This is a genomic window from Serratia marcescens subsp. marcescens ATCC 13880, from assembly GCF_017299535.1.
Taxonomy (GTDB): domain Bacteria; phylum Pseudomonadota; class Gammaproteobacteria; order Enterobacterales; family Enterobacteriaceae; genus Serratia; species Serratia marcescens.
In genome coordinates, this window is sequence record NZ_CP071238.1 from 57,061 (window position 1) to 172,403 (window position 115,343).

The 115,343-nt window shown below is 59.1% G+C and carries 100 protein-coding genes, 2 tRNA genes, 1 other RNA gene and 1 pseudogene (1 of these 104 running past the window's edge); 76 read left to right on the forward strand and 28 right to left on the reverse strand.

Going from position 1 to position 115,343, the window contains the following annotated elements; all coding sequences use genetic code 11:
* On the forward strand, nucleotides 1-215 hold the 3' end of the coding sequence (locus J0F90_RS00250; RefSeq protein ID WP_033639074.1) for a LysE family translocator. Its footprint begins 412 nt before the window's first position; the window shows 215 of its 627 coding nt (coding positions 413-627); its start codon lies off the left edge, out of view; the stop codon is at nucleotides 213-215.
* A gap of 53 nt (nucleotides 216-268) precedes the next feature.
* On the opposite strand, the gene J0F90_RS00255 is transcribed toward J0F90_RS00250, so the two are convergent.
* On the reverse strand, nucleotides 269-1,516 hold the full coding sequence (locus J0F90_RS00255) for an MFS transporter (RefSeq protein ID WP_028127797.1): 1,248 nt from the start codon (nucleotides 1,514-1,516) through the stop codon (nucleotides 269-271).
* A gap of 217 nt (nucleotides 1,517-1,733) precedes the next feature.
* Between J0F90_RS00255 and J0F90_RS00260 the strand changes: the two genes are divergently transcribed.
* Nucleotides 1,734-2,726: an acyltransferase gene (locus J0F90_RS00260; RefSeq protein ID WP_033639073.1), complete on the forward strand. Its 993-nt coding sequence runs from the start codon at nucleotides 1,734-1,736 to the stop codon at nucleotides 2,724-2,726.
* Here J0F90_RS00260 and J0F90_RS00265 read toward each other — a convergent pair.
* The 3 genes from J0F90_RS00265 to J0F90_RS00275 form a co-directional block, all read right to left on the reverse strand.
* Entirely contained in the window at nucleotides 2,721-3,644 is a 924-nt protein-coding gene (locus J0F90_RS00265; RefSeq protein ID WP_033639072.1) for a GlxA family transcriptional regulator, read from the reverse strand. The genes J0F90_RS00260 and J0F90_RS00265 overlap by 6 nt on opposite strands.
* A 2-nt stretch (nucleotides 3,645-3,646) precedes the next feature.
* A complete protein-coding gene (locus J0F90_RS00270) occupies nucleotides 3,647-4,198 on the reverse strand; it encodes a cysteine hydrolase family protein (RefSeq protein ID WP_033639071.1) in 552 nt (183 codons plus the stop codon).
* 100 nt (nucleotides 4,199-4,298) lie between these two features.
* A complete protein-coding gene (locus tag J0F90_RS00275) occupies nucleotides 4,299-5,687 on the reverse strand; it encodes an amidohydrolase family protein (RefSeq protein ID WP_033639070.1) in 1,389 nt (462 codons plus the stop codon).
* Nucleotides 5,688-5,892: 205 nt separating this feature from the next.
* On the opposite strand from J0F90_RS00275, the gene J0F90_RS00280 reads away from it, so the two are divergent.
* Both J0F90_RS00280 and J0F90_RS00285 read left to right on the forward strand, forming a co-directional pair.
* Nucleotides 5,893-6,513: a nucleotidyltransferase domain-containing protein gene (locus tag J0F90_RS00280; protein ID WP_016929554.1), complete on the forward strand. Its 621-nt coding sequence runs from the start codon at nucleotides 5,893-5,895 to the stop codon at nucleotides 6,511-6,513.
* Nucleotides 6,464-6,904: a hypothetical protein gene (locus J0F90_RS00285; protein ID WP_033639069.1), complete on the forward strand. Its 441-nt coding sequence runs from the start codon at nucleotides 6,464-6,466 to the stop codon at nucleotides 6,902-6,904. The genes J0F90_RS00280 and J0F90_RS00285 overlap by 50 nt, the downstream gene beginning before the upstream one ends.
* A 6-nt stretch (nucleotides 6,905-6,910) precedes the next feature.
* On the opposite strand, the gene J0F90_RS00290 is transcribed toward J0F90_RS00285, so the two are convergent.
* Entirely contained in the window at nucleotides 6,911-7,765 is an 855-nt protein-coding gene (locus J0F90_RS00290) for a LysR family transcriptional regulator (RefSeq protein WP_033639068.1), read from the reverse strand.
* Nucleotides 7,766-7,975: 210 nt separating this feature from the next.
* On the opposite strand from J0F90_RS00290, the gene J0F90_RS00295 reads away from it, so the two are divergent.
* From J0F90_RS00295 to J0F90_RS00340, 11 genes and pseudogenes are all read left to right on the forward strand, one after another.
* A complete protein-coding gene (locus tag J0F90_RS00295; protein ID WP_272491506.1) occupies nucleotides 7,976-9,091 on the forward strand; it encodes a cyanate transporter in 1,116 nt (371 codons plus the stop codon).
* A gap of 75 nt (nucleotides 9,092-9,166) precedes the next feature.
* Nucleotides 9,167-10,510, forward strand: coding sequence for an esterase-like activity of phytase family protein (locus J0F90_RS00300; protein WP_033639066.1), 1,344 nt, complete (start codon nucleotides 9,167-9,169; stop codon nucleotides 10,508-10,510).
* A gap of 98 nt (nucleotides 10,511-10,608) precedes the next feature.
* Nucleotides 10,609-10,703: transfer RNA gene (locus J0F90_RS00305), tRNA-Sec, on the forward strand.
* A 162-nt stretch (nucleotides 10,704-10,865) separates the two neighbouring features.
* A complete protein-coding gene (locus J0F90_RS00310) occupies nucleotides 10,866-12,041 on the forward strand; it encodes a tyrosine-type recombinase/integrase (protein WP_033639065.1) in 1,176 nt (391 codons plus the stop codon).
* A 783-nt stretch (nucleotides 12,042-12,824) separates the two neighbouring features.
* A complete protein-coding gene (locus J0F90_RS00315) occupies nucleotides 12,825-13,088 on the forward strand; it encodes a helix-turn-helix transcriptional regulator (protein WP_016928975.1) in 264 nt (87 codons plus the stop codon).
* Nucleotides 13,085-13,330 (forward strand): hypothetical protein, encoded by a 246-nt coding sequence (locus tag J0F90_RS00320; RefSeq protein WP_016928974.1) that lies wholly within the window; start codon nucleotides 13,085-13,087, stop codon nucleotides 13,328-13,330. The genes J0F90_RS00315 and J0F90_RS00320 overlap by 4 nt, the downstream gene beginning before the upstream one ends.
* A gap of 122 nt (nucleotides 13,331-13,452) precedes the next feature.
* Nucleotides 13,453-13,662, forward strand: a pseudogene (locus tag J0F90_RS24850) (ash family protein); the annotation flags it as partial.
* Nucleotides 13,663-13,686: 24 nt separating this feature from the next.
* Nucleotides 13,687-13,878, forward strand: coding sequence for a host cell division inhibitor Icd-like protein (locus J0F90_RS24855; protein WP_412103734.1), 192 nt, complete (start codon nucleotides 13,687-13,689; stop codon nucleotides 13,876-13,878).
* The gene (locus tag J0F90_RS00330; protein ID WP_033639063.1) at nucleotides 13,875-14,138 is read left to right on the forward strand and encodes a hypothetical protein; all 264 of its coding nucleotides are present in this window, start codon (nucleotides 13,875-13,877) and stop codon (nucleotides 14,136-14,138) included. Before J0F90_RS24855 ends, J0F90_RS00330 begins: the two co-directional genes overlap by 4 nt.
* Nucleotides 14,135-14,470: a DUF5375 family protein gene (locus tag J0F90_RS00335; RefSeq protein WP_033639062.1), complete on the forward strand. Its 336-nt coding sequence runs from the start codon at nucleotides 14,135-14,137 to the stop codon at nucleotides 14,468-14,470. Before J0F90_RS00330 ends, J0F90_RS00335 begins: the two co-directional genes overlap by 4 nt.
* A 10-nt stretch (nucleotides 14,471-14,480) precedes the next feature.
* Complete coding sequence (locus J0F90_RS00340; protein WP_033639061.1) at nucleotides 14,481-16,814, forward strand: primase-helicase zinc-binding domain-containing protein; 2,334 nt, start codon at nucleotides 14,481-14,483, stop codon at nucleotides 16,812-16,814.
* Nucleotides 16,815-17,062: 248 nt separating this feature from the next.
* Here the strand turns inward: J0F90_RS00340 and J0F90_RS00345 are convergent, their stop codons facing one another.
* The 10 genes from J0F90_RS00345 to J0F90_RS00390 form a co-directional block, all read right to left on the reverse strand.
* Entirely contained in the window at nucleotides 17,063-18,169 is a 1,107-nt protein-coding gene (locus J0F90_RS00345) for an SAVED domain-containing protein (protein ID WP_015376197.1), read from the reverse strand.
* Between the two features lies 1 nt (nucleotide 18,170).
* Nucleotides 18,171-18,725, reverse strand: coding sequence for a 3'-5' exonuclease (locus tag J0F90_RS00350; protein WP_033639060.1), 555 nt, complete (start codon nucleotides 18,723-18,725; stop codon nucleotides 18,171-18,173).
* Nucleotides 18,715-19,194, reverse strand: a complete 480-nt coding sequence (locus tag J0F90_RS00355; RefSeq protein ID WP_227944641.1) for a type II CBASS E2 protein — start codon at nucleotides 19,192-19,194, stop codon at nucleotides 18,715-18,717. The genes J0F90_RS00350 and J0F90_RS00355 overlap by 11 nt, the downstream gene beginning before the upstream one ends.
* Nucleotide 19,195: 1 nt before the next feature.
* On the reverse strand, nucleotides 19,196-20,419 hold the full coding sequence (locus J0F90_RS00360; RefSeq protein ID WP_015376200.1) for a nucleotidyltransferase domain-containing protein: 1,224 nt from the start codon (nucleotides 20,417-20,419) through the stop codon (nucleotides 19,196-19,198).
* A 133-nt stretch (nucleotides 20,420-20,552) separates the two neighbouring features.
* On the reverse strand, nucleotides 20,553-20,837 hold the full coding sequence (locus tag J0F90_RS00365) for a DUF3892 domain-containing protein (RefSeq protein WP_015376201.1): 285 nt from the start codon (nucleotides 20,835-20,837) through the stop codon (nucleotides 20,553-20,555).
* 465 nt (nucleotides 20,838-21,302) lie between these two features.
* Nucleotides 21,303-22,685, reverse strand: coding sequence for an FKBP-type peptidyl-prolyl cis-trans isomerase N-terminal domain-containing protein (locus tag J0F90_RS00370; protein WP_227944642.1), 1,383 nt, complete (start codon nucleotides 22,683-22,685; stop codon nucleotides 21,303-21,305).
* A complete protein-coding gene (locus tag J0F90_RS00375; protein WP_015376203.1) occupies nucleotides 22,682-23,074 on the reverse strand; it encodes a hypothetical protein in 393 nt (130 codons plus the stop codon). Before J0F90_RS00375 ends, J0F90_RS00370 begins: the two co-directional genes overlap by 4 nt.
* Nucleotides 23,075-23,076: 2 nt before the next feature.
* On the reverse strand, nucleotides 23,077-23,721 hold the full coding sequence (locus J0F90_RS00380) for a helix-turn-helix transcriptional regulator (RefSeq protein ID WP_033639058.1): 645 nt from the start codon (nucleotides 23,719-23,721) through the stop codon (nucleotides 23,077-23,079).
* A 372-nt stretch (nucleotides 23,722-24,093) separates the two neighbouring features.
* Complete coding sequence (locus tag J0F90_RS00385; protein WP_033639057.1) at nucleotides 24,094-24,579, reverse strand: hypothetical protein; 486 nt, start codon at nucleotides 24,577-24,579, stop codon at nucleotides 24,094-24,096.
* Between the two features lie 6 nt (nucleotides 24,580-24,585).
* On the reverse strand, nucleotides 24,586-25,383 hold the full coding sequence (locus J0F90_RS00390) for a winged helix-turn-helix domain-containing protein (RefSeq protein ID WP_033639056.1): 798 nt from the start codon (nucleotides 25,381-25,383) through the stop codon (nucleotides 24,586-24,588).
* A gap of 432 nt (nucleotides 25,384-25,815) precedes the next feature.
* On the opposite strand from J0F90_RS00390, the gene J0F90_RS00395 reads away from it, so the two are divergent.
* From J0F90_RS00395 to J0F90_RS00435, 9 genes are all read left to right on the forward strand, one after another.
* Complete coding sequence (locus J0F90_RS00395; protein ID WP_033639055.1) at nucleotides 25,816-26,352, forward strand: fimbrial protein; 537 nt, start codon at nucleotides 25,816-25,818, stop codon at nucleotides 26,350-26,352.
* Nucleotides 26,353-26,456: 104 nt separating this feature from the next.
* Complete coding sequence (locus J0F90_RS00400) at nucleotides 26,457-26,993, forward strand: fimbrial protein (RefSeq protein WP_015376208.1); 537 nt, start codon at nucleotides 26,457-26,459, stop codon at nucleotides 26,991-26,993.
* Nucleotides 26,994-27,061: 68 nt separating this feature from the next.
* Nucleotides 27,062-29,653, forward strand: coding sequence for an outer membrane usher protein (locus J0F90_RS00405; protein WP_033639054.1), 2,592 nt, complete (start codon nucleotides 27,062-27,064; stop codon nucleotides 29,651-29,653).
* 98 nt (nucleotides 29,654-29,751) lie between these two features.
* Entirely contained in the window at nucleotides 29,752-30,537 is a 786-nt protein-coding gene (locus J0F90_RS00410; RefSeq protein WP_042707102.1) for a fimbria/pilus periplasmic chaperone, read from the forward strand.
* Between the two features lie 52 nt (nucleotides 30,538-30,589).
* Nucleotides 30,590-31,255, forward strand: a complete 666-nt coding sequence (locus J0F90_RS00415) for a fimbrial protein (protein WP_103086422.1) — start codon at nucleotides 30,590-30,592, stop codon at nucleotides 31,253-31,255.
* Nucleotides 31,256-31,265: 10 nt separating this feature from the next.
* Nucleotides 31,266-31,757 carry a fimbrial protein gene (locus J0F90_RS00420; protein WP_033639052.1) on the forward strand — a complete coding sequence of 164 codons (492 nt, stop codon included), beginning with the start codon at nucleotides 31,266-31,268 and terminating at the stop codon, nucleotides 31,755-31,757.
* A 12-nt stretch (nucleotides 31,758-31,769) separates the two neighbouring features.
* Complete coding sequence (locus J0F90_RS00425) at nucleotides 31,770-32,270, forward strand: fimbrial protein (RefSeq protein WP_080286902.1); 501 nt, start codon at nucleotides 31,770-31,772, stop codon at nucleotides 32,268-32,270.
* Between the two features lie 10 nt (nucleotides 32,271-32,280).
* Complete coding sequence (locus tag J0F90_RS00430) at nucleotides 32,281-32,856, forward strand: fimbrial protein (RefSeq protein WP_033639051.1); 576 nt, start codon at nucleotides 32,281-32,283, stop codon at nucleotides 32,854-32,856.
* 17 nt (nucleotides 32,857-32,873) lie between these two features.
* Nucleotides 32,874-33,860, forward strand: a complete 987-nt coding sequence (locus J0F90_RS00435; protein ID WP_033639050.1) for a reverse transcriptase domain-containing protein — start codon at nucleotides 32,874-32,876, stop codon at nucleotides 33,858-33,860.
* A 2,832-nt stretch (nucleotides 33,861-36,692) separates the two neighbouring features.
* Here the strand turns inward: J0F90_RS00435 and J0F90_RS00440 are convergent.
* Nucleotides 36,693-37,481 carry a MipA/OmpV family protein gene (locus J0F90_RS00440; protein ID WP_033639048.1) on the reverse strand — a complete coding sequence of 263 codons (789 nt, stop codon included), beginning with the start codon at nucleotides 37,479-37,481 and terminating at the stop codon, nucleotides 36,693-36,695.
* A 128-nt stretch (nucleotides 37,482-37,609) separates the two neighbouring features.
* Between J0F90_RS00440 and J0F90_RS00445 the strand changes: the two genes are divergently transcribed.
* A complete protein-coding gene (locus tag J0F90_RS00445) occupies nucleotides 37,610-38,308 on the forward strand; it encodes a response regulator (protein ID WP_033639047.1) in 699 nt (232 codons plus the stop codon).
* On the forward strand, nucleotides 38,305-39,492 hold the full coding sequence (locus J0F90_RS00450; RefSeq protein ID WP_033639046.1) for a sensor histidine kinase: 1,188 nt from the start codon (nucleotides 38,305-38,307) through the stop codon (nucleotides 39,490-39,492). Before J0F90_RS00445 ends, J0F90_RS00450 begins: the two co-directional genes overlap by 4 nt.
* A 61-nt stretch (nucleotides 39,493-39,553) precedes the next feature.
* On the opposite strand, the gene J0F90_RS00455 is transcribed toward J0F90_RS00450, so the two are convergent.
* Nucleotides 39,554-40,456, reverse strand: a complete 903-nt coding sequence (locus J0F90_RS00455) for a LysR family transcriptional regulator (RefSeq protein WP_033639045.1) — start codon at nucleotides 40,454-40,456, stop codon at nucleotides 39,554-39,556.
* A gap of 140 nt (nucleotides 40,457-40,596) precedes the next feature.
* Here J0F90_RS00455 and J0F90_RS00460 point away from each other — a divergent pair, with 140 nt between their 5' ends.
* The 7 genes from J0F90_RS00460 to J0F90_RS00490 all read left to right on the forward strand — a co-directional run bounded on the left by J0F90_RS00460 (nucleotide 40,597) and on the right by J0F90_RS00490 (nucleotide 47,219).
* Nucleotides 40,597-42,132, forward strand: a complete 1,536-nt coding sequence (locus J0F90_RS00460; RefSeq protein WP_033639044.1) for an MFS transporter — start codon at nucleotides 40,597-40,599, stop codon at nucleotides 42,130-42,132.
* Nucleotides 42,133-42,173: 41 nt separating this feature from the next.
* Nucleotides 42,174-43,217, forward strand: a complete 1,044-nt coding sequence (locus tag J0F90_RS00465; RefSeq protein WP_033639042.1) for an HlyD family secretion protein — start codon at nucleotides 42,174-42,176, stop codon at nucleotides 43,215-43,217.
* A complete protein-coding gene (locus J0F90_RS00470) occupies nucleotides 43,214-44,659 on the forward strand; it encodes an efflux transporter outer membrane subunit (RefSeq protein WP_033639041.1) in 1,446 nt (481 codons plus the stop codon). The genes J0F90_RS00465 and J0F90_RS00470 overlap by 4 nt, the downstream gene beginning before the upstream one ends.
* The gene (locus J0F90_RS00475; protein WP_033639040.1) at nucleotides 44,640-45,413 is read left to right on the forward strand and encodes a siderophore-interacting protein; all 774 of its coding nucleotides are present in this window, start codon (nucleotides 44,640-44,642) and stop codon (nucleotides 45,411-45,413) included. The genes J0F90_RS00470 and J0F90_RS00475 overlap by 20 nt, the downstream gene beginning before the upstream one ends.
* A 21-nt stretch (nucleotides 45,414-45,434) precedes the next feature.
* Nucleotides 45,435-45,878: a universal stress protein gene (locus J0F90_RS00480; protein ID WP_015376224.1), complete on the forward strand. Its 444-nt coding sequence runs from the start codon at nucleotides 45,435-45,437 to the stop codon at nucleotides 45,876-45,878.
* A gap of 71 nt (nucleotides 45,879-45,949) precedes the next feature.
* Nucleotides 45,950-46,462 (forward strand): Mpo1 family 2-hydroxy fatty acid dioxygenase, encoded by a 513-nt coding sequence (locus J0F90_RS00485; RefSeq protein WP_033639039.1) that lies wholly within the window; start codon nucleotides 45,950-45,952, stop codon nucleotides 46,460-46,462.
* On the forward strand, nucleotides 46,449-47,219 hold the full coding sequence (locus J0F90_RS00490) for a nucleotidyltransferase domain-containing protein (RefSeq protein ID WP_033639038.1): 771 nt from the start codon (nucleotides 46,449-46,451) through the stop codon (nucleotides 47,217-47,219). Before J0F90_RS00485 ends, J0F90_RS00490 begins: the two co-directional genes overlap by 14 nt.
* A 20-nt stretch (nucleotides 47,220-47,239) precedes the next feature.
* Here J0F90_RS00490 and J0F90_RS00495 read toward each other — a convergent pair whose 3' ends face one another.
* Entirely contained in the window at nucleotides 47,240-48,340 is a 1,101-nt protein-coding gene (locus J0F90_RS00495) for an alkene reductase (RefSeq protein WP_016929541.1), read from the reverse strand.
* Nucleotides 48,341-48,720: 380 nt separating this feature from the next.
* Here J0F90_RS00495 and J0F90_RS00500 point away from each other — a divergent pair, with 380 nt between their 5' ends.
* The gene (locus J0F90_RS00500) at nucleotides 48,721-49,887 is read left to right on the forward strand and encodes an MFS transporter (protein WP_016929540.1); all 1,167 of its coding nucleotides are present in this window, start codon (nucleotides 48,721-48,723) and stop codon (nucleotides 49,885-49,887) included.
* Between the two features lie 34 nt (nucleotides 49,888-49,921).
* Here the strand turns inward: J0F90_RS00500 and J0F90_RS00505 are convergent, their stop codons facing one another.
* Nucleotides 49,922-50,671 (reverse strand): NAD-dependent epimerase/dehydratase family protein, encoded by a 750-nt coding sequence (locus tag J0F90_RS00505; RefSeq protein ID WP_028127800.1) that lies wholly within the window; start codon nucleotides 50,669-50,671, stop codon nucleotides 49,922-49,924.
* A 659-nt stretch (nucleotides 50,672-51,330) separates the two neighbouring features.
* On the opposite strand from J0F90_RS00505, the gene bglF reads away from it, so the two are divergent.
* The 3 genes from bglF (at nucleotide 51,331) to J0F90_RS00520 (ending at nucleotide 56,135) form a co-directional block, all read left to right on the forward strand.
* Nucleotides 51,331-53,196: a PTS beta-glucoside transporter subunit IIABC gene (bglF, locus tag J0F90_RS00510; protein WP_033639037.1), complete on the forward strand. Its 1,866-nt coding sequence runs from the start codon at nucleotides 51,331-51,333 to the stop codon at nucleotides 53,194-53,196.
* Between the two features lie 14 nt (nucleotides 53,197-53,210).
* Nucleotides 53,211-54,614, forward strand: coding sequence for a glycoside hydrolase family 1 protein (locus J0F90_RS00515; RefSeq protein WP_033639036.1), 1,404 nt, complete (start codon nucleotides 53,211-53,213; stop codon nucleotides 54,612-54,614).
* A 150-nt stretch (nucleotides 54,615-54,764) separates the two neighbouring features.
* The gene (locus J0F90_RS00520) at nucleotides 54,765-56,135 is read left to right on the forward strand and encodes a carbohydrate porin (RefSeq protein ID WP_369803993.1); all 1,371 of its coding nucleotides are present in this window, start codon (nucleotides 54,765-54,767) and stop codon (nucleotides 56,133-56,135) included.
* On the opposite strand, the gene J0F90_RS00525 is transcribed toward J0F90_RS00520, so the two are convergent.
* The gene (locus J0F90_RS00525; RefSeq protein ID WP_016929535.1) at nucleotides 56,136-56,735 is read right to left on the reverse strand and encodes an HD domain-containing protein; all 600 of its coding nucleotides are present in this window, start codon (nucleotides 56,733-56,735) and stop codon (nucleotides 56,136-56,138) included.
* A 97-nt stretch (nucleotides 56,736-56,832) separates the two neighbouring features.
* Between J0F90_RS00525 and J0F90_RS00530 the strand changes: the two genes are divergently transcribed.
* From J0F90_RS00530 to J0F90_RS00565, 8 genes are all read left to right on the forward strand, one after another.
* On the forward strand, nucleotides 56,833-57,297 hold the full coding sequence (locus J0F90_RS00530) for a MarR family winged helix-turn-helix transcriptional regulator (RefSeq protein ID WP_016929534.1): 465 nt from the start codon (nucleotides 56,833-56,835) through the stop codon (nucleotides 57,295-57,297).
* 160 nt (nucleotides 57,298-57,457) lie between these two features.
* Entirely contained in the window at nucleotides 57,458-57,883 is a 426-nt protein-coding gene (locus tag J0F90_RS00535) for an organic hydroperoxide resistance protein (protein ID WP_004934114.1), read from the forward strand.
* A gap of 225 nt (nucleotides 57,884-58,108) precedes the next feature.
* Nucleotides 58,109-59,803: a kdo(2)-lipid A phosphoethanolamine 7''-transferase gene (gene eptB / locus J0F90_RS00540; RefSeq protein WP_016929532.1), complete on the forward strand. Its 1,695-nt coding sequence runs from the start codon at nucleotides 58,109-58,111 to the stop codon at nucleotides 59,801-59,803.
* A 123-nt stretch (nucleotides 59,804-59,926) separates the two neighbouring features.
* Complete coding sequence (gene uhpA, locus J0F90_RS00545; protein WP_004934117.1) at nucleotides 59,927-60,517, forward strand: response regulator transcription factor UhpA; 591 nt, start codon at nucleotides 59,927-59,929, stop codon at nucleotides 60,515-60,517.
* Nucleotides 60,514-62,058 carry a signal transduction histidine-protein kinase/phosphatase UhpB gene (gene uhpB / locus J0F90_RS00550; RefSeq protein WP_033639035.1) on the forward strand — a complete coding sequence of 515 codons (1,545 nt, stop codon included), beginning with the start codon at nucleotides 60,514-60,516 and terminating at the stop codon, nucleotides 62,056-62,058. The genes uhpA and uhpB overlap by 4 nt, the downstream gene beginning before the upstream one ends.
* Before the next feature lie 96 nt (nucleotides 62,059-62,154).
* Nucleotides 62,155-63,486, forward strand: coding sequence for an MFS transporter (gene uhpC / locus J0F90_RS00555; RefSeq protein ID WP_004934121.1), 1,332 nt, complete (start codon nucleotides 62,155-62,157; stop codon nucleotides 63,484-63,486).
* A gap of 119 nt (nucleotides 63,487-63,605) precedes the next feature.
* Nucleotides 63,606-63,682, forward strand: a tRNA-Pro gene (locus J0F90_RS00560).
* A gap of 36 nt (nucleotides 63,683-63,718) precedes the next feature.
* Nucleotides 63,719-63,847, forward strand: a non-coding RNA gene (locus J0F90_RS00565) — RtT sRNA.
* 48 nt (nucleotides 63,848-63,895) lie between these two features.
* On the opposite strand, the gene J0F90_RS00570 is transcribed toward J0F90_RS00565, so the two are convergent.
* Together J0F90_RS00570 and J0F90_RS00575 are read right to left on the reverse strand one after the other, a co-directional pair.
* Nucleotides 63,896-64,246: an HVO_A0114 family putative DNA-binding protein gene (locus J0F90_RS00570; RefSeq protein WP_016929530.1), complete on the reverse strand. Its 351-nt coding sequence runs from the start codon at nucleotides 64,244-64,246 to the stop codon at nucleotides 63,896-63,898.
* A complete protein-coding gene (locus tag J0F90_RS00575) occupies nucleotides 64,243-64,530 on the reverse strand; it encodes a toxin-antitoxin system TumE family protein (RefSeq protein WP_033639034.1) in 288 nt (95 codons plus the stop codon). The genes J0F90_RS00570 and J0F90_RS00575 overlap by 4 nt, the downstream gene beginning before the upstream one ends.
* Nucleotides 64,531-64,927: 397 nt before the next feature.
* Here J0F90_RS00575 and chiA point away from each other — a divergent pair, with 397 nt between their 5' ends.
* The 6 genes from chiA to dppF all read left to right on the forward strand — a co-directional run bounded on the left by chiA (nucleotide 64,928) and on the right by dppF (nucleotide 72,914).
* Entirely contained in the window at nucleotides 64,928-66,619 is a 1,692-nt protein-coding gene (gene chiA, locus J0F90_RS00580; RefSeq protein WP_033639033.1) for a chitinase ChiA, read from the forward strand.
* 601 nt (nucleotides 66,620-67,220) lie between these two features.
* Nucleotides 67,221-68,828 (forward strand): dipeptide ABC transporter periplasmic-binding protein DppA, encoded by a 1,608-nt coding sequence (gene dppA, locus J0F90_RS00585; RefSeq protein ID WP_033639032.1) that lies wholly within the window; start codon nucleotides 67,221-67,223, stop codon nucleotides 68,826-68,828.
* Nucleotides 68,829-68,998: 170 nt separating this feature from the next.
* A complete protein-coding gene (dppB, locus tag J0F90_RS00590) occupies nucleotides 68,999-70,018 on the forward strand; it encodes a dipeptide ABC transporter permease DppB (RefSeq protein WP_033634229.1) in 1,020 nt (339 codons plus the stop codon).
* A gap of 11 nt (nucleotides 70,019-70,029) precedes the next feature.
* Nucleotides 70,030-70,932 carry a dipeptide ABC transporter permease DppC gene (gene dppC, locus J0F90_RS00595; protein ID WP_025304838.1) on the forward strand — a complete coding sequence of 301 codons (903 nt, stop codon included), beginning with the start codon at nucleotides 70,030-70,032 and terminating at the stop codon, nucleotides 70,930-70,932.
* Between the two features lie 15 nt (nucleotides 70,933-70,947).
* Nucleotides 70,948-71,928: a dipeptide ABC transporter ATP-binding protein gene (gene dppD / locus J0F90_RS00600; protein ID WP_004934132.1), complete on the forward strand. Its 981-nt coding sequence runs from the start codon at nucleotides 70,948-70,950 to the stop codon at nucleotides 71,926-71,928.
* Nucleotides 71,925-72,914, forward strand: coding sequence for a dipeptide ABC transporter ATP-binding subunit DppF (gene dppF / locus J0F90_RS00605; RefSeq protein WP_015376237.1), 990 nt, complete (start codon nucleotides 71,925-71,927; stop codon nucleotides 72,912-72,914). The genes dppD and dppF overlap by 4 nt, the downstream gene beginning before the upstream one ends.
* A gap of 298 nt (nucleotides 72,915-73,212) precedes the next feature.
* Here dppF and bcsG read toward each other — a convergent pair whose 3' ends face one another.
* Genes bcsG through bcsE form a run of 3 tightly spaced genes read right to left on the reverse strand, consistent with a single transcriptional unit; the run spans nucleotide 73,213 to nucleotide 76,623 of the window.
* Nucleotides 73,213-74,868, reverse strand: coding sequence for a cellulose biosynthesis protein BcsG (gene bcsG, locus J0F90_RS00610; RefSeq protein ID WP_033639031.1), 1,656 nt, complete (start codon nucleotides 74,866-74,868; stop codon nucleotides 73,213-73,215).
* On the reverse strand, nucleotides 74,865-75,068 hold the full coding sequence (gene bcsF, locus J0F90_RS00615) for a cellulose biosynthesis protein BcsF (protein ID WP_004934139.1): 204 nt from the start codon (nucleotides 75,066-75,068) through the stop codon (nucleotides 74,865-74,867). The genes bcsG and bcsF overlap by 4 nt, the downstream gene beginning before the upstream one ends.
* On the reverse strand, nucleotides 75,055-76,623 hold the full coding sequence (bcsE, locus tag J0F90_RS00620; RefSeq protein WP_033639030.1) for a cellulose biosynthesis protein BcsE: 1,569 nt from the start codon (nucleotides 76,621-76,623) through the stop codon (nucleotides 75,055-75,057). The genes bcsF and bcsE overlap by 14 nt, the downstream gene beginning before the upstream one ends.
* 189 nt (nucleotides 76,624-76,812) lie before the next feature.
* Between bcsE and bcsR the strand changes: the two genes are divergently transcribed.
* The 9 genes from bcsR (at nucleotide 76,813) to J0F90_RS00665 (ending at nucleotide 92,850) form a co-directional block, all read left to right on the forward strand.
* Nucleotides 76,813-77,004, forward strand: coding sequence for a cellulose biosynthesis protein BcsR (gene bcsR, locus J0F90_RS00625; protein ID WP_033639029.1), 192 nt, complete (start codon nucleotides 76,813-76,815; stop codon nucleotides 77,002-77,004).
* Nucleotides 77,005-77,007: 3 nt separating this feature from the next.
* Nucleotides 77,008-77,748 (forward strand): cellulose biosynthesis protein BcsQ, encoded by a 741-nt coding sequence (gene bcsQ / locus J0F90_RS00630; RefSeq protein WP_028127819.1) that lies wholly within the window; start codon nucleotides 77,008-77,010, stop codon nucleotides 77,746-77,748.
* On the forward strand, nucleotides 77,745-80,348 hold the full coding sequence (gene bcsA, locus J0F90_RS00635; RefSeq protein WP_033639028.1) for a UDP-forming cellulose synthase catalytic subunit: 2,604 nt from the start codon (nucleotides 77,745-77,747) through the stop codon (nucleotides 80,346-80,348). Before bcsQ ends, bcsA begins: the two co-directional genes overlap by 4 nt.
* A gap of 62 nt (nucleotides 80,349-80,410) precedes the next feature.
* Entirely contained in the window at nucleotides 80,411-82,717 is a 2,307-nt protein-coding gene (gene bcsB / locus J0F90_RS00640) for a cellulose biosynthesis cyclic di-GMP-binding regulatory protein BcsB (RefSeq protein WP_033639027.1), read from the forward strand.
* A gap of 5 nt (nucleotides 82,718-82,722) precedes the next feature.
* Nucleotides 82,723-83,835 carry a cellulose synthase complex periplasmic endoglucanase BcsZ gene (bcsZ, locus tag J0F90_RS00645; RefSeq protein WP_080286903.1) on the forward strand — a complete coding sequence of 371 codons (1,113 nt, stop codon included), beginning with the start codon at nucleotides 82,723-82,725 and terminating at the stop codon, nucleotides 83,833-83,835.
* Nucleotides 83,817-87,290 (forward strand): cellulose synthase complex outer membrane protein BcsC, encoded by a 3,474-nt coding sequence (gene bcsC, locus J0F90_RS00650; RefSeq protein ID WP_033639026.1) that lies wholly within the window; start codon nucleotides 83,817-83,819, stop codon nucleotides 87,288-87,290. The genes bcsZ and bcsC overlap by 19 nt, the downstream gene beginning before the upstream one ends.
* A gap of 230 nt (nucleotides 87,291-87,520) precedes the next feature.
* Nucleotides 87,521-89,527: a biofilm formation regulator HmsP gene (hmsP, locus tag J0F90_RS00655; RefSeq protein WP_028127370.1), complete on the forward strand. Its 2,007-nt coding sequence runs from the start codon at nucleotides 87,521-87,523 to the stop codon at nucleotides 89,525-89,527.
* A 273-nt stretch (nucleotides 89,528-89,800) separates the two neighbouring features.
* The gene (locus tag J0F90_RS00660) at nucleotides 89,801-91,087 is read left to right on the forward strand and encodes a dicarboxylate/amino acid:cation symporter (protein WP_016929514.1); all 1,287 of its coding nucleotides are present in this window, start codon (nucleotides 89,801-89,803) and stop codon (nucleotides 91,085-91,087) included.
* A 260-nt stretch (nucleotides 91,088-91,347) separates the two neighbouring features.
* Complete coding sequence (locus J0F90_RS00665) at nucleotides 91,348-92,850, forward strand: M16 family metallopeptidase (RefSeq protein ID WP_033639025.1); 1,503 nt, start codon at nucleotides 91,348-91,350, stop codon at nucleotides 92,848-92,850.
* A gap of 26 nt (nucleotides 92,851-92,876) precedes the next feature.
* Here J0F90_RS00665 and ppiC read toward each other — a convergent pair whose 3' ends face one another.
* A complete protein-coding gene (gene ppiC, locus J0F90_RS00670) occupies nucleotides 92,877-93,158 on the reverse strand; it encodes a peptidylprolyl isomerase PpiC (RefSeq protein ID WP_004934175.1) in 282 nt (93 codons plus the stop codon).
* 109 nt (nucleotides 93,159-93,267) lie between these two features.
* On the opposite strand from ppiC, the gene rep reads away from it, so the two are divergent.
* A complete protein-coding gene (rep, locus tag J0F90_RS00675) occupies nucleotides 93,268-95,292 on the forward strand; it encodes a DNA helicase Rep (protein ID WP_004934177.1) in 2,025 nt (674 codons plus the stop codon).
* Nucleotides 95,293-95,324: 32 nt separating this feature from the next.
* On the opposite strand, the gene ppx is transcribed toward rep, so the two are convergent.
* Nucleotides 95,325-96,821, reverse strand: a complete 1,497-nt coding sequence (gene ppx / locus J0F90_RS00680; RefSeq protein WP_016929512.1) for an exopolyphosphatase — start codon at nucleotides 96,819-96,821, stop codon at nucleotides 95,325-95,327.
* A 5-nt stretch (nucleotides 96,822-96,826) separates the two neighbouring features.
* Nucleotides 96,827-98,113: an ATP-dependent RNA helicase RhlB gene (rhlB, locus tag J0F90_RS00685; RefSeq protein ID WP_015376249.1), complete on the reverse strand. Its 1,287-nt coding sequence runs from the start codon at nucleotides 98,111-98,113 to the stop codon at nucleotides 96,827-96,829.
* Between the two features lie 131 nt (nucleotides 98,114-98,244).
* On the opposite strand from rhlB, the gene trxA reads away from it, so the two are divergent.
* From trxA to thrP, 15 genes are all read left to right on the forward strand, one after another.
* Complete coding sequence (gene trxA, locus J0F90_RS00690; protein ID WP_004934187.1) at nucleotides 98,245-98,571, forward strand: thioredoxin TrxA; 327 nt, start codon at nucleotides 98,245-98,247, stop codon at nucleotides 98,569-98,571.
* A 400-nt stretch (nucleotides 98,572-98,971) separates the two neighbouring features.
* A complete protein-coding gene (rho, locus tag J0F90_RS00695) occupies nucleotides 98,972-100,231 on the forward strand; it encodes a transcription termination factor Rho (protein ID WP_004934188.1) in 1,260 nt (419 codons plus the stop codon).
* A 296-nt stretch (nucleotides 100,232-100,527) separates the two neighbouring features.
* The gene (gene wecA, locus J0F90_RS00700) at nucleotides 100,528-101,625 is read left to right on the forward strand and encodes a UDP-N-acetylglucosamine--undecaprenyl-phosphate N-acetylglucosaminephosphotransferase (RefSeq protein WP_049233749.1); all 1,098 of its coding nucleotides are present in this window, start codon (nucleotides 100,528-100,530) and stop codon (nucleotides 101,623-101,625) included.
* A 20-nt stretch (nucleotides 101,626-101,645) separates the two neighbouring features.
* Nucleotides 101,646-102,698: an ECA polysaccharide chain length modulation protein gene (gene wzzE / locus J0F90_RS00705; RefSeq protein ID WP_033639024.1), complete on the forward strand. Its 1,053-nt coding sequence runs from the start codon at nucleotides 101,646-101,648 to the stop codon at nucleotides 102,696-102,698.
* A gap of 85 nt (nucleotides 102,699-102,783) precedes the next feature.
* Entirely contained in the window at nucleotides 102,784-103,914 is a 1,131-nt protein-coding gene (wecB, locus tag J0F90_RS00710; protein ID WP_033639022.1) for a non-hydrolyzing UDP-N-acetylglucosamine 2-epimerase, read from the forward strand.
* Complete coding sequence (gene wecC, locus J0F90_RS00715; protein WP_033639021.1) at nucleotides 103,911-105,173, forward strand: UDP-N-acetyl-D-mannosamine dehydrogenase; 1,263 nt, start codon at nucleotides 103,911-103,913, stop codon at nucleotides 105,171-105,173. Before wecB ends, wecC begins: the two co-directional genes overlap by 4 nt.
* A complete protein-coding gene (gene rffG, locus J0F90_RS00720) occupies nucleotides 105,170-106,237 on the forward strand; it encodes a dTDP-glucose 4,6-dehydratase (RefSeq protein ID WP_033639020.1) in 1,068 nt (355 codons plus the stop codon). The genes wecC and rffG overlap by 4 nt, the downstream gene beginning before the upstream one ends.
* Nucleotides 106,238-106,285: 48 nt before the next feature.
* Nucleotides 106,286-107,167 (forward strand): glucose-1-phosphate thymidylyltransferase RfbA, encoded by an 882-nt coding sequence (gene rfbA, locus J0F90_RS00725; protein ID WP_016929505.1) that lies wholly within the window; start codon nucleotides 106,286-106,288, stop codon nucleotides 107,165-107,167.
* Entirely contained in the window at nucleotides 107,145-107,876 is a 732-nt protein-coding gene (gene rffC, locus J0F90_RS00730) for a dTDP-4-amino-4,6-dideoxy-D-galactose acyltransferase (protein WP_016929504.1), read from the forward strand. The genes rfbA and rffC overlap by 23 nt, the downstream gene beginning before the upstream one ends.
* Nucleotides 107,863-108,993, forward strand: coding sequence for a dTDP-4-amino-4,6-dideoxygalactose transaminase (gene rffA, locus J0F90_RS00735; protein ID WP_033639019.1), 1,131 nt, complete (start codon nucleotides 107,863-107,865; stop codon nucleotides 108,991-108,993). The genes rffC and rffA overlap by 14 nt, the downstream gene beginning before the upstream one ends.
* Nucleotide 108,994: 1 nt before the next feature.
* Nucleotides 108,995-110,245, forward strand: coding sequence for a lipid III flippase WzxE (wzxE, locus tag J0F90_RS00740; protein ID WP_033639018.1), 1,251 nt, complete (start codon nucleotides 108,995-108,997; stop codon nucleotides 110,243-110,245).
* Complete coding sequence (locus J0F90_RS00745) at nucleotides 110,242-111,327, forward strand: TDP-N-acetylfucosamine:lipid II N-acetylfucosaminyltransferase (RefSeq protein ID WP_016929501.1); 1,086 nt, start codon at nucleotides 110,242-110,244, stop codon at nucleotides 111,325-111,327. Before wzxE ends, J0F90_RS00745 begins: the two co-directional genes overlap by 4 nt.
* The gene (wzyE, locus tag J0F90_RS00750; RefSeq protein WP_033639016.1) at nucleotides 111,324-112,688 is read left to right on the forward strand and encodes an ECA oligosaccharide polymerase; all 1,365 of its coding nucleotides are present in this window, start codon (nucleotides 111,324-111,326) and stop codon (nucleotides 112,686-112,688) included. Before J0F90_RS00745 ends, wzyE begins: the two co-directional genes overlap by 4 nt.
* 14 nt (nucleotides 112,689-112,702) lie before the next feature.
* Nucleotides 112,703-113,443, forward strand: a complete 741-nt coding sequence (gene wecG, locus J0F90_RS00755) for a lipopolysaccharide N-acetylmannosaminouronosyltransferase (protein ID WP_033639015.1) — start codon at nucleotides 112,703-112,705, stop codon at nucleotides 113,441-113,443.
* A 365-nt stretch (nucleotides 113,444-113,808) separates the two neighbouring features.
* Nucleotides 113,809-115,212 (forward strand): bifunctional threonine/serine APC transporter ThrP, encoded by a 1,404-nt coding sequence (thrP, locus tag J0F90_RS00760; protein WP_004934226.1) that lies wholly within the window; start codon nucleotides 113,809-113,811, stop codon nucleotides 115,210-115,212.
* Nucleotides 115,213-115,343: the final 131 nt, after the last annotated feature.

Here is a 115,343-nt window from a genome sequence, read left to right on the forward strand (position 1 = left end):
TCATCGCCGTCACCCCCTCGATCGGCGCTAGCCTGACGCTGCTGACCGCGCTGTGGGTGCTGGCGGACTTCGCCATTTTGCTGGCCTATATCACCCTGCTGTCGGGAACGGCGCTGCAGCGCGCGCGACGGGCGATCTCCGTTCTGTCGGCGTTGCTGTTGTTGGCGGTGGCGATGGTGGGAACGGGGTATGCACTGTGGGGGCTGCTCGGCTGAAGCCGCATAAAAAACGCCGGTCGGGAAACCGGACCGGCGTTTTATCGTCGCGTTTACACCGCGCCGTTCGGCTGCGGCGTGGGGTCGCCGTTGCGGCGTTTGCCGAGGAACAGCGCCACCAGCGTCAGCCAGCACAGGCCGCTGATAAGGTTGAACAGGTTGAACAGCCCGCTGCCGCCCCAGACGTAGGCGACCTTGGCCAGCTCGATGCCGACGGTGAACACCATCATGCTCAGCATGCCCATAGTGGCCGACACCGTGCCTTTGCTGACATTGCTGGAGAACAGCGTCAGGCGGTACAGCCCGGCGTTGGCGAGGCCGATGCCGAAAGCGTACAGGCTCAGGCCGGCGGTCATCCACAGGTAGGCGTGGCTGGAGAACTGGGTCGCCAGCGCGGCGATCAGCAGCCCCAGCAGCATCGGGCCCGCGCCCAGCTTGATCAGGCGCTCCACGCTGTTTTTGCCGGTCAGACGCGCCAGCGTCAGGTTACCGAGGATCAGCGCGCCGAACACCGGGATTTGCAGCAGGCCGTAATCCAGCGTCGACAGCGACTCACCGCTGATCAGGATCACCGGCGACTGGGCGATCCAGGCCAGCAGCGGCAGGCTGGCGAAACCGATCGCCAGGGCGCCGCACAGGAAGCGGCGGTTGCCCAGCACCTGGCGGTAGTCGCGCCACAGGTTGGCGGCGGAAAACGCCTCGCCCTGCAGCGTGGCGGTTTCCGGCATGGCTTTCCACAGGCCGTAGAAGGCGATGGCCGCCAGCGCCGCAAACAGCACGAACATGCTTTGCCACGGCGCGACGTGGATCAGCGCCGCGCCGGCCAGCGGCCCCAGCAGCGGGGCGATCAGCGCCACGTTGGCCATCAGGGCGGTGATCTTGATGCACACCGCCTCCTCGAACGACTCCTGGATCGTGGCGTAGCCGACCGCGCCGATAAAGCACAGGCCGATGCCCTGCAGGAAACGCATGGCGATAAACTGCTCGATGGTGGTGACCAGCAGGATCGCCAGGCAGGAGACGATAAAGAACGCCACCCCGGCCAGCATCACCGGACGACGGCCGCGGCGATCCGACAGCGGCCCGAGCAGCCACTGCAGGAAGATGCCGCCGGCCAGATAGGCGGTCATCGAGGTAGGCACCCACTCTTCGCCGGCGTTGAAATCCGCCACGACGGCCAGCATGCCCGGCTGAATCATATCGTTGCCGATATAGGTGGCGAACTCGAACAGCACCAGACAAAGAGGGAATAAAAGCGCCTGTCGGCCCAAACGTGCCGCAGGTGGTAATGTCGTTTTCATATTATTGTACTGATAGTAAAAGAGAAAAAGGAACTGCCAGGGCGGGAAGCGCAAACTGAGCGAGTTGTGGCGGCTATTTTGCCGCCAATTGTTCACCTTCGCAATCATAAGGTGTTGTTTAAGTGCATTCTGATATTTCGCTTTTGGGTTGTCGCCGAACGCCGTGCCCGATAACCTCTTCTTAACATATCAATATGACACAAGATCGGGCGAGCGTTTGAGCGAGAAAATCGGCTGGATAGACAACCTGCGGGCGATGGCGTGCATGATGGTGGTGATGATCCACGCCACCACCTATTACGTCACCAACGGCGCGGCGATAGGGCTGCACAACTGGGATATCGCCAACGTGCTGAACTCGCTGTCGCGCGTGTCGGTGCCGCTGTTCTTTATGATTTCCGGCTACCTGTTCTTCGGCGAAAAGAGCGCCGGCCGGCGGCATTTCACCCGCATCGCCTGCTGCATTCTGTTCTACAGCGCCATCGCGCTGATCTACATCGCGGCCTTCACCAAGATCGGTTTCTGGCCGTCGCTGCGCGGCATGTTGCAAAAGCCGGTGTTCTATCATCTGTGGTTTTTCTATGCCATTGCAGTGATTTACCTGCTGTCGCCGCTGATCAGCGTCAAACCGGTGTCGCGCCGCTACCTGGCCGCCGCGCTGGTGGTGTTGGCGGCGATCGCCAACCCGAATACCGACAAGCTGACCTTCGGCAACGCGCATCTGCTGCCGGTTAACCTGTATATCTACGGCGATACCTTCTACTACCTGCTGTATGCGTTGGCCGGGCGGGCGATTGGCATGATGGAGGCGCGCGGGCGCGCCGTGGGCTGGCTGGCGGCGTTGGGATTTGCGCTGTGCGTGGCGCTGATCGCGCGCGGCACCAAACATCAGCTGTTCATCAACGGCAACTTCGCCGATACCTACTACATCTACAGCGGCCCGCTGGTGTTTATGGCGGCGGTGGCGCTGCTGGTGTGGGTGAAACACTGTCTGCCGCAGCCGATCGGCTGGCTGAGCGCGTTTTCCCGCCATTCGCTGGCGATTTACGGTTTTCACGCCCTGATCGTCAACGTGATGCGCAATCGGCACCTGGATTTCACCGGCCACCCGCTGCTGGATATCTTCTGGGTGTTCGGCGTGGCGCTGGGGCTCAGCCTGCTGCTGTCTGTCGGCCTGCAGCGGCTGGATACCCGCCGGCTGGTGTCATAGCGGCGAGCGCTGGCGCTGCTGGGCGCGGCGCAGCTGCCGCCCGGAGGAAAAACCGGCCGCCAGCGCGGCCTTCTCCAAGCCATATCCTTGCTGCAGGCGCTGTTGCGCCACCGCCAACCGCAGCTGTTCATGATATTCCCGTACGCTGATGCCGACGTGGCTGCGAAACAGCCGCGCCAGATGGCGGCTGCTGACGTGCGCCTTCTCCGCTATCTGCGGCACCGACCAGTCGGCCTCCGGCTCGGCGGCCATCACGTCCTGCGCACGGTGCACCGCCGGGTGCAGGTGGTTGCGGTAACGCAGCCAGGGCGACAGCTGCGGATCGTCGCCGGCGCGGCGGAAATAGACCACCATGTCGCGGGCGACGTCGCGCGCCCGGTCGGAGCCGCAGTGGCGGTGGACCAGGTGCAGCGCCAAATCGATGCCGGTGGTGATGCCCGCGCTGGTGTAGACGCCGCGGTCTTCAACGAAGATGCGGTTCTCTTTCACCTGCGCCGCCGGCGCCTGCCGGCGGATACGCTCGATAACGTCGTGGTGGGTGGTGCACTGATAGCCGTCGAGCAACCCGGCCTGCGCCGCCAGTAGCGCGCCGGAACAGATGCACACCAGGGTGATGCGCTGCCGCTGCAGATCGGGCCGCAGCGTCGCCAGCCAGCGACGCGCCTGCTCGGCCTCTTCCCCGGCGAAATAGCGCTGCGAATCGCCGACCCCCGGCAGCACCAGGATAGCGCCGTCGTCCAGGCGTTCGGGCAACGGCTGCAGGCCGCTCAGCGTCATGCCGATGGAACAGACGATCTGCGGCGCCGGGCTGAGATAACGCAGGCTGAACTGCCCGGCGAGGCGCAGGGTTTCCGCCGGGCCGCTGACGTCCAGCGACAGCACGTTGGGCAACAGCAGAAAATAGACGGCCTGCGGCATGATTACTCCTGTGCGAGTTGCGCCAGCGCCTCATCCACGCTGGCGATGCGGGCGAAACGATCGACCAGTACGGTTTCAGTATGCCGCTTCAACTGCGCGGGGGTAAAGACTTCGCCGTCGGGATGGCGCATCGGGAAGGTCAGCGTCGCCTCGGTGACGAAAGTCACCCGATAACCGAGATCGGACGCCACCCGGGTGGTGGTTTCGCAGCACTGTTCGGTGCGGATGCCGGAGACGATCAGGTGGGTGATGTCCCGCTCGCGCAGCCAGGCGTCGAGGCCGGATTCGGTCAGCGCATTGTGCACATGCTTATGCACGGTGACATCCGCCTGGTGGGTGAGGAACGGCAGGCGCTGCACGTAGCCTGAAGCCAGTGAGAACGGCCCCTGCGGCGAGACGTGCAGCACGTCGACCAGCGCCGCGCCGCGTTGTCGGCAGCCCGCGATCAGGCGGGTCAGAGCCTGTTGAAACGCCGGCAGATCGTCCTCCTGCCAGAATGGACGGTGCTGGAATGATTGCTGGACATCGATGATCAATAACGCGCTCTGTGACATTTTCGGCCCTCCGCCAGTGTGTGTAGCGACCATCTTGCGCCGCGCCTTACTCGGACAGAAGGCCAAAAACGGCCATCATGATGACAACAGCGGACCGACCTTAGGCTTTGCTCACCTGACCGGCCACCAGGCGCCCCCGATGGAAGGTGGCGCTGCGCGTCGGCAGACGGGCGACCGCCTCGGCGGAACAGCTGGCGTTGACCAGCACGAACTCGGCGGCGTCGCCGGCTTTCGGCCAGGCGCGCTGCCCCTTATCGTCCAGCGGCAGCACGCCGCCGGTGGAGATGGCCATGGCGCGCGACAGGTGATACTCGTCGGAGCCGCGGTACAGCTGGGCGTACAGATTGGCCTTCTCCAGGATGTCGCCGGTGCCGAACGGCGACCAGTGGTCGATCACGCTGTCGGTGCCGGTCATCACGAACACCCCTTTCTCGCTGAGCTGCGGCAGCGGCATCATCAGGCCGCCGATCGGCACCGTGGAGGCGATGGTGATCTGCTGCGCCGCCAGCCGGGTGGCGGTTTCCGCCAGTTCGCCCGGCGTCAGCGTGGTCAGGGCGAAAGCGTGGCTGATGGTGACCTTGCCGCGCAGCGCCGGGTTTTTCTCCACGGTGGCGATCATGTAGTTGATGGCGGCGACCCCGGCCGGGCTGGTTTCATGCAGATGGATATCCACGCCTTTGCCGGTATCGAGGGCGATCTGGAACATGGCGTCGAGCGATTTCTCCATCGCGCCGTCGACGTTGGTCGGATCCAGCCCGCCGACGTACTGCACGCCCATCTGCATCGCTTCGCGCATCAGCGCGTCGACTTTGGAGTGCAACAGGCCGTGCTGCGGGAAGGCGACGATTTCACAGCTGAAGTCCGCCCGGTGGTTTTCCAGCGCGCGCTGCAGGTGCTCCAGGCTTTTCAGGCCGCTGACCGGATCGATATTGCAGTGGCTGCGCGCCACGGTGCTGCCTTTGGACTGCAGCAGGGCGATCAGGTTTTCCGCCCGCTGCTGCGAGGTGGGCAGCAGTTTCGGGATCAGCGTCTGCTCCAGCGCGATCATGTCCATGATGGTTTTGCCCTGGCGCGGGCGCGGCGCCTGCCACGGGCCGCTGTAGAAAGTTTTGTCCAGGTGGATGTGCATATCGCGGAACGCCGGCAGCAGCAGCTGGCCCCGCGCCTGATAGCGAGGCACGCCGGCGGGCAACGCGGCGTTGGCGGCATGAATGGCGGCGATCTTGCCGTCTTTGATCTCCAGGGTGTACAGCGCGGTGCGGGTGCCGATCACCGTTTCGCCGTCGTATTCAAAGCCGTCTTCCAGCCGCACCTCACTCAGGCAGTAGTGGCGATCGGTCAGGGTCATCGGCGTTGGCGCACACGGCTCGCCGCCAGGCGAAGCGGCCTGCGCCATGCCGCCTGTCAGGCCGATCACCGCGCAGGCGGTGGTGAGTTTGCCGGTTTGGCTGAGGAAGGCTCTGCGGCCCGGTTGCTGAGGGTTTTCCACGTTCGGTTCCTTAATCCAGAGGTGAGGGGTGAAAACATCCTCCAATTTAGGAGAGGAACCGGCCGGTTGGCAGCGACATTTGCCACTGGTGACTATTCGATTTGGTAATGACCGGCGTGCGCCGGGGCAAGGATTTTCCTGGCTTGCTCTTTCGTAGCTTTAATGGCTACATTTGTAGCCATTAAAGCTACATGAGGTTAGCGTTATGCACGATCCGATGCTCGAGTTGCTGTTCAGCGAATACCGTAGAAAAGTGCTAAGCCTGCTGTTTATTGAAGCCGGGCGTGCGTTTCATGTGCGAGAAATTGCGCGGCGCACCGCAACTCAGGCCGGCACTTTACATAAAGAGTTGAGCAGGTTGGCGGAGAGCGGCATCTTGCTCAGGCAGCGGCAGGGCAACCAAATTTGCTATCAGGCCAACGCCGATTGCCTGATTTTCCCTGAGCTGGCGGCGATTTTCCGCAAGGTTTGCGGGCCGGCGGAGTGCTTAAGGCAGACATTGGCAGCGTTTGGCGAAGCTATTGAACGCGCTTTTATTTTTGGTTCTGTCGCCAGTGGCAAAGCGACGGCGGCCAGTGATATCGATGTTCTGATTGTCGGCAAACTGTCTTTTGCGGAGGTGATTCAGGCGGTTTACCCGCTGCAGGCAACGCTGGGTCGGGAAATTAACCCCAAACTGTACTCGCCAGAAGAGTGGCGAGCGGCTTTGGCCGAGAACTCCGCGTTTATACAGGACATTATGCAGAAACCCCAACTTTGGATTGCGGGAGACAAGGATGACGCTGGACAATCTGGTCGGGCTGGGACTGGAGGTGATAACGCCTGACGCGGGGGCGATTAAAAAATTGCTGGCCGCCGCCGCTCGCAATCGACGCGATGCGGGTATCACTCAGCTCAGCAATGAGAGCCGTTTCGACACGGCATATAAAGCGGTCATGCAAATGGCGAATGCCGCTTTGCAAGCCAAAGGATACCGCACGCTGACCAGCAAACCCGGCCATCACCAGATCATGATCCAATCGTTGCCGCTCACCGTAGGGCTGCCGCGAGAGGAAATGATCTGCCTGGATGCATTGCGAAAACAGCGCAACGTGGCGGATTATTCCGGCGACTTGGTGACGGATGCGGCGGTACAGGCTTGCCTTGAGCAGACAGAAGCGCTGTGGGTACGGATTATCGACTGGCTGCAGCACGAACATCCGCAGATAGTGGCGTAAGCGGTCTCACTTCAACCCGCAAAACACCGTTAGCCGCTGGGCCAGCGCCAGCGTGGCGGCAGGGGCGCCGTCGCGGTAGTAGAGAGCCAGTTCGAAGCTGTCTATCGGCGGCAATCCTTCGGCTCCGCCCAGCACCCGGTGCGTCGGCAAACGGCAGCCGGCCGGCAGCAGGGTGACGCCCAGCCCGGCGGCCGAAGCGGCGGTCAGCGCCGCCAGGCTGGCGCTGCTGTAGCCGATGCGCCAGCGTTTGCCGAGGTTGTCGAGCGCCTGGCACAGCTCGTCGCGGTACAGGCCGTTCAGTGGAAATACCGCCAGCGGCACCGGCGATTGCTCGATGGCCGGGAAGGCCAGGCTGTCCAGCCACAGCAGCGGTTCCGGCCGCGCGGCGCGCGGCGGTTGCCGGCGGCGCTGTTTCACCAGGATCAGATCCAGCTCTTCACGCGCGTAGGCGCTGTGCAGATCGGCGCTCAGGCCGCTGGCGACGTCCAGCCGCAGGTGCGGGTGCTCGCGGCTGAAGTCGGCCAGCAGTTCGGTGGTGGGCACGGCGAAATCCTCCGGCATGCCGATCCGCAGCACGCCGTCGCGCCAGATGCCGGTCAGCGCGTCATGGGCTTCTTCATTCAGCGCGATAATGCGGCGCGCGTAGCTCAACAGCTTGACGCCTTCTTCGGTCAGCAGCACTTGGTGCGAGGAACGCTCAAACAGCGGCTTGCCCAGCATCTCTTCCAGCCGGCGCACCTGCTGGCTGACGGTGGACTGCGACAAAAACACCCGCTCTGCGGCGCGGGTGAAGCTGTTGCTGTCGCACACGGCGACGAAGCTGAGCAGCAGCTGCGGATTGAACATCGGGTAGCGATTCATTTTCCCACTGTTGGCTATTTTATTATTTAATTTCCCAATACTAGCGGCGTTGCCTACAGTAACGCAACGCTGCGGCGATCGCGCTGTGACGCCGCACTCTTCATTTCGCAGTACCAGGAATATGCCGTGTTAAATCATTCTGTTAATTCACCTTCCCCGCGCCGCTGGCTCAACCCTCTGTTGCTGGCGCTGGTGTTGATCGGCCTGAACATGCGGCCGCTGTTGACCTCGATCGGCCCGTTGCTGCCGACGCTGCGCCAGGCCACCGGGCTGAGCTTTGGCGGCGCGGCGCTGCTGACCACGCTGCCGGTGCTGATGATGGGGCTGATGGCGCTGGCGGGCGGCGCCATCAACCGGCTGTTCAGCGAACGCAGCGCCGTGGCGTTGAGCCTGCTGGCGATCGGGCTGGGCGCGCTTTGGCGCGAACTGGCCCCCGGCAGCGTGCAACTGCTGATGAGCGCGGTGCTGGGCGGGCTCGGCATCGGGGTGATCCAGGCGGTGATGCCCGGCATCATCAAGCATCACTTCCTTAAAAGCATGGCGCTGGTGGCCGGGCTGTGGTCGGCGGCGCTGATGGGCGGCGGCGGGCTGGGGGCGGCGATCACCCCGTGGCTGATGAGCGCGGGGCACGACTGGCACAGCGCGCTGGCCTGGTGGGCGTTGCCGGCCCTGGTGGCGCTAGTGGCCTGGTGGCCGGTCAGCCGGGGGCTGTCTCGCCTGGGCGCGGCGGGAGAACACCGCGGCCCAAGCCTGCTGCGCAACCGGCGCGCCTGGCTGCTCGGCGCCTATTTCGGCCTGATCAACGGCGGCTATACCAGCCTGATCGCTTGGCTGCCGCCGTATTACATGCAGCTTGGCTGGCAGCCGCAGGCCAGCGGTTCGCTGCTGGCGCTGATGACCTTCGGCCAGGTATTGGGCGCGTTGCTGCTGCCGGCGCTGGCGCGCAATCATGACCGGCGGCCGCTGCTGTTGCTGGCGCTGATGATGCAACTGATCGGCTTTATCGGCCTGATTTATCTGCCGCAGACGTTGCCGTGGCTGTGGGTGTTGCTTTCCGGGCTGGGGCTGGGCGGCGCGTTCCCGCTGTGCCTGGTGCTGGCGCTCGATCATCTGCACCAGCCGGCGGCGGCCGGGCGGCTGGTGGCCTTCATGCAGGGTGTCGGTTTCCTGCTGGCGGGCGTCACGCCTTACCTTTCCGGCCTGCTGCGCGATTACAGCGGCGGCTTCGTGCTGGACTGGCAGATCCACGCGCTGCTGGTGGTGGTGCTGATCGCCATCACCTGGCGCTTCCACCCGCACAGCTATCGGCGGGCGTTCGCCGAATAATATTTCTGTCATTGCCGCTCCCTATAGTGACGTTGCTTTTACTTCTGGGCGATAACAACGAAAAGGGACAATGACATGCACAACACCAAAACCCGGCTGGCGCTGCTGGTCGGCTGCATGGCGCTGAGCGCCAACCTGTGGGCTGAGGCGCAGCCGGTGCAGGCGACACTGGCGGGGCATGCGCTGCTGCCGGTGAAATCCGCCGTTTCCACACCGAAGGATGCGCCGAGCGATCTGCAGCAGAGCGGTAAGTACACCAGCGGCAAACGCGTCACCGAGCTGGGCAGCGTGGCGGGCAAATCCGCCGATCGCCTGACCGGCATCGGCCTGCCAATCAACGGCCAACCGCTGCAGGGCCACTCCGGCATCAAACACATGCCCGACGGCACCTACTGGGTGCTGACCGACAACGGTTTCGGCAGCAAGGCCAACTCCCCGGACGCCATGCTGTATCTCAACCACTACAAGATCGATTTCAAAGACGGCACGGTCGCGCCGCTGAAGACGGTATTCCTGCACGATCCGGATAAAAAGGTGCCGTTCCACATCATCAACGAGAGTACCGAGAAGCGCTATCTGACCGGCAGCGATTTCGATCCGGAAAGCTTCCAGTTTGCCGATAATGCCTTGTGGATCGGTGAAGAGTTTGGGCCTTACCTGATCAAGGCCGACCTGAACGGCAAGGTGCTGGCGGTGTTCGACACCCAAGTGGACGGCAAGGTGGTGAAATCGCCGGACAACCCGACGCTGACTCTGCCGGGCGCGCCGGACGGCAAACAGAACTTCCAGGTGGCGCGTTCCAAAGGCTTTGAAGGCATGGCCGCCTCGCCGGACGGCAGCAAGCTGTACCCGCTGCTGGAAGGGGCGCTGTGGGACGGCGAGCAGTTCGAGAACGTCGGCGGCAAACGCTACCTGCGGGTGCTGGAGTTCGACGTCAAACAGCAGGCCTGGACCGGCCGCAGCTGGCAGTACGTGCTGGAAGACAACCAGAACGCCATCGGCGATTTCAACATGATCGACGCCACCCACGGGCTGGTGATTGAGCGCGACAACGGCGAAGGCACGCCGGATAAAGCCTGCGCCGCCGGCGCGCCAACCGACAACTGCTTCAGCCAGGTGGCCAAGTTCAAGCGGGTGTATAAAATCGCCTTCTCGGACGCCAACGTCGGTAAACCGGTCGAGAAACTGGGTTATATCGACCTGATGAACATTCAGGATCCGAACAAGCTGGCGCGCAAGCCGCTGAACGACGGCGTGCTGACCTTCCCGTTCTTCACCATCGAGAACGTGGACGTGGTGGATGCCAACCACATCATCGTCGGCAACGACAACAACTTCCCGTTTTCCTCCAGCCGCCAGCCCAATATGGCGGATGACAATGAGTTCATCCTGCTGGACGTGAAGGATTTCCTGAAGTAGCGCTCCCCGGCCGCCGAATCGCCGGCGGCCGCCATTTCCCGCTTAGCGCAGCGAACAAACTGCGCTATAATCAGCGCCTTGCTTCTTCTCTTCTCCAAGGAAGATCCTCGTCCCCGGTGGGGCGGCCGGACTTCAAATCCGGTTGGGGCCGCCAGCGGTCCTGGGCAGGTTCGACTCCTGTGATCTTCCGCCAAAGATTGTCCGGGTAGTTCCTGAAAAGTCCATTAAAATGCATAAAATCAATTTGTTATATGGTTTTATTGTCCGCTGGTGTCCGTGCGTTACCGCCTGAATCCGAGAAAAATGTGTATAATGGTGCGTATAATGTTTTTATACACAGAATCCACTTATACACATGCTCCTAACTGACATACAAATTCGACGTTCCAAGCCGCAGGAAAAGCCCTACACCCTCAACGATGGCCAAGGCCTGTCTCTCCTTATCAACACTGACGGGAGTAAAGGTTGGCGTTTTCGCTATCGCTATGCCGGAAAAGCCAAGCTAATGTCCTTTGGTACCTACCCTTTGGTAACGCTGGCCGACGCGCGAGAAAAGCGCGGAGAGGCCCGTAAGCAAGTTGCTAATGGCATTGACCCTGTAGCCGAGAAAAAGGCGCAAAAGCTCGCTCGGAAGCTTTCTGTTGAGAATTCCTTTGAAGCTATTAGCCGCGAGTGGCACACGAACAAGGCTGACCGGTGGACTCTGGCCTACAGGGAAGAAATCATGCGTACCTTTGAGCAGGATGTGTTTCCGTACATTGGTCAACGTCCGATTGCAGAAATTAAGCCCTTGGAGCTGCTGGAAGTGCTACGGCGCATTGAGAAGCGTGGGGCATTGGAAAAGACCCGTAAGGTACGCCAGCGTTGCGGAGAGGTATTCCGCTACGCCATTATTACCGGTAGGGCAGAATATAACCCAGCCCCAGATCTGGCCAGCGCATTAGCCGTTCCCAAGCAAAAGCATCACCCGTTCCTTTCGGCCGAGGAACTGCCTTATTTTGTTAAGGATTTGGAGGGATATACCGGCAGCATCATCACCAAGAATGCAGCGAAGATCGTTATGCTGACCGGCGTCCGCACGCAAGAAATGCGCTTTGCTACATGGGAGGAAATTGATTTTGAACGGGGTATCTGGGAGATTCCCGCCGAGCGCATGAAAATGCGCCGCCCGCACATTGTACCGCTCTCTACTCAGGCGGTTGAATTGCTTAAACAGCTACAACCGATCACAGGTCACTATCCTTACATTTTCATTGGACGAAACAATCGTAGGAAACCCATAAGCAAAGAAAGCGTGAATCAGGTAATAGAGCTGCTTGGGTATAAGGGGCGAGCTACCGGTCACGGTTTCAGGCATACGATGTCTACTATTTTGCATGAGCAAGGGTTTGACTCTGCCTGGATAGAGATGCAGCTTGCCCACGTGGACAAGAACGGTATTCGCGGTACCTACAACCATGCGCAGTACCTTGAGAAACGCCGTGAGATGCTGCAATGGTACGCCGATTTTATCTCGGGCCTTGCTCGCTAGAAAATGCCGCCAATAAATCGTTAAAACCCCTTGGCGCGCAATGCTACCCCCGCCACGCCTGCCCGCTTTATGTGTCACTTTTCATGCAGGTGCATGAGAGGCCGCAGGCCGCGCCGCTGCTGGCGCGGCAGGGGATAAATAATGCATGTTCTTGTATGCAAAATCATGCACCTTATGCATGCACGCGTTTTTTGACACTCGCTAGCCAGGAAAAAGGCTGTTTTTGGGGAAGGATAGGGCGCGCGTGATGGAAGCGGGCGTGATTATCTCATTATAGCGAGGCCATATATGGGGTCTTACGCCGCCTTTCTTCCCGTCTGCGTTTTTGTTATTTGGCCGCCTCAGATATTGATTGCAAAATCACCTTTGCGGTTCTAGTTCTTCTTTAAACTCTTCACTACTGTTCACTTGGATAAAAAATTAGTTAAATCAATAAATAAAACTGTGATGAGTCATTTCCTCACTCGTCACCCGGTGTTCACTGCTGCTCACTCGGCTAAGAAGGGCCTTTTCTCTGGCTAGCCTGGGGTTGTGCTTGTACGCCTGTTTCTGCCTATTAATAAACGGCTATTCATGGCTCGTTTATTTTTTAGGTTTGCCAAGGTTTGCCAATAAAGGTCAATATTAACCTATATGCCCATTTGGTTGAAAAATAGGCATAAAAGCTGTCCCACCACACAACAACGCCTTGTTGCCACTCCGGTAAATATTCACATAATAGGGCGCTACCGAAGTTCACACAGTCCCGGCCAGCGTTGGCCGGACACCAAGAGGTAGCGTTTTATGTTGACCGTTTCCACCCCCACCCCATCCACCCCGCCGCCGGTTATTCCTGGCAGTTACACCCCGCGCGAGCGCTTTATCCGCCTGCCGGAAGTGCTCTACACCACCGGTCTATCCCGCTCCACCGTGTACGAGATGATGAGCCGCCGGCAGTTCCCGGCCCAGCTCTCCCTCGGCGGTAAAAACGTCGCCTGGCTGGCCTCTGAGGTCGAGCAGTGGATGGACGAACGTATCGCTAACCGTCACCAGGGGGCCGCCGCATGATGCAGCTAACCTTTGGTCGCCAGCATTTCACCCTTGATGAGCGCGACGCGCTGTTTGTGGCGGAAGCTATACTGTTGCAGCGTAAAGAGCCTGGCGTCGTCTTGCCGGAGCACCGCAGTGAAAAACACGGCGTTATTCGTCTGGCGAGTCGCCAGGCTGAGCCGCGCCTGTTTCGCGCCGGGCCGGTGCTGCTGACCTGCGCGGCGGCCGATACTCGCAACGACCAGCTGACCGACTGTTGATCACTATGCGATCGATTAAACGTCCGGGGGCGTCTTACGGCTTGCCTGCCTGTCCGGCCTTGCGCTATAGTCCTCCCGCTGCCGCAAAATCGGCAGCCGGGCGTGAGAACCCGTGTTTAACTATGGCGACACAACACGCGCCACGCGTGTTTTTTTTCGTCGCGGCCTTTGTGCGCTCATTTTTTGTGCGGTGGATGTTATGCTACCGCAGCAGTCAATCAATGGTGGCTCAGGCGGGGCAGCCTTCGGGCTGGCCGGTTTACATAGTTACCGGTTTCTCACCCCCGTCTGGGCTACCACCCTTGCGTGAGAACTTCGGTGGTAGCTGTTATCAGCTAACTATGGAGGCTGCCGTTATGGCTACGACCCTCACCCCAACTCACCCGACATTCTGTTTCCTGTTTGCGGCCGTACGCCGGTCTGCGCTGACGGCTTCACCACGTATGGTGCGCACCGTGGCGGATTCTGAGCACAACGCCCGCCGCGTGCTGGCCCGTGATTACGTGTTGTCCTTTGCCGGTCGTCTGCCGGTTAAGGCGGCAGCATGAACACCCTGGCTGACCGTTATTACCGCGACACCCATTACCCTATCCCGCATGCCGATTTTCTGCGTCTTCAGCATGCGCACGCCACCGGCGTGCTGTTCCTCGACCTGCTGGACACCCTCGACTTGAGTGGGCAGCGCCCCGATGCCACGCAACAGGCATCGTTTGCTTCGGTCATTGCCTTGCTGACCGACCAGCTCGGCCACGTCGTCAACACCTGTGAATCCCAAATTCTTGCCCGCATGGAGGCCACCGCCGCATGAACACTGCATCCTGTTTACCGATTGAAGTCCGCACCGCCGTTTTCCGCCGCGCCGTGGCGCAAGCCTATCTGGACACCTGCGCCTTTTACCGGGTGAGCCTCGGGTACACGCTGGACGAGCTGCAGATGACGATTGCCCTGCGTTTGGAAGGGCACTTTGTGCGTCAGTACGGCGCAGAAGACGGCATGGACATGGCGTGCACGATGTTGAGTGACATGGTGCAGCCGGACGTTCTGGTGGCCGCGCCGCGCCTGACCGCGCTGGGGCAAAAGATGATGGACGAGCTGTGCTGCGACCGCCTGTCGGCATCGCAGAACGCCACCGTACACTGAGGAGAAGAGCATGAGCGCCCACTTCGTTTCCCAGACCGTACGTACCGCCACCGGCCAGTGGCCGGTGATACTCCCGGCCCTCGGCATCGCCTTGCAGCCGAACGGCAAGCCGCAGCCGTGCCCGACCTGCGGCGGCAAAGACCGCTTCCGCTTCGACAACCAGGACGGACGCGGCACCTGGTTCTGTAATCAGTGCGGGGCCGGTGACGGCCTCAACCTGGTGGAAAAAGCCCTGTCACTGTCTGCCCGGGCTGCTGCCGAACAGGTGGCTGCCGTGATGGGGAATAGCGCCAGCGCCTTGCCACCGGCCGCTGAGAGCGGTCATTCACCACAAGACAAGGCCGAGGCCCAGCGCAAAGCCGCGCGACAGGCACAGGCTCTGGTGGCTGCCGCGCAACCTCAGACCGGCAATGCCTACCTGAGCGCCAAGGGCTGGCCGGAGGTGGACACCCTGACCTTGCAGGGCCAGCCGCTGCGCGTCGGCGGTATCACCTTCCGGCCCGGCGACCTCTTGCTGCCACTGCATAACGCCGGAGGCGAGGTGGTCAACGTGCAGTTGATTAACGCCAGCGGGGACAAGCGCATGCTGGCGGGCGGGCAGGTGAAAGCTGCCTGCCACACCCTCTGCGGCCCGGACAACGCGGTTATCTGGCTCACCGAAGGTTATGCCACCGGCCTTACCGTGCACCGCCTGACCGGTGAAACGGTGTGCGTGGCGCTGAGCGCCAACAACCTGGCGGCGGTGGCGGAGCAGCTGCGCAGCCACTACCCGGATGCACGGCTGCTGCTGGCGGCCGATAATGACCGCAGCGGCACCGGGCAGACCCGCGCCGCCGAGGCGGCCACACTCACCGGCGGTATCCCGGCGCTGCCGCCCACGGAAGGCGACTGGAACGACGTTTACTGTCAGCAGGGCGCTGAGGCCACGCGCGCGCAGTTCCAGGCGTTGAGCCAGCCGCCGCAGCCGAGCCCATTTGACACGCTGAGCGATGCCGACCTGAAAGCCATGAGCGCCAGCGAGAAGGCCGAACTGCTGGCTGAGCATTACGGCAACACCCTGGCGGTGCCGCCGGTGGGGGAAGAGCTGTGCCGCTATACACGTGGCGCCTGGCAGGTGCTGCCGCACCGGCAACTGAGCCGGGAGATTGCCGCGCTGTTCCAGAAGGTGCGCGCGCCGTTCTCCGCCGCCGGTATCAACAGCATTTTGGACACCCTCAAGCTGATGGTGCCGCAGATGGGCGAGCCTGCTCGCCGGTTGATTGGTTTTCGTAACGGGGTGTTTGATACCGTCAGCGGCCAGTTCAGCGCTCACCGGCAAGAACACTGGCTGCGCACCGTAAACAGCGTGGACTACACGCCGCCGCGCGCCGGGGAGAACCTGGCCGACCATGCACCGCACTTCTGGCAGTGGCTGACGCGGGCCGCCGGGGGCAACCACGATAAACAGGAGCGTATCCTCGCGGCACTTTTTATGGTGCTGGCCAACCGCTACGACTGGCAGCTGTTCCTCGAAGTGACCGGCCCCGGTGGCAGCGGCAAGAGCGTGATGGCGGCCATCGCCCGGCTGCTGGCCGGGGCTGACAACACCACTTCCGCGACCATCGATAACCTGGAGTCGGCGCGCGAGCGGGCCAGCGTGGTGGGTTACTCGCTGATTATCCTGCCCGACCAGGAAAAATGGAGCGGTGACGGAGCAGGCATCAAGGCTATCACCGGCGGCGATGCGGTCGCCATCGACCCGAAATACCGCGACGCTTACGCCGCCCATATCCCGGCGGTGATTTTGGCGGTCAACAACAACCCGATGCAGTTCAGCGACCGCAGCGGCGGGGTCTCCCGGCGACGAGTGATTATTACCTTCCCGAACGCGATACCGCTGATCGAGCGCGACCCGCAGTTGCTGGACAAAATCACCCAAGAGCTGGCAGTCATCGTGCGCCACCTGATGCAGCGCTTCGCCAACCCGAACGAGGCCCGCACACTGCTCCAGGCGCAGCAAAGCTCGGACGAGGCGCTGACCATCAAACGCCAGGCCGACCCGCTGGTTGACTTCTGCGGTTACCTGACGGTGCTCGGCACCCCGGAAGGCATGATGATAGGCAATGCCAACATCACCCCGCCGAATCCGCGTCGCTACCTGTATCACGCCTACCTGTCGTTTATGGCGGCACGGGGCTATCAGCACGTGATGAACCTGACGGCCTTTGGTCTCGCGGTGCCGCAGACGCTGAGAGAGTATGAGAAAACTCTGCTCAAACGTAAAACCCGGCTGGGGATGCAGACCAATGTGGTATTGAGTGAAGAGTGCGAAGCGGACTGGCTGCCGAAGTGTGGGGCGGTGTGACGATGAGCAGGACGATCGGCCGGGCCGATCAATTGCCCTTTATTGATCTGCCGAATCCATTGGACGCTCAATCATCGCACCGCCTATAGTGACAGTGAAAAATACGCAACAACACCAGGGCATTACCCCGGCCGCAGAGCGGCCGGTATCATAACGACAAGCGCTCCCAAACCGGCTCAGGCCGGTTTTTTATATCCTCGTTTCGCCCCCCTATTGACGCTGTACTGAATCGCAGGGCTGCCCGACAGTCAGTCGGATGAGGGAACGGCGGGAGGCTTAACGACCGCGCCCCGACGCTGCCCCTGCGTCGGCATCACCACCCCCCAGGGGTAGGCCGGCTGCTGTTCTTTCTCATACTGATAAACAATGAGCCGCGCCAGATTGCGATTGTCATAACGGCGGCCGAAATTGAGCGCAATGCTGCTGGGGGCGGCCAAAATCACGTGGATGCGTTCGGCGCCACACGCCGTCAGCATTTTGACCTGTTCGATAAATTGCAGCGCCAGCCGGGTTTGTTTCGACAGCGACCAGTGATTACCGAGCGTTGTGGCGTTCAGCGAGAGATGTGACAGCGGGTAGGTGGGGAAAGTTTGGCGTATGGCGGCAATGTCGGCCTGGTAGGACACCGAGATCGCCAGCACCACATCTTTGGCCGCTGAGGTGACGAGGCTTTCCATCAGGCTAAAATCGGCGCGGTCATCATCGGCATTGTTGTCAATCAGCCGCCAGGCCTCTTGCGCTCGGTCCCAGTCATAGACGCAGACCGGGCCGTTGTCATCGAGAATGGCGCCAATGTAGAAGGTGAACGGAACCGGCAATTGCCCGCCATACACCAGTGTCAGATCCTGATGATCGATACCGTCAATGCGGGTGGCGATATTGCTGGCCAGCGTGCTGATATTGTCGTCAAAGGCCTCTTCCGGGTGACTGATTGCGCCATCCCGCATCCGCTGCGTCATATCGAGGGTTAATGCGTCTATCTTTCCGTTGAAATGACGAGGTACCGTTTTATACAGCGGCGTGGTCGCGACTTTCCGCAGCGCTCTCCCTTCGATAACCACCACCTTTTTGCGCACCGTGATTTTAGCCTCCTGGTAAGCGTCGACCAGCAGCCAGACAAATCCCCCCAGAATGATGAATGCCGCCACGAAATTGATGAAATAGTCCGTGATGACATTCCCCTCGGAGACGGCCAGCGAGAAGCGGGCATCGCCTTTCTCCAGCGTTAACGCCTTCCCCAGCGAGTTGTTCACACTCAGGATCCCGGCGCCAAGCAGCATGATGAGGTATTGGATTTTCCGCTGGCGCGTTTTCCAGTCGACCAGCTTTATCAGAATATATTTTGCCGTTTCCATGTCAGCGTTTTTCCCTTATGTGTGCTTTGATCTTCAAAAACATCTCGGCCTGATACAGCGCGTCATCCAGCGCGTTGTGGCTGCCGTGATTTTTGAGATTAAATTGGGCGTCGATACGGCTGGAGCGGGTGTCTTGCCAGCGGCTGCCGGTGGCCCCCATGTACAGGGCTTTGATATCGAGGGCGGCAAAGCCAAACGGGTTATGGCCGAGATAAACGTGAAAGTAGTAATTGATGAATGACCAGTCGAAAGCCGCATTGAAACCGACGAAAATCGGTTTACTCGTGGCGTCGGTGACCGCGGTGACCCAGTGAGCAAATCGCTGCATGGCCGCTTTCGGATCGATGCCGCGGGTTATTTGGGTCTGCAGATTGAAACCGGTGACGGCCAGCGCTTCAGGATCGTAATGCAGATTCAGCGGCTGCACTTCAATGTAAAAGCGTTCCGCCGGGTTGTCGATGACGCAGGCGCCAATAGAGAGCAGGCTGCACACGCCGGGTATGGGCCCGGCAGTTTCAATATCGACCGAGATAAAGCCTTCATGTTCAACGCTCATTTTTAACCTCGCTGGTGCGTGGGTGCTTGCCGCCGCCTTCCCAGTCGCGGGTGCGCAGCCACTGTTCAAAATAAAACAGCCAGAGCGACGCCCAGGGAATGATCGTGTCGCTGATTTTTAACTGGGCGCGCCATTCGCTGAGCCCATTGTCGGCCTGTGAGCCAGGCAAAAACAGGCACAGCCTGGCGCCGGGAATATGCTTATCGGCGGGATACAGGTGCGGAATAGCCCGCGTACCGGCCAACGCGAAGAGATCCGGTTCTGTCACCACGCAAATCGGTGGGGTGAGCAGGCTATATCGGATCGCGACCTTGTAGCGGCGGCTGAACAGCGAGGGTTGCAGCCATCCTTCCCATAGCAGGGTGCGATCGTGATGGATAATGCGCAGCCGTTCATACGGGCTGCCGGCTTTCAACGCGTGATATTGCTGGGCGAGGGTCAGCGGTTTGCAGTGATGCCTGATAACCACGTTATTCACCGTAGAAGGTGTTTTTAGGCACGCCGGCCTGGGCCGCCGTGCTGGCGAGGCCGGTGGCGATCAGCCCGCCGGTTTTCTTATCAAGTTGCAGGCTGCCTTGTTCTCTGGCCGACTGCATATGCTCCATCAGACGTTGCCTGACGACATCGACCGGCTTTTTGCCGAAGCCGTCTTCGAGGCTCAGGAACAGGTTGTCTTCCCCCACGCTGGCGGCGATGGTGTTAAACGTCGCCTGGGCCGCGGCATGCCACTGGTAAAAGGTTTCACTGCGCTGAGGCCCCTCATCCTGCTCTGAGCGGTTCCACTTCTCGGCGAAGTTTTCCTCCGGCATGTGCGGGTTGCTGACCTGTATTTCTCCCTGTATCGACACAATGAAATCCGGCATCAGTTCCAGCACGTCTAACAGAATATCCAGGTCGTTGTCGTAGGAGCGCCTGTCAGCAATGATGTGGTTGTAGGCATGACAAGCCAGCGTGGTGATGATGACCGAAATCGGGCGGCAGCGCTGCCGGACATCATCCTGCTCGGCGGCCCATTCGTCACGGTGGCGTTTGAGAATTTGTACGATGCGATTAAGCAATTTCTTGTCGGTGCTGTCCGGCAGCGGGAGCAGCGCCTCGGTGCCCACGCGGCTGGCGGAATCCATGACCAGAATGGTGCGCAGGGGCTGCACGCTGGCGCTGCTATCGAACCACTCGGCGTAGCCGCTGGGGTTGGACTCCTTCCAGGCGGTGTGCGCATCTACGACCCACAGCGGCTGGCCCGGATGTTGTGCGCCGGTGTGTTCGCGGCCCGGCGTGATATCCAGATGATAATCTCCGGCATAGTTGATACGGAATCCACGGGGTAAATCGCTTAGTAGATCTTTATAAGTGTTATGCGACTCCAGTCGCCGGCGAATGGCCGATATTACGCCGGTATAATCCGCCTGGGTGGCATGGGGCAGATAACAAATCAGGTCAATATCGTATTGCTCTTCATTTTTGGGCTTAACGGTGGTGTTGAGCCGCACGCTGCCCTGCGGGTAAATAACGGCATCTTGCAATAGCGGATCGTCGCCTTCAGACAGGAAGGTGCCGACCCCGTTATAGGCGCTTTTGATGTTGGCGTATTGGGTTTTGGTGAGATCCAGCGTTTCAATAATTTGCGATAATAAATCGGCGATACGCTGCTTTTTTCCTGCCGGCAGGCTTCTGGCGGTAGCGGAACCGTACATAGTATTTCCTTATGCTATGGGGGCCGCTGTACTGCGGGTGTGAGAACGCCACAGCGGCCAATAATAAAAAGGGGTGAAGCGATGGGCCGCAAGCGGGCCCACACACCGTATCACTCATGAAACTCGGGTGACGTCAGGGGCATTCCGGCAGGCTGAGCAGGTTATTGGGGTGTTCGCCGTCATTTTGCGTTTTGAGGTATTTATTCCCCGCCGCGCTGGTTGAGATAATCACCCAGACGGAATGGCCATTTGCGGTGACCCAAAAGCGCCAGGTGCCCGCCTCGATCCCGGCAATGGCGTCTGCCTGGGGCAGTGACCAGCGGGTGCCATCGGCGTTGACGCCGCCAATAGCCTGAATGCGCTCATGCGCGTTTTGGCGATCGGATTTTCTGATACAGGTAACTTGATGGTCCGACATAACAACTCCTCGGTTAGGGAAATATTTACGCATAGGCGTAAGGGAAAACAGAAATAATGGGCCCGGATAGCCCTTTACATAACCTGGGTTGAAATCACTGCTATAAATGTATAGTCGGCTAATGGTGGTGCATTCAATAGCCAGTCTATTACGGGTGCTGAAGTTTCTAATTATCTGTGGCGTTAATGATGTTTTTTGCCCTCATTAAAGTCAACATCAATAGGATGGTTTTCTTGATTCGTTATCACATAATTTTTATAATTTGAAAAAATAATTATTATAATTCATATTTATTTCAATAATATATTGACGGTGTCTCTACTCTGAATGCGTTTATGTTAGTAATTTAATTTAATTTAATTTAATTTTTATTAATCGCAATGCTGGGTTTTATCTGTCATTGATAGGTTGCGCATCAGCCTGATAACCCTATTAAACTCATGAGGGATATCAGGGCGACTGGGGTTAGGGCTGTTTTTTAGCCTGAGCGGGTGGGTATACCTCCGCTATGCGCAAGGTGTAAATCATGGTGGCGTTGGGGGGGACTTTAGGTGGATAGCCTTTATCTCCGTAAGCCTGCTCGGGGGGAACCACCAGGGTCATCGTACCGTGGTTTTTCAGCAGCGAGATGGCTTCTTTAAACAACGGTGGGAAATCCGCCACCGGCTGCGACAGTGTGGCACCAGTCGCTTCCATATCTTGCACCACGGTGCCGTCGACCAGCGTTTCTTTTACCACCACATCCACCGAGGCGGTAGCGGGGATCTGCGCATCGCCCGCATAGTCGATACGGTACCAAAATCCGGATGATGCCTGGTGAACACGCTGATCTTTCTTGAATTCCCTTAGATAGGCCGCACCTTTTTGCCGTTGGGTTGCGCTGATTTCTTCTCTTGCGGATACCACTTTTTTCTCGGCGGCGGCCAGGGTGTTATTGAGTTCATCATCCGACAACATCCGCTTGCCCGCAAAGGCATCTGCAATGCCGGCCAATAGCATTCCCTTCTCCGCTCTCACTCCCCAACGCTGCCGTTCTTCCTGCATTTGCAGAATTTCCTCTCCCAGTGAAATGCCTGCGGCGTAATCCTCACGCGGTTGTGCGCCTTTGAGCTCATCGGCCGTCACCAGACGGGGACTTCGCGCTTGCAAAGAAGCCATGTTGGCTCGCGTATCTGCCAGTTTCTTAACGGTTTCATCCAGTTCGGTTTGCATCAGTTGACGCTGTGACCGCCATTCAGCTTGCTGTTCCCGCAGCACCACGTCGCGCTTTTCCGCTTCCATCAGCAAATTCTTTTGGTGGTTGGCTGCCGCCGATAAGGCCTGGTTTTCCGACTTAGCTTTTGACAACTGCTGTTGTAATGCCGCTCGATCCTGATACCACTGTTGCCGTATCTGTAAGAGGTTGGCTTTCGCCTGGCGTTCTGTCGGGGTCATGCTCAGCGACTGACGCAAGCTCTGCGCCAATTGTGATAGCGCAGCCCAATCCGGCGTTGCCGTTACGGCGTTTTGCTGCAGACGGGAGAGCTGTAATTTTAGCTGGGCTATTTCCGTGCGCTGTTGCTGGATCTCCTTATCCTTAATTCGCCAGGATTCGCGTTGAGGTGGCGGTTTTTTATCAGTCTTACCTTTCTCGACGCTTTGGGTTGGGCGTTTTTCTGTGCGAGAGCTATCCAGTACGGCAGGGGCTTTTTCAGCCGGGTAGCTTTTTTCGCTGTATTGCTCGGCAAACTGCAGCAAAGCCAGAATATCGGCATTACCCTTGCTTGGCGCCGATGAAGCCGCTGGTAGCATCAGCCCTCCCGCCAGACAGGCCAAAAAACGGTAGGTAAACCGTTTCCAGACGATCATTTTATCGCACCACCGCGTTTCGCCAGTTCGGTAAGTAACGCCTGATTAATCTCGGCGCATTGATAGCTCACCTGATAACGATAGAGGGCATCAACGGTCTCTTGCGTGCGCTCGTTGACCTGGGTACGCACACCGGCGTATTGCGAAGCGCCGGACATCAGGTTGTCGAACACCTGTTTTTTTGCCGGGTAATCCGCCGTTTTCAGTGTCCCCAGTGCGCTTAAATTCTGTTGGCACTGCTTTAAATCCTGGGTTTCACGCTTGACCTTTTCATCCTGCAATGTGCTGGCCGAAGCGGATTTTGTCTGGGGCATTTTGGTGGACTGGCAACTGCTGACCAACAGTACACACATCAATACCGCCGTGATGGATAGGGGTGAATGGCTCATGTTCAAATTCCTTTTCTCGGTTGGTGGCAGGTTAAACCGCCTTGCAGCATCCAATGGAACAGCTCGTTACTTCGTTTAAAATTCAATTTTCTCATCGCCGCTCGTTTGTGCGAGCTGATGGTCTTTTCCTTGATACCCAGGAAGCTGGCTACGCAGGCAGGTGTTTTTCCCTGCTTGAGTTGATGCAACACTTCGCGTTCTCGTTGTGTGAGCGCTAAGTGTTGCAAGTTCTCCGAAGTAGATTGTGTTTTTACCGATGTCTTTTGCAGGGAAAGCATGACGTTTTCCATTAGCTGCAAGAGTAAGCTTACCGATTGGTGTCGATAAAGGATGTTAGATTTATTAACGCTACGGTATAAGTGCTGCAAATGGGTATCTTTTCTGTCAGCGATGGCGACATACACTGGTTTATCGTTGTTCATACAGATTGCGCTGCCAGGCGCAATCAAAGTGCCGCAACGTATTGCCTGAAAAACGATATCTGTCGTTTTTCCGTAGGCGAGATGGGAGGAAAACTCTACTTGCTGGCCTTGGTTTTTTAAGTAAATGGCCAATGCCATCGCTAATCCGGCGGTATAAAATTTGTCATCGTCAATGATGACGATGTTCAGTGTCTTATTCATGATGGCATTTTGCGTGCTTTTCATGTTTTGGGTTGCCTGTGCTCTGAGTATTCATAGTGCCTTGGTCATCAATGTTTTTTTGCATGTCGACGGTCAGCTAGGGAACTAATCGCCACCTGGCTGATGTGGGTAGTAAAAGCGTGTTTTTGGATTGATAAAACTGTGTTGTTTGTGTGGAGGACAGGCTAGCGAATTAACGATGTGATACGCAACTTAATTGTTTTCATTGTTTTTTATTGTGGTTTTATTCTGTTTTTTTATTTTTTTTTAGCGTTTTGTTCTTTCCTTTTTCTGTTATTAATCGGTTGGTGAGGTGGTTAAGTCATGGTGATATTCAGTACGATTAGGGGGGAGGTTTAAGCGCTTGCCAGGCACGCGATTAAACCTTTGTGAGAGTTACTGTTCTGTTATAGCGCAGACAAAAATTGGGTTATCTAATCGCTTGTAGATAACTGAGTTTTCCTTCAGGTGTTTTGTTTCTAGATAGAAGGAAACGCCTGGAACTTCTGGTAATACGTAATGTTGCCAGAGTGTATCGGGCACGTTGTCTTTAGGATTGCGCTTTTCACTCGTGATTACAGCTACACTATAACCGTTTATATCCGCCGGTTTATGTGTGACGAAAATTGTTCTGTATATCGTGTAATTTTCACTTTTGTCTTTAAGGGAGCCTATCACCAGAACTTCACTGTGCTCTTTATGAAGGGTAATGACATTTATATTCGCGTTAAACTTAATCCAGTTGCCATTCTTTGTTGCAATACTCGAATTCACTTGAGTATCGCAGCGGAACGGTTTCCAGCTAAGACTGTTTAGGTAAAAGAAAAACAGCCCCATGCCAATGACGCTAAAAATAGATACCCAGACGATTACTCTATTCATGTCACTTTACTCAACCAGTTTATAGTTATTGCAAGTTTGATAGCTCATATTGGTGCTTTTGGTACAAACCGCCATAAAGTGAACCTTTAGTTTGTCATTGGCAGGGCGTGCCCCAATATAGTAGATGTCTCGATTTATCTGCGCACAGTCTATCTTTGCATCGGAGAGCATTTCTCGCGCATGATCAAACTGTTCACTGCTTGGCTTATTGTTACCCAGGGCATAAAAATTGCATTTATCCTGAACGCCTATGAGCATTGGCTCTTCATTACTGTGCAGAGTCATCAACTTTATCGCTGCAGCAATGGCGAGTAAGGCGAAGATAAGAGCCAGGCCGGGTTTCAGCATACGCTGCAGCGTTCCTCTGAGGCCCGAATGTGTGGGATGAGGCGTTAGGTTTTGCTGCTTTACCGGCTCACTCGTGGTAACCGCGGGGGCAACCATTTCAACAGATCCATCTTCTTTCGGTGGTTTAGTTTCGGGGTGGATTTCTGCATCCATTTTAAACCCCACCCTCGGCACCGTAAGCAGAATGTCTTTGCTTACCCCAAGCGCTTCAAAGGCTTTTCTTAACTCACTGATATGGTTGCTCAAGGTGGCGCTGGACGGAGAGAATCCGTAATCCTCCCAGACGTGCTTGATCAGCGTTTCGCGCGTCAGTTCATTTCTATTGTTTTTAACTAGCTCGATTAACAATCGGTTGCCTGGTTTGGATAACCCTATAGTGAGTTGGTCATTATCCCTAAGCATTAACAGCCGGCTGTCAGGATCGAAAGTGATGATTAAATTTATTATGTATTTCATGATGATGTATTTTTTCTTTCTGGTGTTTGATCTTAAGATTAACTAAAGGTAAGAATAATCTTGTTTTAAGATTTATAAAATTTATTGGATGGGGGGCTGCCCGTCAACTTGTTTTTAGAGTGGCGTTTTTTATTGCGGATGTCGTTGAAAGCCAAGTAGTGTTATTGTTTAATTGTGCGACTTAATTCAGGTTAATAATCTATATGTGTTGTTTTTTTTGTTTTAATTTGGTTTTTTAATCTAATTTTTTTAAATTAAATAGATTATTTATCTTTTTTGTTTTTATGTGATTACTATATTCACCAGTTGCCGGTAGCCATAACGTAGCAAGTTGACTGGTGTATGTTCACCTTTCTTTCTCTGTATGTTTGGTGCCGAAATAATGGCGACTTAACGGAAATGTGACAGACCTTAATTAAGGATAAAGTAGAAATGAAATTGAATAAAATCATGATGGCTGCAGTTTTGGCATTCGGTACTGTTTCTGGTGTGCAGGCCGCCGATCAAGGACATGGTAAAGTCACCTTCACCGGTTCTATTATTGATGCACCTTGCTCTATCACTCCAGAGTCTATTGATCAGACCGTTGAGCTGGGTCAAATCTCTAAGGCTGCTTTACTCAGTGGCGGGAAATCTACCCCACGTAATTTCTCGATTGACCTGGAGAACTGCACGTTCGGCTCACCTGCCACCAAAAATAAGGTGCAGGTAACCTTTACGGGTATGGAATCTGCGGCTAAAAATGGCCTGCTGGGGATTACCGGCACGGCTAAAGGCGCCAGCGTAGCTATCACTCAGGCTGATGGTGAAATCATCAAACTGGGCGAGCCAACGAAAGAGCAAGTATTGCAGGACGGTAACAACACGCTGAGTTTCGCTGCCTACATGCAGGGCGATACCGCTTCTTCCGCGTCTATTACTGAAGGTGAATTCCAGGCAGTGGCCGATTTTACACTGACTTATAACTAAAAGCTCACTCCACATAAAGTAAGTGTTTTCTCTGTATGTGTGTATATGCATGCGGTATCTCCGCATGCCTTTTTGACAATATTACAAAGTATGGAGCGCGTTTTATGAGGGCGAATAATACCGTTATTATAGTGGTTTCTTGCCTGTTTTCCTTTCCAGTGCTCTCTGTTTTAGCCGGCGAGCACATTGCCGGATGGGGGCGGGTAAATATGCAAGGGTCCATTATCGACACCGCTTGTGCTATTGCGGTTAACAGCCGAGAACAAACCATTGATATGGGGGTTTTACCCTTATCGGATATTATTCGCGATGGGCAGGGTCGCAGCAAACCTTTTTCCATTGATTTAGTCAACTGCATCACTGAACGCCCTGGAAAGGAAGGCTGGAAGAAATTTCAGGTTACTTTTGATGGTGAAGCTCATGGCGGGTTATTTGGTGTTAACGGGGATGCCTCCGGCGTGGCGCTGCAAATCATCGATACCCAGGGTAATGTCGCAATGCCGGGCAAGGCTATGCCGCCAGTGGATATTATTCCCGGCGACAGCCAATTGAATTACGCCATGAGATTGGTAGCCAATAATCATGCGTTAAAAGCAGGTGATTATTTATCATCTATCCGATTTAAGTTGGACTATTTTTAATTTCTTGCTGGAAGAGTGCTGTTTTTCGCCTCGCGTAATGGATTTATTTATACTAATAAGGTAATGGCATGGAGTTTTCTTCGCTTGGAAAAATTGCACCTCTGCATTCGTTAGGATTGTTTATTTCCCTTGCGTTGGGTACTTCAGTGATAAGCGCCCATGCTGCCGATGATATTCAGTTCAATACCGATGTGCTGGATGTCAACGATCGGAAAAACATCGATCTGAGCCAATTCTCGCGCAGTGGCTACATTATGCCGGGGACCTACGGCATGGTGGTGCACGTTAATAAGAATGACTTGCCGGAGCAACAGATTGCATTTTATGCGCCGGAGGGCGACCCAAATGGCAGTCGTGCCTGCCTCAGCCCTGAGTTGGTCGAGCAACTGGGATTCAAGCCCGGCGTGCTGAAAGACCTGACCTGGTGGCGAGAGGGAGAATGTCTGAACGAGACCAGCGTACAGGGAATGGAAGTGCGTGGCGATTTGCCCACATCCTCTCTTTACCTGAGCATTCCTCAGGCTTATCTGGAGTACAGCGACGAGAACTGGGATCCGCCGTCTCGCTGGGATGAGGGTATTCCAGGGTTGCTCTTCGATTACAACGTCAATGCGCGTAGCCAGCATCAGCAGCGGGACGGATCGCGCAGTTATAGCCTCAGCGGCAACGGTACGGCGGGCGCCAACCTGGGCGCATGGCGTCTGCGTGCCGATTGGCAGGCGAATCTTGACCATCAAACGGGGAGCGGGCAACCGACCCATAAACAGCTGGACTGGAGCCGGTATTACGCCTATCGGGCAATACCGGCGCTGCGCTCGAAGCTGATGCTGGGTGAAAACTACCTGGACTCAGGCATGTTCGACAGCTTCCGTTTTACGGGGGCGAGCCTGGTGTCGGACGACAGCATGCTGCCCCCTAATCTGCGCGGTTATGCGCCGGAAGTGGTGGGAGTAGCGAAAACCAACGCCAAAGTCACCATCAGTCAACAAGGGCGTGTGCTGTCCGAGACCACGGTGGCGGCCGGACCATTCCGCATTCAGGACATCAACGATGCGATCAGCGGCGAGCTGAACGTGCGGGTGGAAGAGCAGGACGGTGGCGTGCAGGAGTTCGTGGTGAACACCGCGAACATCCCGTACCTGACGCGGCCAGGATCGGTGCGCTTCAAACTGGCGACGGGTAAACCGTCAGACTGGCAGCACCACTCGCGCGGCCCGCTGTTCGGCACCGGCGAATTCTCCTGGGGGGTCAGCAACGGCTGGTCGCTGTACGGTGGTGTGCTGGCGGGCGGCGACTACAACGCACTGTCACTGGGTATCGGCCGTGACCTGATGGCGTTGGGTGCGCTGTCGTTTGATGCTACCCAGTCGCGGGCGCGGTTGCCACAGGAAGACGGCACGCTCAACGGCGGTTCCTATCGGCTTAGTTACTCAAAGAACTTCGACGAATACGACAGCCAGGTGACCTTTGCCGGCTATCGCTTCTCGGAACAGGACTTTATGAGCATGAGTGAGTATCTGGACGCGCGTTATTACGGCACCCGAACGGGGAATGGCAAGGAGATGTACACCATTACCTTCAACAAACATTTCCGCGACTGGGGGCTGAGTAGCTATCTCAACTACAGCCACGAGACGTATTGGGACCGGCCGGCCAACGACCGTTACAACCTGACGCTGTCGCGTTATTTCGACGTGGGCCGGCTCCGCAACCTGAGCCTGTCGCTGTCGGCGTACCGTAATGAATACAACGGGATGAAAGACGATGGGGCCTACCTTTCACTGTCGATGCCGTGGGGGGATAACTCGACGGTGAGCTACAACACCACGGTGAACCGCGACGACACCACGCATCAGGTGGGTTATTACGACCGGATTGATGAGCACAACAACTACCAGTTGCGGGCCGGCAGTTCGCGCAGTGGGGTGAATGTGAACGGGTATTACAACCATGAAGGCGATAAGGCGCGCATGAGCGCTAACGCCAGTTATCAGGAAAACCGTTACAGCGCCTTCGGGGTGTCGATGCAGGGTGGTATGACGATGACGGCGAATGGCGGGGCGCTGCATCGGGCCGGGATGCCGGGCGGCACCCGCATGCTGATTGACACGCAGGGGGTGGCGGACGTGCCGGTGCGGGGGTATGGCAGCACCACCAACACCAATGCCTGGGGCAAGGCGGTCATCGGGGACGTGAACAGCTATTACCGCAACAGGGCGAGTATCGATGTGAACAAGCTCGGTGATAACGCCGAAGCCACGAAGTCAGTGGTGCAGGCCACGCTCACCGAAGGCGCTATCGGTTACCGCCAGTTCGACGTGATTGCCGGCGAGAAGGCGATGGCGGTCATCAAATTGGCCGATGGCAGTGAACCCCCATTCGGCGCCACGGTGATGAACACCCGCAAGCAGGAGACGGGCATCGTCAATGACGGCGGCAGTGTTTACCTGAGCGGCATTAACGCCGGCGATGCCATGACGGTGCACTGGAACGGCGACGCGCAGTGTCAGGTGAGCATGCCAACGCCGCTGCCGGCAGACATGTTGATGAATACGCTGCTGTTGCCGTGTCATCCGCTGGGGGCGCGCACAGAGCCAGACACACCGACGCAGGGCGCGCCAGTGCCAGTGGTTGCTCCCGAGCCGGAACCGGTTTCGTAACCGCCGCGCCGAGGGATAACACGGCGTGCAGATTTAACCCAAATGCTATGAAGGCCGCTACGGCCGGGAATGAAAATATGCGAAAGAGCGAATTGAACATGAAACAACATCACGAAGGCTGTCCGGTTGCGCCCGGGCGGAAAAAGGCCCTGACGACGGCGGCCGTGGCCGGTGCCTTGCTCGCGGCATTGCTGGCCCAGCAGGCCCAGGCGGCGATAGCGCTGGACCGCACGCGGATTATTTTCGATGGCAGCCAAAAGTCGGTGAGCCTGAGCGTCAGCAACCAAAACAAGCAGCTGCCTTACCTGGCGCAGGGCTGGATTGAAGACGACAAGGGCAACAAAATCCAGAGCCCCCTAACGGTACTGCCACCGGTTCAGCGCATCGAGCCGGGCAAACCGAGCCAGGTGAAAATCCAGTCGCTGCCGGTGGCGAAGACTCTGCCGCAGGATCGCGAGACGGTCTATTACTTCAACCTGCGGGAAATCCCGCCGAAGAGCACCAAGCCGAACACGCTGCAAATCGCGCTGCAGACGCGCATCAAGCTGTTCTACCGCCCTGCCGCCATTGCGATGGACAAAAACGCACCGCCACCGCAGGAGCAACTGACCCTGAGCAAGCAAGGCGACAAGTATGTAGTCAACAATCCGACAGCGTATTACGTCACGCTGGTTGATGCCGCCACCAAAAAAGACGGTGCGGGGATCAAAAACTTCGAGCCGATGATGGTGCCGCCAAAGGGCAATTTGCCGTTGACGGTGAGTGCAGCGGAGGTGGGTAACAATCCGGTGCTGACCTACGTTAACGACTACGGCGGCCGGCCGCAGCTGAGCTTCAGTTGTTCCGGTAGCACATGCACGGTGACACCGGCGAAGAAAGCGTAGCAGAGCACGGTCTGGCGGTGCGAGCGCCGGTCAAGCGAAGGGAGACAGGAATATGGGCATGACACACGAGACGGGCAGACACCGACGGGACCTGTGCGGGGCGATTGAGCTGAAGTATTACGGCGCGTTGTTCGGGTTGGCGCTGATGGCCCCGATAACGCTGGGGGCAGTGGTGTGGTTGTTGCCACCGGCGCAGGCGGCGGTGGACAACTGGGATGTCGAAGGCGCCAACGGCACCCTGTACGTTCACGGGGCGTTAACCGAGAGCGCCTGTCGGCTGGAGATGACCAGCGCCCACCAGGATATTGCACTCGGTGAAACGGGGGCGGGGCGCCTGAGAACGGTTGGCGCGCGTGGCGAACCGATCCGATTCGAGCTGCGCCTGGAGGATTGTCTGCGCAGCCCGGCCGGTAGCCGCGATGTGCGTACCGGTAGCCTGACCTGGGCGGATAATCAGCCGGCGGTAACGGTGAGTTTCCGTGCGACGCGTGACGCCGATAACCCGCAGTTGGTGAAGGCGCAGGGCGTCTCCGGGCTGGGGCTGCGGCTTGAAAATGCGCAGGGTGAAGACGTTCGCCTGGGCAGCAGGGGGAAGCCACTGTTGCTGACCCCAGAGCAGAACACGCTGAGCTACACGATAACCCCGGAACGTACTCCTGCCGCTCTGATTGTGGGCAGCTATCGGGCCGTGGTGGATTTTCATCTGAGCTATGACTGAGGCGGCCGCAATGAATGGGATCGTAACGCTGCAGCGAGCGCTGGCGGGGGTGCTGGCGGCCTTGCCGATGCTGGCTTGTGCAGCCCCCTCGGCCACGGTCACCGTCAAGGTTACCGTGGTGGCCCCACCGCCCTGCGTGATAAACGATGACCGACCGGTTGAAGTGGAGTTCGGTGATGTGATGACCACCCGGGTGGATGGTGATAACTACAAGATGCCGGTCAATTACACGCTGTCGTGCTCCGGGGGCACTTCGAATGCGATGAAGCTGCAGGTCAAAGGCAATGGCGCCGCGTTCGACGCGACGGTGTTGCAGACCAACAAGACCGGGCTTGGCATCGAACTGCGCCAGGGCGACGGCAAACTGGCCGTCAACAGTTGGTTGAATTTCACCTATCCGAACAAGCCCGAACTGTGGGCCGTGCCGGTAAAACAAGCCGGCACAACCCTGACGGGAGGCGAGTTCAGCGCAGGGGCCACGATGGCCGTGGATTACCAGTAACGGGAGCGGAGTATGAGCAAAACACTAAAAGTCCTGTTGCTGGCCGGGGGGGTGACGGCGGGCATGACGTCGGTACAGGCCAAAGACGGTGAAGCCGACATGACGTTTCACGGCACCCTGATAGAGCCGCCGCCCTGCACCCTCAACGACGGCAATCAGGTGGAGGTCGATTTCGGCGATCGGGTGGGCATCAATAAGGTGGACGGCGAGAATTACCGGCAGGGGTTGAACTACCAAATCACCTGTGATGGCGCCGCCGGTGGGAACTGGGCGTTGACGCTCAGCCTGAGCGGCAGTGCGGCAGGGTTCGACAGTGAAGCCCTGTTGACGGACAAAGCCAGCCTCGGCATTCGGGTGTACCAGAACGATAAACCCTTCACCCCGAACAGCACGGTGAAGATAAACCTGGCCAACCCGCCGCGCCTGGAGGCGGTACCGATCAAACAAGCGGGCGCCACGCTGACCGAAGGGGCCTTTGAGGCCTGGGCCACGCTGCGTGCCGATTATGAATAAGGAGCGCGACATGAAAGGGGAATCGGGCTGGCGCCAACCCTCGGGGGATCCACGTTCTCGGGTGGGTGCCCTGCTGTTGGTGCCGATGTTGATGGCCGCACCGCTATCGGCGCTGGCCGCGGGTGACAATAACCTGTACCTGCATGGCGCTCTGGTCGCAGAGCCCTGTGTGATACCGCTGGGCGATGAAGAAATCACGCTGGATTTTGGCACCATCATCGACAAGTACCTGTACCTGAACACGCGCACTCTCGGGCAAGCCTTCGAGATACATCTGGAGGAGTGCGACCTGACGCTGGGCAAGACGGTGAGCGTGACCTTTACCGGTACGGAAAACCACGCGTTGCCGGGCCTGTTGGCCATTGATGGCGGCAGTGAGGCCAAGGGGATTGCCATCGGGTTTGAGACGCCGTCGGCCAAACCCCTGCCGCTCAATACCCAGAGTGGCAAATCCCTGTTGCAGGACGGGGGCAACATCATTGCGCTGAGGGCGTATGTGCAAGGTGAGCCCCTGGCGATAGCCGACCAGACGATTGGCCGGGGCGCGTTCAGCGCGGTCGCCACCTTCAATCTGGAATATGAGTAAGCGACAGCAAACCGGCCGTGACAAACGCACAGAATGAAGAGAGTGCCGCGCAGGACTGGGAGAGGGCGTACCGTTGGTTGTGCCTGCGGCGACAGCATGCGCCACCGAATGCGGATGTGTGGGATTTACGCTTTAAGTGGCCACGGCAGCGGCTTCAATGGCTAAACCAGGTACTGACAGGGGAATACCGACTGTCGCCAATGCAGGTTTATCGACGGCGGAATAAACGTTGGGTGCAATGGTCGGCGCATGATGCGTTAGTGCTCAAGTGGGTGGCGATGCAGGTCGAAGATCAATTGCCCAGGGATGCGCATTGCCATCACCTGAAAGGGCACGGTGGTGTGAACGGGTCGGTACAGTCTGTTGCTTCTGCCTGGCAAAGTGGGGAATGGCGTTATGTTTACCGCACGGATATCCGGGGTTATTACCGGCATATTTTAAAGCATCAGGTGGCCGGGCAGTTGCACTGGCATATCGAGGATGCGGTTTGCCGCAGCCTGTGCCTGCAATGGCTCCATTACAGCGTGGAAGACGGTGGTGAAATACGCACCCCTGAAAAAGGGATTTGTCGCGGCAGTGCGCTAAGCCCGCTGATTGGCGGCAGTCTATTACGGCATGTTGACCATTATTTTGCGACGCGTGAGGAACTGTTTTATGCCCGATATATGGATGACTTTATTTTTTTCACCAAAACGCGTTGGCATTTACGTAAAACGATTAAATCGCTGTATGAATTTTTCGATTTGGGCGGTTTTGAAACCCACCCGGATAAAACACAACTGGGGAGAATGGAAAATGGCTTTGACTGGCTGGGGGTATGGTATGCCCTCGAAGGGCCCCGGATAGCCCCGAGAGCAATAGAGAACCATCGGGAACATATTGCGCGGCTTTATGAGCAAGCACGTTTGAGGAAACTGTCGAAGGCAGAGACCGATAACCGTGTGCGGGAATATGAAGCCCGGTGGATGACATGGGCAAAACACCATTTGAGAAAAGTGGGGTGATTGCCTGTTGATTAAATAAATTACACGATAGGTATCGTCTCATGAGTTGGTACACCTTCTCGCTTATGGTTCTAGTTCAATCGGTCAGTGTCGCCGCCTTAAGTGCGCCCTGGCCCTTCGTCGACAACCCCCGGATTGTAAGCTGCAAAAACCACTGGCTCCATGGGGAGTGTTCGGACCAAGTAGTCTACGGTAGTGATGGGGTTGTGTTCGTTGACATTGTACCGGTGGGTCGACCTGACCCTGCACGGGGGACTCAGATCCGTGCGGTCGGGATGCATTGCGACTATGGGAGTATGCTAACTGGTCAACCGTTTGGTGGGTGCCGGTGGGGACCACCAGGGACCAGGCATTATCCTTGGGTGACCGGTAAGTGCGAGCTGATAAACACCGATTCATGGGAACTCACCGCTGACTCCACGTGTGCGACCGGCCAATGGACCCAACATATCGGCGCAGGGCCGGGGGGCGAGTGCGTGATCTTCACCCAGCAACCACCGGGTATTACTGCGACCATGAATACACCATTTGGTGTTCTGGATGCTGAGACCGTCGCGAACTCGGGTAACCGGTTCTGTCAGAAGGCACTACCTCCGTCAGTGCAGTGCGACCTCGATATCCCCACGATTATTGACCACCATACGCTGCCCCAGCAGGGCTCGGATTCCGTCACCGTGTTTGGTTCTATCGCGTGTGGTGCCAAGCCCGTTGTGGAGATCGTGGGAGGGAGTGTGGTAGTCCTAGGCGTAGGAGTGAAAAGCCGGTTGTCTACGAACGTCACGTCAGCGACCACCGTGACTATGACATCGGATCTGACGGTGACCAACGCCGCTCCGGGGGAATATAGGGGCTCAGCGGTCGTGCGGGTTTCTCCGTACTAATGCTACGGTTCCCCCGCCGACCTCAGTGGGGCGTAGTCGAGGGCTAGAGACGGATTACCGCCTGCAACTGGTTGACAATCCTTCGTTGAACGTCTGGGGTGGCGTGATGTCGTAAGGTGGGAGGCCGCTCGCGGTGAAGGTAGCGCTCCCATGGGGGACGTGGACGGTGGCGGAACCCCCGTCCCTTAGTCCTGCGAGACAACCGACGTCGTGCACTTGCGGGGAATACCCACTAAAAGTGGTCATCGGTACCTAGCGCGAGTAGGTGGGTAGATGTTATTACAACCCTCAGTCGACTGTCCGTGTCCTGGGCCTACCATCGGTAACCGTCCCGTGGTGTAACGGGCGCGGGGGGGGGGGTAATTCATACGCCAAGACCCGCTATGCGTAGGTCACGGTTGCACGAGCGACGGACCCACGCTGGGTACAGAAATAGTGAGTGGCATGGGCTTTTGTTCAAATAGTCCGAAATTGATTGATTTTATACTTGTGGCTTGTTTGCTCGTATTCGAAATGGGGTTTATCCATCGCCGGCATGTTCGACCGGGTACGCGAGGTCGAGCCAGTGGGGCCTAGTAGGCCCCGCATCATACCATGGGGCTATATTTGGTTTCATGCTTATACACGAATATGTCCGACTACGACCTCCCGAGGAATGCCTGTGCGGACTGCATCAGCCAGTCCAAGAACGGCGAAGTTCTGGGCATGGTGATGCACTGCGATCTCCTCGTGAACAAATCCCGAAGCTCCCTAAAAGTGAACGGTGATGCATAGTCTGAACTAACTATTCTCTGTGTAATCACATGATTTAAAATAATAAAATCTAGTTATGACTACTGTGACGTGTTTTTCGATAAATCTTTTTATGTCAGTGCTGATTTGTAGAGGTTGAGTAAAAATTGTACGTGACGGCATTTGTGTATATCATGGTGTATAAAATAAAATTTTCCAATTAAAAACATATTATATATCAATTTGTTAGTGCTTCTTTGTCACTCCTGTGATCTTCCGCCAATCATCGTCTCCCTTGCTCTTCTGTGTTAGCCGAGTTTTGCAACTTACATGACCGTCCATCTGAATGGATATGAGATCTTGCAGCCAGACAATGAGATTGTCCGGCTGCGCGAGGGATTATTACGGCTACTTATTGAATAGGTGCGTGCCGATGGATAAACAGCCGCTGAGTAAAAAAATGGATGACAGAATAGAAATGTAAATGAGTGACTTCATTCAGGCCTCTGACGGTTAGAAAAGCGAAACGCAGCCGGATAACGCAAGCGTTGATGATAGGGTTAAAAGGTAATAGGCAATCTTTAGAAACATAAACTCATCCTGTTTTGCGGTATCGACTCTCGGTTTGATAACGTCTGATTCATTTTGCAGAAAATTAACAACTGCTTATTTAATCCGACTATCCGGGTCTGGAAGACCGGGGTGTTTTCACTTTGGCGCCATGTTGAGCGTTTCTTTGTAGTGGATTGACAGTGGGTTGATGATTTTTTGGCATGCTTTCCTTTTGGTTAATAAACCATTCAAGACAGTTAAACTGTAATGAGGAAGGCCTCGTGAAAACCATGTCGTTAATTGTTTTATTGGCATCAATATTCATCACCGCGATTCATTGCCATGAAAGGCTATGCTTCGGCATTCAAAGCGGTATTGGCATACTCGGCAACGGAGCAAGTGCAATAACCTGTGATTTCAAGTCGTGCTCTTCTCATGATGTACCGCAATGCGTTAATGCCCCCAAATTTTATATATTTAAACCTTTACTAAAACGTTTTAAAATCGCGTTAAAATCCCAGTTTTTAACTTCATCAGTTACATTTTCCTGAATTGTTGGTTGAAGAGTAATGAAACTTTAATTACAGCAAGCTGTTGAGTGAGGGATCTTTAAAGTCCCATTACTCTTCTGAACGTCACTTTGCAGCTTCAGGTTTTTTGTACTGGCTTAGAATGTATAACTTATTGCTACGACGCCGCTTGTTCCCTCCTTTTGTTTAACGATAGGGCTATTGGCGGCGTTATCCCCGAGCCAGGTATGGTTGATGCCAAACCATCCGCCCCAGTTTTCGTTAAACTGATGCGCCCACGTCAGGCTCACGTCGGTGCCGTAATAGCCGCCTGCGCTGTTATAGCGGGAGTAACCTGAGTTTGCGCTTTGCGTACTGTTGACCCCGTACCAGGTGTTCATATAACGAGAGTCTGCAAATAATGCGCTGATTTTAAACGCAACGGTATCCTCTTCATCCATAATAGGAATGAAATCGACGGAGGTCGCGTAAGATATCCCTTGGCCATCACTCAGCGGCAGAGTGGCTTTCCCTTCCAACACCAGCCAGGGCGTTACCGCCCATCCTAAGGTTAGGCCCGTATTAACAGTTGCCGAGACATCTCCCATGCCTTTCAGCGCGTCTGAGCCTTTACGCCAACCTGAATCTTCATCGGTTCGCCCAGAATCATAGCCTATCGTTGGAATGAAATATAAACCGTTTTCGCTTTGAAAACGAAAACCAGCACCATTCATTGAATCGACAAAGAAATTATCTTGTTGGTAATGAAATTGCGGTGCGGCTCCCCAGGTTTGCTCATTTGAACCGCTGTATTTTGGCGATGATACCGCACCAAAACTTACGGTAAATGCCGTTCCACTTTTATCGTTATCACTTGCATAGCTGGGGGAAATGCTGGATATTATCAGCAGAACCAACGTATTTTTAAGCATTTTACTTTCTAACATTATGAGCCTCTTTATTATGTGTGTCGGTATGATAAGACTGTTCACGCAAGGCGGAGTATGCCGATGATTTGTCAATTAACCGTCAATTAATAATCAATAAATAACCAAGAACCCTCAGGGGGGATGATATGCAAAATAAACGAGTTTTAGTCATTGAAGATGATATCGATGCGGCAAATGTGCTGGAGGCCTATCTTAGGCGTGAGGGTTATCATGTCGCAGTGGTGGGAAATGGATTGATTGGTTTAAATACGGCGTTAAGCTGGAAGCCCGACCTCATATTATTAGATATTATGTTGCCTGATATGAACGGCACTGAGATATTAGCGTCTCTCAGGCGCAAGGTGAATACGCCGGTTATCATGATCACGGCGATGGGGGAGCCTCATGATAAAATAGGCGCGCTTCGCTATGGTGCGGATGATTATATTGTTAAACCTTATAACCCCGGCGAAGTTATGGCTCGCGTGCAGGCAGTGTTAAGGCGAAGCGGCGGGAATCACCTGGTAGGCGAAGAAATATTGCGTTGGGAACGGCTCGAACTGGATCTCGCTAATATGGTGGCGAGGGTGGCAATGGGCGAGAGCGGCGCTCTCTCGCTGGATTTAACATTAACCGAGTTTTCCATTCTCAGCACGTTGATGAAAGCTTCAACGAGGCCGCTAAGCCGCCAGCTTTTGCTTGAAAAATGTTTACCTGAGAGTGATGCGCTCGAAAGAGTGGTGGATACACATGTTTATAATTTAAGACGAAAACTTGAAGCGGCAGGCGTTGATAACGTGATCTTTAACGTGCGCGGCGTTGGCTATCGGTTTTGCAAATCATGAAGAGCAAAAATAAGTCTCTTTTGTTTTGGGTGTCTGTTCGCATCGTCATTGTCGCCATCGTGACGCTTTTTACCATTATTCTTGCAATGTGGGGTATTTTTGCTGCCCAGTACTTTTATGTCATTCATGAAATGCCGGCATCTGTTTACGAGAGATTCTTGATGCTGCGAGAAAATCCGAATCTGGATATAGATGCGTTCCATGAGATCGTCGATACATATTGGGGACTGGATTACAGCACGCCTTCGCTGACTTCTTTAAATTGGGGGTGGCTGCTTATTTTTCTGATCGTTGTCGTTCCATTGATAACGTTGATGTGCGTGCGCATCGCACGTCCTCTTACCGCCCAATTTCGCAATCTCACCGACGTTGCGGAAATTGTGGCTCAGGGGAATTTTAAGCAACAAGCCGAGCTGGTTCAGGCGTGTCCTGATGAAATTATAAGGTTCTCAATAAATTTCAATGAAATGGTTAACAAGCTCGCTTTGTACGAACGTGAGATAAAGGCGTCGCATGTCGCTTTGGCTCATGAGCTGCGTTCACCGTTGACCGGGGCTATGGGCCGTCTTCAAGGCATGATAGACGACGTTTTTCCTGCGAGCCAGGCACAGTTGAATATGGTCATGACGCAATTAAAAAATCTGAGTTACCTTACCGAAGATCTGTATTTCCTCTCCCTGGCCAGTGCGGGCCAACTGAAGTTGAGTAAAAACGTTTTCACTATCAATAACGTGTTAAAGGAAAGAGTGGCATGGCTCAAGCCTCAATTGGAGGCAGCGGGCATGTCCATTTCCATCAAGGAGAGCGGGCAGTTTGATTTTATTGGGGATGAATTCAGGGTAGGTCAGGTATTCAGTATACTTATCGAAAATATGCTTCGTTATTGTAGCCAGGGCGATCGAATGCGCATTTGTCTCGAACGGACAACGCAGGAAATCGTGTTGGCTTTTCAAGATACGGGGCCTGGCGTTGCACAGGATTATTTGCCGCAGATGTTTGAGCGTTTCACTCGCGGTGAAACATCCCGCGCGCGCGATTCCGGCGGCAGCGGGCTCGGGCTCTCCATTGCGAAGGCGATTTGCGTTGCCCATCACGGAACGATAACAGCCAGTCTGCCGGCCGGCAAAGGGCTGTTAATCACCATAAACTTGCCCCTGCCGGCGCAGGGCGCGGCTCACCTCTAGCGAGGCTTCTGGCGGCAGTGCCGCAATACGCTGCAGGAGGCATTATGGGCGGCGAAGCCCCTCACTCCCGCTGCAAAAAGAACTGCTTGATGGTCTGCCGCAGCCAGCGATGCGCCGGATCGCGATCCAGGCGCGGGTGCCAGGCCTGCACGATAAACACCGATTCCAGCTCGAACGGCAGCTCGATCTCCGCCAACGGCAGGTGGATGTTGCTCACCCCTTGCAGCACATGGCGCGGCAGCGGCAGGATAAAGTCCGATTTCATGGTCAGCATCATCGCCGAATGGAAGCCCGGCAGGGTCAGGGCGACGTTGCGCTGCAGGCCGAGATCGCGCAGCGCGTCGTCGATCGGCCCCTGCGTGCGCCCGCGGCGGGAGACGCTGATATGCGGGTAATGGGTCAGGGTTTCGGGCGTTACCCGGCCGATGATTGGGTGCCCAGGGCGCACCAGCGCCTGAAAGGTGCTGGTGAACAGGCTCTGCGTCTTGATTTCCGGATGCCAGTCGCGTGAGGAACCGATCACCAGATCCACCTTGCCGCTGCGCAGCGCGTCATCCTCGCCGTCGCTTTCAGCGATAAACTTCAGGCCGCTTAACGGCGCCATGTCCCGCAGCGTCTCCAGCAAGCCGCCCGCCAGCGCGCCGATAAAAATGTCGTTGGCGCGAATGGTGAAGGTTCGGGTCAGCTTGCCGGGTTCGAACGCATCATTCGGTGCGATCAGCGCGGCGGCCTGCTCGATGATCTCGCCGAGCTGGCGTTTCAACTCCAGCGCGCGCGGCGTCGGCACCAGATGCTTGCCGGCCCTGACCATGATCGGATCGTCGAACTGCCGGCGGATGCGCCCCAGAATGCGGCTCATCGCCGGCGCGCTCAGATTCATCTTTTCGGCGGCACCGCTCACGCTCCCTTCTTCCAGCAGCAGATTCAGCGCATAGATCAGGTTGAAATCAATTTTTTGCGGCATGGACTCTCCGGTGGTGGCGCGCTCAATGGATTGCGTTTTGTGCAACTAGTTAATTACATCATTTCATTTTAAACAATCGAAATAAGTCCGGATACTGCCCACGACAACAAAGATTGAGGCTGAAACAGCAGGAGTGGGGAATGGTTGAGGTGTCAGTTACGCCGCACCACAAAAATCGATGGCTCGCCAGCGCCGGTGAAATCAACGGCCGCACCTGGCTGGGGCTGTTCGGCGTGTTTTTGGCGGTGATGGCCAGCGGCGTGGGGGAAAACGCCAGCAAGTTCGCGCTGGCGGATATACAGGGCGGCATGCTGCTGAGCTTCGATGCCGGCAGTTGGCTGACCACCTGTTACGTCACCGGCTTTGTGATCGGTTCCGGGTTCACGCCCTGTTTTTGGCCAACCTTTTCGCTGCGCCGGGTGGCGTTGACGATGTGCGGCCTTTACCTGGCCGGTGGGCTGCTGACGCCCTGGTTGGGAGAACAGTATGGCGTGCTGCTGGCGGTGCGCAGCCTGCAGGGCTTCGCCGGCGGCGCGTTGCCGCCGATGCTGATGACGGTGGTGCTGCGTTTTATGCCGCCGCTGATCAAGGTGCTGGGGCTGGGCGCCTACGGCTGGGTCTCGGCCTGGAGCGCTACGCTGGGCGCCACCGCTGCCGCCTTTGCCTTTCACTGGGGTTGGAGCGGGTACTTCTACTGGAACCTGCCGCTGATGGCGATCGCCGCTGTGTGTATCGGCTACGGTCTGCCGCAGGATCCGTTGCGCCTGGAGCGCCTGCGGCAGTTCAACTGGCGCGGTCTGCTGCTCGGCGGCATGGCGCTCGGCATGCTGACGATGGGCATCTCACAGGGGGAACGCCTCGACTGGCTGAACTCACCGCTGATCTACGTTTTATTGTTGGGCGGCATCGGGTTATTGGCATTATTTCTGATTAACGAATGGTATCACCCGCTGCCTTTTTTCAATTTGCAGCTATTAAGCAAAAAGAATTTGTCCTTCTCCTTAATTACGCTGGGTGGCGTGCTGTTAATTATGGTGTCGCTGGTCAATATTACGTCGGGATATTTATCCGCGATTCAGGGCTATCGTCAGGAACAAACTTCCGACTTAATGCTGTGGGTGGCGTTGCCGCAATTAATTACGCTGCCGATTGTCGCCATTATTTGCAATACGCCGCGGGTGGATTGCCGCTGGGTGCTGGCGATCAGCCTGCTGTTGATGGCCACCGCCTGCGTGCTGGCCGCCCAGCTGACGCCGGAATGGAACGGCGATACGTTTCGCGTTATCGCGCTGTTGCAGGCGGTCGCGCAACCGATGGCGATCATCCCCCTGCTGATGCAGGCGACCGGCGGACTGTTGCCGACCGACGGGCCGTTTGCGGCGGCCTGGTTCAACGCGGTGAAGGGTTTCGCCGCCACCGCGGCCGGCGGCGCCATCGCGCTGCTCAGCCGACAGCGCGGGGACTATCACGCCGGCACGATTGCCGACGGCTTCGGCTCGGCCTACAGCCGCGCATCGGGATCGGCGGAGCAGCTGGCGCAGCTTGCCGCCCGGCAGGGCCACGTGCTGGCCAGCGCCGATCTTTATTTGTTGGTTGCCGGCCTGGCGTTATTACTGACCGCGCTGATTTTAGTTATGCCGACCCGTATTTATCCGCCGCGTTCGGTCGCCGCCTGACATTTTATCATCAGAAATAAATATTAAGTGGAGTCACTTTTATGGCTAACAAGAAAGTCGCCGTCGCCGTATTGGCGGTTGCCGTCATTACGCTGGGGTTAATAATGAATAAGTTCTTTATTAAAGAGACACAGCAGAATACCAATGATGCCTATATTCGCGCCGATATCTCGCGTATTTCTCCGCAGATTGCCGGTGAAATTGCGCAGGTGTTGGTCAGAGACAACCAGTGGGTCAAACAGGGGGAATTGCTGGCGGTGATCGACCCGCGTGAATTCAACGTCGCGCTGGCGCAGGCGACGGCGCAGGAGCAATCCGCCCGCGCCCGGCAGGACGACGCCAGGGCCAACCTCACCCGGCAGAGCGCGCTGATCGCCGCCGCGCTGGCGGAGCGACAGGCGGCGCAGGCGGAGCTGGCGTTTGCGCGCCAGGAGCAGAACCGCTACCAGAGAATGGCCAGCAGCGGCGCGGGGTCGCAGCAGGCGGCGCAGCAGGCGACAACGCGGGTGCACACGCTTTCCGCCAATGAGGCGCAGGCGGAGGCGACGCTCAAAGCGGCGCGAAACATGGAGCAGGTGCTGCAAGCCAAGCTGGCGGACAGCGACGCCGAGCTGATGCTGGCGCAGGCGAAGAAAGCGATGGCCGAACTGAATCTGTCTTACACCCGCATCACCGCGCCGATCGGCGGCGTGATCGGCAAGAAAAGCCTGCGGGTCGGGGAGTTCGTCAAACCGGGCGATGCGCTGCTGGCCATCGTGCCGCAGGACAAGCTGTACATCATCGCCAACTACCAGGAAACCCAGTTGGAAAACATTGCGCACGGGCAGTCGGTAGACATCCATATCGATACCTTTCCCGGCCAAACGCTGAAAGGGCAGGTGGACAGCATCGCGCCGGCTTCCGGCGTCAGCTTCGCGGCCGTGGCGCCGGAGAACGCCACCGGCAACTTCACCAAGATCGTGCAGCGCATCCCGGTGAAAATTGTATTTGATATCAACAAAGAGCACGCCGCTTTGTTGAGCGCCCTGCGCGTCGGCATGTCTGCGGACGTCAGCATCAATACGCTGGACGGGGGCCTGCAATGAACAGAGCTGTGATCCCGCTGCTGTTGATGGCGCTGAGCGGCTGCCGGGCGGTAGGGCCGGACTACGCTCGGCCGCAGAGCGCGCTGCCCGAGAGCTGGGGTGAGCAGGCCGGCGGCGGGGCGCTGCCGGTGGCCTGGTGGTCGATATTCAACGATGCGCCGCTGTCGCAGCTGGTGCAGCGCGTGGCGGCCGGCAACCTGGATCTGCAGCTCGCCACGGCGCGCATGCAGCAAAGCCGCGCCTTGCTGGGCGTGACGGAGGCGGCGCTGATGCCGGATCTGAGCCTGGACGGCGCCTATCAGCGCCAGCGCGCCACCTCGGTGGGCAGCATGGATCCGTCCGGCAACGGCGGAGAGGCGGATTATAACCTCTGGCGCGGCGGATTCAGCGCCACCTGGGAGCTGGACATGTGGGGCAAGCTGCGTCGCGCATCGGAAAGCGCGCGCGCCGGCTTCGCCGCTTCGCAGGAGAATCGGCGCGCGCTGCTGACGTCGGTGACGGCGGAGGTGGCGAGCGACTATCTGCGTCTGCGCGCCACGCAGCAGCAGCTGGCGGTGGCGCAGGAAAACCGCGCCACGGCGCTGCGCACGCTGCAGCTGACGCAAAGCCGTTATCAAAGCGGCGCGGGCAACGAACTGGATATCGATCAGGCGCAGGTGCAGTTGGCGCAGGTGGATGCCCTGCTGCCGACGCTGTTCGATAGGCAGGAACGCTTGATCAACGCCATCAGCCTGCTGTTGGGCGAGCGGCCTGGCGCGCTGAACGCGATGTTGTCGCCGACGGGGCCGCTGCCGACGCTGGCGCGCGCGGTGCCGATGGGGGTGCCGTCGGATCTGGCGCTGCGCAGGCCGGATATTCGCGAAGCGGCGGCGCGTTTGCATCAGGCGACCGCCGAGATCGGCGTCGCTACCGCCGACTACTATCCGCGCATCACGCTGACCGGCAACGCGGGCTATCAGGCGCTGGCGCTGGCGGATATGGGCAGTTGGTCCACGCATACCTTCGCCATCGGCCCCGCCCTGTATCTGCCGCTGTTCGACGGGGGGAAAATCACCCAGCGGGTGCGCCTGAGCGAATACCGGCAGCAGGAAATGGCCATCGCCTACCAGCAAACGGTGCTGCGCGCCTGGCACGAGATCGACGACGCGCTTTCCGGCTATCGCGCCCAGCAGCGCCGCCAGACGCACCTGGCCGAGGCGCTGGCCGCCAACCGGCACGCGTTTGCGCTGGCGCGCGACAGCTATCTGAACGGCGCCAGCGATTTTATCCACGTTCTGAGCACGCAGCGTGCGCTGCTGGATCTGCAGTCCGCGCAAATTGTTTCAGAGGAGGAGACGGCGATCGCCGTGGTGAATATCTATCGAGCGCTGGGCGGCGGCTGGGAACACACCTACCCGTCTGCGGCGCCACAGGAGAAGGCTGATGCACAACACGCTGAATAAGATTGTCGACGAGATGCTGGAAAGGGACACCCGCCGCAAACGGGAGGCCCGGGTGAGCACCGTGCGGCATGTCACCGCTCGGATCCGCCGCATCACGTTGAGCGGCGACGATGTGGATAAGTTTATCGCCGATCCGCGCGCGCAGGAGCCGGCCAGTTGGGTCAAGATGTTCTTCCCGTGGCGCGACACGCTGGCCGGGCGGGCCTACACCCTGAGCGGCATCGACAAACTCGCCCGCACCTTCGATATCGATATGGTGCTGCACGGCGAAGGCCCGGCGTCGAACTGGGCGCGCGACGCGATGCCGGGCGACAAGCTGGGGTTCGCCGGCCCTTGCTCCGGCGGCTTTCGGCTATTGCCGCAAACTCGCTGGCTGCTGTTGCTGGGTGATGAGACCGCGCTGCCCGCCATGCGCACCATTCTCGCCTCGCTCTCCGATCCGTTGCCGGTGCTGTGGTTCGCCGAAGTGGGCGATGCGCAGGAGATCCAGGACGTCGATTGCTCCTTTTTGCAGGTGAACAGCTGGCAAATCCGCACCCGACATTTCGACAGCGTGATGAACAGCCCGCTGGTGCAGGCCGTCAGCCATTGCGAGCTGCCGGCCGGCGAAGGGCAGGTGTGGCTGGCCTGTGAGCACCAGGTCGCCGCCTATCTGAAGGCGCGTTTTATCAACGAAATGGGCATCTCCCGCGCCGCCTTGTTTGCCAAAGGTTATTGGAAAAAGGGCGAAGCCAATTTCAAGGGCGCGATTTAACTCGGGCGAATGAGGATGGTTATGATTGAGAGAGTGTTATTGGCGGTGGATTGCTTTGAACACAGCGGCAACGCCCTGGAATTTATGGCGCGCCTGCAAGGCAGCATCGGCGGCGTGATCGTGCTGACGGTGGTGGACAATGCCTTCACGCTCAGCCGCAGCGGCCTGCGTTTCGACAGCGATGAGCGCGAGGAGTATCCCGCCGCCCAACGGGAAGAAGCGCTGGCGGAAAAGCAGGTCGGGCAGGTGACGCGGGCGCTGAAACAGCAGGGCTTCAATGCCCAGGGCTTGCTGGCCGCGGGGTCGCCCATCGAAGTGATCCCGGAACAGATGGCGCTGTTCAACTGCGATCTGTTGATCATCTCGCACCGCCACCTGTCTTCATTAGGGCGCTGGCTGAACGCTTCCGTCACGCGTGGCCTGCTGGATGAGATCGGTCAACCGGTATTGGTGATCCCGCGCTAAGCTATGGATAAGGGCAGCCGCATGCGGCTGCGCGCGTTCGGCGACGAAGGCCGCACATACCGGAGGTCAACATGCGAAGTCTGGAAGATCACCTTGCCGCTTATGCCGCCTATCACCGCGATGCGCGCAATATCGTCACGCACTTTATCGGCATCCCGCTGATCGTCGTCAGCCTGCTGACGCTGCTCTCCCGGCCGGCATGGGGCGCGGGATGGCTGCCGTTTTCGCCGGCCTGCGCGGCGGTTATCGTGTCGGCCCTCTATTACCTGCGGCTGAGCCTGCGTCTTGGCGTCATGATGCTGGCGTTGCTGCTGCTGTGCCTCGCGTTCGGCGCCTGGGTGGCGTCGCTGTCGACGGCGGCGTGGCTGATCGTCGGCATCGGCGGCTTCGTCATCGGCTGGCTGTTTCAGTTTGTCGGGCATTTCTGGGAGGGACGAAAACCGGCGTTTATGGACGACGTGACGGGCCTGATCATCGGCCCGTTGTTCGTGCTGGCGGAAGCCTGTTTCTTGGCCGGCGGGCTGCGCGCATTGCAGCGGAGCATCGAAATGCGCGCGGGCAAAGTGCGCAATGGGAGGGGATGAGGTGGCGTGGATTCCCACGGTGACGGCATGTCCGCTGCAGCAGGCTTTTATCCCGTTGCTGGAGGCGCTGACGGCGGGGCTGCCGCGCCAATTCCCGGCGCTCATCCACAGCATTTATCTCTACGGCAGCGTCGCGCGCGGCGAAGCCCTTCCCGGCGTGTCCGATCTGGACATCACGCTGTTGCTCATCAAGCCGGCCGATAGCGGGGCGTTGCAGCGCCTTGAGGCGTGGCGGCAAGCCTTTCAGCTGGAGCAGCGGATCGTGAGCAAGGTCGACGTTGACATCGGCAACGTTGATGAAGCGTTGGCACCGGAGCATCATGATTCCTGGGGATTTTGGCTGAAGCATCACTGCCGATGCCTGTGGGGCGAAGACCTGTCCGCCGCTTTTCCGCTGTTTCGGCCCGATCGGCGCATCGCGCTGGCGGTCAATGCCGATTTACGGCCCGTGTTGGCGCGTTATCGGGAGCAACTGCTGCAGGCAAGGACGGTATCGGATGAGAGGCGCTTAAAGCGCGAAGCGGCCAGAAAGCTGATCCGCGCCACCAATATGTTGCGCGCCGAGGGAAGCCCGTTCTGGCCGATAACGCTAACCGACTATGCCGAACAGCTGTTGGCGCTTTATGCAGAGCAGCGCGATGAAATGAACTATTGGTTAGCGCACGCGGCAGGGGAGGCGAATGACGCGGATTTTAGCGACAGAATGATGCGATTTCTTGACTGGATCGAAGCTCAGAAAAAAATAACGCCGGCTTGAGCCGGCGTTGTCGGCGCTCGTTAACCGATCGTCGGATAATCGGTGTAGCCTTCCCGGCTGCCGCCGAAGAATTTCTCTTTGATGGGCGCATTCAGCGCCAGCCCGTGTTGCAGGCGGTGAGGCAGATCCGGGTTGGCGATGAACGGGCGGCCGAAGCCGATCAGATCCGCCCAGCCTTTGGCCAGCGCTTCTTCAGCGCGTTCACGCGTGTATTTGCCCGAGTAAATCAGCGTGCCGCGGAAGATCAGACGCAGCGATTCTTTGAACGCCGCCGGCATTACCGGGGCGTCATCCCAGTCCGCTTCGGCGATGTGAATATAAGCGGCGCCGATATCGTTCAGCACGCTGGCCGCCGCCAGATAGGTGGCTTCCGGGGTATCGTCCTGCGAGCCCATCAGGGTGGTCAGCGGCGCCAGGCGCACGCCCAGTTTCTCTTTGCCGATGGCGTCCGCTACCGCCTGCGCCACTTCCCGCAGGAAACGCAGGCGGTTTTGCAGTGAACCGCCGTATTCGTCGTCGCGCTGGTTTTCCCGCGAGTCGATAAACTGATTGATCAGATAGCCATTCGCGCCGTGCAGCTCTACGCCGTCGAAACCGGCGGCGATGGCGTTGCGGGCCGCCTGAGCGTAGTCATTGACGATCGCCGGAATTTCTTCCCGGGTTAAGGCGCGCGGTGCGGAGTGTTGCACCATTTCACCCACGCCATGTTCCGGCCCGCGGCCTTCGACATCCACGAACACTTTGACCCCGTCGGCCTGGATGGCGGAGGAGGAGACCGGCGCGGCGTGGTCAGGCTGTAGAATGGTATGCGACACGCGGCCGACGTGCCAAAGCTGCGCGAAGATCTTGCCGCCGGCCTGATGTACGGCGTCGGTGACTTTTTTCCAACCGGCGATGTGTTCCGGGGTGTAAATGCCGGGCGTCCAGGCATAACCCTGGCCTTGCTGGCTAATCTGCGTGCCTTCGCTGACGATCAGCCCGGCGCTGGCGCGCTGGGCATAATATTCAGCCATCATGTCGGTGGCGACGTCGCCGGCGCCGGCCCGAGAGCGGGTCATGGGCGGCATGACGATGCGATTGTTCAGCGATAAACCGTTTAAAGAATACGAGTCAAAAAGCATGGCGCTTCCCTCTGTGTGTATTGGGCCGTAGGGCCTTGATGTTTTACTGAGGCCATTATATTTCGTCGTTTAATTCTAAAAACGCGCACAATAACAAAACACTTTTGCTCTGTGTTCAATAGTTGCGGTAGCCGCCGGCGGGCCGATATGGCGGCTTGCCGCAGGTGGCGAGAATGAACCCGATGTGCGCTCGGGCGACGGCGGCTATTGCCTGTCGGTGCGTGGTTAAGATAGAGTCGGCTGCTGTTTTCCCCCACGATTTTTAACAAAATCGCAAAAGTCTTTTAGCCTCCCGCCTGCTTATCTTTGGTGTGATCAATGTCATACTTTTGGCATCTTAACTTTCCCGCGCTTCGGCAGCGGTTAACCGGAGTTGTTGAATGAAAATTAACTTTCCCTTATTAGCCCTGGCGGTGGGGGCGTTCGGCATCGGCACGACCGAGTTTTCCCCGATGGGGTTGCTGCCGACCATCGCCAAAGGGGTGGACGTCTCCATCCCGATGGCCGGCATGTTGATCAGCGCCTACGCCGTCGGCGTGATGGTCGGCGCACCGCTGATGACGTTGCTGCTTTCTCACCGGGCACGCAGAAGCGCGCTGATCTTCCTGATGGCGATCTTTACCCTGGGTAACGTGCTGTCGGCCGTTGCGCCTGACTACACCACCCTGATGCTGTCGCGCATCATCACCAGCCTGAACCACGGCGCGTTCTTTGGCCTCGGCTCGGTGGTGGCCGCCAGCGTGGTGCCGAAGGAGAAACAGGCGAGCGCCGTGGCGACCATGTTTATGGGCCTGACCATCGCCAATATCGGCGGGGTGCCCGCCGCGACCTGGCTGGGTGAAACCATCGGCTGGCGCATGTCGTTCCTGGCGACGGCCGGGCTGGGCGTGATCGCCATGCTGGGGCTGTGGTTCTCGTTGCCGAAAGGCAGCGCCGGCGCGCGTCCGGATGTGAAACGCGAGCTGTCGGTATTGGTGCGCCCACAGGTGCTGTCCGCCTTGCTGACGACCGTGCTGGGCGCGGGCGCGATGTTCACGCTCTATACCTATATCTCGCCGGTGTTGCAGCACATCACCGATGCGACACCGCTGTTCGTGACGTCCATGCTGGTGTTGATCGGCGTCGGTTTCTCCATCGGCAACTACCTCGGCGGCAAGTTAGCCGACCGCTCCGAAAGCGCGACGCTAAAAGGCTTCTTGTTGCTGCTGGTGGTCATTATGCTGGTGATCCCGTTCCTGGCGCGCAGTGAAATCGGCGCCGCGGTCAGCATGGTGATTTGGGGCGCGGCGACCTTTGCCGTGGTGCCGCCGCTGCAGATGCGCGTGATGCGCGTCGCCAGTGAAGCGCCGGGGCTGTCGTCTTCGGTCAATATCGGCGCCTTTAACCTGGGCAATGCGCTGGGCGCCGCCGCCGGTGGCGCGGTAGTCTCCGCCGGGCTGGGATACAGCTTCGTGCCGGTGATGGGGGCGATTATTGCCGGATTGGCGCTGCTGCTGGTGCTGTTCACCCACCGTCAGGCCGAAAAAGTGGCCTACGTCAACGGTTAAAAACGACAGCGTGCGGCGGGGTTCCCCGCCGCGCTCACTCAAAGCCGAGCAGGCTGAACGCATCGTCCTGCGGGGCGTAGCCGAGCAGGCGACGGGTCTCTTCCAGCGATAAACGCGTGTAGCGGTTATTGGAAACCCCGTGCACCACCGCATATTGCACCCCTTCGACACGAATGCAGCGCTCCAGCAGATCGGCGGCGTCGCGATGGCTGAGAAACGCGCTCATGTCGCGGGCGCTGAGCCGATCGCCCGGGCTGAGGGTGGTGAAGTTGGCGATGCGCACCGACAGGGCGGAAAGCCCTTCCTGATGGGCGAAGTAGGCGGCGATGCCTTCGCCGAACGCCTTGCTGGCGCCGTACAGGTTTTTCGGTTTCGGCGCGTCATCCGGGCGGATTTGGTAATCGAGCGGATAGCCTTCCACCGCCTGCGCGCTGCTGGCGAACACCACCCGGCGGCAGCCGGCGTCTTTCGCCGCGCGGAAGATATTGAAGGTGCCGAGAATGTTGTTGTCCATCAACGAACCGCAAAAGTCGGCATCGGGGGAGGGATCGGCCGCCAGGTGCAACACGGTGTCGATATTGGCGCAGGCCGCGCGGCAGGCGTCGAGATCGGCGATGTTGAAGCTGATGACTTCGTCGCCGGGCCGCAGATCGCTCAGCAGGCTGATGTCTCGTTCCGCCAGGCGCAGCGCGTAGCGATCGCCCATCGCCTGGCGAAACGCCGTGGCTACCCGGCCGCCGGCGCCGGTGATCAGAATCCGTCCCAACTCAGTCCGCAACGTCATGGCCGCTGTCATCCCTACAATCGATTACGCGTTGACCAGTAATAATCGCCCGCGTGACTTTTGTCCAGTCGTTTTAATTAGTCATTCTGATGTTTCTTTCGCCATCGTCAATTGCGCATGGTGATTTTCGCGCGGGTGAATATCGTGGAATGTTAACGATGTGCAATCAAGTTTGGCGATCTATTTGCCTTATGGATTGCCGGTTGTGACTAAAAAAGTGGGGATTGACAGTGGATGGACGAGCACTTTGCTTTCGCCTGATAGTGAATTATTAGGTTAGTTAATCTTATGTTTTTGCCTGAGGCGGGCGATATTCCGCCCCTCTCTATTCCGCCTGCGCGATATATCACTGCTGCGCTGAAGCCGATAGAGGGCGACAGCCCTTATTTGATACCTCAGATCGGTTTTGCCCGCCCGATCACAGTTCGGCAATTTGCCGACGCAAGGCCTTGCCCCGGCAAAATCCGCGGTGTTAACGTCATAACTCAACCGATTTAGGGTTGTTACTGCTACGGCAGGCAAAACCTAAACCTCGCGTTTCTGTTCCCCGATGGGGCAGAGGCCGCGAGGTTTAGGTTTTTTTTTGCGCCGAATTTCGCCTCAGCGCCAGGCCAGTGCGGGGCGGGGAGCGGCAGAACGCGAAGTCTAAGGATAACCGTATGAAATATGACACATTAGCCAGTGAGATTTTGGCCGGCGTCGGTGGCCGCGACAATGTGAAAAGCCTGGTGCATTGCGCTACCCGCCTGCGTTTCAAGCTGCGTGACGACAATCGCGCCAACGCGGCAGCGCTAAAGAAAAATCCGGGCGTCATCATGGTGGTGGAGAGCGGCGGCCAGTTCCAGGTGGTGGTGGGCAACCACGTGGCGGAGGTGTTCGACGCGGTCAATCGGGTCGGCGGATTGGCTGACGGTGCGTCGAACGGCAGCGATGCGGACGATAAAAAAGACAACCTGCTCAGCCGCTTTATCGATCTGGTGTCCGGCATTTTTACCCCGCTGCTCGGGGTGATGGCCGCTTCGGGGATCCTGAAAGGCTTCCTGGCGCTGAGCCTGGCCTGCGGCTGGCTGCTGGAGAGCGGCGGCTCCTTCAAAATGCTGTTCGCCGCCAGCGACTCGTTGTTCTACTTCTTCCCGATCATGCTCGGCTACACCGCCGGAAAAAAATTCGGCGGCAACCCCTTCGTCACCATGGCGATCGGCGGCGCGTTGACGCATCCGCTGATGATGGCGGCCTTCGAAGCGGCGCAGCAGCCGGGCGCGGTGCGCGAGTATTTCTTCGGCATTCCGCTGACCTTCATCAACTACAGCTCGTCGGTGATCCCGATCATCTTTGCGGCCTGGGTGTCCTGCCGCCTGGAGCCGTTGTTTAACCGGGTGATCCACAGCGCGCTGCGCAATTTCATCACGCCGCTGCTGTGCCTGGCGATCACCGTGCCGTTGACCTTCCTGCTGATCGGCCCGGCGGCAACCTGGCTCAGCCACCTGCTGGCCAACGGCTATCAAAGCATTTACGCCTTTAACCCGATCATCGCTGGCGCCTTTATGGGGGCGATGTGGCAGGTGTGCGTGATCTTCGGCCTGCATTGGGGATTGGTGCCGTTGATGATCAACAACCTGAGCGTGCTGGGGCGCGACACCATGGTGCCGCTGCTGTTGCCGGCGGTGATGGGGCAGGTCGGTGCCACGCTGGGCGTGATGCTGCGCACCCGCGACGCCAAACTGCGGGCGCTGTCCGCTTCGGCCATCGGCGCCGGGATTTTCGGCATCACCGAGCCGGCGGTGTATGGCGTCACGCTGCCGAACAAGCGTCCGTTCATCTTCGGCTGCATCGGCGGCGCGCTGGGCGGCGCGGTGATCGGCTACTTTCATACCTCGGTTTACTCGTTCGGCCTGGTGAGCGTATTCACCTTCGCGCAGATCATCCCCGGCGGCGGCATCGACGCCACGGTATGGGGCGCGATCGGCGGCACCCTGCTGTCGTTCGTGTTCGCCGCGCTGGCCAGCTACCTGTTCGGCGTCGCGCCGGCGGAAGAGACGGCGCAGCCTGAAGCCGCCGCGCCGCTTAACCGCAAACAGACCATCCTCAGCCCGATCGCCGGCGACATCGTGCCGCTGGATCAGGTGAACGACGCGACCTTCGCCAGCGGCCTGCTGGGGAAAGGGGTGGCGATCGCGCCGCAGCAGGGGCGCGTAGTGGCGCCGGTGAGCGGCAGCGTGGCGTCGCTGTTCAAAACCAAACACGCCATCGGCATCGAATCGGACGATGGCGCGGAGATTCTCATCCACGTCGGCATCGATACCGTGAAGCTCGACGGGGCGCATTTCACCGCCCACGTGCGGGAAGGCGAGCGGGTCGCCCCGGGCGATCTGCTGATCGAGTTCGACCAGGCGGCGATCCATGCCGCCGGCTATGACACCACCACGCCGATCATCATCAGCAACAGCGATGACTACGTGGACGTGTTGACCAGCGGCCTGTCTCCGGTGCAGGAACAGGCGCCGCTGCTGACTTTATTACGTTAATTGAGGAGCAAGCGATGAACGGCAAGTTTCCGCAACATTTTCTGTGGGGCGGCGCGGTAGCGGCGAACCAGGTAGAAGGCGCGTATCAGGCCGACGGCAAGGGGCTGTCGACCTCCGATCTGCAGCCGCAGGGCATCTTCGGCGCCATCACGCCGCGCGCGGCGGGCGACAGCGGCATCAAGGACGTGGCGATCGATTTCTATCATCGTTACCCGGAGGACATCGCGCTGTTCGCCGAGATGGGCTTCACCTGCCTGCGCACCTCGATCGCCTGGACGCGCATTTTCCCGCAGGGCGACGAAGAGACGCCGAACGAAGCCGGGCTGGCGTTTTACGATCGGCTGTTCGATGAGATGGCGAAATACGGCATTCAGCCGCTGATCACGCTGTCGCACTATGAAATGCCTTACGGCCTGGTGAAGCGCTACGGCGGCTGGGGCGATCGGCGCACCATCGATTTTTTCGAGCGCTACGCGCGCACCGTGTTTGAACGCTACAAGCACAAGGTCAAACACTGGCTGACCTTCAACGAGATCAACATGTCGCTGCACGCGCCTTTCACCGGCGTCGGCTTGCCGCCGGAGAGCGACAAGAGCGCCATCTATCAGGCGATCCATCATCAGCTGGTGGCCAGCGCTAAAGCGGTGAAGGCCTGCCACGAGATCGTGCCGGAGGGCAAAATCGGCAACATGCTGCTGGGCGGCATTCTGTATCCGCTGAGCTGCAAGCCGGAAGATCTGCTGGAAACCCAGCGGCAAAACCGCGACTGGCTGTTCTTCGGCGATGTGCAGGCGCGCGGCTATTACCCGGCCTATATGCAGCGCTTCTTCCGTGAAAACGGCATTCAGGTGGCGATCACCGAGGAAGATCGGCGAACGCTGCGCGAAACCATCGATTTCATCTCGTTCAGCTACTACATGAGCGGCTGCGTCACCGCCGACCCGGAGCAGTATGAGACGGCGCGCGGCAACATTCTCGATATGGTGCCGAACCCGCATCTGGCCAGCTCGGAATGGGGATGGCAAATCGACCCGATCGGGCTGCGCTACCTGCTCAACGTGCTGTACGACCGCTATCAGAAACCGCTGTTCATCGTCGAGAACGGGCTGGGCGCCAAAGACCGCGTCGAGGCCGACGGCAGCATCAACGACGACTACCGCATCAACTACCTCAATGACCACCTGGTGCAGGTGGCGGAAGCGATCGACGACGGCGTCGAGGTGATGGGTTACACCAGCTGGGGGCCGATCGATCTGGTCAGCGCTTCGAAGGCCGAAATGTCGAAGCGCTACGGCTTCATTCACGTCGACAGGGACGATGCCGGCAACGGCAGCCTCGAGCGCCGCCGCAAGAAGAGTTTCTACTGGTACCGCGATGTGATCCACAGCAACGGCGCCAGCCTGAAAGACCGACGCTAACCCTTCAGCCCGGCGGCAAGCGCCGGGCGTTAACTAACGTTATTCGCTGCTGTTCATGATGGGAAATTCTCTCCCAGGGAATGCTGTTGCCCGCAGTCAGCCGTTATGCGGAGAAATATAATAATGATGAAAAGCTTATTACCTCGTTCCATGACCCTGGCGGCGCTGGCGTTGCTCTGTAGCCAGGCGCAGGCGGAAACGCTGCAAACCGGCAAGGACGTTGAAGCCCCCACCGCCAAATGGGAAGGGGTGGCGCTCGGCTTTGAACCGCCGCAGCCCGGGCTGTTGGGGGATATGCTGGGGATCAGGCCGATCCTGGAGGATCATGGCTTCCACTATAACCTCGGCTACCTCAGCCAGCTGTCGTATAACGCCGGCGGCGGTTACAACCACGATAAACAGGCGTCGTATATCGACCAGTTTTCGCTGACCTTCAGCCAGGATTTGCAGGCGCTGACCGGCATTCCGGACGCGGCGATCGAAGGCAATATCGTCAACCGCAACCATGACAACAACCTGACCCGCGATCGGCTGCAGGATCCGCGCGTCGGCCTGACCGATCTGTCGCAGGAGAGCTTTGGCGGGCAGTCGATCACCCGGTTGGGTTGGTTGACCTTTAGCCGCTCCTTCCTCGATCGCCGGCTGCAGTGGCGCATCGGCATGATGAACAAGGTGCAGGATTTCGATCAGATTATCCCCTGCGATTTTCAGACGCTGACGCTGTGCGGCGGCAAGTCCGCTAATTCGTTGACCTGGTACAACTGGAACGTGCATTACTGGGGCACCACGCTGCAATACAAGCTGACCGACGGCCTGACGCTCAAGGGCGGCGTGATGGAACAGAACCCGAGCGCCCCCAGCCGCAGCCACGCCTGGAGCTGGTCCACCAAGGGCAGCAAAGGCTTCCTGTTGCCGATGGAGCTGGAGCTGAAAACCCACGCCGTCAACCAGCTGCCGGGGGTGTATAACCTGGGCGTGCTGTTCACTAACGCGCGCCAGAGCGATCTCTATGAAGGGGTGTCCGGCGGGCCGGGCGCCAGCGATCCGCAGGGCTATCGCAGCCACGATCGCACCTGGTTCCTGTATACCGGTTTCAACCAGCAGGTGACGCGCCATGCGGACGACGTCAACCGCGGCCTGAGCGTGTTTTACAGCCTGGGGCTGGGGGATCAGCGCAGCAACTACCTGCACTGGTCCACCTCGACCGGCATCCGCTATCGCGGGCTGTTCGATGCGCGGCCGGACGACTGGCTGGGGCTCGGCGTCTCGGTGGTGAAACTGAGCGACCGCTACAAAGACAATCAGCGTTATCTCAATCAGATGAGCGGCATCAGCGATTATCACGATCCGAATTACCGGCCGGTGCCGGGTCACTCGGTGACGGCGGAGCTCTATTATCGCGTTAACGTCACGCCGTGGCTGCAGCTGCAGCCGGGCCTGCAATACTGGCATCACCCGGCGGGCGTCAGCGAGACGCAGGACGCCTGGGTGACGGCGTTGAAAACGGTGGTGACCTTCTGATCAGGCCGCGTCGCTCTCGCGGTAGCGCCGGCGGGCGTGCTCAAACCAGCTGGCGGGCACGTTGTGCGGCGGCTGCTGCAACCTGAGCAGCCCCTGTTCAACGATATGGCTGGCCTGGCGCCACAGCGTCGGGTCGCCTTCGGTCAGCACCTCCAGCAGGCGCTGTTTCTCGATCAGGTAGGTCTGGGCGAAGTGGCTGTCGTAGTCCAGCAGCGAGCGGGTGTTATCGATAAGATCCGCCAGCTTGATGGTTTTGGCCTGCGGCGACGCGCCGGCGCTGTGGCGCCGATCGCGGTTTTTGCGCTCGAAGCGGTTGCCGTCCTCGGCGCGGCTGACGTTGGTCAACATCCGCACCAGTTCCGCCACTTTTGGCCCAAAGTGGCTGTCGATATCGCCGAGGGTGGTGGGCGTGTCTTCCACCGTGTCATGCAGCCAGGCGGCCGCCAGCATCTCTTCGGTGTGCGGCACGCTGCGCACCAGCTCCATCACCGCCTGTGGGTGGACGATGTACGGATCGTCGGTGTATTTGCGGCGCTGATCGATGGCCGCATGCGCCTTGGTGGCGTAGCGGCGCGCGCGTTCTGCAAGCGTATTCGTCATTTCCTTTCCCTCCGAGCATCCTCTGCATAAAAAAAAGGTAGCATATCTCACAAGAAATAGCTTGCGATTACATCGCGCACTATCTATATTCACAAGCATGAAAAGCACCGATACCGCACAACCCAACGCGAAGAACCTGCTGCAGCTCGATCAGCAGCTCTGTTTCGCGTTGTACTCCGCCAACCTGGCGCTGCACAAAGTCTACCGCAAGCTGTTGAATCAGCTCGAACTCACCTACCCGCAATACCTGGTGATGATGGTGCTGTGGGAGCGCGATCGGGTGACGGTATCGGACATCGGCGAGCGGCTGTTCCTCGATTCCGCCACGCTGACGCCGCTGCTGAAGCGGCTGGAAACCGCCGGTCTGCTGGTGCGCTATCGCGCCACCGCCGACGAGCGGCAGGTGATCATTGCCCTCACCGAAGCCGGCCGCGCGCTGCGTGAGCGGGCGCAATCGGTGCCCGAGGCGGTGATGTGCGCCACCGACTGCAGCCTGGACGAGATCGTCTCGCTCAAACAGCAGTTGGAAAAGCTGCGCGGCAGCCTGATCGATCAGATTTGACCCGCCGCCGCCGGACGCAAGAACGGCAGGAGTGGTCTACACTGGTTAATAAGCGTCAAAAATAAGTAGTGCGCGATTTAATCGCAAAAGATAAATATGTGACCGGCTTTACTTCGTGGAAGCCGTAGTCATCTCGCCAACCAGCAAGAAGGAATGAACGATGTCTATTGAGAAAGTGGTTTACCGCGCTCACGCCACCGCAACCGGCGGCCGCGACGGCCGTGCGACCTCCTCCGACGGCGTGTTGGACGTGAAACTGGGCGTGCCGAAAGAGATGGGCGGCGCCGGCGGCGAAGTCACCAACCCCGAGCAGCTGTTCGCCGCCGGTTACTCGGCCTGCTTCCTCGGCGCGTTGAAGTTTGTCGCGGCGAAAGAAAAGGTCAAAATCCCGGCCGAAGCCAAGATCGACGGCACCGTCGGCATCGGTGAAATCCCCAACGGTTTCGGCATCGAAGTGCAGCTGGATATCTCGCTGCCGGGCATCGAGCGCAGCGTGGCGGAAGATCTGGTGAAAAAGGCGCATGTGGTGTGCCCATACTCCAACGCCACCCGTGGAAATATCGATGTAACTCTGAACGTTAAGTAAGATTTTTGCCGATATCTGGAAAAAATGGAGGGTTTATCCCTCCATTTTCTTGCGTGCCCTGCCTGAAAATCGCTCAAAAAAACGGTAAATTTTGTCCGTTTTGTGAGAATTCTCTTGATTATTACCCGCAAAATAACGCTTATTGCCGGTTGGCTGAACCAGAAGCCGCAATCAGTGTCTGACTGAGTCAGAACCGCTACACCGTCCCCGGAGCCACCGCGTTACATGAACAAAGTTAAATCGCTATCACAGCAGAATTTATCGTTATTGTTAGCGATCTATATCGGCATCTTTCTAAACCTGTCCGTTTTCTATCGCCGTTTTGATTCGCTGGCGCACGGCATTCAGGGAATTAAGCTTATTTCGGCGGTGACGGAAGTCATCGCTATCGTCCTGTTTACGTTCTTCATCATGCGGCTGGTATCGCTCGGCGGCCGGCTGTTTTATCGCATCGTCGCCTCGCTGCTGGTGTTGATTTCGGTTGCCGCCAGCTACTACATGACGTTTTTCAACGTGGTGATCGGCTACGGCATCGTGGTGTCGGTAATGACCACCGACATCGATCTGTCGAAAGAGGTGGTCGGCCTGCACTTCGTGCTATGGATGGTGGCGCTCAGCGCCTTGCCGCTGCTGCTGATCTGGAAAAACAACCTGCGCTATACCCTGATAGAACAGCTGAAAACCCCTGGTCATCGCATCAAGCCGCTGCTGGTGTTGCTGGCGGTGGTGGCGCTGGTCTGGCTGCCGCTGCGCATGCTGGACGACGAGCAGAGCGTGCAAGAGAAGCTTTCCAACGTCGATTTGCCGAGCTACGGCGGCGTGGTGGCGCACTCGTATCTGCCGTCCAACTGGCTGTCGGCGCTGGGGCTGTTCGCCTATACCCGCTATGACGAAAGCCAGGACCAGAGCACGATGTTCGATCCGGGCAAACACTTCACTTACGTACCGCCGGCGGACATCGACGACACCTACGTGGTGTTTATCATCGGTGAGACCACGCGCTGGGATCACATGGGCATGCTGGGCTACGAGCGCGATACCACGCCGCGGCTGTCTAAAGAGAAGAATCTGGTGGCGTTCCGCGGCGAGTCGTGCGATACCGCCACCAAGCTGTCGCTGCGCTGCATGTTCGTGCGCGAAGGCGGCACCGAGGACAATCCGCAGCGCACGCTGAAAGAGCAGAACGTGTTCGCAGTGCTGAAGGATCTGGGCTTCTCGTCCGAGCTGTTCGCCATGCAGAGCGAGGTGTGGTTCTACAACAACACTGAGGTGAACAACTATTCGTTCCGCGAGATGATCGCGTCCGAGAAGCGCAACGACGGCAAGGCGGTCGACGATATGCTGCTGGTGGACGAAATGAAGGAGTCGCTGGCGCGTTATCCGAAGGGCAAGCACCTGGTGATCCTGCATACCAAAGGCTCACACTACCTGTACTCGCAGCGTTATCCGCGCAGCTATGCGCGCTATCAGCCGGAGTGCATGGGGGTGGATGACTCGTGCACCAAGGCGCAGTTGATCAACGCCTTCGACAATACGGTGCTGTATACCGACAGCTTTATCAGTAATGTGATCGATCAGGTGCGGGACAAGAAGGCCATCGTGTTCTATGCCGCCGATCACGGCGAATCGATCGGAGAGAATACGCACCTGCACGGCACGCCGCGCGAAATGGCGCCGCCGGAGCAATTCCGCGTGCCGATGATCGTGTGGGCGTCGGACAAGTTCCTCGAGAACCCGCAGCACCTCAGCGCCTTTGAGCAGTTGCAGGCGCAGCAGCGCATCGGCAAAACGCATCGCCACGTCGAGCTGTTTGACACCCTCCTTGGCTGCCTCGGATATACGTCTCCCGATGGCGGCATCGTGGACAAAAACAACTGGTGCCATCTGCCGCAGGATAAAACGGCGCCTGCCCGCCTGTAACCTCCCCCGCCGGGTGCCTGCCTTGCGCACCCGGTAATTTCACCCAATACATTCTCTTCATCAATTATTCCGGTGTGCGCATACGGTATACTTGCGCACTTCCCCTGCTAACCGGAGATTTCCATGACCCTGCGCGTGGCGTTTATCGACGATCATGACATTGTGCGTTCGGGCTTTGTGCAACTGCTGTCGCTGGAGGCCGATATTCAGGTGGTGGGCGAGTTCAGCAGCGCGGCGCAGGCGCGCGCCGGCCTGCCGGGGTTGGAAGCGGAAATCTGTATTTGCGACATTTCGATGCCGGACGGCAGCGGGCTGGATCTGCTGGCGGACATTCCTTCCGGCATCCGCGTGGTGATGCTGTCGATGCACGATAACCCGGCGCTGGTGGAAATGGCGCTGGAACGTGGCGCCAGCGGCTTTCTCTCCAAGCGCTGCAAGCCGGAAGATCTGATCACCGCGGTGCGCACCGTCGCCGGCGGCGGCGTCTACCTGATGCCGGAAATCGCGCAGCAGCTGGCGCGGGTGAGGGTCGATCCGTTGACCCGCCGCGAGCGCGAGATCGCGCTATTGCTGGCGCAGGGCCAGGAGGTGCGTGAGATCGCCGCCGCCTTGGGGCTGTCGCCGAAAACGGTGCATGTGCACCGCGCCAACCTGTTCGCCAAGCTGGGCATCAACAACAACGTCGAGCTGGCCAGACGGATGCTGAACCTGTGACGCAGCGCCTGATCACCCAGCTGGCGCTGTTTTTCATCTACGCCGCCAGCGCGTTTTGCCTGTGGGGCATCGGCACCGCGCTGATCGACCCCCCCTGGCAGGCGCTGCTGCTGTTTCCGTTCGGCCTGCGCATGGGCATTTTGCTGCAGAGCCCGTACCGTTTCTGGCCGGGGATCCTGCTGGCCGACCTGCTGCTGATGGCATTGCTGGCGGATCAGTTCGGCTACGGCCCGGCGCTGTGGGCGTCGGTGGCGGTGCTGGTGTTGACGGTGCTGCTCAGCCTGCTGGCCTCGCCGTGGCTGTTGCGCCATCAGCAGAGCGACAGCGAATGGCGCTGGCCGCTGTTGCAGGGCGCGGTGGTCGCCATCGCCGCCTTGCTGCAGGCGCTGGTATGGCAACTGGTGAGCGGCGAAGGCGCCCGCGCGCTGTTGCTCGGCCTGACCGGCGGTTTCACCATCGCGCCAACCTGCCTGCTGTTGTGGCACTATCTGGCGCGCCAAATCTGGGTGCCGCTGGAGCCGGGGCTGATCCACAAGCCGGTGGAGCTGCGTCTGGGCCACCTGGCCAGCTATCTGTTGCTGTTTGCGTTCAGCATCTGGCTGCAGCAGCAGGTTAACGCCGCCGAGCTGCGCCGTTTCGCGCCGTTCTGCCTGGCGATCCCTATCGTGTTCATGTCTTATCGCTATGGCTGGCAGGGCGCGCTGTTGGCGACGCTGCTCAACGGCGTGGCGCTGATGGTCAACGAGCCGCCGCAGCCGGAGTCGCACCGCGATCTGCTGCTGTCGCTGCTGGCCCAAAGCCTGACCGGGCTGCTGCTGGGCGCCGGCATTCAGCGCCAGCGCGAACTGAATCAACAGCTGCGGCTGCGGCTGGCGGAGAATCGGCAGCTGGCGCGGGCGCTGGTGACGGCGGAGGAGCAAACCCGGCGCGAGGTGGCGCGCGAGCTGCACGATGAAGTAGGGCAGACCATCACCGTGATCCGCACCCAGGCCAGCATCGTCAAACGTCTGGCGCCGGAACCGGCGGTGATCGGCTGCGCCGACACCATCGATGCGTTGGCGCTGCGGGTCTATGACGGGGTGCACGATGTGCTGACCCAGCTGTGGCCGGCGGCGCTGAACAACCTGCCGCTGTCAGCGGCGGTGGCGGCGATGCTGCGGGAGTCGCTGCCGCAGGACGCGTCGCTGGTGAGCAGCCTGCAGTGGCAGGTGCCGGACGAGCTGCTGGATGAAACGCTGAAAATTACGCTGTACCGGGTGTGTCAGGAAGGGGTGACCAATGTGTGCCGCCACGCCGGCGCCAGCCGCCTGGAGCTGGATGCGCGCCTGCAGCCGCGCAAAGGCGCCGCGCCGCAGATCGCCCTGACCATCCGCGACAACGGCGTGGGCTTCGATGCGGAAAACCATCAACCGGGATACGGCCTGCGCGGCATGCAGGAGCGCATCAGCGCCCTCGGCGGCAGCCTGCGGTTCACCGCTGAACGGGGCGCCTGTTTGAGTGTGATCTTGCCCACAGTTTCACCGGCGCAAACGCAAAACTAGGAAAAACTCCTAACCGCGTCGGGAATCCGGCGTAAGCCGCCCGCGCGCGCGAGGAGCATCATAGCGGCACTTTAATTCAACCCTCTGAGGTTCCACATGTGGTCTTTCCTTAAAAGCCGCCCGGATGCGCCGCAGGTCACCGATCAACGGCAGATCGACGCCAGCTACAAATACTGGCGCATCCAGCTGATGTGCACCATGTATATCGGCTACGCCGCGTTTTACTTCACGCGCAAAAGCTTCAACTTCATCATGCCGGCGATGCTGAGCGATCTGGGTCTGACGATGTCCGACGTCGGCATCCTCGGCACGCTGTTCTACATCACTTACGGCTGCTCGAAATTCATTTCCGGCATGATCAGCGATCGCTCCAACCCGCGTTACTTTATGGGGCTGGGCCTGATCATGACCGGGGTGCTGAATATCTTCTTCGGCCTCAGCTCATCGTTGCTGATGCTGGGCACGCTGTGGATCCTCAACGCCTTCTTCCAGGGCTGGGGCTGGCCGCCGTGCTCAAAAATCCTCACCAGCTGGTATTCGCGCTCCGAGCGCGGCAGCTGGTGGGCGATCTGGAACACCTCGCACAACGTCGGCGGCGCGCTGATCCCGCTGCTGGTGGGCTTTATCTCGCTGCACTTCAGCTGGCGTTACGGCATGATCATTCCCGGCATCATCGGCGTGGTGCTCGGCCTGCTGATGTGCTGGCGCCTGCGCGACAAGCCATCCACCCTGGGGCTGCCGAGCGTTGGCAAATGGCGCAACGACGCCATGGAGCTGGTGCAGGAATCGGAAGGCCAGGGGCTGAGCAACCGCGAGATCATCAAACGCTACGTGCTGACCAACAAGTACATCTGGCTGCTGGCGGTCTCTTACGTGCTGGTGTACATCGTGCGCACCGCGATCAACGACTGGGGCAACCTCTACCTGACGCAGGAAAAGGGCTATTCGCTGATGACCGCCAACTCGGCCATCTCACTGTTTGAAGTGGGCGGCTTCATCGGTTCACTGGTGGCCGGCTGGGGTTCCGACAAGCTGTTCCGCGGCAACCGCGGCCCGATGAACCTGATCTTCGCCATCGGTATCTTCCTGTCGGTGGCGGCGCTGTGGCTGATGCCGGGCGTGACCTACCTGCTGCAGGCCTGCTGTTTCTTCGCCATCGGCTTCTTTATCTTCGGCCCGCAGATGCTGATCGGCATGGCGGCGGCGGAGTGCTCGCACAAGGATGCGGCGGGCGCGGCGACCGGTTTCGTCGGCCTGTTCGCCTATCTGGGCGCGGCGCTGTCCGGCTACCCGATTGCACGGGTGATGGAGATTTGGCATTGGAACGGCTTCTTCGTGGTGATTTCCATCGCCGCCTGCCTGTCGGCGCTGTTCCTGCTGCCATTCCTGCGCGCGCAGACGCCGGCGCTGAAACCGGCCAACGCCTGAGTAAAATACGCTGCGCAACCCCGGCGCAGCGCATTATGGCGCTTTTATCACCACTTGAAATGCAGGGGAAAAAAAGTGATTGACGCCTATAACCGCCAGCAGTAAGATGCGCCCCGCATCGGCGAGTAGCGCAGCTTGGTAGCGCAACTGGTTTGGGACCAGTGGGTCGGAGGTTCGAATCCTCTCTCGCCGACCACCATTCGAAAAACCTGCTTTTTAAAGCAGGTTTTTTTTCGCCTGCAGTTTATGAGGATGAGTACCTCCGCAGGAGGTTCGAGCCTCGCGAAGCGAGACAACGTTGCTTTAGCAACGGCCCGCAGGGCGCGCATCAACGATGCGCGTAATCCTCTCTCGCCGACCACCATTCGAAAAACCTGCTTTTTAAAGCAGGTTTTTTTTCGCCCGTCGTTTAGGCGGCTTTGCCTACGACGAAGTCAAAATGGATTTCGTCATAGGGGAAAATCACGCCTTGTTCACCTCTATCGACGATGCCACAGCCTAACAGCGACTGCAGATCGGTATGCACCGCTTTCACATCGCGCTTCACTCGGCGCGCTATTTCCCGAATGGAAAGTTCGCCGGCGCCGGTCATGGTATGCAAGATATGCATTTTCTTGGGTGATAAGGTTTTCCACAGACTCTCCCAATCCAGGAATGTGATGTATTGCCCTTGAGCGCTTTGATGACCTGTTGTGGCTTCCTTCAGTGCAAGTTTCATTTCTTCGACTGAAGCGACCCGAATAGTGACTGTGTTCATCATGACTCCTCTGTAAGCTGCATAACCTCGCGCCAGAAACTGTCGAGCAAGGCATCAATGGTCGTGAAATTAAGCGGCTCTTCTTTTCCATCGATATGTTTGTGATCGCCTTTACCCGCTTCATTGTCATAGCGCAGTCGACAAATGCCGTCTTTTCCATAAGCAAATCGGTATTTATAACAGTGGCCGCTGGCCCTGACGGGCGGCACCACCCGCCAAATGACGAGCTGCGCAAATGCTGCAGGTGCCAGAGGTATCCTGTCTTGGTAGATTAGCTGCGAAGGCATGCTCTTTCCTTAAGTGTTGTTCACATTACCAACACAGCCAGGGTGTTGTCAATAATGACAACACCCTGGCTGAAGAGTGTGGTGCAATACTGATAAATATTTATCTTTCCTTAATAGAAAATTCACTATCCTTATTTGTCATGCTTTCTTTTATTTATATGAAAATAAATTCACGCTTGCTGAATAAAACCCAGTTGATAGCGCTCTTGTTTTTGCGCCTTTTTTATTTATAGTCTGAATGTACGCGGTGGGAATGATTATTTCGCCACGTGGAAAGACGCTGTTGTTATTTATTGATTTTAACCTTCGCGGATTATTGCGGAATTTTTTCGCTTCGGCAATGCATCGCGACGATTAACTCTTTTATGTTTATCCTCTCGGAATAAAGGAATCAGTTATGCGCAAATTTAATAAACCGCTGTTGGCGCTGTTGATTGGCAGCACGCTGTGTTCCGCGGCGCAGGCCGCCGCGCCGGGCAAGCCGACCATCGCCTGGGGCAACACCAAGTTCGCCATCGTTGAAGTTGACCAGGCGGCTACCGCTTATAATAATTTGGTGAAGGTAAAAAATTCCGCCGATGTTTCCGTCTCCTGGAATTTATGGAATGGCGACGCGGGCACGACGGCCAAGATTTTATTAAATGGTAAAGAGGCGTGGAGTGGTCCTTCAACCGGATCTTCCGGTACGGCGAATTTTAAAGTGAATAAAGGCGGCCGTTATCAAATGCAGGTGGCATTGTGCAATGCCGACGGCTGCACCGCCAGTGACGCCACCGAAATTGTGGTGGCCGACACCGACGGCAGCCATTTGCCGCCGTTGAAAGAGCCGCTGCTGGAAAAGAATAAACCGTATAAACAGAACTCCGGCAAAGTGGTCGGTTCTTATTTCGTCGAGTGGGGCGTTTACGGGCGCAATTTCACCGTCGACAAGATCCCGGCGCAAAACCTGACCCACCTGCTGTACGGCTTTATCCCGATCTGCGGCGGCAATGGCATCAACGACAGCCTGAAAGAGATTGAAGGCAGCTTCCAGGCGTTGCAGCGCTCCTGCCAAGGCCGCGAGGACTTCAAAGTCTCGATCCACGATCCGTTCGCCGCGCTGCAAAAAGCGCAGAAGGGCGTGACCGCCTGGGATGACCCCTACAAGGGCAACTTCGGCCAGCTGATGGCGCTGAAGCAGGCGCATCCTGACCTGAAAATCCTGCCGTCGATCGGCGGCTGGACGCTGTCCGACCCGTTCTTCTTCATGGGCGACAAGGTGAAGCGCGATCGCTTCGTCGGTTCGGTGAAAGAGTTCCTGCAGACCTGGAAGTTCTTCGACGGCGTGGATATCGACTGGGAGTTCCCGGGCGGCAAAGGCGCCAACCCTAACCTGGGCAGCCCGCAAGACGGGGAAACCTATGTGCTGCTGATGAAGGAGCTGCGGGCGATGCTGGATCAGCTGTCGGCGGAAACCGGCCGCAAGTATGAGCTGACCTCCGCCATCAGCGCCGGTAAGGACAAGATCGACAAGGTGGCTTACAACGTTGCGCAGAACTCGATGGATCACATCTTCCTGATGAGCTACGACTTCTATGGCGCCTTCGATCTGAAGAACCTGGGGCATCAGACCGCGCTGAATGCGCCGGCCTGGAAACCGGACACCGCCTACACCACGGTGAACGGCGTGAATGCGCTGCTGACGCAGGGCGTCAAGCCGGGCAAAATCGTCGTCGGCACCGCCATGTATGGCCGCGGCTGGACCGGGGTGAACGGCTACCAGAACAACATTCCGTTCACCGGTACCGCCACCGGGCCGGTTAAAGGCACCTGGGAGAACGGCATCGTGGACTACCGCCAAATCGCCAGCCAGTTCATGAGCGGCGAGTGGCAGTATACCTACGACGCCACGGCGGAAGCGCCTTACGTGTTCAAACCTTCCACCGGCGATCTGATCACCTTCGACGATGCCCGCTCGGTGCAGGCTAAAGGCAAGTACGTGCTGGATAAACAGCTGGGCGGCCTGTTCTCCTGGGAGATCGACGCGGACAACGGCGATATTCTCAACAGCATGAACGCCAGCCTGGGCAACAGCGCCGGCGCTCAATAATCGGTTGCAGTGCGTTGCCGGGGGATATCCTTTTGCCCCCGGTTTTTTCACCGCCGAAAGTTTTTTTACGCCGCACAGATTGTGGGCCTGCCCGGAGCAAAACGCGCTCATCGGACTCACCCTTTTGGGTAATCCTTCAGCATTTCCTCCTGTCTTTAACGGCGATCACAAAAATAACCGTTCAGATATTCATCATTCAGCAACAAAGTTTTGGCGTTTTTTAACGGAGTTAAAAACCAGTAAGTTTGTGAGGGTCAGACCAATGCGCTAAAAATGTCCGCTTAGCATAAATTTTCATGCTGGAACTGTTAACAAAAGGTTTTTTTTATGTTTGTTTGCTGTTTCTCACAGTCTGCGTAAATCCCCACTGGTTATATTGACGACACCCCAAACAGTTGGCAACTTGATAGCCTCAGGGGTAAGAGCGAGAGTTGTTTGAGTGAATTCCACGCGCTCAGACGTCCCCGCCGCGATGCGTTCCATCCGGCATTCTCTTCTCGTACGCCTTCTGCCTTCGGGCGCCGATCGCACAGGCCACGCAATAAAAAATACAGGCCTGGCGGCAATTACACACATCACATCACACAATGGAGCACTAACGATGACACGTTCCTTGGGTAAATCGGGGATTCTGAAATTCGGTATTGGGCTGATCGCGCTGACTGTGGCGGCCAGCGTACAGGCCAAGACGTTGGTTTACTGTTCTGAAGGTTCCCCGGAAGGGTTCAACCCGCAACTGTTTACCTCCGGCACCACCTATGACGCCAGCTCGGTACCGATCTACAACCGGCTGGTCGAATTCAAGACCGGCACCACCGAACTGCAGCCGGGCCTGGCTGAGAAGTGGGACGTCAGCGAAGACGGCAAAACCTACACCTTCCACCTGCGCAAAGGCGTGAAGTGGCAGAGCAGCAAAGACTTCAAACCGACGCGCGATTTCAACGCCGACGACGTGGTGTTCTCCTTTGAACGCCAGTTGGATGCGAACAACGCCTATCACAAAGTGTCGGGCGGCAGTTACGAATACTTTGAAGGCATGGACATGCCGAAGCTGATCGCCAAGATCGAAAAAGTGGACGACAACACCGTGCGCTTCGTGCTGAACCGCCCGGAGGCGCCGTTCCTGGCTGACCTGGGCATGGACTTCGCGTCCATTCTGTCCGCCGAATACGCTGACGTGATGATGAAAGCCGGCACGCCGGAGAAAGTCGATCTGAACCCGATCGGCACCGGCCCATTCCAGCTGCTGCAATACCAGAAAGACTCCAAGATCCTGTACAAGGCGTTCGACGGTTTCTGGGGCACCAAGCCGAAGATCGATCGCCTGGTGTTTTCCATCACGCCTGACGCCTCCGTGCGCTACGCCAAACTGCAGAAAAACGAATGCCAGGTAATGCCGTACCCGAATCCGGCCGACATCGCCCGCATGAAACAAGACAAAGCCATCAACCTGCTGGAGAAACCGGGGCTGAACGTGGGCTATCTGTCGTTCAACACCGAGAAAAAACCGCTGGATAACGTGAAGGTGCGCCAGGCGTTGACCATGGCGGTCAACAAACAGGCGATCATCGACGCGGTTTATCAGGGCGCGGGTCAGGCGGCCAAGAACCTGATCCCGCCGACCATGTGGGGCTATAACGACGCGGTGCAGGATTACGCTTACGATCCGGCCAAGGCGAAAGAGCTGCTGAAAGAAGCGGGCATGGCCGACGGTTTCAGCATCGACATGTGGGCAATGCCGGTGCAACGTCCATACAACCCGAACGCGCGCCGCATGGCGGAAATGATCCAGGCCGACTGGGCCAAGATCGGCGTGAAAGCCAAAATCGTCACTTATGAGTGGGGTGAATACCTCAAGCGCGCCAAAGCGGGCGAGCACCAGACGGTGATGATGGGCTGGACCGGCGACAACGGGGATCCGGACAACTTCTTCGCCACGCTGTTCAGCTGCGCGGCGGCGAAAGACGGTTCCAACTACTCCCGCTGGTGCTACAAGCCGTTTGAAGATCTGATTCAACCGGCGCGCGCCGAATCCAACCACGACAAGCGCATCGAACTGTACAAGCAGGCGCAGGTGGTGATGCACGATCAGGCTCCGGCGCTGATTGTCGCACACTCCACCGTGTACGAGCCTGTGCGTAAGGAAGTGAAAGGCTACGTCGTGGATCCGCTCGGTAAGCATCACTTCGAGAATGTCTCTGTAGACTGATTTCGACCGCTTTACCGGAGACGCACGAATGGACTTGCAGGGGCGCAACAGGTTTGCGCCCCTGCTGACCAGTCTCCGGCGTATGGCCGTCGAATCGTTCAAAGGCATGTGAGCGTTAATAAGCCTGGCGGACGATGAGCTGCCGGGCATTGATACAGAGAGTTCGGGATATGTTGCAGTTCATACTCCGACGTTTGGGGTTAGTTATCCCAACGTTTATCGGCATTACATTGCTGACTTTTGCATTCGTCCATATGATCCCCGGCGACCCGGTGACCATCATGGCCGGGGAACGCGGTATCTCCGCCGAGCGCCACGCGCAGCTGATGGCGGAAATGGGGCTGGACAAGCCGCTCTATCAACAATATTTCTCCTACGTGTCCAACGTGCTGCACGGCGATCTGGGCACCTCGCTTAAAAGCCGCATCTCCGTCTGGAGCGAGTTCGTTCCGCGCTTTCAGGCTACGCTGGAGCTGGGCATTTGCGCGATGATCTTCGCGGTGCTGGTAGGCATCCCGGTCGGGGTGCTGGCGGCGGTCAAACGCGGCTCGATCTTCGACCACACCGCGGTGGGCATCTCGCTGACCGGCTATTCGATGCCGATTTTCTGGTGGGGCATGATGCTGATCATGCTGGTGTCGGTGCAGCTTAACCTGACGCCGGTGTCGGGGCGCATCAGCGACACGGTATTCCTCGACGACAGCCAGCCGCTGACCGGCTTCATGCTGATAGACACCCTGATCTGGGGCGAGCCGGGCGACTTCGTCGACGCGGTGATGCACATGATCCTGCCGGCCATCGTACTAGGCACCATCCCGCTGGCGGTGATCGTGCGCATGACCCGTTCCTCGATGCTTGAAGTGTTGGGCGAAGACTATATCCGCACCGCGCGCGCCAAGGGCGTGAGCCGCATGCGAGTGATCGTCGTCCACGCGCTGCGCAACGCGCTGCTGCCGGTGGTGACGGTGATCGGGCTGCAGGTCGGCACCATGCTGGCCGGCGCCATTCTGACCGAAACCATCTTCTCCTGGCCGGGGCTGGGCCGCTGGCTGATCGACGCGCTGCAGCGCCGCGATTACCCGGTGGTGCAGGGCGGGGTGTTGCTGGTCGCCTGTATGATCATTCTGGTTAACCTGCTGGTAGACGTGCTCTACGGCGTGGTCAACCCGCGTATTCGCCACAAGAAATAAGGGGCGCTCTCATGTCTCAAATCACTGAGTCTGCAGTTAAAGGTGCGCCGAAGCCGATGACCCCGTTTCAGGAGTTTTGGCACTATTTCAAGCGCAATAAAGGGGCCGTGGTCGGCCTGGTGTATATCGTTCTGATGCTGGTGATAGCGCTCGGCGCCGGCGTGCTGGCGCCGCATGCGCCGGCGGACCAGTTCCGCGACGCGCTGCTCAAGCCGCCGGTGTGGCAAGAAGGCGGCAGCTGGCAATATATCCTCGGCACCGACGACGTGGGCCGCGACGTGCTGTCGCGCCTGATGTACGGCGCACGGCTGTCGCTGTTGGTCGGCTGCCTGGTGGTGGTGCTGTCGCTGATCATGGGCGTGATATTCGGCCTGCTGGCCGGTTATTTCGGCGGCGTGGTGGACGCGATTATCATGCGCGTCGTCGACATCATGCTGGCTCTGCCGAGCCTGTTGCTGGCGCTGGTGCTGGTGGCGGTATTCGGGCCGTCGATCGTCAACGCCTCGCTGGCGCTGACCTTCGTCGCCCTGCCGCACTATGTGCGTCTGACGCGCGCGGCGGTGCTGGTGGAGGTCAACCGCGACTACGTCACGGCTTCACGGGTGGCGGGCGCCGGCGCGCTGCGCCAGATGTTCGTCAATATTCTGCCTAACTGCCTGGCGCCTTTGATCGTGCAGGCTTCTCTCGGTTTCTCGAACGCCATTCTGGATATGGCCGCTCTCGGCTTTCTGGGCATGGGCGCGCAGCCGCCGACGCCGGAGTGGGGCACCATGCTCTCCGACGTGCTGCAGTTCGCGCAAAGCGCCTGGTGGGTGGTGACCTTCCCCGGCGTGGCGATCCTGCTGACGGTGCTGGCATTCAACCTGATGGGGGACGGTTTGCGTGACGCTCTCGACCCCAAACTCAAGCAGTAACAGAGGACGAGAGAGATGGCGTTATTGAATGTAGACAAGCTTTCGGTGCACTTCGGTGACGAAGGCACCCCGTTCCGCGCGGTAGACCGCATCAGTTACAGCGTGGAGCAAGGTCAGGTGGTCGGCATCGTCGGTGAATCCGGCTCCGGCAAATCCGTCAGCTCGCTGGCGATCATGGGCCTGATCGATTTCCCCGGCAAGGTGATGGCCGACAAGCTGGAGTTCAACGGCCAGGATCTGCGCAAGATCTCCGAAAAAGAGCGCCGCCAGCTGGTGGGCTCCGAAGTGGCGATGATCTTCCAGGATCCGATGACCAGCCTGAACCCGTGCTATACCGTCGGTTACCAAATCATGGAGGCGCTGAAGGTGCATCAGGGCGGCAATCGCCGCACTCGCCGCCAGCGCGCTATCGACCTGCTGACCCAGGTGGGCATCCCCGATCCGGCTTCGCGGCTGGACGTATACCCGCACCAGCTTTCCGGCGGCATGAGCCAGCGCGTGATGATCGCCATGGCCATCGCCTGTCGGCCGAAGCTGCTGATCGCCGACGAGCCGACGACCGCGCTCGACGTGACTATCCAGGCGCAGATCATCGAACTGCTGCTGGACCTGCAACAGCGCGAAAACATGGCGCTGCTGCTGATCACTCACGATCTGGCGCTGGTGGCGGAAGCGGCGCATCACATCATCGTGATGTACGCCGGCCAGGTGGTGGAATCCGGCAAGGCGGCGGAGATTTTCCGCGCGCCGCGCCACCCGTACACCCAGGCGCTGCTGCGCGCGCTGCCGGAGTTCGCCGCCGACAAGGCGCGGCTGGCTTCGCTGCCGGGCGTGGTGCCGGGCAAATACGATCGCCCGACCGGCTGCCTGCTCAACCCGCGTTGTCCGTACGCCAACGAGCGCTGCCGTAACGAGGAGCCGGAACTGCGCAGCATTCCCGGCCGTCAGGTTAAATGTCACACACCGCTGGATGATGCGGGGAGGCCGACCGTATGAGCCAGAATCAACCTTTACTGCAGGCGATTGACCTGAAGAAGCATTACCCGGTGAAAAAGGGCCTGTTCGCGCCGGAGCGGCTGGTCAAGGCGCTCGACGGCGTTTCCTTCACCCTGGAGCGCGGCAAAACGCTGGCGGTGGTCGGTGAGTCGGGCTGCGGCAAATCAACGCTCGGCCGCCTGCTGACGATGATTGAAGTGCCGACCGGCGGCGAGTTGTATTACCAGGGGCAGGATCTGCTGAAGCCGGACGTCTCGGCCGAGAAGCTGCGGCGCCAGAAGATCCAAATCGTGTTCCAGAATCCTTACGGATCGCTCAACCCGCGCAAGAAGGTCGGGCAGATCCTCGAGGAGCCGCTGTTGATCAACACGTCTCTCAGCGCCGCCGAACGGCGGGAAAAAGCGCTGGAGATGATGGCGAAGGTCGGCCTGAAGACCGAGCATTACGACCGCTACCCGCACATGTTCTCCGGCGGCCAGCGCCAGCGTATCGCTATCGCCCGCGGGCTGATGTTGAATCCGGACGTGGTGATCGCCGATGAACCGGTGTCGGCATTGGACGTGTCGGTGCGCGCGCAGGTGCTGAACCTGATGATGGATCTGCAGCAGGAGCTGGGGCTGTCCTATGTGTTCATCTCGCACGATCTGTCGGTGGTGGAACACATCGCCGACGAGGTGATGGTGATGTACCTCGGCCGCTGCGTGGAAAAGGGCAGCAAAGAGGCGATCTTCAACAACCCGCGTCATCCGTACACCCAGGCGCTGCTGTCGGCGACGCCGCGGTTGAACCCGGATATGCGCCGCGAGCGTATCAAGCTGACCGGCGAACTGCCCAGCCCGATGAATCCGCCGCCGGGCTGTGCGTTCAATGCCCGCTGCCGCCGCGCTTTCGGCACCTGCGTGCAGCTGCAGCCGCAGCTCAAACAGTACGGTGAGCAGATGGTGGCCTGCTTTGCGGTCGATCAGGACGAACATCCGGGGGCGTAAAGCGTCGAACGTCATCGCTTAAATTCACGCCGGCATCACGCCGGCGTTTTTTATTACTCAATCAAAGGGTTAATAATTAGAAAACTACCACAGTCCGCCATTTTAATTACCTCCCTAATTAAATGCTTGTAAGAGTTATTTTTCTAAGAATCTTCGTATGTTAATGGTTGTCGAATAATTGAATTTAGCGAATTGTTATTAATAACGTGAGGTTGGCCGATAAGCTTCGCTATATCTATTATAAAAGCCCTAATAAAAAAGCGCGCCGGCGGCGCGCTTTAGGTTGATGAGGCCGCGCTTATTGCGGATAAGGCACCCAATCGCCGCCGTTCAGGCGAATGTAAGGTTTCCCCTGATATTGCATCACGATGGCGTTGTCGTTTTCAGAGATGACCGGGGTCTGCGGCAGCCCCTGCGTCAGTGTCTGCCAATCGACGCTGGATTCGCTGAAGACCTTGCCGTCCACCAGGCGCGACACCAGTTCAGACAGCGCCAGATAGCTGCTCGGCGTTTTGATTTGCAGCGGGCCGCCCTGATGCGGCGCCTTCATGCCCACCAGTTTGATGCCGACCGGCGTATGGGTGATGTTCGGGCTCGGGATGTCGCGCAGGCCGGACATCTGCATCTTGTCGCCCACCAACGCCGCGCCGTGTTCCGGCACGATCACCACCACCACTTTGCGGCCGGATTTCTCCAGCTGATCGAGGAAAGTGTTCAACTGATCGAACAGCTTCTGCGCGCGCGGCTGATAGTCGGCGCTTTTGTTGGAGCCGACGAAGCGGTTGCCGTCGTGCAGCGGGATGACGTTGAAGAAGGTGGCGGTGCGGCCGTCACCGCCTTTTTGCTGCTGATCCAGCCAGCGGGTCAGCAATTCGAGATCGTTATAAATCGGCTCACCGTCGAACGACGTCAGCTCGTTGCCGACGCCGGCCTGCGACATCAGCGGCGCCTGCATGCCGCCCTGTTCACGCAGTTCTTTCAGGAAGTTGCCGAACACCCCGGAGTGATCGAGCATCAGCTGTTCCTTGAAGCCGAGCTTCGCCAGGTTGTCGAACAGGTAACACTGCTGGTTCACCGGCTGATACAGATCGTGATGCGAAAGCTGGCCGCAGCTGGCGCGCAGCAGGCGGATGGCCGCCGGGCCGCTGTAGGCGGTGGCCGAGTTGAAGTTGTCGAACATGATGTCCATTTTCGACCACAGCGGATGATTCTGCAGGTTGACCGCGTCCATATCGGCCCAGGCCAGCGAACAGATGTTGATCACCAGCAGATCGAACGGCTGGGCGTCGGCGGGCAAGGCGGCCGGGAATGCGGTGGCGCGGCCTTTTTCCCGCTCGTAGAACTGGTTCAGGTAGGCCGTCAGGTTGGCGCTGGTCGGCGGCAGGCTGTCTGCCGGCGCCGCGTCCCCCGCCGCCGGCGCTGATGTGGCCGGGGTATTGGCGCCGCCGGCGGCCGCCGTGGAAGCGGCGGGCAGCAGTGAAACCGCCGGCCCGGCGATGTTGACGATATTGAGCCACGCCAGCGCCGCCACGGTGAACACCGTGACGCGCACCCACTGTGCGACGAACAGGTAGGCGATAAACAGCACGAAGGCCGCGCCGATCATCTGCCAGTTGATAAAGCGGTTGATCAGCTCCAGCAGATACTGGGCGCTGAAGCCGGCCAGCTGTGAGCCCTGGCTAAGGATGCTGTTGATGCCCGGCAGCCAGGTGTCGTGGTAGAACAAGGCGATGCCGATCGGGATGGCGAGGTAATGGCGCCAGCGATGCAGGCGTTGCGAAGGGATCGGCATCAGCAGAAACGCCATGAACACCAGGTTCGGCAGCGCGTGGAAATTCAGGTAGCCGAACCACAGCAGGGCGAATTGAGCCAGAAAGTAGAGGTTCCAGCCACCCAGCCCGCGCCAGTAGCGCCACAGAGCGTTATCGGATTGCGTATTCGAGTTTCGAGTCATGGCTGCTTCTTACGTTTAATCTGGGAGGAGGAGCCTGTGCGCACCCATAAACCGGCGGATTTCAAATAGCGCGGCGATAACAACAGGTTTTGCCAGTATTGACGCAAATGCGGAAAACGCCGGTGAAAGGCGTAGCCCAGCGGAATGAAGATCAGCGCGCACAGCAGGATCAGTTGCACGATGTCGTTAAGGTTCAGCATGCGGTTCCTCCTGCGGGCCAAGCGACAGCGTGAAGGCGACCGGCTGCCGCCGTTCCGCGGGCACCTCGGCCGCCGCCACGCGAGGGCGCGGCGCGGGGCCCGCGGGGCCGGTGGCCGAAATCTGCCAGCGTCCCTGGGCCATGCGTTTGATTTCCGAAATGATATCGACGTCCTGGTGCCACACCACCCGGTTGCTGAAGGCTTCATCCACCGGCAGGCGGAAGATGAACTTCAGCGCGGTATCCAGATCGTTGATGCGGCAGGTGGAAAGGAACAGCACCAGCCGCCCCTGCACCACGGTCATCACGTCGCCGAACCGCCGCAGGTGGCACAGGGTCATCGCCTGTTCGGCGCGCAGACCGGTGGCCGGGCGCAGCGCCACCATCACGCCTTTGCCATCCTCGGGCAGCAGCGTGTTGCCCATCAGCGAAAGCACCGCCTGGCTGAACGCTTCCGGCCGCATGTAGCCTTTGAGCTGCAGCGGACGCAGCCCGGCCAGCAGCGCATCGATGTCGGCGGGCACATGCCGTGAGAAGCGTTGCCCCTGGATGCCCTCGAGCATGGTCAGAAAACGCGACAGCGGCGCGACGTGCGGCACGATCAGGTTGGCGCCGCAGGCCAGCAGCAGCCGTTCGTCGCTGTAGCGCAGGCTGGCGCTCATCTCGCGCACCGCGATTTTCAGGCCGTTGCCGCGGCTGCGGCGCAGGGTGTGGATCTGGTGCGCCAGATGATCGATTTGGTCGCTTTGATACAACGCGAAAATCAACGTCGCCGAGAGTCTCAGCATGCCGTGCTGCGCCAGTTCATCGTTGCTCTCCAGCAGTTGCCAGTTGGCGGACAGCGGCGGCGCGCCTTCGAGGATGCTGCGCTCGGCCAGATACTGGCTTTCGTCGCTGCGCAAGGCGGTGGGGGAGGGTTGGCTATTTTCATCCTCGCCCTGCCAGCCACCTTCCGCCGCATACAAGGTCAGCAGCTGATTGGCGTTGATGCCGTTTTCGGTGCTCCACCAGTTCACCAGGTATTGCGCGCTGTCCTGCTGCCATTGCAGGCTGGACAGGCCGTTCAGGATGCGGTGCTGTGCGCTGAGCTGCCCTTTGAGCTTATTGATGCCGCCGCCGTGGCTGAGGATCAACAGCGTACAGCCCTGCCGCCGCAGCCAGGCGGCGAGGGTGCGCGTCCACTCGCGCAGCTCTTCGGTGGTGAAGGTTTGCCACAGGCTGGCGTGGGCCAGCAGGATAAGTAAGCGATTTTGCGGCCTCAGGGCGCGCATCAGATCGTCGCTCAACTGTGTCAGCGCAGCTTTTTTCTCCGGTAATTGATACAGCGGCAGCTTCTGCAACGCGGGCGCAGCCAGCTCGGCCAGCAGGCGCTCGGGCTTGTCTCCGCTGCAGATCAGGGCGACTTTGTGGGTGGCCGGTTGAGCGGCGATGGCCTGGCGACACAGCAGCGCGGCGTCGCTTTGCCTGTCGATATTGATCCAATAAAGCCCGGGGGCCTGCATCACCGACAGCTCTTCCCAAATCTGCCGAATGCCTAGAGAAAAAGAGTGCGCCATAGGATGTGTTCTACTTTCGTTGAAAGCCGACTAAAGGCGTTTATATTTAAAGATAGCCATTTTTACGCTGGCAATAATAAATCTCCGACGCTCTTCAACAATATTTGTTGAGAATCATCTTATTGCCTGTCTCTTTTTGTATCGTTGCTATAGTTAATTAACATAGCCTATTTTCGCCAAGGCGGAAGAATGAATAACGCATCCACCCATTTTCGTGCAGCGGCGCCTGGGGAGAGCCAGGATGACCTGCAGGCGCTCAGCCAGGTTTTTTCATTGCCGAAATTACGCTATGTCGATATTTCACGGCAGGAGCGGTTAACGCAAATGATGACGCGCTGGCCACTGTTGGCCGAATTGGCGCAGACCACGGGGAGCCACTGATCTATGCCGGTGCTCGCGCTGCAAGGGTTGCGGGGTGGAATGGGGACGACCTCGGTCACGGCGGCGCTCGCCTGGGCGTTGCAGCAGCTGGGCGAGTCGGTGCTGGCGATCGACTTCACGCCGGATAATCTGCTGCGCTTGCATTTCAACACGCCGTTCGAGCTGGCGCGCGGCTGGGCCCGCGCGGAGCAGGATGGCGGCGCTTGGCAGGAAGGTGCGCTGCGTTATTGTGAAAACCTCGACTTTTTGCCTTTTGGCCGCCTGAATGGGGCGGAAAGGCTGGAAGTGCAGCGCCAGTGTCGTCAACAGCCGGAACGCTGGCGCGACAACCTGCGCCAACTGATCGCCGGCGATCCGCAGCGCTGGATCCTGCTGGATGTCCCGGTCGGGGACGGCGTGTTGGCGCAGCAGGCGCTGCAGCTTGCCGACAGCGTGTTCGTGCTGTTGAACCCCGACGCCAACTGTCAGGTGCGGCTCCATCAACAGACGCTGCCGAATGACTGCCGTTTCCTGGTCAATCACTACTCCTCCGCCAGCCAGCTGCAGCAGGATCTGCATCAGCTGTGGCTGCAAACCCTGAGCGGCCTGCTGCCGGTGGTGATCCACCGCGACGAAGCGTTGGCGGAAGCGCTGGCGGTCAAACAGCCGTTGGGCGAGTATCGCCCCGAGAGCCTGGCGGCGGATGAAGTGCTGACGCTGGCCAACTGGTGCCTGATCAACCTCAAACGGGGCGTTGCGCCATGAGCCGGGTGCTGAGCCTGCTGCTGGTGCCGCCGGTGCGTCAGGCGGTGCAGGCGCGCTACCGCGTCTATCGCCGCAACGGCGCGTCGGCGCTGACCGCCTTTTTCGCCACGCTGCTGGTGGCGCTGGGGTGGATGCTGCTGCGCTTCGAGTCACCGGCCTGGCAGCGTGTGCGCGTCGGCCGCGCTTACTGGTTCCCGCATCTGTCCGCCGAACGCCCGCGCCCGGCGGATGCGCTGCGCTATCTGCTGCAGGGTCTGTGGCTGCTGCTGTTTCGCAGCGGCCGCGCGCCGGTGCCGCGCGACTATTTCGCCGGGTGGCGGCGGCTGCAGCAGCGCTACGCCGATTGGCTGCAGAGCCTGCCGCAACGGCTGAAAAACGCCGGCGTGGAACAGCGTTCGGTAGAGCGCCTCGGCCGCATGAACCGCGGCATGCGACGCGCGCTGTTTATTCTGGTCGGCGTGTTGGCGGCGATCCTCGCCATGCTGTGCATCTCGCAACCGTTCGATCTGTCGGCGCAGTTCGTGTTCGTCGTGCTGCTGTGGGGGATCGCGATGGTGGTGCGCCGGGTGCCGGGGCGTTTGCCTGCGCTGATGCTGATCGTGCTGTCGCTGACCGTTTCCTGTCGTTACCTGTGGTGGCGTTATACCGCCACGCTGAACTGGGACGACCCGCTCAGCCTGGTGTGCGGCCTGTTGCTGCTGGTGGCGGAAACCTACGCCTGGGTGGTGCTGGTGCTGGGCTATTTCCAGACCGTCTGGCCGCTTAACCGCCAGCCGGTGCCGTTGCCCGCTGACAGCGCCACCTGGCCGACCATCGATCTGATGGTGCCGACCTACAACGAAGATCTCGGGGTGGTGAAGCCCACCATCTATGCGGCGTTGGGCATCGACTGGCCGAAAGAGAAAGTGAACATCTATATCCTCGACGACGGCAATCGCCCCGAATTCCGGGCGTTCGCCGCCGAAGTGGGAGTGAAATACATCGCCAGGCCGACCCACGAACACGCCAAGGCCGGCAACATCAACAATGCGCTGAAGCAGGCCACCGGCGAGTTCGTGGCGATTTTCGACTGCGACCACGTGCCGACGCGCTCCTTCCTGCAACTGACCATGGGTTGGTTCTTCAAAGACAAAAAGCTGGCGATGCTGCAGACCCCGCACCACTTTTTCTCGCCGGATCCGTTCGAGCGCAACCTCGGCCGTTTCCGTCAGACGCCCAACGAGGGCACCTTGTTCTACGGGCTGGTGCAGGACGGCAACGACATGTGGGACGCGACCTTCTTCTGCGGCTCTTGCGCCATCCTGCGCCGCAGCGCGCTGGATGAGATCGGCGGCATCGCGGTGGAAACCGTCACCGAAGACGCCCACACCTCGCTGCGCTTGCACCGGCGCGGACACACCTCGGCCTATATCCGCATTCCGCAGGCCGCCGGGCTGGCGACCGAAAGCCTGTCGGCGCACATCGGCCAGCGCATTCGCTGGGCGCGCGGCATGGTGCAGATCTTCCGGCTCGACAACCCGCTGCTGGGCAAGGGGCTGAAACTGGCGCAGCGCCTGTGCTACGCCAACGCCATGCTGCACTTTCTGTCGGGCATTCCGCGGCTGATCTTCCTCACCGCGCCGCTGGCGTTTTTACTGCTGCATGCCTACATCATCTTCGCGCCGGCGCTGGCGATCGCGCTTTATGTGCTGCCGCACATGATCCACGCCAGCCTGACCAACTCGCGCATCCAGGGGAAATACCGCCATTCGTTCTGGAGCGAAATCTATGAAACGGTGCTGGCCTGGTATATCGCGCGGCCGACGACGGTGGCGCTGTTCAATCCGCACAAGGGCAAATTCAACGTGACCGCCAAGGGCGGGCTGGTGGAGGAGGAGCATGTCGACTGGGTGATCACCCGGCCTTACATGTTCCTGGTGGTCCTGAACCTGGCCGGGCTGGCGTTCGGCGCCTGGCGGCTGGCCTATGGCCCGACGGACGAGGTGATGACGGTGATCATCAGCCTGGTGTGGGTGCTGTACAACATGACCATTCTCGGCGGCGCGGTGGCGGTGGCGGTGGAGGCCAAGCAGGTGCGTCAGGCGCACCGCGTGGAGATCGCCATGCCGGCGGCGATCGCGCGTGCCGATGGCCACCTCTACCCCTGCACGCTGCGCGATTACTCCGACGGCGGCGTGGGCATTGAGATGCGAGTGGAAAACGCGTTGAAAGACGGCGACAAGGCCTCGCTGCTGCTCAAGCGCGGCCAGCAGGAGTACAGCTTCCCCTGTGTGGTGACGCGCGCCTTCGGCAACAAGGTGGGGGTGCGTCTGGTCAGTCTCTCCACCCGTGAACACATCGATTTCATTCAGTGCACCTTCGCCCGCGCCGATACCTGGGCGCTGTGGCAGGACGGGTTCCCTGAAGACCGGCCGATCGAAAGCCTGCGCGACGTGCTGGCGTTGGGCTTCCGGGGCTATGTGCGCATGGCGGATTACGCGCCGCCGCTGGTGCGCGGTCTGCTGGTCGGGGTCACGTCGCTGACCGCCTGGGTCGTGTCGTTTATTCCGCGCGGCGTCGGCAGGGATCCGACCTTGGATCAACAAGAAACAGTGGGTTAGCTGCGAGTTCAACCGCCCGCTCACTCGCCCGGTGAACAGGCTCCAACATTGATGATGATACGATGACGCGAAAAATAACCTGGTTAACTGCTCTGGCCTTAGGCATCAGTACCCTGTCGCAGGCCGAAACCGCCACTGCGCCGACCGTGGCGGCTCAGCCGCCGATCGCCGCGGCGGCCGATACGGCGACCGCGCCACCGCCGGCCGCCGCGCCGCAGGATCCGAATGCGCCGGTGCGCGACGTATCGCTGCCGTTTGCGCAGATAGCGCCGCCGCCGGGCACCTTTGTTCTGCGCGGCACCCGGCCGGACGGACAGATCGAATTCGGCGTGCGCAGCGATGAGGTGGTCTCGCAGGCGATGCTCGATATGGAGTTTACGCCGTCGCCGGCGCTGATCCCGGTGGAGTCGCACGTCAAGGTCTATCTGAACGACGAACTGATGGGCGTGACCACCCTCGCCAAAGAGCAGCTGGGCAAGCCCAATCGCATCCAAATGGCGATCGATCCGCGCTATATCACCGATTTTAACCGCGTCAGGCTGGTGTTTGTCGGCCATTATCAGAACATCTGCGAAAACCCGGCCAGCACTTCGCTGTGGCTCGACGTCAGCAAGTCCAGCGCGCTGAAGCTGCGTTTCCAGACGCTGCCGGTGAAAAACGAGCTGTCGCACTTCCCTGAGCCGTTCTTCGACAGCCGCGATAATCGGCCGCTGACGCTGCCGATGGTATTCGCCGGCCAGCCTGATCTCGCCCAGCAGCGCGCGGCGGGCATTCTGGCCTCGTGGTTCGGCAGCAAGGCGCAGTGGCGCGGGCAATCCTTCCCGACGCTGTACAATGCGCTGCCGACGCAGCACGCGGTGGTGTTCGCCACCAACTCGCAGCGTCCGGATTTCCTGCGCGATTATCCGGCGGTCAACGGCCCGACGGTGGAGATGATCAGCCACCCCGACAATCCGTACGTCAAACTGCTGTTGATTCAGGGGCGTGACGACAACGATTTGATCACCGCGGTGAAGGGCATCGCGCAGGGTAACATCCTGTTCCGCGGCCAGAACGTGACGGTGGACAAGGTGGAACAGCTCGCGCCGCGCCAGCCTTACGATGCGCCGAACTGGGTGCGCACCGATCGGCCGATGACCTTCGCCGAGCTGCAGCAATATGCCGAACAGCTGCAAACCAGCGGCATCGAGCCCGGCCCGATTTCGCTGACCATGAACCTGCCGCCGGACCTGTTCCTGATCCGCAGCACCGGTATCGATATGCACCTGAAATACCGCTATACCGCGCCGCGCATTCAGGATGGTTCGCGGCTGAGCGTCAGCCTGAACAACCAGTTCGTGCAGGCTTACTCGCTGGTGCCGGAACACGAGCAGGGCGCGCAGCTGCTGCGCCTGCCGTTGACGCAGGGGCTGCTCGACTCCGACAAGAACGTCAGTATCCCGGCGCTGCGGCTGGGCGCCACCAACCAGCTGCGCTTTGACTTTGACTACACCACGCTGCTGGCCAGCGGCGCGGAAGGGCGCTGCGAAACCTACTCCTTCACGCAAAACCACGCGGTGATCGACGGCGCATCTACCATCGATTTCTCCGGTTATCGCCACTTTATGGCGATGCCGGACTTGCGCGCCTTCGCCAACGCCGGCTTCCCGTTCAGCCGCCTGGCGGATCTGTCGCAAACGCTGGTGTTGGTGAACCAGAAACCGCAGCCGGCGCAGGTCAGCGCGCTGCTGAACGCGCTTGGCGTGATCGGCGCGCAAACCGGCTACCCGGCGCTGGCCTTTACGCTGAGCGACGACTGGTCGCAGGCCAAGGATCGTGACGACGATATCCTGATGATCGGCACCATTCCGCCGGCGCTGCGCGACGACAAGAAAATCAGCCTGCTGGTGGACGCCACTCAAAGCTGGGTGAAGCAGCCGACGCGACAGCCGCCGCTGCCGAGCGCGGAATTGCTGGCGGAGGATGCCAAGCCGGACAGCAAGACCACCGTCAGTTCCGAGGGCGCGATGTCGGCGATCATCGGCGTGCAATCGCCGTTCAACGATCAGCGCAGCATCGTGGCGCTGCTGGCGGACAGCCCGCGCGGCTATGAGTTGCTGAACAATGCCCTGCTGGACAGCGGCAAGCGCGCCGCGGTGTTCGGCTCGGTGGCGGTGATCCGCGAATCGGGGGTCAACAGCTTGCGCGTCGGCGATGTTTACTATGTCGGCCACCTGCCGTGGTGGGAGCGGCTGTGGTATGCCCTTTCCACCCATCCGGTACTGCTGGCGGTGATCGCGGTGGTGCTGGTGGTGATCCTGGGGCTGATGCTGTGGCGCGGCCTGAAGGCCTTCAGCCGGCGTCGTCTGGCGCCTGAAGATCGGGATTGACGGCGGTGAACGCGATGCTGCAACGCCTGTCGCTCGGTATGCTGCTGCTGTGCGCCTTCAGCGCCGCCGCGGCCTGCGAGTGGCCGGGCTGGCAACAGTACAAGCAATTCTACATCAGCCCGCAGGGGCGGGTGATCGACCCAAGCAGCCCGAACAAAATCACCACCTCCGAGGGACAGAGTTACGGCCTGTTTTTCGCCCTGGTGGCCAACGACCGGCCGACCTTCGACCTGTTGTTGACCTGGACGGAGAACAATCTGGCGGCGGGCGATCTCAGCGCCCGCTTGCCCGCCTGGCTGTGGGGAGAGAGCGACGATAAGCAGTGGAAGGTGCTGGACGCCAACTCGGCGTCGGACGCCGACCTGTGGATCGCTTACAACCTGCTCGAAGCTGGCCGCCTGTGGAAAAGCCGGCGTTATCAAACCCTGGGAACGCTGCTGCTGCAACGCATCGGCCGCGAGGAAGTGGCCGACATTCCCGGCCTGGGCCTGATGCTGCTGCCGGGCAAAGTCGGGTTCGTGGCGGAAGATCGCTGGCGGCTGAATCCCAGCTACCTGCCGCCGCAGTTGTTGGCGCGTTTTGCGGCGCTGAACGGCCCATGGCGCGCGATGCGCGAGATCAATCAGCGACTGTGGCTGGACACCGCGCCGCACGGCTTCTCGCCGGATTGGGTGGTGTGGCGGGTCGGTGCCGGTTGGCAGCCGGACACCGTCAAGCCGAACGTCGGCAGCTACGACGCCATTCGGGTTTATCTGTGGGCCGGCATGCTGGCGGACGACGATGAACACAAGGCGGCGCTGGTTGAACGCTTCCAGCCGATGGCGCAGCTCACCGCCAAACAGGGCGTTCCGCCGGAGAAAACCGATACCGCCAGCGGCAAAACTACCGGTGACGGCCCGGTCGGTTTTTCCGCTTCTATGCTGCCGATGCTGGCGACGCAGGCTGAAGCGCTGGCGGTGCAGCGGCAGCGCATCAGCGAGCATCCGCCGGGTGATGACGCCTATTTCAGCGCCTCGCTGACCCTGTTCGGTCAGGGATGGGATCAACAACGTTATCGCTTTAATCGTCAGGGTGAATTGCAACCCTCGTGGGACGGCCAATGCACAACTTCAAAATAAACTGGCTGAATTTGATTCCGCTGAGCCTGGCGATGCTGCCGCAGGCGCGCGCTGCGGAGGCCGTGGCCCCGGAACAGTGGCTGCTGGAACAGGTGCGCATTGGCGAGGCCGGCAACAAGGACGATCTGGTGCGCCAGTCGCTGTACCGGCTCGAGCTGATGGATCCGAACAACCCGGACGTGATTGCCGCGCGCATGCGTTTGGCGCTGCGGCAGGGCAACATGGCGCTGGCGCAGCAGCAGTTGGACAAGCTGAAAACCCTCGCGCCGCAGTCCAGCGCCTATCGCCAGGCGCAAATGAACATGCTGCTGACCCAGCCGGAAACCCGGCAAAAGCTGCAGCAGGCGCGCCTGATGGCGACCGCCGGCCGGTTGCCGGAAGCCAAGGCGCAGTACGATGCGCTGTTTCACGGCGAGCCGCCGACGCTCGATCTGGCGGTAGAATACTGGCGGCTGGTGGCGCGTTTGCCGGGGCAGGAGGCGAAGGCGTTAAAGCAGCTGCAGGCGCTGGATCAGCAATATTCAGGCAATGTGGCGCTGCGCATGTCGCTGGCGCGTATGCTGTTCAGTCAGAACCAGGACGCGCAGGCCTATGAACTGCTGCAGAAGATCGCCGCCGATCCGGCCGGGCGCGGCGACGCCGCCGATCTGTGGCTGGACAAGGTCAAAGCGATGCCGGTCAGCGCGCAGAGCGTAGCGGCGCTCAACCGTTTCCTCGGCGTATTCGACACCGGCGATCAGGCGACCCGCGCCCGCGAAGAACTGGCCAGACAGCAGAAGCTGTTGGCCGATCCGGCTTATCAGGCGAGGGTGCGCGGTCTGGCGCAGGTGGATAAAGGCGGCAGCCGGGCAGCCATTCCAGAGTTGCAAAAGGCGCTGGCGGCGGCGCCGAACGACGCCGAGGTGCTGGGCGCGCTCGGCCAGGCCTACTCGCGCGCCGGCAACCGCCCGCAGGCGCTGAAGCTGTTTCGCCAGGCGCTGGCCGCCGACAAGAGCGGCTACGGCAGCGGCAAATGGCAGAGTCTGATCAAGAGCACCGGCTACTGGCTGGCGATCGACGAGGGCGACAAAGCGCTCAAGGCCGGCAATCTCGCGCTGGCTCGGCAGAAATATCAACAGGCGCGCCAGCTCGACGACAGCGACGGCGATGCGTTTATCGGCCTGGGCGATGTGGCGGTGGCGAGCAAGGATGACGCCGCGGCGGAAGGGTTTTATCAGCAGGCGTTGCGGCGCGATCCCGGCAACGGCAGCGCGCTGCGCGGCCTGGTGAATATCTATCAACGCCAATCGCCGGAAAAAGCGCTGGCCTACCTCAACGGCCTGCCGCGCAGCCAACAGGCCAAGCTGCGCAGCACCCTCGACGGACTGCGGCTCGATATGTTGAAGCAGCAGGCGGAGACGCTGGCGGCACAGCAGCAGTGGCAGCAGGCGGCGGAAATCTATCGCCGCGCTCAGCCGATGGATCCCGACGACGTCTGGCTAACCTATCGCTATGCGCAGGCGCTGCGTCAGGCCGGGCAGCCGCAGCAGGCGGACGCTCTGTTCCGGCAGCTGGCGCTGCGCCAACATGCCAATCCGCAGCTGACCTACGCCTATGCGCTCTATCTTTCCGGCAGCGATCGCGACAGGCAGGCGCTGGCGCAGCTCAATACGCTGCCTGCGGCGCAATGGAACGACAACATGCGCGAACTGGCGCAGCGGCTGAAAATGCAGGCGGTAATCGAGCATGCCGAACGGCTGCGGGCCGCCGGTGACGAAGCGGCGGCGGAAGCCTATCTGCGTCGGCAGCCGGCGGACACCCGCATCGATTTGCTGCTCGCCGACTGGGCGCTGGCGCGCGGGGAGTATGCGGCGGCGCTGGACGACTATCAGCGGGTGAAACGGCGTGAACCGAACAACCCGGATGCGCAGCTGGGCGAGATCGAAGCCTATGTGGCGCAGGGGGATCTGGACGCGGCGCGTCAGCGGCTGAAAACCGAACCGCAGCCGCAAGACGCTTCGCTCAACAGCCAACGGCGGGTCGCCAACGCCTGGGGCGCGGTCGGCGATCCGCAGCAGGCCGACGCGCTCTTCAGCCGGCTGAAAACGGCGGCGGCTTCGGAGCCCGCCGGGCAGACCAAGGCGCTTGTTTATCGTGACGCCGCCCGGCTGGAACGGGCTCAGCAACAGCCTGAGCGGGCGCAGCAGGATTACCGCCAGGCGATGGTGGCCGGCGGCATCACGCCGACGCTGCCGCAGGATAATGACGGCTACACCTATTTGACGCGCAATAATCCGAGCGACGACTGGCTGAAACGCGGCATCCGCTCCGACGCCGCGGATCTGTATCGACAGCAAGACGTGAACGTCACGCTCGATCACGATTACTGGCGCTCGAGCGGCACCGGCGGCATTTCCGACTTCAACGCGCACGACACCATGCTGCAGGTGGACATGCCGCTGTATGACGGGCGCGCCTTTTTGCGTACCGACACCGTGCAGCTGGATGCCGGCCGCTTCTCGACCGACGGCAGCGGCAAGTACTACGAAACCTTCGGCACCTGCAACACGCAAGGGTGCCGCGGCGATGAACACCAGAAAACCACCGGCACCAGCGTGGCGGCCGGCTGGAAAAACGATCGCTGGGCCGCCGACATCGGCACGACGCCGATGGGCTTTGAGGTGGTCGACTGGACCGGCGGCCTGGCCTACAGCGGCGACTGGAACCACATTGGCTGGACGCTGGCGGCCTCGCGGCGGCCGATTTCCAGCTCGCTGCTGGCGTTCGGCGGCGCCAAAGACCCGAATACCGGCATCACCTGGGGCGGCGTGCGCGCCACCGGCGTAAGCCTGAGCGCCAGCTACGATCGCGGCGAGGCGAACGGCGTGTGGGCCGATCTCAGCGCGCATCAGATTACCGGCAAGAACGTGGCGGACAACCAGCGGCAGCGGTTGATGGCCGGTTACTACTACAAGCTGATCAACGAAGACAATCGCCGCCTGAGCGTCGGGATCAATACCATGCTGTGGCACTACCAGAAGGATTTGAGCGGCTATTCGCTGGGGCAGGGCGGCTATTACAGCCCGCAGCAATATCTGTCGCTGTCGCTGCCGGTCAACTACCGTCAGCGCACCGAGAACTGGTCGTGGGAGCTGGGCGGTTCGGTTTCACTGTCCCATTCCAAAACCGACAGCCAGCGCCGCTATCCGCTGCAGGGACTGATCCCGGATTCGTTGCCCGATAAGTTCGCCGTCGAGGACGGCAGCTCCTCGAGCGGCGTCGGTTATACCCTGCGGGCGATCGTCGAACGCCGTCTCAGTTCGCACTGGACGCTCGGCGCCGGCATCGACATTCAACAGGCGAAGGACTATACGCCGAGCCACGCGTTGATTTATCTGCGTTATTCCCTGGCCGGCTGGCAAGGGGATCTCGATTTGCCGCCGCAGCCGCTGACGCCTTACGCCGACTTCAAGTAGCCGGAAGGGGGAAAGATTCGGAGTGTCGGACGCCGGGGAGTTTTGTTACCCTGTGTGCGGGTCGCGTTTGTTCGCTTTAGGAAAAGACTGAAACCCGCGATTTTCTTGGTTTTGCCTGCGGCATAGCCAGATAAAAACAGCCGATGATCGAGTATACTCAGCCCGGTTCGAGGGGGCGGGTGAGAGTCAGCCCCCTTTTTTGTTTCAGCCCGATTTCACGGAGAGCAGGTTTGCGGGTCAGGCGTTCGTTAACGATTAAGCAGATGGCGACAGTGTCCGGCGTGGCGCTGGTTACGATCTGCATCTTTATCGTGATCCAGTTATTCCACTTTGTGCAGCAGCGCAGGGATGACTACGCCCAGCAACTGGAGAATATCGCCCACTCCGTGCGCCAGCCGCTGGCGGAGGCGGTGCTGCGCATGGACGTGCCGGAAGCCAAAAGGGTGCTGAACACGCTGTTGCCGGTCGGCATTCTCAGCCGGGCGGATATCGTCTTGCCGAACGAGTTTCAGGCGCTGCACGCTAATTTCCCGCCAGAGCGGCCGGTGCCGACGCTGATCGCCCGGCTGTTTGAACTGCCTATCCAAATATCCGTGCCGCTCTATTCGCTGGAACGGGTGCCGGCCAACCAGCAGCCGCTGGCCTACCTGGTGCTGCAGGCCGATTCGTTCCGCATGTACCAGTTTATCCTCAGCATATTGTCGACCATGCTGTCGACCTACCTGCTGCTGGCGCTGATCCTGTCGGTGGCCATCACCTGGTGCATGAACCGGTTGATGGTGCATCCGCTGCGCGCGATGGCCAAAGAGCTGGAGAACATCTCGCAGGACGAAGCGCCTTATCACCAGCTGATGCTGCCGGCGCTGCACCAGGACGACGAGCTCGGCCTGCTGGTGCGCAACTACAACCGCAATCAACAGACGCTGGCCAAGGCGCATGCCGACATGAGCCGCCTGAGCACCCGCCACCCGGTGACCGAACTGCCGAATCCTGCATTGCTGAACGCGTTGCTGGAACAGCATATCGCCTCCAGCCTGCGCCCCGAGCGTTTTAACCTGCTGGTGATCGGCATCGAGACGCTGCATGAAGCGTCGGGCGTGATGAGCCCGGCGATGCGCGAAGCGCTGCTGCTGGCGCTGGCGAAGAAGCTGCGCGGCTGCATCGACGAAAACGGCGTGTTGGCGCAGCTGAGCAATACCGAATTCGCCATTCTGGCCAAGGGCATCGAGCGGCCGTTCCACGCCATGCAGCTGGCGCGGCGCATCATGGCGGAGATCAATGCGCCGTTGACGCTGGAAGGTCTGGCGCTGCGGCCCAACGCCAGCATCGGCATCGCGCACTACCTCAATCAGGGGGAGAGTGCGGAACAGCTGCTGCGCAGCGCCACCTCGGCGATGATGTCCGCGCACCGCGAAGGAAAAAATCAGATCCTGTTCTTCGAACCCAGCCTGACGGAACGCACGCAGAAGCGGCTGACGCAGGAGAGCGAGATCCTGCACGGCATCGAGCAGCGGCATTTCACGCTGTTCCTGCAGCCGCAGATCGACATGCAGTCCAACGAGGTGATCGGCGCCGAAGCGCTGCTGCGTTGGCAGCAGTATGACGGCAGCTATACCCTGCCGGCCGACGTTATCCCGCTCGCGGAAGAGCTGGGCGTGATCGTGCCGCTCGGCAACTGGGTGCTGGAAGAGTCTTGCCGCATCCTGGCGGACTGGCAACAACGCGGCATTGCGCTGCCGCTGGCGGTTAACGTTTCCGGCATTCAGATGCAGGATGAAGCGTTCGTCCCGCATCTGAAAAACCTGCTGGCGCAGTATCGGATCGATCCGCGCAAGCTGCTGCTGGAGATCACCGAGACGGTACGCATCGACGATCTCGATCGCGCCCTGGCGCTGCTGCGCGAGCTGCACGACCTGGGGCTGTCGATCGCGCTGGACGACTTCGGCATGGGCTACTCCAGCCTGGAGTACCTCAACCGCTTGAAATCCCTGCCGATCGATTTGATTAAGATCGACCGCAGTTTCATTCAGGGGCTGCCGGCCGACGATGCGATGGTGCGCATCGTCAGTTCGATCTCCGAAGTGCTGGCGTTGCCGGTAATGGCCGAAGGCGTGGAAAACGCCGAACAGCGCGACTGGCTGCTGCAGCACGGCATTCGCAGTGGGCAGGGATTCCTGTTCGCCCGGCCGCTGCCGCGCGAAGCGTTCGAAGCCGAGTTTTGCCGCGCGGCGCGGTGAGCGTCGCGATACCTTTCCGGTACTTTTCCTCGTCCGAAAATCGCCATTCTTTATCTACCTCTTTTGCGTTAGTGCAAACAAAGGCTTACGCAATTTTCAGCTTTGCACCCCGACTGACGCGTTTCAGCTCTTAAATTCACATCAACCCCACACGGTGGGTGCAACAAATTATTTCCATGTTGTTAAGTGGGTGTTATTTTCCGCGCAAGCGATGAACAGGCTGGATTTTTAGACTGCTGCCTGATGCGTGTCTTCCCCCCATAGGATGTTCATATGAAAACAACGATCTTTAAGAGCCTCTATTTTCAGGTGCTGACGGCGATCACGCTGGGTATCCTGCTTGGCCATTTCTACCCTGACCTCGGCGCCGAGATGAAACCTCTGGGCGATGGCTTCGTCAAACTGATCAAGATGATCATCGCGCCGGTGATCTTCTGCACCGTGGTGACCGGCATCGCCGGCATGGAAAGCATGAAGGCGGTAGGGCGCACCGGCGCCATCGCGCTGCTGTATTTTGAAATCGTCAGCACCATCGCGCTGATTATCGGCCTGGTGATCGTCAACCTGGTGCAACCGGGCGCCGGCATGAACGTCGATCCCGGCACGCTGGACGCCAAAGCGGTAGCGGTCTACGCCGAACAGGCGCAGCAGCAGGGCATCATCCCGTTCCTGCTGGACATCATCCCCGGCAGCGTGATCGGCGCGTTCGCCAGCGGCAACATTCTTCAGGTGCTGCTGTTCGCGGTACTGTTCGGCTTCGCCCTGCATCGTCTGGGCGACAAAGGGCAGCTGATCTACAACGTGATCGACAGCTTCTCGCGGGTGATTTTCGGCATCATCAACATGATCATGCGCCTGGCGCCGCTGGGGGCCTTCGGCGCCATGGCGTTTACCATCGGTAAATACGGTGTCGGCACCCTGGTGCAACTCGGCCAACTGATCGTGTGCTTCTATATCACCTGCATCCTGTTCGTGGTGGTGGTGTTGGGCAGCATCGCCCGCGCCAACGGCTTCAGCATCTTCAAATTCGTCAACTACATCAAAGAAGAGCTGCTGATCGTGCTGGGAACCTCGTCGTCCGAATCCGCGCTGCCGCGCATGCTGGATAAAATGGAGAAGCTGGGCTGCAAGAAATCGGTGGTGGGTCTGGTTATTCCGACCGGGTACTCCTTCAACCTGGACGGCACCTCTATCTACCTGACCATGGCCGCGGTGTTTATCGCGCAGGCGACCAATACCCACATGGACATCATGCATCAGATTACCCTGCTGGTGGTGCTGCTGCTCTCCTCCAAAGGGGCGGCGGGCGTGACCGGCAGCGGCTTTATCGTGTTGGCCGCCACCATCTCCGCCGTCGGCCACCTGCCGCTGGCCGGCCTGGCGCTGATCCTCGGCATCGACCGCTTCATGTCGGAAGCCCGTGCGTTGACCAACCTGGTGGGCAACGGGGTGGCGACCGTGGTGGTGGCAAAATGGTGTAACCAGCTGGATGAAAAACAGCTGAAAGACACGCTGAACAACAAAAACACCGGCGCGGACAAAACGCTGCCTTCCGCCTGATATCGGCGGTAAATCACCGGCCGCATCCGCGGCCGGTGAGGTTCTTCCCCTGCCTCGTAACGATTTTTTGCATTAAAAACCCCGCAATCCATTATTTTTCACTCTAATGAGTGACATCCGCAAAGGCGCGCGGTCTAACACGGTGGTACACTTTCTGCTTTCCGCCCCACCGTGAAACTCAGGGCGTATTTTTATGATTCCATTGAATGGAATACACGCATTTGCATAAGAAATTGGATAGTCATTAAGTAGGGGTTCACATGCAGGGCACCAGAATTCATCTTATAGTTGGTGGGTTGCTATTGGCTGCAGCCAGTAGCAGCGTGCAGGCTGAAGCACTACAACCCGACCCTGCCTGGCAGCAGGGGGCGCTGGCCAACGGGTTTTCATGGCAGATTCTCGATACGCCGCAGCGGCCGAGTGACCGCGTTGAACTGCGGTTGATCGTCAATACCGGCTCTTTGGTGGAGTCTTCGCAGCAGACCGGCTTTGCCCATCTGCTGCCGCGGCTGGCGTTGGCGCGTAGCGAAAGCTTCACGGCCCCGCAGCTGCGCGCCCTGTGGCAGCAGAGCGTGGATAACGAGCGGCCGCTGCCGCCGGCTATCATCTCGTATGATTTCACCATGTATAACCTCAGCCTGCCGAACAACCGGCCCGACCTGCTGAAAGAAGCGCTGGCCTGGCTGGCGGATACCACCGGCAAACTGGCGATAGACGAGCATACGGTGCACGCGGTGATGAATTCAAGCATCAATCCGGTCGGCACTTTCCCGCCCAATACCCAAGATGTCTGGTGGCGTTACCGCCTGAAAGGCTCGACGCTGCTGGCGCACGATCCGGCGCAGCCGGCAAAACGGCCGGTCAACCTCGAGCAGTTGAAGAAATTCTATCAGCAGTGGTATACCCCGGACGCCATGACGCTGTTCGTGGTCGGCAAGGTTGACAGCCGCAGCCTGGGCGAGCAGATCAACAAGGCGTTCTCGCCGTTGCAGGGCAAACGTGAAACACCGGCCCCGATGCCGACCCTGACGCCGCTGCCACAGCAGCCTGTGAGCCTGATCAGCGAGCAGGTGAAACAGGATACGCTGTCGATCATGTGGGATTCGCCGTGGCATCCGATCCGCGATTCGCAGAGCTTGCTCCGTTACTGGCGTGGCGATCTCGCCCGCGAGGCGCTGTTCTGGCATCTTCAGCAGACGCTGGAAAAAAGCGACCAGAAGAGCCTGCATCTGGGCTTTGACTGCCGCGTGCAGTACCAGCGCGGGCAGTGCGCCATCCATCTGGATACGCCGAACAACAACCTGAACGGCAGCCTGGGCTTTATCGCTCGCGAGCTGGCCAACGTGCGTGACAACGGCCTGTCGAAAGAGGAATTCGATGCGCTGCTGGCGCAGAAAAACGATCAGCTGAGCAAGCTGTTCGCCACCTACGCCCGCACCGACACCGATGTGCTGATGAGTCAGCGCCTGCGTTCGCAGCAGAGCGGGGTGGTGGATATCGCGCCGGAGCTGTATCAGAAACTGCGCCAGGAATTCCTGTCCAGCCTGACGCTGGAGACGTTGAATCAGGCGCTGAAGCTGCAGCTGTCTCAGGAGGCGACGCTGGTGCTGATGCAGCCGAAAGGCGAGCCGGAAATGAGCATGAAGCAGCTGCAGGAAACTTATGACGGCATCATGATGCCGGCGCCGGCGGTGGTGACGGAAGAAGCCAAACCGGCCGACGCTGCGGTGGCTGCGCCGGCGACGGACGCCGGCGCGCAGTAATATCGCGACAGGGGGCTCAGGCCCCCTCAGTTGCGATACAGCACCTTGATGATGTGGTAACCGAACTGGGTTTTGACCGGGCCGTAAGGTTTGAGCAGCGGGATGCTGAACACCGCTTTATCGAACGCAGGCACCATCGCGCCCTTGTTGAATTCGCCCAGCGAGCCGCCGTTGCGTTTTGAGGGGCAGCTCGAATATTTGCGCGCCAGCGTGTCGAAGCTGACGCCGCGCTTCAGCTTGGCCAGCAGCTCGTTGGCCAGCTTTTCATTGTCTACCAGAATGTGCAGGGCGCACGCCGTTTTTGCCATGGTATTGCCTTTGTCGATGCGAAAATTGCGCTGATTATACCCGCTAAATCTCATCGGCGCTTTCTGCTACAATTCCCTTCCACGTTTTACAGTCGAGCAAGCCAGCACCATGCGATTAAACCCCAGCCAACAACAAGCCGTCGAATTCGTTACCGGGCCCTGCCTGGTGTTGGCCGGTGCCGGTTCCGGCAAGACGCGCGTTATCACCAACAAGATAGCCCACCTTATCCATCATTGCGGCTATCAGGCGCGACACATCGCCGCCGTGACCTTTACCAACAAAGCCGCGCGCGAGATGAAAGAGCGCGTGTCGCAAACCCTGGGGCGCAAAGAGGCGCGCGGGCTGATGATTTCCACCTTCCACACCCTGGGGCTGGAAATCATCAAGCGGGAATATGTGGCGCTGGGCATGAAGTCCAACTTCTCGCTGTTCGACGACCAGGATCAGCTGGCGCTGTTGAAAGAGCTGACCGAAAAGTGGCTGGAAAGCGATAAAACGCTGGTGGCGCAGCTGATTTCGACCATCTCCAACTGGAAAAACGACCTGATCGATCCCCAGCGCGCGGCGGAGCTGGCGCGCTCGGAGCGCGACAAGCTGTTCGCCCACTGCTACGGCCTGTACCACGCCCATATGCGGGCGTGCAACGTGCTGGACTTCGATGACTTGATCCTGCTGCCGACGCTGCTGTTGCAACGCAACGAAGAGGTGCGCGAACGCTGGCAGCAGCGCATCCGCTATCTGCTGGTGGATGAGTACCAGGATACCAACACCAGTCAGTACGAGCTGGTGAAGCTGCTGGTGGGCAACCGCGCGCGCTTTACAGTGGTGGGCGACGACGACCAGTCGATCTACTCCTGGCGCGGCGCGCGGCCGCAGAACCTGGTGCTGCTGAAGGAAGATTTCCCGGCGCTGCAGGTGATCAAGCTGGAACAAAACTACCGTTCCAGCGAGCGCATTCTGAAGGCGGCCAACATTCTGATCGCCAATAACCCGCACGTGTTTGAAAAGCGGCTGTTTTCTGAACTGGGGTATGGCGAAGAGCTGAAGGTGGTGACCGCCAACAATGAGGATCACGAAGCCGAGCGGGTGGTGGGGGAGCTGATCGCCCACCACTTCGTGAAAAAGACCAATTACGGCGACTATGCGATCCTGTACCGCGGCAACCACCAGTCGCGGGTGTTTGAAAAGATGCTGATGCAGAACCGCATCCCGTACAAGATTTCCGGCGGCACGTCGTTCTTCTCTCGCCCCGAGATCAAGGATCTGCTGGCTTACCTGCGCGTGCTGACCAACCCGGAAGACGACAGCGCCTTCCTGCGCATCGTCAATACCCCCAAGCGCGAGATCGGCCCGGCGACGCTGCAGAAGCTTGGCGAGTGGGCCAACCAGCGTAACAAGAGTTTGTTCCATGCCAGCTTCGATCTGGGGCTGAGCCAGCATCTGACCGGGCGCGGGCTGGAATCGCTGCAGCGTTTCACCCACTGGCTGGGCGGCATCGCCCAGCAGGCGGAGCGTGAGCCGGTGGCGGCGGTGCGCGATCTGATCCGCGGCGTGGATTATGAGAGCTGGCTGTTTGAAACCTCGACCAGCCCGAAGGCCGCCGAAATGCGGATGAAAAACGTCAACACGCTGTTCGGTTGGATGACGGAAATGCTGGAAGGCAACGATCTGGACGAGCCGATGACGCTGACCCAGGTCGTGACGCGCTTCACCCTGCGCGACATGATGGAACGCGGCGAAAGTGAAGAGGAGCTGGATCAGGTACAGCTGATGACGCTGCACGCCTCAAAGGGGCTGGAGTTCCCTTACGTGTTCCTGGTGGGCATGGAAGAGGGCCTGCTGCCGCACCAGAGCAGCATCGACGAAGACAATGTCGATGAAGAGCGGCGTCTGGCCTATGTGGGGATCACCCGCGCGCAAAAAGAGCTGATTTTCACCCTGTGCCGCGAGCGCCGTCAGTACGGCGAGCTGGTGCGGCCGGAGCCGAGCCGGTTCCTGCTGGAGCTGCCGCAGGACGATTTGGCGTGGGAAACCGAGCGCAAAGTGGTGAGCCCGCAGGAGCGGATGCAGAAGGGGCAGAGCCATCTGGCCAATATTCGCGCCCAGCTGGCCAAGGCCAAAGGCGGGAATTAAAAAGAAAGGGCGCTCATCGCGCCCTTGTCATGTCAACGTTGTTCTTCCAACCGCAGCGTCCAGTGGACGTAGCTCTGCCAGTGGCTTTCCTGCTCCAGCGCCTCGGCGCGCAGCGGATGCTGTTCCAGCCAACCCGGCGGCAAGATCACCGTCAGTTCATCGTCCTGATTGGCGCGTAACCGCACCGCCGGTAGCGTGTCGTCGCGACGGCGGCTGGCGAAGATGATCGCCAGGCGCAAAATGCGGCACAGGCGCTGCGCAGTGCGCGGCGGCAGGGCGTTTTGCTGGTTCAACAGCGACAGGTCGAGGGTGTTGCTCTGGTTTTGCAGCAGGGTGGCCAGCAGTTTTTTCTGCGCCGGGGTAAAGCCGGGTAAGTCCAGGTGGCGGATCAGGTAAGCGGCGTGTTGCGGCGCCTGTTTGAAATCGACGCTGAGGCCGAGTTCGTGAATCAGACTGGCGCTGTGCAACAGCTCGCGACATCGCGCATCCAACTGCCACTCGTTGGCGACTTGCTGCGAGAAGTTGGCGGCGAGCTGGCTGACGCGTTCGGCCTGCTCGGTGTCGATCAGGTAACGGCGCTGCAGGTTGCGGATGGTGCGGATGCGAATATCCTGCTCCACCGGCAGATGCAGCATGCCGTAAACCAGGCCTTCACGCAGCGCCCCGCCGGCCAGCATCATGCTCTCGATGCCCAGCTCCTGGAAAATGGCCAACAGAATGGACAGGCCGCTCGGGAACACCAGCGCGCGCTCCAGCGTCAACCCTTCGATCTCCAGTTCTTCCAGCTTGCCGCACTGAATGGCGCGCTGTTTCAGCTGGCGCAGTTTGGGTAGGGTGATGCGCTCATCCATGCCCTGCGCCACCATGATCTCCTGCAGCGCTTGCACGGTGCCGGAAGCGCCGACGCAGATCTGCCAACCTTGCTGGCGCAATTGCGGTGCGATCGGCCGCACCATGTCGCGGGCGGCCTGTTCGGCGCGTTCGAAGTTTTCTTGCCCGAGGTTGCGATCGCTGAAGTAGCGTTCCAGCCAGGTGACGCAGCCCATCGACAGGCTATACAGCTGCGTTGCCTGTGCGCCGGTGCCGGTGACCAGTTCGGTGCTGCCGCCGCCGATGTCGACGACCAGCCGGCGATCCGGCCCGCCGGTGGTGTGCGCGACGCCGTGATAGATCAGCCGTGCCTCTTCTTCGCCGCTGATCACCTGTACCGGGCAACCGAGGATTTGCTCGGCGGCCTGCAGGAACTCATCGGCGTTGGACGCCAGACGCAGCGTGGCGGTGGCGACGACGCGGATCTGCTCGCGCGGAATGTCCTGCAGGCGTTCGGAGAACAGCCGCAGACACTGCCAGCCGCGCTGCATGGCCTCATGCGACAGGTGATTGTTCTGATCCAGCCCGGCCGCCAGGCGCACTTTGCGCTTGATCCGCGCCAGAGTCTGAATGCTGCCGGCCACCTCGCGTACGACCAACATGTGGAAGCTGTTGGAGCCGAGATCGATGGCAGCATAAAGCGTGCTGGAACTGAGCATGGCGATCAGCTCGAACGTTTACGGTTGTTGCGCGGCGCGCCGCCGCGACGAGGCGCGGAGTTGCGACGTGGGCCGTTGCCGCCGCGCGGGCGCGACAGGCGCTTCGGCGCCGGCAAATCGGTCAGCAGCGCATCGCTGTTGTACTTGCTCACCGGAATGCTGTGGTCGATATAGGTCTCGATCGCCGGCAGGTTGAGCGCATACTCTTCGCACGCCAGGCTGATGGAGTGGCCGCTGGCGCCTGCGCGGCCGGTACGGCCGATGCGGTGCACGTAGTCTTCGCAGTCGTCAGGCAGATCGTAGTTGAAGACGTGCGTGACGGAAGGGATGTGCAGACCGCGCGCGGCGACGTCGGTGGCGACCAGAATATCGAGATTGCCTTTGGTGAAGTCGTCGAGGATGCGCAGGCGTTTTTTCTGCGCCACGTCGCCGGTCAGCAGGCCCACGCGGTGACCGTCGGCGGCCAGATGGCCCCAGATGTCTTCGCAGCGGTGCTTGGTGTTGGCGAAGATGATGGCGCGATCCGGCCACTCTTCTTCGATCAGCGTCTGCAGCAGGCGCATTTTTTCTTCGTTGGACGGGTAGAACAGCTCTTCTTTAATGCGGTGGCCGGTTTTCTGTTCCGGTTCCACTTCAACATATTCGGCGTTGTTCATCTGCTCGAAGGCCAGTTCGCGTACGCGATAGGACAGGGTAGCGGAGAACAGCATGTTCAGGCGTTGATCGGCCGCTGGCATGCGGCGGAACAGCCAACGGATGTCTTTGATAAAGCCAAGATCGTACATGCGATCGGCTTCATCCAGCACGACGACCTGCATCGCGCCGAGATCGACATAGTTCTGTTTGGTGTAATCGATTAAACGGCCGGTGGTGCCAATCAGAATGTCCACGCCGCTTTCCAGCACTTTCAGCTGCTTGTCGTAGCCGTCGCCGCCGTAGGCCAGGCCCAGTTTCAGGCCGGTGCTCTGGGAGAGCGCTTCCGCATCAGAGTGGATTTGCACCGCCAGTTCACGCGTAGGCGCCATGATCAAGGCGCGCGGCTGATTGGTCTGGCGATCCTGTTTCGCCGGGTGAGTCAGCAAATAGTGAAAAGTAGACGCCAAAAACGCCAGCGTCTTTCCGGTACCGGTTTGCGCCTGACCTGCAACGTCACGCCCGGAGAGCGTGAGCGGCAATGCTAACGCCTGGATGGGCGTGCAATTGTGAAACCCTTTTTTCTCAAGGGCTTCAAGGACTAACGGGTGCAGGGCGAAGTCGGAAAACTTCTGTTCGGTCAAGTGTGTTTTGCTCATAGTGTGGTAGAATATCAGCTAACTATTGCTTTACGAAAGCACATCCGTTGAAATAAACGCGGTGCAATAAAATCACCTTGAGTTGGTTAATGCTACACCAACAAGGTAGACATAATCCTGTGGAGTAGAACATGAGCGATAAAATTATTCACCTGACTGACAGCAGCTTCGAAGCTGACGTGCTGAAAGCGGAAGGGCCGATCCTGGTCGATTTCTGGGCTGAATGGTGTGGGCCGTGCAAGATGATTGCTCCGATTCTGGATGAGATTGCCGAAGAGTTCGAAGGCAAACTGACCATCACCAAGCTGAATATCGATCAGAACCCGGCTACCGCGCCTAAGTACGGTATCCGTGGCATCCCTACGCTGTTGCTGTTCAAGAACGGTGAAGTGGCCGCGACCAAGGTTGGCGCGTTGTCCAAAGGTCAGCTCAAAGATTTCCTGAACGCGAATCTGTAATCGGGCGGGAAGCCCAGTATCAGGCGCCTGGCGGTGATGTTCAATTCACCGCTAGACGCCTGCCAAGAAGCGTGTTAAGTTTAACCACACTGCATATAGAACTTGCCCGAAGTTTTAAATCTAAAGAGTTTGAATCTAAAGCTATACTCTGTGTCGAACCACTGGCGTTGAAAGTAAACTGAACTCAGCCCGTGTTTTGGCAATCAAACGGTTTTGCAAAAATCATTTTTAAGGTACCTTCGATCTTCAACCGTCAATGCGTGCGCCCGATGTAAGCCATTTCTTACCGCGACGGCTCTGCGCCCGGTGATCGAACGTCCAGTAAACAGGCACGCATTTCGCTGCCATACCATTCACGATACAAGTTCGAGACATACCCCGAGTTTAAGAACCCACCACTATGAATCTTACCGAATTAAAGAATACGCCGGTTTCTGAGCTGATTACTCTCGGCGAAAATATGGGGCTGGAAAACCTTGCCCGCATGCGCAAGCAGGACATTATCTTCTCCATTCTGAAGCAACATGCGAAAAGCGGAGAAGATATCTTCGGCGACGGCGTGCTCGAGATATTGCAGGATGGATTCGGTTTCCTCCGCTCTGGAGACAGTTCCTACCTCGCCGGTCCCGACGACATCTACGTATCCCCTAGCCAAATCCGCCGCTTCAACCTCCGCACTGGTGACACCATTTCCGGTAAGATTCGTCCGCCAAAAGAAGGCGAGCGCTATTTTGCCCTGTTGAAAGTCAACGAAGTCAACTACGACAAGCCGGAAAACGCCCGCAGCAAGATCCTGTTCGAGAACTTGACGCCGCTGCACGCCAATTCCCGTCTGCGGATGGAGCGCGGCAACGGCTCGACCGAAGATTTGACGGCGCGCGTACTGGATCTGGCGGCGCCGATTGGCCGCGGCCAACGTGGCCTGATCGTGGCACCGCCGAAAGCCGGTAAAACCATGCTGCTGCAGAACATCGCGCAGAGTATCGCCTACAACCACCCAGACTGCGTGCTGATGGTGCTGCTGATCGACGAACGTCCGGAAGAAGTGACCGAGATGCAGCGTCTGGTGAAGGGCGAAGTGATCGCCTCGACCTTCGACGAGCCGGCTTCGCGTCACGTGCAAGTGGCCGAAATGGTGATCGAGAAGGCCAAGCGCCTGGTTGAGCACAAGAAAGACGTGATCATTCTGCTCGACTCCATCACCCGTCTGGCGCGCGCCTACAACACCGTGGTACCGGCCTCTGGCAAGGTGCTGACCGGTGGTGTGGACGCCAACGCCCTGCACCGTCCGAAGCGTTTCTTCGGTGCGGCGCGTAACGTGGAAGAGGGCGGCAGCCTGACCATCATCGCGACTGCGCTGGTTGATACCGGTTCGAAGATGGACGAAGTGATCTACGAAGAATTTAAAGGCACCGGCAACATGGAATTGCACCTGGCGCGTAAAATCGCCGAGAAACGCGTATTCCCTGCGATCGATTACAACCGTTCCGGTACCCGTAAAGAAGAGCTGCTCACCACCTCCGAAGAGCTGCAAAAAATGTGGATCCTGCGCAAAATCATTCACCCGATGGGTGAGATTGACGCGATGGAGTTCCTCATTAATAAGTTGGCGATGACCAAAACCAACGATGAATTCTTCGATATGATGAAACGCTCATAATTCGTTAAAAAATTCGCTGAACGCCACGCCTAGTCGTGGCGTTTTTCGCTTTTGGCGGATACGATAAGTAGCAGTAATGGAAAAGTAAGTTGTTTCCGCGACTTATTGAGAATTCATCTTGTTTGTCGGTCGGCGCTGCGCCGGTCGGCTTTGCTGCTGTCGTTTTGTCAGCCGATGCGAAGAAAATAGGCATGAATCACCGTTGTCATAGGAAATGACCGAAAGGTGGCGGGGGCCGATGGCACAAGCCTTAGCCCGTGGTAAGCTGCCTTATCTTCTACAGAGATCTGTTAACTGTGAACTTACTCACTATGAGTACTGAAATTCTATTTGTTTTCCTGTTTTCTTTGGCTTTTCTCTTTGTTGCCCGCAAGGCGGCAAAACGTATTGGTCTGGTAGATAAACCCAATTATCGCAAACGCCATCAGGGGCTGATTCCTCTGGTCGGCGGTATTTCCGTTTATGCCGGATTGTGTTTCGCATTTTGGATTTCCGAACAGCCTATCGCGCACGCCAAGCTTTACCTCACCTGCGCCGGCATTCTGGTGTTTGTGGGCGCGCTCGACGATCGTTTTGACATCAGCGTTAAGATCCGCGCCCTGGTGCAGGCGTTGGTCGGCATCGCCATGATGGTGTTCGCCGGTTTGTATCTGCGCAGCTTCGGCCATGTGCTGGGCGACTGGGAGATGTTGCTGGGGCCATTCGGCTATTTGGTCACGCTATTCGCGGTATGGGCGGCGATCAACGCCTTCAACATGGTCGATGGCATTGATGGTCTGCTGGGGGGGCTGTCATGCGTTTCCTTCGGCGCGCTGGGTCTGTTGCTGTACCTGAGCGGTCACCATGAGATGGCGTTCTGGTGCTTTGCGATGATCGCCACCATCGTTCCCTATATTTTGCTCAACCTCGGCATCCTCGGCCGCCGTTATAAGGTGTTCATGGGGGACGCCGGCAGCACCCTGATCGGCTTTACCGCCATATGGCTACTGTTGCAAAGCTCGCAGGGCAAGGCACACTCGATTAACCCGGTGACCGCGCTGTGGATCATCGCTATTCCGCTGATGGACATGATAGCAATCATGTATCGTCGTTTACGCAAGGGGATGAGCCCCTTCTCTCCCGATCGTCAACATATTCACCACCTGATCATGCGCGCCGGCTTTACGCCGCGGCAGGCTTTCGTATTGATCACCCTGGCGGCCGCATTGCTGGCGGCGGTAGGCGTGATCGGTGAGCGCCTGACTTTTATCCCAGAGTGGGTTATGTTGGCATTATTCTTGCTTGCTTTCTTCCTGTACGGTTACTGTATCAAGCGCGCCTGGCGGGTTGCGCGGTACATTAAGCGTATCAAGCGTCGCCTGCGGCGTTCGAGCGATAACAAGCAAGTATCTTAACCAGAGGCTTTTTGGCTGTGATGAATCCAGAAACAACGTCTGACAAGCATACCCCGGCGGTGGATAACGAACTCGATATCCGAGGCCTGTGCTGCACCCTGTGGCGCGGCAAACCGTGGATTATCGGCATTGCGGTGCTGTTCGCGGCGGTCGCGTTGATCGTCTCTTATCTGGTTAAGCAAGAGTGGAGCGCGACCGCAATCACAGACAAACCCACGGTGAATGCGTTGGGCGGTTACTACTCCCAGCAGCAGTTCCTGCGTAATCTGGATGTGCGCACGCTGCCGGCGACGGCCGGCGATCAGCCGAGCATCGCGGATGAAGCGTACAATGAGTTCATCATGCAACTGGCGGCTTACGATACGCGTCGCGATTTCTGGCTGCAGAGCGAATACTACAAGCAACGTCAGGAAGGGGATGCCCGCGCCGATGCGGCGCTGCTCGATGAGCTGATCAACAACATCCTGTTCACGCCGCGCGACGACAAAAAAGTCCCGAACGACGGCGTGAAGCTGACGGCGGAAACCGCGGCGGACGCCAACCGCCTGCTGCGCCAATACGTGGCCTTCGCCAGCCACCGCGCTGCCCTGCACCTGAACGAAGAGATCCAGGGGGCGTGGGCCGCTCGTACCACCTCGATGAAGGCACAGGTCAAGCGCCAGGAAGCGGTCGCGGAGTCGGTTTACAAGCGCGAGCTGAACACCACGCAGCAGGCGTTGAAAATCGCCGAGAGCCAGGGGATCAGCCGCACGCAAACCGACACCCCGGCTGAACAGTTGCCGGATTCGGATCTGTTCTTGCTGGGCCGGCCAATGCTGCAGGCGCGTCTGGAAGGCCTGCAGGCCTCCGGCCCGACCTATGACCTGGATTACGATCAGAACCGCGCAATGTTGGCGACGCTGAACGTTGGCCCGACGTTGGATGAGAAGTTCCAGACCTATCGTTATTTGCGCACGCCGGAAGAGCCGGTAAAACGCGACAGCCCGCGCCGGGTATTCTGGCTGATTCTGTGGGGCGCGATGGGCGCTTTGGTTGGCGCGGGTGTTGCCTTGGCGCGTCGGCCGCGTAGTTAAAAATAATATAATAATCTGATGCAGGGCGCGTGAGCGCCCCATTCGCAGGCGGGGCCTGCGATTAACCGACCAAAAGAGATTCGCTGTGAAAGTGTTGACTGTTTTCGGCACCAGGCCTGAAGCCATTAAAATGGCGCCGCTGGTACATGCACTGGCCCAGGATGAGGCCTTTGACGCAAGAGTCTGCGTAACGGCACAGCATCGTGAGATGTTGGATCAGGTATTGCGGTTGTTCGGGATCACGCCGGATTACGACCTGAACATCATGAAACCCGGCCAGGGGCTAACGGAAATCACCTGTCGCATCCTGGAAGGGCTGAAAGGGGTGCTGGAAGACTTCAAACCGGACGTGGTGCTGGTGCACGGCGATACCACCACCACGCTGGCGACCAGTCTGGCGGCGTTTTATCAACGCATCCCCGTCGGGCATGTCGAGGCCGGGCTGCGCACCGGCAATCTGTATTCTCCCTGGCCGGAAGAGGCCAACCGCAAACTGACCGGCCATCTGGCGATGTTCCACTTCGCGCCGACCGAGAACTCGCGCCAAAACCTGCTGCGCGAGCTGCTGCCGGACAACCGTATTTTCGTGACCGGCAATACGGTGATCGACGCGCTGTTCTGGGTGCGCGATCGCGTGATGAGCGATGCTGCGCTGCGCGCTGGCCTGGCGCAGCGTTACCCGTTCCTCGATGCCGACAAAAAACTGATTCTGGTCACCGGCCATCGCCGGGAAAGCTTTGGCGGCGGTTTTGAGCGGATTTGCAGCGCGCTGGCGGAGATCGCCCGCAGCCACCCGGAAGTGCAGGTGGTGTACCCGGTGCATCTCAATCCGAATGTCAGCGAGCCGGTGAATCGCATTTTGAAAGGCATCGACAACGTCATGCTGATCGAACCGCAGGATTATTTGCCGTTTGTCTATCTGATGACTCACGCTTACATGATCCTGACCGACTCCGGCGGCATTCAGGAAGAGGCGCCCTCGTTAGGCAAGCCGGTGCTGGTGATGCGCGACACCACCGAGCGCCCTGAGGCGGTAGATGCGGGCACGGTGCGCCTGGTCGGCACCGATGTGGCCAAAATTGTTGAAGCGGTGACCCGGCTGTTGACGGATGAAAGCGAATATCACGCGATGAGCCGGGCGCACAACCCATACGGCGACGGGCATGCCTGTCAGCGTATCCTCGAAGCTTTAAAGAATCATCAGGTGACACTATGAGTTTTGACACTATTTCGGTTATCGGCCTGGGTTATATCGGCTTGCCAACGGCGGCGGCGTTTGCTTCCCGCAAGAAAAAAGTGGTGGGCGTAGATGTTAACCAACATGCGGTAGATACCATTAACCGCGGCGCGATCCATATCGTCGAGCCGGATCTGGACAAAGTGGTCAAGGCCGCCGTCGACGGCGGTTTCCTGCAGGCGGTGACCAAGCCGCTGGCGGCCGATGCATTCCTGATCGCGGTGCCTACGCCGTTCAAGGGCGATCACGAGCCGGATCTGGCCTATGTCGAAGCGGCGGCGAAATCGCTGGCGCCGGTGCTGAAAAAAGGCGATCTGGTGATCCTCGAGTCCACCTCGCCGGTGGGCGCCACCGAACAGATGGCGGAATGGCTGGCGCAGGCGCGCAGCGATCTCAGTTTCCCGCAGCAAGCGGGCGAAGCGGCGGACGTGAATATCGCCTACTGCCCGGAGCGCGTGCTGCCGGGGCAGGTGATGGTAGAGCTGATTCAAAACGACCGCGTGATCGGCGGCATGACGCCGAAGTGCTCGGAACGTGCCAGCGCGCTGTACAAGATTTTCCTCGAGGGCGAATGCGTGATCACCAACTCGCGCACTGCCGAGATGTGCAAGCTGACGGAAAACAGCTTCCGCGACGTGAATATCGCCTTTGCCAACGAATTGTCGTTGATCTGCGCCGAGCAGGGGATCAATGTCTGGGAACTGATCCGACTGGCGAACCGCCATCCGCGGGTGAATATTTTGCAGCCGGGGCCGGGCGTAGGCGGTCACTGCATCGCCGTCGATCCGTGGTTTATCGTGGCGCAAAACCCGCAGCAGGCGCGCCTGATCCACACCGCACGCCTGGTGAACGACGGAAAACCGCTGTGGGTGGTCGACCGGGTGAAAGCGGCGGTGGCCGATTGCCTGGCCGCCACCGACAAGCGCGCATCCGAGGTGAAAATTGCCTGCTTCGGCCTGGCCTTCAAGCCGAATATCGACGATTTGCGTGAAAGCCCGGCGGTAGAAGTGGCGCACCTGATCGCCGAATGGCACGTCGGCGAAACGCTGGCGGTGGAACCGAACGTCGAACAGTTGCCGAAGTCGCTGGCGGGCCATGTGACGTTGACGCCAATCGCTGAGGCGTTGCAGCAGGCCGATGTGATCGTGATGTTGGTCGATCACCAACAGTTCAAGGCCATCCGGCCGGAAGAGATCAAGCAAAGCTGGGTGGTGGATACCAAGGGAGTCTGGCGTTGAAGCGTATCTTGGTGACCGGTGGCGCCGGTTTTATTGGTTCCGCAGTTGTGCGGCACATCATCGAGGCCACCGGCGACAGCGTGGTGGTGGTGGATAAGCTGACCTATGCCGGTAACCTCGAGTCGCTGGCGGTGGTGGCCGAGAGCGAGCGCTATGCTTTCGAGCAGGTCGACATCTGCGATCGTGCTGAGCTGGATCGGGTATTTGCCCGGTATCAGCCGGACGTGGTGATGCACCTGGCGGCGGAAAGCCACGTCGATCGCTCTATCGATGGCCCGGCGGCCTTTATCGAGACCAACGTGGTTGGCACTTACACGATGCTGGAAGCGGCGCGCCATTACTGGCAGCCGTTGGCGGCGGAGAAGAAGCAGTCTTTCCGTTTCCATCATATCTCCACCGACGAAGTGTACGGCGACCTGCACGGCACCGACGATCTGTTCACCGAAACCACGCCATATGCGCCGAGCAGTCCGTATTCCGCCTCCAAGGCGTCGAGCGATCATCTGGTGCGTGCCTGGTTGCGCACCTACGGTTTGCCGACCCTCGTGACCAACTGTTCGAACAACTACGGCCCTTATCACTTCCCGGAAAAGTTGATTCCGTTGGTGATCCTGAATGCGGTAGCCGGCAAACCGCTGCCGGTATACGGCAACGGCGCGCAGGTGCGCGACTGGCTGTATGTCGAGGATCACGCGCGCGCGCTTTATCAGGTCGTGACTGAAGGCGTGGTGGGCGAAACCTACAATATCGGCGGCCATAACGAGCGCAAGAATATTGAAGTAGTGCAGACCATTTGCGATCTGCTGGAAGAACTGGCACCGAACAAGCCGCAGGGCGTGGCGAACTACCGCGATCTGATCACTTACGTGAAGGATCGCCCGGGCCACGATATGCGTTACGCCATCGACGCCGGCAAAATCGATCGCGAGTTGGGTTGGCGGCCGCAGGAAACCTTCGAAAGCGGCCTTCGCAAAACCGTGGTTTGGTACCTGAACAACGAAACCTGGTGGCGCCGGGTGCAAGACGGTTCTTATGCCGGCGAGCGTTTGGGGTTGTCAGATTAATCTAACGCCGCGCCGCTTTGCGGCGGCGCGGCGGGTTTTGGAGTACGTATGAAAGGTATTATTCTGGCTGGCGGTTCCGGTACGCGTCTGCATCCGATTACTCGTGGTGTGTCCAAGCAACTGCTGCCGATCTACGACAAACCGATGATCTATTACCCGTTGTCGGTGCTGATGCTGGCGGGAATCAAAGACATTCTGATTATCTCCACGCCGGAAGATCTGCCTTCATTCAAGAGGCTTTTGGGCAGCGGCGAAGCATTCGGTATTAATCTCAGCTATGCCGAACAGCCAAGTCCCGATGGCCTGGCTCAGGCCTTTTTGATCGGCGAAGAATTTTTGGCCGGTGAGCCGAGCTGCCTGGTATTGGGTGACAATATTTACTTTGGTCAGGGGTTCAGTCCCAAACTGAAAAGCGTTGCAGCGCGCACCACCGGTGCGACCGTGTTTGGCTATCAGGTGATGGATCCCGAGCGCTTTGGCGTGGTGGAGTTTGACGACCACTTCCGTGCGCTGTCGATCGAAGAAAAACCGGTTAAACCGAAGTCTAACTGGGCGGTGACCGGCCTGTACTTCTACGATAGCCAGGTGGTGGAGTTTGCCAAACAGGTGAAGCCTTCTGAGCGCGGCGAGCTGGAAATCACCAGCATTAACCAGATGTATCTGGAACGCGGAGAGCTGGCCGTCGAGCTGTTGGGGCGCGGTTTTGCCTGGCTGGACACCGGCACTCACGACAGCCTGCTGGAAGCCAGCAGCTTCGTGCAGACGGTCGAGAAACGCCAAGGCTTTAAAATCGCCTGTCTCGAGGAGATCGCCTGGCGCAATGGCTGGCTGGATGATGAGGGCGTGAAACGCGCGGCTCAGACGCTGGCCAAAACCGGTTACGGCAAATACTTACTGGATTTATTGCATGCGCGTCCACGCCAGTATTGAACCGCTGAATTGGGAGAGCGACTTCTTCCACTTGAAAAGCGCCAAGTTACATTTCGATAGCTCGGCAGCGCCCGTGGCCGAGGCTGATTTGGATGCTTATACGTTGGTGCAGGCCAAAATCCCCGCTTGCCGCCTGGAGTGGGCCGATGCGCTGTCGGCGCTGGGATTCCGGCTGGTCGAAGGGGAAGTGGACCTGGCAGTGAACGTTGCGTCTGAAAGCACGACGGCCGATGTCGCTTCGGCGGCTGCGGTGCGTCTGGCCGTTCCCGAGGATATCCCGTCATTGCGGGCTGCCGCCGGTGAGGTGTTCGCCGCCAGCCGGTTTCGTGCACCGTGGTACGATCGCGCCGATAGTGGGCGATTCTATGCGGCCTGGATCGAAAAAGCGGTGCTGGGCACCTTTGATCATCAATGTTTGCTGGTACTGAACAACCAGGGGCAACCCGAAGGCTTTGTCAGCCTGCGTGACATTGGCGGCCAGGAAACGCGCATCGGCCTGTTGGCGGCTTTCCCCGGCGCATTCGGCCGGGGCGTGGGCGCCAGGCTGATGACGGCGGCGATCGCCGAATGTCGGCGGCAAGGAATGCAGCGCCTGCGGGTCGCGACCCAGGTAGGCAATATCGCCGCATTACGACTCTATCAACGACAGGGTGCCGTGATTGAAAGCACCGCGTACTGGTTATACAGAGGTAGACATGATTCCATTTAACGCTCCACCGGTTGTTGGCACTGAACTGGAATATATGCAGGCTGCCATGGGCAGCGGCAAATTGTGCGGCGACGGCGGTTTCACCCGTCGCTGCCAGCAGTGGATGGAACAGCGTTTCGGCAGCGCGAAAGTGTTGTTGACGCCTTCCTGCACCGCGTCGTTGGAAATGGCCGCCATCCTGCTGGATATTCAGCCGGGTGACGAAGTGATCATGCCGAGCTTTACCTTCGTTTCAACCGCCAACGCCTTTGTGCTGCGCGGCGCCAAAGTGGTGTTCGTCGACCTGCGTCCGGACACCATGAACATCGACGAAACCAAAATCGAAGCGGCGATCACCGATAAAACCCGCGCGATCGTACCGGTGCACTACGCCGGCGTCGCCTGCGAGATGGATACCATCATGGCGCTGGCGAAGAAATATAACCTGTTCGTAGTGGAAGACGCCGCGCAGGGCGTGATGTCGACCTACAAAGGCAAGGCATTGGGCACCATCGGCCATATCGGCTGCTTCAGCTTCCATGAAACCAAAAACTACACCGCCGGCGGCGAAGGCGGCGCGACGCTGGTGAACGATCCGGCCCTGATCGATCGGGCGGAAGTCATCCGCGAGAAGGGCACCAACCGCAGCCAGTTCTTCCGTGGCCAGGTCGATAAATATACCTGGCGCGACATCGGTTCCAGCTATTTGATGTCTGACCTGCAGGCCGCTTACCTGTGGGGCCAGCTGGAAGTGGCGGAACGCATCAACCAGCGCCGTTTGGCACTGTGGCAGAAGTACTACGACAGCTTCCTGTCGTTGGCGAAGGCCGGCCGCATCGAACTGCCGAGCATCCCAGCCGACTGCGTGCATAACGCGCACATGTTCTATATCAAGTTGCGTGATATCGAAGAGCGCACGGCCTTTATCGACTACCTGAAGGAAGCCGAAATCATGGCCGTGTTCCACTATATTCCGCTGCATGACTGCCCGGCCGGTGAACGCTTTGGCCGCTTTGCCGGCGAAGATCGTTACACCACGCAGGAAAGCGCGCGTCTGGTGCGCTTGCCGCTGTTCTACAATATGTCTGATGTCAATCAGCGTACGGTAATCAATACCATCCTGAGCTTCTTTGCCTGATATGTCGTTGGCAAAAGCATCGATATGGACTGCCGGCTCCACGCTGATCAAAATCGGCGTGGGGCTGTTGGTGGTGAAACTGCTGGCGGTGGCGTTTGGCCCCAGCGGGGTGGGGCAGGCGGGTAACTTCCGCCAGTTGATTACCGTGCTGGGCGTGCTGTCCGGCGCGGGCATTTTTAACGGCATCACCAAATACGTGGCGGAGTACCATCAGGATCCGCAGCGTTTGCGCCTGGCGGTCGGCACCGCGTCGAGCATCGTGCTGGGCTTTTCGACCTTGCTGGCGCTGGTGTTTTTGTTCGCCGCCGAACCGATCAGCATTGGGCTGTTCGGGCATGCCGATTACGTCGGCGTGGTGCGCGCCGTCGCTTTCATTCAGATGGGCATCGCCTACGCCAACCTGTTCATGGCGGTGCTGAAAGGCTATCGCGACGCGATGGGCAATGCGCTGGCGGTGATCGGCGGCAGCCTGATTGGCGTGGTGGCTTATTACCTGTGCTTCAAGCTGGGGGGCTATGAAGGCGCGCTGGCGGGGCTGGCGCTGGTGCCGGCGTTGGTGGTGTTGCCTGCCGGGCTGATGCTGTGGCGGCGCAAAACGTTGCCGCTGCGCTATCTGGCGCCGCGTTGGGACAAACTCGTGGCCGGCAACCTCGGCAAATTCACCCTCATGGCGTTGATCACCTCGGTGACGCTGCCGGTGGCTTACGTGATGATGCGTAACCTGCTGGCCGCGCATTACGGTTGGGATGAGGTGGGGATTTGGCAGGGCGTCAGCAGCATTTCCGATGCCTATCTGCAGTTCATCACCGCCTCGTTTACCGTCTATCTGCTGCCGACACTGTCGCGGCTGACGGACAAGGGCGCCATCTCGCGGGAGATCGTGCGCTCGTTGAAATTCGTGCTGCCGGCGGTAGCGGCGGCGAGCTTTACGGTGTGGCTGCTGCGTGATTTCGCCATCTGGCTGTTGTTCTCGGACAAATTCGTCGCCATGCGCGATCTGTTTGCCTGGCAGCTGGTGGGCGACGTGCTGAAAGTCGGGGCCTATGTGTTCGGCTATTTGGTGATCGCCAAAGCGTCGCTGCGCTTTTATATCCTGACGGAAGTCAGCCAGTTTCTGCTGCTGACGCTGTTCTCGCACTGGCTGATCCCGCTGCATGGCGCGCTGGGAGCGGCTCAGGCCTATATGGCAACCTACATCGTGTATTTCGCGCTCTGTAGCTGCGTGTTTCTTATTTATCGTAGACGAGTATGACCACACTGATTCACGTTCTGGGATCCGATATCCCGCATCATAACCAGACGGTGCTGCGCTTCTTCAATGACGTGCTGGCGCCGCGTCTGCCGGCTGAGCAGACGCGGCATTTTATGGTGGCGGCCAAGGATGTGGCGGCACTGGGAGATTTCCCCGCCCTGAACATTGAGCCCTACGCGGATAAGAAAAGCCTGGCGGCGGCGGTCATCGCGCGCGCCCAAGCCGATCGCGATACGCGTTTCTTCCTGCACGGCCAGTTCAACCCGGGGCTGTGGCTGGCGCTGCTGAGCGGCAAGATCAAGGCGCGTCAGGTCAGTTGGCATATTTGGGGCGCCGATCTGTATGAAGACGCCGCCAGCTGGAAATTCCGGCTGTTCTATCTGCTGCGCCGCATTGCGCAGGGGCGGGTAGGGAATGTGTTTGCTACCCGTGGCGACGTGATTCACTACCAGCAGCGCCATGCGCGGGTGCCGGCCTCGCTGCTGTACTTCCCGACCCGCATGGATCCGGCGCTGACCGACGTTCACGTCGAGAAAAACCTGGCCGGGCCGATGACGATTCTGGTGGGTAACTCCGGCGATCGCAGCAATCGGCATATCGAAGCGCTGCAGGCGATTCATCAGCAGTTCGGCGCCGACGTGCGCGTGATCCTGCCGATGGGTTATCCGGCCAACAACGATGCTTACATCGAGCAGGTGCGCGCCGCCGGATTGCCGCTGTTCGGCGAGAAAAACCTGCAGCTGCTCACGCAGCAGGTGGCGTTTGAGGACTACCTCAATATTCTGCGCGCCTGCGATCTCGGCTATTTCATTTTCAATCGCCAGCAGGGGATTGGCACCCTGTGCCTGCTGATTCAGTTCGGCGTGCCTTTCGTGCTCAGCCGGCAGAACCCGTTCTGGCAGGATTTGGCGGAACAGCACCTGCCGGTGCTGTTCTACGGCGACTCGCTCGACGAGGCGGTGGTGCGCGAAGCGCAGCGTCAGCTGGCGGCGGTGGATAAACAGGCGATCGCCTTCTTCAATCCGAACTATGTTGACGGCTGGCAGCAAGCCCTGGCGTTGGCAGCGGGAGAGCATTCATGACGTTGGCGCAATTCGGCGGCCTGTTTGTCGTCTATCTGGTCAGCCTGACGTTTATCCTGACGCTGACCTACCAGGAGTTTCGGCGCGTGCGCTTTAACTTCAACGTCTTCTTCTCGCTGCTGTATTTGCTGACGTTCTATTTCGGCTTCCCGTTAACCTGCCTGCTGGTGTTTCAGTTTGACGTCGAGGTGGTGCCGGTGGAGTTTCTGCTGTACGCCCTGCTGTCGGCGACGGCGTTTTACGCCATCTATTACGTCACCTACAAGACCCGGCTGCGCAAGCGCCGTACTCAGCCGCGCGCGGCGCTGTTTACCATGAACCGGGTAGAGACTCATATGACCTGGGTGCTGCTGGCGCTGGTGGCGATCGGTACCGTGGGCATCTTCTTCATGCAGAACGGCTTCCTGCTGTTCAAGCTCAATTCCTACAGCCAGATCTTCTCCAGCGACGTGTCCGGCGTGGCGCTCAAGCGGTTCTTCTACTTCTTCATTCCGGCGATGCTGGTGGTCTATTTCCTGCGGCAGGATCTGCGCGCCTGGTTCTTGTTCCTGGTGGCGACGGTGGCGTTCGGCATTCTGACTTACGTGATCGTCGGCGGCACCCGTGCCAACATTATCATCGCTTTCGCGCTGTTCCTGTTTATCGGCATCGTGCGCGGCTGGATCACGCTGTGGATGCTGGCGGCGGCGGGCATATTCGGCGTGGTCGGCATGTTCTGGCTGGCGTTGAAGCGCTATAGCCTGGACGTCAGCGGCGCGGAAGCGTTTTATACCTTCCTCTATCTGACCCGCGATACCTTCTCGCCGTGGGAAAACCTGGCGCTGCTGCTGCAAAATTACGACAAGATCGATTTCCAGGGCCTGGCGCCGATCTTGCGTGATTTCTACGTCTTTATCCCAACCTGGCTATGGCCGGGCCGGCCGGACGTGGTGCTGAACTCCGCCAACTATTTCACCTGGGAAGTGCTGAACAACCACTCCGGGCTGGCGATTTCGCCGACGCTGATCGGTTCGCTGGTGGTGATGGGCGGCGCGCTGTTTATCCCGATCGGCGCGATTCTGGTGGGCATGATCATCAAGTGGTTCGACTGGCTGTATGAGCTGGGCAAAACCGAGCCGAACCGCTATAAGGCGGCCATTTTGCAGGGGTTCTGCTTTGGCGCGGTGTTCAACATGATCGTGTTGGCGCGCGAAGGGGTGGACTCATTCGTGTCGCGCGTGGTGTTCTTCTGCATTATTTTCGGCGCCTGTCTGGTGCTGGCGAAGTTGCTGTATTGGCTGTTCGATACCGCCGGGCTGATCAAGGCCAGAGTGACGCGTGCCCGCGCGCTGGCGTCTCCGCCTCGGGCCGGTCTTTTGTAAGGGTAATGAGAACGATGGAAACAAAGATTTCGGTGCCGCAGTATGAGCTGCGCGGTTTCAGCCTGTGGGGCTTTCGCGATATGGCGCATTGCATGGACTTTATGTTCGACGGCGGCCGGGTCAAACAGGGCACGCTGGTGGCGATGAACGCGGAAAAGATCCTGAAGGCGGAAGAGGACCAGGCGCTGCATGCGTTGCTGGATGAAGCGGAGTACAAGTACGCCGACGGCATCAGCATGGTGCGCTCAATCCGCCGCAAATACCCGGCGGCGGATGTGTCGCGCGTCGCGGGCGCCGATCTGTGGGAAGCCTTGATGCAGCGCGCCGGCCGCGAAGGCACGCCGGTCTTCCTGGTCGGCGGCAAGCCGGAAGTCTTGGCGGAAACCGAGCAAAAGCTGCGCAGCCAGTGGAATGTCAACCTGGTGGGCAGCCAGGACGGCTATTTCAAACCGGATCAACGAGAGGCGCTGTTCGAGCGTATTCGCGCCAGCGGCGCCGCTATCGTGACGGTGGCGATGGGATCGCCGAAGCAGGAGCTCCTGATGCGCGACTGCCGCAAGGTGTATCCGCAGGCGCTGTATATGGGCGTGGGCGGCACCTACGACGTCTTTACCGGGCATGTGAAGCGTGCGCCCAAGGTGTGGCAGAACCTCGGTCTGGAATGGCTCTACCGCCTGCTCAGCCAACCCAGCCGCATCGGCCGACAGTTGAAGCTGTTGAAGTTTGTCGGCTACTACTACAGCGGCAAGATGTAACCCCTCATCCGGGGTGGAAAGTGCTGTTCCGCTCCGGACTGCTGTACCAATAATCTGCTTTTGCGCGTTTCTCCCGCATATCTATAACCCTCGGCCCTAAACGCCGCCGCATTTATTCCATAAAGTTTTAAATTGCGGTTTGCTTATAGCGGCGAAATGCGAAACGATACCGCCCGGAAATTATCCCTGGCCGCTGAAGCCTGATGCGACAGCGCTGAACGATGTTCTTCTCACGGTAACTTCGCTCCGACTACCCGTTGATGCCAACTCGAACGGCAGGGGATGATTTATTCTTTTAATAATGACAATAACGACCGGCAGCGGCCGGCAGGCAAACACAACCCGAGAAAAACTATTGAGGATTTATGGCACACAAAGAGAAACCGCAAGGGCTACACCGAGGCCTTGAGGCCCGGCACATCGAGCTTATCGCTCTCGGGGGCACCATCGGTGTCGGCCTGTTTATGGGATCGGCCAGTACGCTGAAATGGGCGGGGCCGTCGGTACTGCTGGCTTACATCATCGCCGGGCTGTTCGTATTCTTCATTATGCGTTCGATGGGGGAGATGCTGTTCCTTGAGCCGGTCGCCGGGTCGTTCGCCGTTTACGCGCACAAGTACATGAATCCCTATTTCGGCTACCTGACCGCCTGGGGCTACTGGTTTATGTGGATCGCCGTCGGCATTTCGGAGATCACCGCCATCGGGGTGTATGTGCAGTTCTGGTTCCCGGAAATACCGCAGTGGGTTCCCGCGCTGATCGCCGTGGCGATGGTGGCGCTGGCCAACCTGGCGGCGGTGCGTCTGTACGGTGAGCTGGAGTTCTGGTTCGCCATGATCAAGGTCACCACCATCATCGTGATGATTCTGGTGGGGCTGGGGGTGATCTTCTTCGGTTTCGGCAACGGCGGTGAACCTATCGGTTTCGCCAATCTGACGGCGCACGGCGGCTTCTTTGCCGGCGGCTGGAAGGGCTTCCTGTTTGCGCTGTGCATCGTGGTGGCGTCCTATCAGGGGGTTGAGCTGGTGGGCATCACCGCCGGGGAAGCCAAAAACCCGCAAGTGACGTTGAAACGCGCGATCAACAATATCCTGTGGCGCATCCTGATCTTCTATGTCGGCGCGATCTTCGTCATCGTGACCATCTTCCCGTGGAACGGCATCGGCACCACCGGCAGCCCGTTCGTGCTGACCTTCGCCAAGATCGGCATCGTCGCCGCCGCCGGCATCATCAACTTTGTGGTGCTGACCGCCGCGCTTTCCGGCTGCAACAGCGGCATGTACAGCGGCGGCCGCATGCTGTACGCCCTGGCCAAGAATCGCCAACTGCCGGCGGCGCTGACCAAGCTTTCCGCCAGCGGCGTGCCGGTCAACTGCATCGCCGTCACCATTGGCTGCCTGTTGGTGGGCTCCGCGCTGAACTACATCATCCCTAATCCGGAGCAGGTGTTCGTCTATGTCTACAGCGCCAGCGTGTTGCCGGGCATGGTGCCGTGGTTCGTGGTGCTGATCAGCCAGCTCTATTTCCGCCGCGCGCACAAGGAAGCGATCAAAAACCACAGTTTTAAGTCGATCATGTTCCCGTATGTGAACTATCTGACCATCGCTTTTCTGGTTTGCGTGCTGGTCGGCATGGGAATCAACCCGGATACGCGAATTTCCCTGCTGGTCGGGGCGATTTTCTTAGCGGGCGTCAGCCTGTGCTACTTCGCTTTCGGCATGCATAAGAAACATCATCCGGCTGAAAATCGGGTAGAAACACGGCAATAAACGGTGAAAAGGGGCTGCGGAGTGCGCTTTCCTGCGCAGGAGTGAGCAAAGCGTAATCAAACGCAACATTTCTGCGAAAAAGCACTAGACAGGATTGGCGTAAATCCGTAGTATCCCCTCCCGCAACGGCG

Coding starts and splice junctions, on each gene's coding strand:
- J0F90_RS00255 (WP_028127797.1), bottom strand. CDS start 1,516: ATGAAAACGACATTACCACCTGCGGCACGTTTGGGCCGACAGGCGCTT.
- J0F90_RS00265 (WP_033639072.1), bottom strand. CDS start 3,644: ATGCCGCAGGCCGTCTATTTTCTGCTGTTGCCCAACGTGCTGTCGCTG.
- J0F90_RS00270 (WP_033639071.1), bottom strand. CDS start 4,198: ATGTCACAGAGCGCGTTATTGATCATCGATGTCCAGCAATCATTCCAG.
- J0F90_RS00280 (WP_016929554.1), top strand. CDS start 5,893: ATGCACGATCCGATGCTCGAGTTGCTGTTCAGCGAATACCGTAGAAAA.
- J0F90_RS00285 (WP_033639069.1), top strand. CDS start 6,464: ATGACGCTGGACAATCTGGTCGGGCTGGGACTGGAGGTGATAACGCCT.
- J0F90_RS00290 (WP_033639068.1), bottom strand. CDS start 7,765: ATGAATCGCTACCCGATGTTCAATCCGCAGCTGCTGCTCAGCTTCGTC.
- J0F90_RS00295 (WP_272491506.1), top strand. CDS start 7,976: ATGCGGCCGCTGTTGACCTCGATCGGCCCGTTGCTGCCGACGCTGCGC.
- J0F90_RS00300 (WP_033639066.1), top strand. CDS start 9,167: ATGCACAACACCAAAACCCGGCTGGCGCTGCTGGTCGGCTGCATGGCG.
- J0F90_RS00310 (WP_033639065.1), top strand. CDS start 10,866: ATGCTCCTAACTGACATACAAATTCGACGTTCCAAGCCGCAGGAAAAG.
- J0F90_RS00315 (WP_016928975.1), top strand. CDS start 12,825: ATGTTGACCGTTTCCACCCCCACCCCATCCACCCCGCCGCCGGTTATT.
- J0F90_RS00320 (WP_016928974.1), top strand. CDS start 13,085: ATGATGCAGCTAACCTTTGGTCGCCAGCATTTCACCCTTGATGAGCGC.
- J0F90_RS24855 (WP_412103734.1), top strand. CDS start 13,687: ATGGCTACGACCCTCACCCCAACTCACCCGACATTCTGTTTCCTGTTT.
- J0F90_RS00330 (WP_033639063.1), top strand. CDS start 13,875: ATGAACACCCTGGCTGACCGTTATTACCGCGACACCCATTACCCTATC.
- J0F90_RS00335 (WP_033639062.1), top strand. CDS start 14,135: ATGAACACTGCATCCTGTTTACCGATTGAAGTCCGCACCGCCGTTTTC.
- J0F90_RS00340 (WP_033639061.1), top strand. CDS start 14,481: ATGAGCGCCCACTTCGTTTCCCAGACCGTACGTACCGCCACCGGCCAG.
- J0F90_RS00345 (WP_015376197.1), bottom strand. CDS start 18,169: ATGGAAACGGCAAAATATATTCTGATAAAGCTGGTCGACTGGAAAACG.
- J0F90_RS00350 (WP_033639060.1), bottom strand. CDS start 18,725: ATGAGCGTTGAACATGAAGGCTTTATCTCGGTCGATATTGAAACTGCC.
- J0F90_RS00360 (WP_015376200.1), bottom strand. CDS start 20,419: ATGTACGGTTCCGCTACCGCCAGAAGCCTGCCGGCAGGAAAAAAGCAG.
- J0F90_RS00365 (WP_015376201.1), bottom strand. CDS start 20,837: ATGTCGGACCATCAAGTTACCTGTATCAGAAAATCCGATCGCCAAAAC.
- J0F90_RS00370 (WP_227944642.1), bottom strand. CDS start 22,685: ATGATCGTCTGGAAACGGTTTACCTACCGTTTTTTGGCCTGTCTGGCG.
- J0F90_RS00375 (WP_015376203.1), bottom strand. CDS start 23,074: ATGAGCCATTCACCCCTATCCATCACGGCGGTATTGATGTGTGTACTG.
- J0F90_RS00380 (WP_033639058.1), bottom strand. CDS start 23,721: ATGAAAAGCACGCAAAATGCCATCATGAATAAGACACTGAACATCGTC.
- J0F90_RS00385 (WP_033639057.1), bottom strand. CDS start 24,579: ATGAATAGAGTAATCGTCTGGGTATCTATTTTTAGCGTCATTGGCATG.
- J0F90_RS00390 (WP_033639056.1), bottom strand. CDS start 25,383: ATGAAATACATAATAAATTTAATCATCACTTTCGATCCTGACAGCCGG.
- J0F90_RS00395 (WP_033639055.1), top strand. CDS start 25,816: ATGAAATTGAATAAAATCATGATGGCTGCAGTTTTGGCATTCGGTACT.
- J0F90_RS00400 (WP_015376208.1), top strand. CDS start 26,457: ATGAGGGCGAATAATACCGTTATTATAGTGGTTTCTTGCCTGTTTTCC.
- J0F90_RS00405 (WP_033639054.1), top strand. CDS start 27,062: ATGGAGTTTTCTTCGCTTGGAAAAATTGCACCTCTGCATTCGTTAGGA.
- J0F90_RS00410 (WP_042707102.1), top strand. CDS start 29,752: ATGAAACAACATCACGAAGGCTGTCCGGTTGCGCCCGGGCGGAAAAAG.
- J0F90_RS00415 (WP_103086422.1), top strand. CDS start 30,590: ATGGGCATGACACACGAGACGGGCAGACACCGACGGGACCTGTGCGGG.
- J0F90_RS00420 (WP_033639052.1), top strand. CDS start 31,266: ATGAATGGGATCGTAACGCTGCAGCGAGCGCTGGCGGGGGTGCTGGCG.
- J0F90_RS00425 (WP_080286902.1), top strand. CDS start 31,770: ATGAGCAAAACACTAAAAGTCCTGTTGCTGGCCGGGGGGGTGACGGCG.
- J0F90_RS00430 (WP_033639051.1), top strand. CDS start 32,281: ATGAAAGGGGAATCGGGCTGGCGCCAACCCTCGGGGGATCCACGTTCT.
- J0F90_RS00440 (WP_033639048.1), bottom strand. CDS start 37,481: ATGTTAGAAAGTAAAATGCTTAAAAATACGTTGGTTCTGCTGATAATA.
- J0F90_RS00445 (WP_033639047.1), top strand. CDS start 37,610: ATGCAAAATAAACGAGTTTTAGTCATTGAAGATGATATCGATGCGGCA.
- J0F90_RS00450 (WP_033639046.1), top strand. CDS start 38,305: ATGAAGAGCAAAAATAAGTCTCTTTTGTTTTGGGTGTCTGTTCGCATC.
- J0F90_RS00455 (WP_033639045.1), bottom strand. CDS start 40,456: ATGCCGCAAAAAATTGATTTCAACCTGATCTATGCGCTGAATCTGCTG.
- J0F90_RS00460 (WP_033639044.1), top strand. CDS start 40,597: ATGGTTGAGGTGTCAGTTACGCCGCACCACAAAAATCGATGGCTCGCC.
- J0F90_RS00465 (WP_033639042.1), top strand. CDS start 42,174: ATGGCTAACAAGAAAGTCGCCGTCGCCGTATTGGCGGTTGCCGTCATT.
- J0F90_RS00470 (WP_033639041.1), top strand. CDS start 43,214: ATGAACAGAGCTGTGATCCCGCTGCTGTTGATGGCGCTGAGCGGCTGC.
- J0F90_RS00475 (WP_033639040.1), top strand. CDS start 44,640: ATGCACAACACGCTGAATAAGATTGTCGACGAGATGCTGGAAAGGGAC.
- J0F90_RS00480 (WP_015376224.1), top strand. CDS start 45,435: ATGATTGAGAGAGTGTTATTGGCGGTGGATTGCTTTGAACACAGCGGC.
- J0F90_RS00485 (WP_033639039.1), top strand. CDS start 45,950: ATGCGAAGTCTGGAAGATCACCTTGCCGCTTATGCCGCCTATCACCGC.
- J0F90_RS00490 (WP_033639038.1), top strand. CDS start 46,449: ATGGGAGGGGATGAGGTGGCGTGGATTCCCACGGTGACGGCATGTCCG.
- J0F90_RS00495 (WP_016929541.1), bottom strand. CDS start 48,340: ATGCTTTTTGACTCGTATTCTTTAAACGGTTTATCGCTGAACAATCGC.
- J0F90_RS00500 (WP_016929540.1), top strand. CDS start 48,721: ATGAAAATTAACTTTCCCTTATTAGCCCTGGCGGTGGGGGCGTTCGGC.
- J0F90_RS00505 (WP_028127800.1), bottom strand. CDS start 50,671: ATGACGTTGCGGACTGAGTTGGGACGGATTCTGATCACCGGCGCCGGC.
- bglF (WP_033639037.1), top strand. CDS start 51,331: ATGAAATATGACACATTAGCCAGTGAGATTTTGGCCGGCGTCGGTGGC.
- J0F90_RS00515 (WP_033639036.1), top strand. CDS start 53,211: ATGAACGGCAAGTTTCCGCAACATTTTCTGTGGGGCGGCGCGGTAGCG.
- J0F90_RS00520 (WP_369803993.1), top strand. CDS start 54,765: ATGACCCTGGCGGCGCTGGCGTTGCTCTGTAGCCAGGCGCAGGCGGAA.
- J0F90_RS00525 (WP_016929535.1), bottom strand. CDS start 56,735: ATGACGAATACGCTTGCAGAACGCGCGCGCCGCTACGCCACCAAGGCG.
- J0F90_RS00530 (WP_016929534.1), top strand. CDS start 56,833: ATGAAAAGCACCGATACCGCACAACCCAACGCGAAGAACCTGCTGCAG.
- J0F90_RS00535 (WP_004934114.1), top strand. CDS start 57,458: ATGTCTATTGAGAAAGTGGTTTACCGCGCTCACGCCACCGCAACCGGC.
- eptB (WP_016929532.1), top strand. CDS start 58,109: ATGAACAAAGTTAAATCGCTATCACAGCAGAATTTATCGTTATTGTTA.
- uhpA (WP_004934117.1), top strand. CDS start 59,927: ATGACCCTGCGCGTGGCGTTTATCGACGATCATGACATTGTGCGTTCG.
- uhpC (WP_004934121.1), top strand. CDS start 62,155: ATGTGGTCTTTCCTTAAAAGCCGCCCGGATGCGCCGCAGGTCACCGAT.
- J0F90_RS00570 (WP_016929530.1), bottom strand. CDS start 64,246: ATGATGAACACAGTCACTATTCGGGTCGCTTCAGTCGAAGAAATGAAA.
- J0F90_RS00575 (WP_033639034.1), bottom strand. CDS start 64,530: ATGCCTTCGCAGCTAATCTACCAAGACAGGATACCTCTGGCACCTGCA.
- chiA (WP_033639033.1), top strand. CDS start 64,928: ATGCGCAAATTTAATAAACCGCTGTTGGCGCTGTTGATTGGCAGCACG.
- dppA (WP_033639032.1), top strand. CDS start 67,221: ATGACACGTTCCTTGGGTAAATCGGGGATTCTGAAATTCGGTATTGGG.
- dppB (WP_033634229.1), top strand. CDS start 68,999: ATGTTGCAGTTCATACTCCGACGTTTGGGGTTAGTTATCCCAACGTTT.
- dppC (WP_025304838.1), top strand. CDS start 70,030: ATGTCTCAAATCACTGAGTCTGCAGTTAAAGGTGCGCCGAAGCCGATG.
- dppD (WP_004934132.1), top strand. CDS start 70,948: ATGGCGTTATTGAATGTAGACAAGCTTTCGGTGCACTTCGGTGACGAA.
- dppF (WP_015376237.1), top strand. CDS start 71,925: ATGAGCCAGAATCAACCTTTACTGCAGGCGATTGACCTGAAGAAGCAT.
- bcsG (WP_033639031.1), bottom strand. CDS start 74,868: ATGACTCGAAACTCGAATACGCAATCCGATAACGCTCTGTGGCGCTAC.
- bcsF (WP_004934139.1), bottom strand. CDS start 75,068: ATGCTGAACCTTAACGACATCGTGCAACTGATCCTGCTGTGCGCGCTG.
- bcsE (WP_033639030.1), bottom strand. CDS start 76,623: ATGGCGCACTCTTTTTCTCTAGGCATTCGGCAGATTTGGGAAGAGCTG.
- bcsR (WP_033639029.1), top strand. CDS start 76,813: ATGAATAACGCATCCACCCATTTTCGTGCAGCGGCGCCTGGGGAGAGC.
- bcsQ (WP_028127819.1), top strand. CDS start 77,008: ATGCCGGTGCTCGCGCTGCAAGGGTTGCGGGGTGGAATGGGGACGACC.
- bcsA (WP_033639028.1), top strand. CDS start 77,745: ATGAGCCGGGTGCTGAGCCTGCTGCTGGTGCCGCCGGTGCGTCAGGCG.
- bcsB (WP_033639027.1), top strand. CDS start 80,411: ATGACGCGAAAAATAACCTGGTTAACTGCTCTGGCCTTAGGCATCAGT.
- bcsC (WP_033639026.1), top strand. CDS start 83,817: ATGCACAACTTCAAAATAAACTGGCTGAATTTGATTCCGCTGAGCCTG.
- J0F90_RS00660 (WP_016929514.1), top strand. CDS start 89,801: ATGAAAACAACGATCTTTAAGAGCCTCTATTTTCAGGTGCTGACGGCG.
- J0F90_RS00665 (WP_033639025.1), top strand. CDS start 91,348: ATGCAGGGCACCAGAATTCATCTTATAGTTGGTGGGTTGCTATTGGCT.
- ppiC (WP_004934175.1), bottom strand. CDS start 93,158: ATGGCAAAAACGGCGTGCGCCCTGCACATTCTGGTAGACAATGAAAAG.
- rep (WP_004934177.1), top strand. CDS start 93,268: ATGCGATTAAACCCCAGCCAACAACAAGCCGTCGAATTCGTTACCGGG.
- ppx (WP_016929512.1), bottom strand. CDS start 96,821: ATGCTCAGTTCCAGCACGCTTTATGCTGCCATCGATCTCGGCTCCAAC.
- rhlB (WP_015376249.1), bottom strand. CDS start 98,113: ATGAGCAAAACACACTTGACCGAACAGAAGTTTTCCGACTTCGCCCTG.
- trxA (WP_004934187.1), top strand. CDS start 98,245: ATGAGCGATAAAATTATTCACCTGACTGACAGCAGCTTCGAAGCTGAC.
- rho (WP_004934188.1), top strand. CDS start 98,972: ATGAATCTTACCGAATTAAAGAATACGCCGGTTTCTGAGCTGATTACT.
- wzzE (WP_033639024.1), top strand. CDS start 101,646: ATGAATCCAGAAACAACGTCTGACAAGCATACCCCGGCGGTGGATAAC.
- wecC (WP_033639021.1), top strand. CDS start 103,911: ATGAGTTTTGACACTATTTCGGTTATCGGCCTGGGTTATATCGGCTTG.
- rfbA (WP_016929505.1), top strand. CDS start 106,286: ATGAAAGGTATTATTCTGGCTGGCGGTTCCGGTACGCGTCTGCATCCG.
- rffC (WP_016929504.1), top strand. CDS start 107,145: ATGCGCGTCCACGCCAGTATTGAACCGCTGAATTGGGAGAGCGACTTC.
- rffA (WP_033639019.1), top strand. CDS start 107,863: ATGATTCCATTTAACGCTCCACCGGTTGTTGGCACTGAACTGGAATAT.
- wzxE (WP_033639018.1), top strand. CDS start 108,995: ATGTCGTTGGCAAAAGCATCGATATGGACTGCCGGCTCCACGCTGATC.
- J0F90_RS00745 (WP_016929501.1), top strand. CDS start 110,242: ATGACCACACTGATTCACGTTCTGGGATCCGATATCCCGCATCATAAC.
- wzyE (WP_033639016.1), top strand. CDS start 111,324: ATGACGTTGGCGCAATTCGGCGGCCTGTTTGTCGTCTATCTGGTCAGC.
- wecG (WP_033639015.1), top strand. CDS start 112,703: ATGGAAACAAAGATTTCGGTGCCGCAGTATGAGCTGCGCGGTTTCAGC.
- thrP (WP_004934226.1), top strand. CDS start 113,809: ATGGCACACAAAGAGAAACCGCAAGGGCTACACCGAGGCCTTGAGGCC.